Here is a 112,970-nt window from a genome sequence, read left to right as displayed (position 1 = left end):
GACTCCTATTAGCTGGTTTAGTTTAAGATGGTCTCGTTCACATATAAAAACGCTTAACGCTACTGTTAAGCGCTTTTTCATTTCAAAAATTATCTCTATTAGCAAAATTGCCGGTTAAAATGAACCGTAATTTGCAACCTTACTGAAATGTCTGTTAGCTTGCAAATGGATATACAGTTTCTATAACAATAAATAACATTCAATAGTATAAATGCCTGTATATCAATAAAAAAAGGCCATCATTTTCATTTTTAATTTGATGGTCTATTTGCTTTGGATAAATAAATTTTGTGACAGATAACTGCACCCTTTAATTTTTGCTAAATACCCTTCCCGTTTTTGGAAAGGGTGGGCTGGAAAAACGATGTAAAATGACTTTATCAACTGATTAACCCATTTAAAACAAGGAGGATGAACTGGAATGAAAAAAATGTTTTTGGTTTTAGGAACCATTTTTCTGATGGTCATGTTGGCTGCCTGTGGAGCGGATTCGGCAACGAATGAGCTTGAAAAGAATGATACAAACAAGGCGGAAGCGAAAACAGGAAATGAGGCAACAAAAGCTGAAGAGGATCAAGAACCTGCGGAAGAAGAAAAGGCGGAAGATATTTGGACCTATTATGATAACGCCAAGTGGTCTGACGATTATAATGGACTGAAATTGGAAGTCCAAAAGGTCGTTGTGAGTGATAAAGCCCCAACTATGGAAGATGAGAATGCTAATGCTTCTGCGGTTGGAGTAAAGTTAAGGATGGAAAATACGACAGATGGAAAGTTCACTTTTTATCCAGACCAGGCTGTCTTGGTTACAAGTACTGGTGAACAGATCGACATGCCTGATATGTGGGTATCTGATTCTATTGGAGGAGAAATTGATAAAGGTGTCATTAAGGAAGGAAATATCATCTGGTATCTGGAGCGAGGAAATGCCGAAGCAATTGAGTGGATTAAGATGAGTTTTACCGGCCATCAGGGTGGCGAAGACGATTTTGAGGCTGAGACCAAGGAATATGAGTTCGAAATCAAATTGAAGTAAGGACATCACAACAGGAGGAGATTGACATGAAAAAACGATCAATTGTTTTACTTTTAACGCTTAGCGCATTGCTTGCAGCTTGTTCATCAGAAGGAAAAGTGAGTGAATCAGCGACGAAAACGGAACAGACTGCCAAAGAGGATAAAGCCAAAGCAGAAGATGAAGGTTCAGTTGAAGTGGATAAAGGTCTTTTTAACGTGGAAGTGACCTTGCCGGCATCGATGTTTGAAGGTGAAGACATTGACAGTACCATTGAGGAAGCGAAAGCGGAAGGAGTCAAGGAAGTCATCAAAAATGACGATGGTTCCGTCACCTACAAGATGTCCAAATCCAAGCATAAAGAAATGATGAAGGAGCTTGAAACAGGCATCAAGGAATCACTTGAGGAAATGAAGACGAGTGGTGACTTTGCTTCAATCAAGGATGTGACTCACAATAAATCCTTCTCTGAATTTACTCTGGAAGTAGATAAAGCAACTTATGAGAATAGCATGGATGGCTTTGCCGTATTCGGCCTTGGAATATCGGGAGCGTATTATCAACTGTTCAATGGCGCAGATCAGGATGATTATAAAGTGACGATTAATGTTAAGGACCAGGCGACCGGCGAGGAATTTGATCAGATTGTGTTCCCGGATGATATGGAGGACGGTCAATAGGATTGGCAGTAGAAAGTATTTAGATTTCACCATAGCCTGGCTGTCTTTTGGTGTTTATATCGGAGAAAGCCAGGCATTATTTCAACTTGCTGGATGAAATACGTTACAATATAGCTATACATATATTGGAAGAGAGGAAGTGTCATAATGGGCAACTGGATTTTCCAGGGGAATCCTAAACAATTCGATGTCGATACATACATAAAAGAAAATGAAATCGTTGATTGGAACGTTCGCCAAAAGCAGTTCTTGGATGAAATACAAGTTGGAGACAAGGTATTTATCTGGAGGTCGGATGGTGGAAATAAAAATACCGGTGGAGTAATTGCGCTATGTGAAGTTCAATCCGAACCTTACGAAGATGAAGAAAATGACAAGGTCGATTTAAGGATTCTTGAAAAGCGTCTTACTCCTGAACAAGGGATGCTTTTGCGTCATGAATTAAAAGAGATTCCTGATACGATGAATCTGCAAATCTTCAAGATGAGGCAAAATACTAATTACCGTTTAACGGAAGAAGAGTTTAATCGACTTCTTCATCTATGGGAAAACCCGGAAGACATTGAAGAGAAGTTGAGTATGTCCTTTGTCGAAAGGTACTTACATCTATTTAAAGATTCCGCAAATGCGTGGTTTGACAGCAACCAGAACTATCTTAAAGAGAGTTATCATTTCTTCCAGAATTTCAAACAAGAAGAACATTTAAATACAATGGAATGGGAAGATATCCAGGAACTTGGAGAGCATATCAATGCCTTTCGAATGGCGCTTGCCAAGAAAAGAGCCCTCGGATTTATGAACGCAAGTATTGAACAATACAGAAAGAGCTTTAGTTTTTTGATACACGGCAATGAATCGCTTAAAACCCGAATTGACCAATTTATAAATAACGAGGATTATAAGCTGTTCGGGTTCGGCGCAAGCGCTGTCAGTGAGATGATCGGAAACATATTCCCGGAAGAATATTGTTTTTACAATCAGAGAGATAAGGTTGCAGTAGAAAACATTCTGGAGCTGAAACCAAAATATGCCAGGGGCGATACCTTCGGTGACAAGTTCAATAAATTTCAGGAATGCCTGAAAGAGAATGAAATTGTTGATCAATACCTAACGATTGTGGGGAAAAGAACGGACCTGCCGATCTATTATGAAATTGATCAATTCTTTAGCTATCTGTTTGAGAACTTTGGGAAGCAGGAACCTGAAGCCGTCCTGGAGGACCAGCCGCAATACTGGCTGCTGGCAGCGGGTGAAGGCAATTTTATGTGGGATGACTTCAGGGAGAATGAATATATCGGCATAGGCTGGAGAGAGCTCGGTGACCTGAGGAATTATAGCAGCAAGAGGGAAATAATTGAAGCTCTAAAAGAAATCTATCAAACTGATCGTAATCCTAATAATGATGCCCTTGCAAACTACCAGTTTGCATATGAGATGAGGGTTGGGGACTACATCTTTATCAAAAAAGGAGTACATCAGGCGATCGGCTTTGGAAAAGTTATTTCTGACTATAAATATGACCAGGCTCAAGAAACATATAAATCAATCCGAAAGGTCGAATGGATTGAAACGGGAGAATGGGAAATTGAGAGGGTTACTACGAAGACTCTCACAAATCTGACGCCTTATCCTGAATTTGTCGAGAAGTTGCTAGACGATATTAATAAGGAAGGCAAAATCGTGTATCCTGACCCGGATAATAACAGTTCGAAGGTAAACGATCAACCAGCCTCCTATTCCATCGATCAGCTTTTATCTGAGGTTTTCATGCCGGAAGATAAAATCGAAGAGATTCTTGAGACCCTTGATTACAAGAAAAATCTTATACTACAAGGACCTCCTGGTGTAGGGAAAACATTTGTAGCGAAGCGCCTTGCCTATCTCCATATGGGTGTAAAGGATGATAAAAAAGTTGAGATGCTGCAGTTCCACCAGTCATACTCTTACGAGGATTTTATTAGAGGCTATAAACCAAATGAAGATGGTGATTTCACCTTAAAGGATGGTCTCTTCTACTCTTTCTGCAAAAAAGCAATCGAAGATCCCGAGAACAACTATTATCTTATTATTGATGAGATCAATAGGGGGAACTTGTCTAAAATCTTTGGTGAACTCATGATGCTCATTGAGGCGGATAAGCGAGGCAAGAAATATGCTGTCAAGCTTGCCTACAGCCAGGGAGAAGAAACTTTCTATATTCCTGAAAATGTATATCTTATCGGTACGATGAACACGGCGGACCGATCTCTTGCCTTGGTGGATTATGCCCTTAGGAGAAGGTTCTCCTTTATAAGTGTGGAGCCAGCCTTTCAAACAGCGGCCTTTAAAGAATTTTTAATAAGCAAGGGAATCAGCCAGGGTTTCATCGATAAACTCATTGATGGCATTACAGAGATTAATGAAGCCATTAAATCTGATACCGTCAACCTGGGGAAAGGCTATGAAATTGGACATAGCTATTTTTGTCCGGTCATCGAACGGGTTGAGGATGAACAGAAATGGTATGACAGGATTATCCGCCTGGAAATTGCTCCTCTATTACGGGAATACTGGTTCGATCAGGAGGATAAAGTAGATGAGCTCCTTGACCGACTCTAAGATACCGATTAAAAACCTATATTACATGCTCTGTTATGCCTGGGGGCACTTGAATGAAAAGGACATGGCCAATATCGCCCGTGAAGATGAGAAAGACATTAAGCATTTGTTGACAAGGATTCTTCTGGTAAAACTGCGTTCCCTTATCAAGAGAGGGTTTTACCGGGAATACAAATCCTCCATTGAGGAAACTGGAACGTTAAAAGGGAGAGTGCTGTTTCAGGAATCTATTAATACTTTTTCTTTTAAAAGAGGAAAGATGTATTGTGATTTTGAAGAAATGACGCATGATATTGTGCTCAATCAGATCATTAAATCGACTCTTTATTCTCTATTGCAAAATCCGGAATTGGCTACCAGCTTAAAAGAAGAAATCAAGAATCTTTATTCCTATTTTGCTGAGGTGTCGACTATTAAGTTAAGCCAAAGGCTTTTTCAGGAACTTAGACTTCACAGAAGCAATCAGCATTACCGTTTCGTTCTGGATATATGCCGCTTTCTTTATGAGTCGATGCTGTTGAATGAAGATGATTCTGACTCGATATTCGCTGACTTCGAACGGGATCCAAAAGCGATGGCAAGATTATTTGAGGATTTTGTCAGGAATTTTTATAAAAAAGAAATGCCCACCTTCAAAGTGTATCGCGAGAACATTTATTGGGATGCAGAGGGGAAGGATACCCACTTTCTCCCCCTCATGCAAACAGACATCTCACTAGAGTCCAAAGAGCGCAAAATCATCATGGACACGAAGTATTACCAGCATGCTTTGACACGCAATTTTGGTGCAGAGAAAGTAATCAGCGGAAACTTGTATCAGCTTTTTGCTTATTTAAGCAATCACAAAAGATCAGCTGATAAAGAGACCGCTGGCATGCTGCTTTATCCGAAAACAGGAAAGGAGCTTAACCTTTCCTATAAAATTAAAGGATTCCCGGTGAAAATCTGTACTGTGGATCTTGATCGGGACTGGAAAGTCATTCATGAAAGGTTGGTTGAGCTTGTTGTTTTTTAGCTCTGCCTGGCCAGTTCAAAAGAAACCGTGAGGAGAATGAATATGGATAAGCGAGTGGAAGCCTTTAAGGGGAATAGCTTTAAGGTCACTAATGAAACGACTAAGGGAATTGAATTTGAAAATGTGGTAACTAGAGAAATCGTTTATTTAATGCCGACTGTCGAACTCTCTATTGTTTTAAATCCCAAAACTGTAGAGGGAAATTCATGGCTGCAAAATAAGGCACATGGATTGTACCACAATACTGCATTAAATCAATTTCCCAAAAGAAAGAATAAGGGTAAGAGTCCAATCTATTATGGATATTCATTCAAATTTCAAACAACAGAGGAACTATCTTCGTTTTTATCAGAAATGAATTCATTAGGAAGAGAAAGCAGTATAGTTTAAAAGATAACGGAGGTGCCTCGCATGAAACAATATTTGAAGATTTTCGTCCATACAGAGATTAATCGGGTGAATCGCCTGCTTGATGAAGGCTGGGAGCTGATTGAAACAAGCAAAGTCCAGTATCCGGATGGAGGCGAAGGAGTGGAATACCACCTCGGACTGCCGGCAGAAACTCGGATCAAGCAACTGATGGAGATCATCAGGATGTATGAAAAATACGGCTTTAAAAGCGACCTGATCCATGATTTTGCGGAATCGAAAAAGGAGGACCTCCTCGGCTATACAACCGAACCGGAATTGGATATGCCAGAAACCCCGGTTACCAGGTTCCTTATGCTTTATGAAGAAGCCGTGAACGGGAAAAGTGTGAAATACTACAAACGAAAAATGCATCCTTTTGAAGATCCTGAGTTGGATTATATCGATATAGATATGGAATATGAATAATAAACCAAGCTAGAGTTTTGTTACTCTAGCTTTTTCTATGTAATAAATAACCCCCGTGAACAAAATGAACAAAATGTTAACTAAGTTTTTAATGCTGTTTAAATGAATAATCTATCCTATTTTCAAAAACTTTGTAAAATTAAGAAAACGCTTACAAGGGGGAGTTAAAAATGTTTTCTATGAAAAAGATATCTGCAGTTCTATGTGTGGGTGCACTGGCAGTAAGCCTTGGTGCTTGCAGCAGTGATGCTCCTGCATCCTCTGCTAAAAAGGAAGGTTCAGGTTATCCTACCAAAGCTATTACGGTGGTGGCGCCATCTGGAGCTGGCGGCGGATGGGATTTAACCGCACGATCATTGACAAAGGTTCTGGGTGAAACAAAGATTGTGGAGCAGCCTATGACAGTTGAGAATAAGCCGGGTGGCGGCGGTGCTGTGTTTATGGCTGAATATGCTACGGCGCAGGCAGAAAATAATGAGATGCTTTTTGTCAATTCACCTCCGATTATCATCAACAATCTGAAAAAAGAAGGAAACAGCCCATATGGGGTTAAAAATACAACGCCATTGGCACAGTTGACAAAGGATTATGGTGCGATTGTTGTAAAAGAGGACTCGAAATTCAAAGACCTGAAATCGGTTCTGGAAGAGGTAAAGAAGGATCCTAGTAAACTAACCTTTGCCGGCGGTTCTGCGCCTGGTTCCATGGACCATCTTATTTCGATCCTGCCAGCTTATGAATATGGTGTTGACCCAACTAAGGTTAAATATGTTTCTTATGATGGCGGCGGAGAAGCGATTACTGCTTTGCTTGGCGGGAACGCTGATGTAATTGGTACTGACGCATCAAGTGTTAAGGAGTTCTTGAAGGCTGGCAAGGTAAGGGTATTGGCAGTCACTTCTTCTGAACGTTTAGCAGGTGATTTCAAAGACATTCCAACCGCAAAAGAACAGGGAGTGGATGCTGAATTTACGATTTGGCGCGGTGTGTTTGGTCCTGAAAAAATGTCTGAAGATGCAAAAGCATATTGGGAGAAATCACTTGAAAAGCTAGCGAATTCCCCAGAATGGAAGAAAGAAGTAGAGACACAGGGCTGGGATCTTGATTATAAGAATGGCGAAGACTTCAAAAAGTTCCTGGAAGATCAGGAAAGCCAGGTTCAGCAATTATTAGAAGCCCTAGGCATGCAGAAGTAACCAAAGAAGGGGGAGGGTTTTCCTCCCTTCCCCCGTTCTTGAAAGGAGTAAGCAATGAGCATTCAATTCGATCGGATTGCCTCGATTCTATTTTTGGCGACAGGAGTTCTTTTTATTGTTGGGAGCAGACAGCTTGCGAGTTCATCATATGGCAGCTCCGTTGGTCCTGATATTTTTCCTTTATTACTTGGTATCATTCTTGTTCTTCTAAGCATTCGTTTGTTTTATGAAACTATGGTTGCAAAAACACAGCATAGTTCGAAAGAAAAATTACTGTATAAACCTTTCTTGATCATTTTTTTCGCTACATTGGTTTATATTTTGACATTGGAAACGATCGGGTACGTCATCACAACCTTTTTATTTTTATTTGTTTGTTTTCAAACGATGGAACGCACTAAGGTGATGACTTCCCTTATCATATCTGCTTGTTTTTCAGGACTTGTTTATTTTTTGTATGTCGAAGTATTAAAAGGGACGCTGCCAGGATGGCCAATTTGGCTTTCATAGTTTAGGTGTAGCCTTTTCGAAGGAGGTTGTACAAATGAGTACACTCGATTATTTATTTCAAGGCTTTGGAACAGCCTTCATTTGGTATAACATCATTTTTGCCTTCATTGGAGTCTTGATTGGGACCGCCGTAGGTGTTCTCCCGGGGATTGGGCCGATGAGCGGAGTAGCGCTGCTTATTCCTGTTACTGCATCAGCTACTGGCTGGCTGCCGCCGGAATCCGCTGCGACAAGTGCGATCATTTTACTTGCGGGAGTCTATTATGGAGCCATGTATGGAGGTTCAACCACCTCCATTCTCTTGAATACACCAGGAGAATCCTCATCTGTGGTCACAACGCTGGACGGTTACCAGATGGCCAAAAAAGGGAGAGCAGGCAGTGCCTTATCGATTTCGGCAATAGGTTCATTTGTCGCCGGAATCGTTACACTTGTGGCCCTTATAGCATTGGCCAAGCCTCTATCATCGGTGGCGCTGAAATTTGGTCCTGCAGAATACTTTTCATTGATGCTTTTAGGACTTGGGGCTGTCAGCGGACTGGCCGGAAAATCAGTGACAAAGGCATTAATCATGACTGTTACTGGATTGTTGCTGGGAACGATCGGTATTGATAGTGTTTCAGGTATTGCCAGATTTACTTTTAATGTTCCGTGGCTTTATCAGGGAATTGAGTTCCTGACGATTGCCGTTGGATTGTTCGCGCTTGGAGAGGTTTTTAAGACGATTTTGGAAAAAGATGAAGAAGAGGGAGAAATCGCAAAGATAAATAACTTGCTTCCTTCAAAGGCTGAGCTGAAAGAATCGGCTGCACCGATTGCGCGTGGTTCCATATTAGGCTTCTTTGTTGGGATCTTGCCAGGTGCAGGGGCGACTCTTGCATCCTTCTTTTCTTATATTTTAGAAAAAAAGATTTCGAAAACTCCTTCAAAATTCGGGACAGGGACCATTGCAGGGGTGGCAGCACCGGAATCGGCGAATAATGCTGCGTCCGGCGGTGCGCTGATTCCGTTATTAACATTGGGGATTCCAGGGTCAGGGACAACGGCTATTTTAATGGGTGCCTTGATGATGTATAACGTGCAGCCAGGACCATTATTATTTGAAGACCACCCGCAGGTAGCATGGGGACTGATTGCCAGTATGTTTATCGGCAATGTCATGCTGTTGATCTTGAATCTTCCGCTGGTAAAAGTGTTTGCAAAGATCATCCAAACACCAAAACAATTCCTGATCCCTATCATTATTGCGATCTCGATTTTTGGTGTCTATGCTGTCCAGGTATCAACAAATGATCTTTTGCTGTTACTGGCATGTGGGATTTTCGGCTATTTCCTCAGCAAAAATGATTATCCGATCGCTCCGCTTGTTCTCGGGTTGGTGCTAGGGCCGATGGTTGAGAATAACCTGCGAAGAGCATTGACGATTTCCAACGGGGATTTTAGTATCTTTGTATCACGCCCTATTTCTCTGGCGTTTCTACTCATTACCCTGTTATGGCTTGTAATTCCGCTGTTGATGAAAAGGCGGGGCAAAGAAGTCATTATCAATGTAGAAGGTTGAATAATTAAAATAGTAAAAAAACTCCTTTCTATAAGGAGTTTTTTTACTATAATGAAGGAGAGGTGTTGGTGTGAAGTTACATTCAAAATTAATGCTCTTAATTGTGATCCTTATTCTCTTGATTGGCGGTATTTTTGAAATCACTTTCAAAAATATCTTAGAGACGAACATGAAGAAGGAAATTGGCTCTAAAGCGCTGGCTGTGGCGGAATCCATTGCCAATATGCCAGAAATTGAAGAAGCTTTTTACGAGGATGATCCAGCATCTATTATACAGCCTATCGCGGAAAGAATCCGGAAACAGGTAGGGGCAGAATTCATCGTCATTGGCAACAGGGATGAGGTCCGTTATTCTCACCCCAATCCTGTTCGATTAGGACAAAAAATGGTCGGAGGAGACAATGGCCGTGTTTTTAGCGGAGAATCTGTTATTTCCGAATCTGTTGGGACATTGGGCCCTTCTTTAAGGGGGAAAGCACCCATCTTCAGCAAGGGAGAAGTTGTTGGTGTGGTTTCTGTAGGATATCTTCAGACCGATATCGAAAAGGAAATCTCCGCTATACAGAAAAAAATGTTCACTGCTACGTTTCTTATTTTAATAGGAGGCTTAATGGTGGCCTTCTTGATCACGTTGAATATAAAAAAGGCTCTGTTCGGTCTTGAACCAAAAGAAATTGCCTGGATGTATCAGGAGAAACATGCCATATTAGAGTCCATTCATGAAGGCATCATTGCCATTGATACCGAGGGACGCATCACGGTGGTGAATGAAAACGCCCACAAAATATTGAGAGTACCGAATGAGGTTCTCCTTCGTGGAAAAAGAATCGATGAGGTGTTGGAGAATACGCATCTTCTTGGAGTCGTTGCTACAGGACAAGCAGAATACGATAAGGAGATTATGATATTAGGAGAAGTATATTTAGCGAATAGGATCCCCATTTTTAATAAAAAAGGTGATGTGATTGGGGCAGTCGCAAGCTTCCGGAACAAGTCGGAGCTGGCGAAGTTGTTGCAGGAATTGTCCAATGTAAAAGCCTATGCAGAAGGATTGCGTGCCCAAACCCATGAATATTCCAACCGGCTTTATACCCTTCTAGGACTAATTCAGCTTGGTTCATACAAGGAAGCAATCGACTTCATTTCTAAGGAAGTCGATGTAGCCCAGGGATTCATTCAATTTTTAATGAAGGAAGTGCCAGATCCTATCATTGCTGCCTTTGTACTTGGAAAGTTCAGCCTGGCAAGCGAATTGAAGGTTGATTTTACAATCGACAGGGAGAGCAGCTTTAAAGATGTGCCAAATGAAATTGACAGAGATCACCTAGTGACCATTATTGGGAACCTGGTCAATAATGCTTTTGAAGCCGTTAGGGAGAACGGGAAAGCAGAAAAAAGGGTCTTGCTGTTCCTGACCGATCTTGGCAAAGAGCTGATTATTGAAGTAGAAGATAACGGTCGAGGGATAGAAAGCGAAAACAACGAACACATATTTCTGGAAGGTTTTACTACGAAGAATAGGAATAACAATTCAGGTATTGGTCTAAGCCTTGTGCAAAATGCGATTGATCAATTAGGTGGATCCATCACCTTTTCATCTAATCCGGGGGAAGGCACAATTTTCACTGTAGCGATACCAAAAAGCAGGGGGAAATGAACAATGGGGAAAAGGGACATTGAAGTTCTGATCGTCGAGGATGATTTAAGGATAGCGGAAATCCAAAAGCGGTTCATCGAACAAATCGAAGGATTTCAGGCCGTCGGGATTGCAGCCGGCTATGTCGAGGCTAAAACCTTAATCGATATTCTAAAGCCGGATTTGCTTTTGCTCGATGTTTACTTTCCGGATATGAACGGCCTCGAATTGTTGAGGGAACTCAAGCTGCAGTCAAAACAAACCGATGTCATCATGATCACGGCAACGAGGGAAATCGAAAAAGTACAAGAAGCGATCAGTATCGGAGTTTTCGATTATATTATCAAGCCTTTAGTGTTTGAACGATTCAAGCAGTCCCTGCTGAGATATCAGGATTATCATGAAAAATTATCGCAATTAGGCAAAGCGAATCCTGTTGTGACACAACAGCAGGTTGATAAACTGCTGCGGAAAGAAATGAATGAATTGAACAATGATAAATCATACCTTCCGAAAGGGATCGACCCGCTGACGCTCGAAAAAGTCATGGAGGTCATTGGAAAGGGTGGGGCGGGACTTACAGCAGAAAGCGTCGCAAAAGAAATTGGCGTCAGCCGGACAACCGCAAGACGTTACCTCGAGCATCTAGTATCCATCGAAAAGATAGAAGCAGATTTGACATACGGAACCGTTGGGCGGCCGGAACGAGTTTATATTAGTATAGGGTAAGTAAAACAAACAGGGACATGCGGACGGACTGCATGTCCCATCGATTTGTTTCCTCTTCTGTTATCCTATTATTTGATATAATGGTAAAAAATGACTAGAGATATAGAAAAAGGGGAAACGAAAAACATGGTATGGTTCTTTGTCGCAATCTTTCTTGCTGATTTAATATTAGGCTTCATGCAAGCGCCAGTTTGGGCATTTATTTTGGTTAATCTAATTTTTCTCTTACTCTTTATGTTCAAAAGTTTTTATCCGGTTGTTTTTGAAAAGGATCCGGAAAAAGTAATGAACTTCATGAAAAATTCCAAGCATCCGCATTTCCAGTTCTTTTATTATTTCTTCAATGATCAGCTGGAAGAAGCGGAGAACAAACTGCGTCAAATTAAATCTCCTTTTTACAGAAAACTGAATGAAGTGAACCTGCTTGTCAAAAGGAAGCAATTTGACGAAGCTGAGGAATTAGCAAGAGGGTTCAAGGATAATATGTATAAATGGTATTCTCTTGCCGGGATTGCGATTGAGCAAGGGGACCGTGAATCGTATCGAAAATACAAGGAAAAAGTCAGGAATTCTTTTTACCGAAGGCTAATGGAGTTGGAAGAGATGGTCCATGACGGGAAGAAGGAAACAGTGCTCGCTGAATTGGATGATATGATACCCAATTTGCGTGGCTCTAAGCTGCTTAGCGTTATTCAATACAAAAAAGACTTAGTGAAAAGGCATGAGGATTAATTCTTCACAGGGGCGGCTCCAAGGGGCCGTCCTTTTTTATATTTGAATGTTGATAAAAGCTGACAATCTGGCGAAAGATCCTCACCTGGTCGAATTATTCGAAAAAGTGGTCGAAATAATTCGGAAAGTGGTCGAATAAATCAAAAATGTGGTCGAATCAATTAAAAATCCGCCAAATTAATTCGAAAAGTGGTCGGAAAAAGAAAATGCCCGCCGATGTTGCGGGCATTTTTATCTTTCGCAGGCGATTTATTTACTTTTCCTTGGAGATAGCATTATAGTGTTCAAGGTTTTTGAATCTTTTCTTCTTTTTTAAGTACTTTTCGTTCAGTATGAGTACTTTTCCGTTCTCTGCGGCTGAAAATTTGCGGTAGACGGATTTGTATTTTTCAAAGGCTAAATGTTCGGAGATATAAACAGGTATGATGATGGCGATAAGGATCAGCACATCTCGGATGATATGGAATTGTTGCCCGAAAACATACCTCGTCATCACGGCCTGGGAGGTGAATGCGACCATTAAGGTGATCAGGACATTGCATATGTGAAAGGGGAAAAACTCTTTTCCTCTCAGAAACATCCGCTCGAGTTCATTTTTAAAAATAAGAGAAATGAATACCGATATCACAATGAAAATCAGGGAGATAAAAAACGCCATTTCACCCGTCCTCCTTTATGGAACATTCCTTTCCAGCATTGTAACACAACAAAGGGAAGAGCAATGATAATTGGGACGTATAAGTTTCTGCCTCAAGACCTCACTATTGCCCTCCTTTTCCCCACCAACCCTTTTTTCGGAAGTATAAGGCAATGGATACCCCCGTCACAAGCATGAGGGCCAGTGCATAAACATAGCCGAAATCCCACTTCAATTCGGGAATGATTTCAAAGTTCATCCCATATAAACCGGCTAGGAACGTCATAGGCAAAAATATGACGCTTACGAGAGTCAGTGTCTTCATGATTGTATTGGAATGGTCGGCTTTAAGCGTCATTTGTAAATTGAAAATACTGTTTAAACTTTCCTTGAAGGTGTCGAGAGCGCTAACAATCCGAGCATAATTATTGTTAAGGCTTTTAATGAAATAGCCTGATTCCTCATTCGTGAAAGGGAACTTGTCGGAACTGATCGTCTCCATTACATCCTCTTGAGCCTCGATCGTTTGCCTTAATTCATGCAGGGTGGCTTTCCACCGGTATACACTTCTGGCAATTTTGTTCTCAAAGGGATCTTTAAAAACCCTCTTCTCTAAACTCTGGATTTCATCCGATATTTGATCAATCATTTCTAAATCCTGGGCAATTGTTTTATCTAGTATGTGAAAAAGAATCATTCCTACATGAGACATCCGCTCTGGATTTTCAATAAAAGGTTGCTCCAAATTTTTTGCGAGATATAGGTCCTTTTCAGCCTTTGATACGACATAATCATGGCCAGCCAATATCGTGATTTTTACACGAGTGTAATCCGGCTGGATCGCAATTAACGAAATGATTGCCTCATTTTTAAAAACATCAATCTTTGGAATATCACTGAATTCGCGCAGTCCCTTCAACGCTAAAGGATGAATGTCCAATTGATTGACAAACGGTTCAAATTGATTGGCATTCGATGAATGAAAATGAATCCATGCGATTTCATCCCTGGAATCGGGAAGGGAAAGCTCATCTTTCTTGGTAACTATTTTTTTATTAGCAGAGTATACGAGCATCTATTTTGTCTCCTGAATTGAATTTTCCTTTATCTTGTGTGATTTATGGAAGTTTTATTGATTTCAGTGGTGAATTCTATTCATGGCGGTATAAGAATTGCCTTGCTATCTCAATCTAATAGTAAAAGTCAGTCTGAATGAGATTGGGGTATGAGGTTATGACAGGAATTTTATTAGCGTTGCTTGCGGCGGTTTCGTGGGGCAGTATTGTGTTTGTCAGCAATAAGCTGGGCGGTGATGAGGACAGCCAGACACTTGGGACTACGGGCGGTGCTTTGATCTTTGCTCTAGCTGTCTTTTTTTACAAAAGTCCGGACATGCCGACACTTGTTTGGGTGGTTGGCTTCATTTCTGGTTTGTTTTGGTCACTGGGCCAGAAAAATCAGTTTGGAGCAGTCCGTTACCTCGGTGTTGCAAAAACGGCGCCCATGTCGACTGGCCTGCAGCTGATTGGGACCACTTTTTTCGGAGTGTTTATTTTTAAAGAATGGCAGACAAAAATGAATTTCATCGTTGGAATCTCGGCGCTTGTCCTGATCATTGCGGGGGCGCTGCTCACTTCGCTTAAACAAGGAGGAGGTGAAAAGGGTGAGACGAAGAGCCTGAAAAAGGGGCTGCTTGTCCTGCTCATTTCAACTGTTGGTTTTGTCGGATATGTGGTCTTGATCCGCTGGTTCAATATTGATGGATGGGCCGCCATCCTTCCGCAGGCAATTGGGATGGTGACGGGGGCATTGGTTTTGACGTTCCGCGATAAGCCATTCAACAAGTACGCGGTTCGGAACATCATAACCGGGCTCCTTTGGAGTACAGGTAATCTGGGGCTATTGCTGGCGCTGCCGAGAATCGGGGTTGCCACAAGTTTTTCGCTCTCCCAAACAGGTATTGTCATCTCAACAATAGGCGGGCTTTTCTTTTTAAATGAGCGTAAAAGCAAGAAGCAGGTTTGGCGAGTGCTGCTGGGCTGCGTGCTCATTATTGCAGGCGGTGTGTTACTGGGTGTAACGAAACGATAAAGGGAGCTGACAAAATGTATCCAAGTCTTGAAGGAAAGGTTGTCGTGATTACAGGTGCTGCCACTGGCCTCGGAAGGGCAATGGCTGTGAGATTCGGGGCTGAGAAAGCAAAGGTGGTCATTAACTATTTTAACGAAGAGCAGGAAGTGCAGGCCATTATAGATGAGGTTGAAAAAGCAGGCGGAAGTGCCACTGCGATTCAGGGAGATGTCACTAAAGAAGAAGATGTGAAAAGGATGATTGACCATGCGGTGAAGACTTTTGGTTCGTTGGATGTTATGGTCAATAACGCCGGCATTGAAAATGAGGTGCCTTCCGAAGATCTCTCCCTCGATGACTGGAATAAGGTGATTTCTACCAACTTAACAGGGCAATTCCTGGGGAGCAGGGAAGCTCTTGACTATATGCTGGAGAATGACATCAAGGGCTCGATCATCAACATGTCATCCGTCCATCAGAAAATACCGTGGCCACATTTCGTCCACTATGCCGCCAGCAAGGGTGGAGTCAAGCTGTTAACCGAAACGCTCGCACTTGAATTCGCTCCACATGGCATAAGGGTGAATTGCATAGCGCCGGGGGCGATCGACACACCTATCAATGCCGAGAAATTCGAAGACCCTGAATTGAAAAAAGGGGTCATCGAGCTGATCCCAATGGGTTATATCGGCAAGCCGGAAGAAATCGCCTCATGTGCCGTATGGCTTGCCTCAAGCGAAGCAAGCTACGTCACGGGGCTGACTCTCTTTGCGGATGGCGGCATGACGCAATATCCGGGGTTTCAGGCTGGGAAAGGGTAAGCATGGGAAATGTGTTTGTGACAACAATGCTGGTTGTCACAAAAAAGTTCATCACTGATCGGTAAAGCTTTCCTGTGAGGACCTTCGTAAAAAAGATAAGGCCAGTCACAAAGTGGACGGGCCTTTTAAACTTAATTATTGCTATATTTCTTCTTCATTTCTTCGCCTTTTTCCTTAATCTTTGTTTTAAGGTTTTCACCATTTGTTTTCAGGGTTTCTTTTAATTCCTCATACCTGTTTTTACGATATTCCTTGATGATATCGTGTCGCTGTTCAATCAGGCTGTAAACTTCCTGGCGGGTTTCGTAGGTGAGTTGCTCCTTCTCTTGCAGGTAATAGGCGGCCTCTTTTAGGCGTGATTCTTCATCAAACGCTTTGTTTCGAAATTCATTATCTTGATCCAAAAGGGCATTGGATTTCTTTGATTGCTCTTCCCATACAAGGTTCCAGTTCTTGTTGCTCCAGTCCCACCATTCATTCCAAAGACGGCGGCGTTCTTTTTCCCAGAGTTCATTGAAGTCTGCTCCGGAATTGACTGTTTCATATTTTCCGCCGCCTGCCTGGGCAACAGACATCAGCTGGTTCTGACCAGCGGAATCGACGTTAAATCCGATGACATTCACCACTGCGGCAATATTGGAATCATGGAGTTCCTTCGCGGCCTTTGCAGGGTCGCCATCACATGTTTCGACGCCATCACTGACGATGTAAATGATATTCTGGCCGTCATTTCCGGCTTTTTCAAAATCGCCTTTTGCCTCGGTGATCGCTTTGGCAATTGGTGTCCAGCCAGTTGGCTTAAAGGAGTCAAGAGAGCTTGCGAAGGCAGCTTTATCATAGGCCTTTAAGTCATAGACAACTTCGGTGCTGTCACATGAAACTTTCTTGTCACTATCTGCATTGCTTCCTTTATGTCCATAAACTCGGAGCGAAACATTGGCGCCCTCAGGCATGGAGGAGAGGAATTCATTAATGGCTTCCTTGGCCAGCTCCATCTTGGTCTTGCCGCCGACTTTTTGGGCCATGCTTCCGCTTGCATCTAGAAGGATCGAGACATTGGCATTCATCCCGAGTTCGCCATCTTCACTTATGTTCATACCGCCAGGCATCTGGCTAATTTCTGTTTCCATGTCTGGTACAAATGCTTCGAAGTAATCATAGTATTCTTTATAATTTTTGCCCTCACCCATCAGGCGCAGCAATTCAGCATATATTTGAAAACTGTCTTTTTCGAGGAAATTCTCTTCGTTTAATGCTTTATGTACAATCGCTTCGTTGTATTTAGTTCCCGGATATTTTCCTGGTTTCTCTTTAAGGATTTCTTCAATGCTGGTGGCTATTCCGAAGTCATCGTCTTCTTCAGCTTCCTGGCTGCCTTCATCCTTATTTTCGTCATTTTTCTTCTCTTCCTCTCCGGATTTTTTCTCCTCACCTGAAGCCTTTTCACTATCTCCACAGGCCGCAAGAGAGAAGATCAGCATCGCTGCAAGTCCGGCAAGCATGAAAAGCTTTCTCCAATTCATGGGTCTCCATCCTCCCTTAAATTCATCTGCATAATTTCCAAATCCTCACAAATGTTATCAAACTGGCAACCTGCTTTACAACTAAAATACCACAATATTTTACATTTTAAGGATTAATACCCAGTTACTATCGACTACAAACTCTCATCATGGTAAAAAACTCCTATTTTTACTAAAACAATGGGAGGGAGTTCTCATCACAAGAACTCCCTCCCAATTAATTAGTCCATCTTTTCATAAAGAAATTCATTCAACGATTCCACATCCAGTAACCTCATGTTTCCATCCTTGAAGGATTGGATCCCCATGATCATTGATTTGCGGAAGTCGGTTAGTGGTTTTCCGTCTGCATAGGCTTCATCATGTGTGAAGAACAATGCTCCTTTTTCGGAATCGTATTTCCAGGTTCCTATTGACCTATGATCCTTTGAAGGGTAAGTCCCGTTTGCATACCCTTCATAGCTGCCATCTGCATTCAGGACGATGGAAGGGGATGAGCCGGCTGGGCCCCATTTTCCGACTAATTCTTTTCCGTCTTCGGAGATATTCTCCTTTACGGAATCACGGTCAATGCCAGCTAAGGCGTCCAGTTGTTTCAAATCAGCCGCTGTGATCGTGCCGTCACCGACCGGAACGGAGTCCGCGAGCTTGGAGTGTGCCTCAATCCATAGATTAAAGCCTTCCTTGATGGGTTCATTCCCCTTCTGCCAAAGCTTTTCATCCCTTTTTTCAATCGCTTTGCGCATAGTTTCAATGCCCTTGTCATAATGCTTCATGGATGCAAGATATTGCTCATGAACCTCCTTGTACCTTTCAGGGGCGATAATGGCTTTATATCCGTTTACAGCCTTTTCGATGTGATCAACTTGTTCAATCATTCGTTTTTCGCGGTCCTTGGAGCCTGAGTCTTCTTTGGCCACAGCATTTAAATTTTTGAATCCCTCGTCCAGGCTGGTGTTCAATTCATTGATTTTATCAGGATAGTCTTCTTCCGTCACTTCCACTGGTTCCACCTTAAGGGATTCTTTCTTTTCAGCGGCAGGCTCGGTGCTGCAGCCTGCCATAGTGACAAGTGTCAGTAAGGAAACGGCCAGGGTTTTAAGTTTCATTTTTTAAATACCTCCATAGTTTCATAGATTGCTTTTATACCATGATTGCTTTTTCTGAGATGGAACTTTTTACATAATAGGGTGTAAGGAAAAATATGTAAAGTAAATACCATCTCATTACCACATTTTGAGTCTTTTTACTCATGGGAGAAGGAGGAAATAAACGAAACGTATGTTAAGCTTAAAATGAAAAGTATTTACTATAACTTGGGTGCAATGGTTTAGGGGAGATGGAAAAATGAAATATCACATTACAAAAGAGTTGAATGAAAGCTATAAAAACCATATTAATCACAAACTATATGAATATAACTTAAGCCATTTTCCCGAAGATTTACGAGGAAGATACAAAGAGTTGAATTTTGTTCTCTTAGACGAGGGTGGGAATGTCCGTGGAGGAATTTTAGGAGAAGTATGCTGGAACTGGCTGGAGATCCACACGCTTATGATCGATGAAGACATTCGCGGCTTAGGATATGGAACGAAATTGTTAGCAGAAATGGAACGTGCCGCCCTGGATAGTCAATGTGATTTTATTAAGGTAGATACTTTGAGTTTTCAGGCGTTGGATTTTTATCAAAATAATGGTTATGAAGTTTACGGTACATTGGACAATGTGGGTAGGGCTTATAAGCATTACTATTTAAAGAAGGATATTTAAAAGGGATTCTTTATGAATATAGTTGTTGCACAATTATCAGATTTACCGGCGATTGTACAAATCGACAGTGAAGTGATAGGTAACACCAGCAGACGGGATTTGATTGAGAATGCGATCAAGCAGGGACGTTGTATTCTTGTAAAAGAAAAGAATGAAGTTGCGGGATTTGCTATTTATGATACAAACTTTTTTGAGTGTACGTTCATATCCTTGGTGATTGTGTCTCCAGCCAAAAGGCGTAAAGGGTATGCAAGCCAACTGTTGCATGAAATGGTTCGTATTTCTCCTACTAAAAAAGTGTTTTCATCTACCAATCGTTCTAGAGAGAATGCAAACAGTATTTGAAGCGAATGGATTTGTCGAGAGTGGAATCGTCGAGAATCTGGATGAAGGCGATCCGGAAATCATCTATTTCAAATCAAAGTAAAGAGAAACAGCAGAGCTCTCCGCTGTTTCTCTAAAATTTGCTCTCTGTTTCAGGTTCGACGGAATGGTTTTTCTCAATATGCTGTTCTCCCCAAGCGCATAGTGAGTCCAGAATCCCCTTCAAGGACCAGCCATAGTCCGTCAGTGAATATTCGACTTTAGGAGGGACCTGGTTATAGACCTCCCGTAAAATGACATTATCTTCTTCCAGCTCACGCAATTGCTGTGTGAGCATTTTTTGCGTGATGCCGGGCATCAATTTTTTCAACTCGCTTGTCCGTTTCTTGCCTTCGATCAAATGGCAAAGAATGACGACTTTCCATTTTCCTCCGATTACCTCTAGGGCCGCTTCGACTGGTATATTATATTTCTTCAAAATACACCCTCCTTGTCTTTCCAACGATTGTAGTGTCATTATACCCTTACATTTCTATAAGTAGTATAGGGCACTTTTTGGTGCCTATATCACTTGTGGGTGCCTACGGAACTTTAAAGTGCGTACTTCTCAAGCAATCAGGTATCCTTCATAATTGCATTCATGTTGGTCAAACGTGAAAGGCGCCTTCACTGGTCAACTTAATCATCTAACATGGAGGATACCTATTATGAGTTCACATACAATAAAAAATAATAAGGGGACACTATCCCTTTTGGCTTTGGCCATTAGTGCTTTTGGCATCGGTACGACTGAGTTTGTACCTGTTGGATTATTATCGACGATTTCAGAGGATCTGAATATCTCGATTACTTTAGCGGGGTTATTAATATCCGGTTATGCGATGGGTGTTGCTTTTGGGGCACCAATCTTAACAGCTTTGACCAATAAAATGAGCCGCAAAACCTTGCTTATGGCTTTAATGGTCATTTTCATCATCGGGAATTCCATCGCAGCCATTTCGACCAGCTTCGGTCTGCTGTTGGTGGCAAGGATTATCACCGCATTTTCACATGGAGTCTTCTTTTCAATTGGCTCTACGATTGCTGCTGACCTTGTCCCTGAGGATAAAAGAGCCAGCGCGATTGCGTTTATGTTCACAGGATTGACCGTCGCGACCGTGACCGGTGTGCCGCTTGGGACCTTCATCGGCCAGCTGTTCGGCTGGAGAGCGACCTTTGGAGGAGTGGCATTATTAGGTGTAGTAGGAATTATCGCAAGTGCGATCCTTATACCAAAAAACATTAAGCCTGCGCCACCGGCAAAATTCTCAGATCAAATAAAAATATTGGGCAATGGGCCTTTGCTGCTGGCTTTTGCGATTACAGCCCTTGGATATGGAGGCACCTTTGTCGCCTTCACATACCTGACTCCAATTCTTCAGGATATATCAGGGTTCTCTCCTGGAGTAGTGAGCATCATCCTGCTTGTATATGGAGTGGCTGTTGCCATCGGAAATGCAATCGGAGGGAAAGCAGCCGACAAGAATCCGTTGAAGGCATTGTTGTGGATGTTCATAGCCCAGGCGATCATACTCGTGATTCTGACGTTTACGGCTCCAGTCAAGGTGGCTGGGGTCATCACGATCTTCTTGATGGGCATGTTCGCGTTCATGAATGTGCCGGGATTGCAGGTACTGGTTGTACGATTGGCAGAACGCTATGTCCCCGCAGCTGTGAATGTCGCATCTGCATTGAATATAGCCGCCTTCAATCTTGGAATCGCCATTGGAGCGTTTGTAGGCGGACTGATCGTTGACTCCATCGGATTGATCCACACCCCGTGGATTGGGGGAGTAATGGTGATTGGAGCAATCCTTTTGACCAGATGGAGTATGTCTATTGAGAAAAAGAGCGGCAAAGCATAGAAATAATTTTAGAGGCAACGGGATTCCCGTTGTCTTTTTTGCTTGAGGGAGACTTTTTTTAAACATTAGGTACGTACCCTGCGCTTCATATTTTTGGAAAAATCAATTGTAAATGTTATAAACTGGTTTAAAATGAAAGTAAATCATTCGTAAGGTGAGGTTGGCTATGGGTTTCCAAAAATGGCTTCGTATTATACTGCCTGAGCTTCAGTTGGTGGATTATGTCCAGGCAAAGGGATTCAGGGGCAAGAAGCAGCGGATGGGTGCGCAGGCTCAGACGATGGCTCATTCTGGTGCGCTCAGGACAGAATCGGTTGGCGGCAATCCGCAGCATGTTCCCCATTCTGCTGGAGCGGTCGGGGAAGTGGTCAAGGATGCGCGATATGGCATCAAGCAGATGGGCTTGAATCGATCCAATGATGAACTGGATACGATTTTTGCGGAAATCAAAACGGAACTGAACAGCAGAATCCTGCGACAGGACACTTTTATTGATGAGCTGCTGGTTTCCTATAAAAAGGCTTTTTTCAAAAGGGAAAAAGGCAAGGTTCAAAATACCATCCTGCTGGCAGGTCCGGCTGGGACGGGCAAGTTTACGACATTGCAGCTGTTGATTGATCAGCTTTACAAGAAAAAGTTAGTTCCTTATAAGAAGGTTGCGACGATTGACTTGCGGAATTACTCCGAAAAAGATATCCACAGCAATTTCGTCCTCGATTGTTCAGCGGCTTTTGAGTATGGAATCGGAACGGTTTGCTTTTTGGGGATCGAGCAGGCTGACGCTGAGGTTCTGCAGTATGTTACAAGGCTGGTGCAGCATGGCTTTTTCCGGACGTCCAACAGTGTGATGGTCGATGCTTCGAATTATTTTCTTGTCTTTTACAGCGACGTCGATTTGAAGGAGGAAGTGCATGGACAGCTTCCGAAAGAGGTAGCGAGCAGAATACCGGCTCCTATTTTAAAAGGGATCCAATCCTATGCGATTTCCGCACCGCTCATGCCTGAGGATGTCGAGGCGATCTTAAGGGGCAAGTTCCAGGCTGCCGCACGCAGGCTCGAGAGCCAGACGCAGTTGACGGTGAAATTCGAAGATGGACTGTTTGCTGGTTTGGTAGAGCGGATTCTTGCAACGAAGAAATATGGCGAGGCCATCGAGATTTTGGCAGAAAAGGATTTTTACCAGGCGCTTGTCGATTTGAGGGCAAGGGGAACTTTTGTGGCTGGGGATCTCATTACGATTCAGCTTCAGCAGGATGATTTGCTGGCAGTGAAGGGTGAGCAAAGCTTCCTATTAAAATCAATTCCGATGGTGGCAGAAGAAAAAATAGAAGACTTACTGGAAGAACTGGATCGCCTGACTGGTTTGCATACGGTAAAAAGAGCTGTTCATGAACTGCTGGAAACAGTAAAGGCCGAAAAGATGAGGCAGGATGCTGGATACAAAACGGCCGGTAAAATGGCGATACATATGGTGTTCACCGGGAATCCGGGCACAGGTAAAACAACCGTTGCAAGGCTCGTCTCACGGATTCTAAAATCGATGGGACTGCTTTCCCAGGGACAATTGGTAGAGGCGGCAAGACAGGACCTTGTCGGGGAATACCTTGGTTCGACTGCTCCGAAAACTATTGCGGCGATTGAGCGTGCGCTTGGCGGCGTGCTGTTCATCGATGAAGCGTATGCTCTGTCGAGAAATAAGCAGGACCCATTTGGCATGGAAGCCATCGATACTCTTGTAAAAGGAATGGAGGACCACCGCGACAATCTGGTCATGGTCCTTGCCGGATACACGAATGAGATGGAAGGGTTCCTGAAAATGAATCCTGGGCTTCAATCGCGATTCCCTTATATTATCGAATTCCCGGATTATTCTTCCGAGGAGATGTATGAGATTCTGACGGGAATGGCAAAGGCGAAGGACTTCATGATCGATCCAGGTATTAAGGAACAGCTTCTTGAATTATTTGATTCCAAGCAGATTTCAGGACGGAATGATGCCGGGAACGGCCGTCTTGTCCGAAACATGCTGGAGGATGCGATCCGCAAGCAAGCGGTGCGTCTAAACAAGGAAACGGGGGCGCGGGATTATAAGCTTTTAACAGCCGAGGATTTCGGGATTGCCGAACGTCCGAAATTCGAGCTGGAGCCGGCGTTTGAAAAAGTCGTTGGTCTTGAGAATGTGAAGGCCTTTATCAGGAGTCTCGAAAAACAAATCCTTGCGAATGAAAAGCGGAAAAAGGCTGGCATCCTGACAGAACAGTCGCAGACATTGAATATCGTCTTTTCCGGAAATCCAGGGACAGGAAAGACGACGATGGCACGGATGCTTGCCGAGATGCTTAAATCAATGGGTCTGTTAAAAAGAGGGCATCTGATTGAAGTGGACCGAAGCAATCTCGTGGCCGAATATATGGGGCAGACAGCGGTCAAAACAACCGAGGTCGTCCAGTCGGCATTGGGCGGAGTGTTATTTATCGATGAAGCTTACAGCCTTGTGGAAGAAGGAGTTCAAGGTGGAGGTTTTGGCAAAGAAGCGATTGACACCCTTGTGCGCTTGATTGAAAATCACCGCAATGACCTTGTCGTGATTCTGGCTGGCTACACCGATGAAATGGAGCAGTTTTTACGGAGCAATCCGGGTTTGGGCTCGCGTTTTCCTCTGAAAATTGAGTTCCCGGATTATACACCGGAACAGCTCACGCAAATCACTGAGATCCAGGCCAAAAGCAAAGGTTTCGTCCTGGATGCAGGTGTGCAGCAGGCACTGGCTGAGTTTTATGGAAAGAAACAGATTCCAGGGAAAAACGACAGCGGCAACGGCCGTCTTGTCAGGAATACGCTTGAGGCGGCTATCCGAAATCAGGCAGTTAGGATTGTTGAGACTGACAATGTCGGGTCGGATCAATTGAACAGGTTGACCCTGGCTGACTTTGGACTCCTGGAGGATCAGCCGAAGGAAAATGCGCTGCAAGAGCTGGCATCGGTTGTTGGACTGGATGAGGTGAAAACATTCGTCCGATCACTGTCGGCGCAGATTGAAGTGGCGAATAAAAGGAAGGCGATGGGGCTTCCGGATATGGGTGCCCAATCGCTGCACATGGTGTTCAAAGGCAACCCGGGTACTGGTAAGACGACGATTGCGCGGATTCTGGCCAGAAGGCTGAAGGAACTGGGCGTGATCAAACTGGATCATATCGTGGAAACGGACCGTTCCGGACTTGTGGCTGGGTATGTTGGCCAAACGGCCCTGAAAACGCGAGAGGTGCTGGAGAAGGCACTTGGCGGCATTCTATTTGTCGATGAAGCGTATGCTCTATTTGGCGACGGCCAGGATTTCGGGCAGGAAGCGATTGATACGATCGTGAAGTTCATGGATGACCACCGTGAGAATATCATTGTGATTTTAGCAGGTTATGAGGATGATATGGAACAGCTGCTGGATTCGAACGCAGGCTTGCGTTCCAGGTTCCCGAATGTGATCAATTTCCCTGATTATGCAGTCGATGAACTGGTGGAAATCAGCAGACGTCTGCTGAAGCCGAAGGGATACGAGCTGAGCCCAGATGGAGCACAGGCGCTTAAAGCAATATTTGAGAGTGTAGAAGGAAACGCTTCTGCCGGGAATGGCCGTCTGGCAAGGAATATTTGCGAAGCCGCCATCCGTGCGCATGCATTGAGGCTGAGTGAAATAGACGAGCCAACATTAGAGGATTTGACGCTGCTTAAGCAGGAGGATTTTTTACAGGCCGGGGGTGTTGCTAGATGAAAAAAATCATAAAATTTTTATGGTCTTTGTTTTTCTATATAGTTCTATTTCCAATCACTGCTCTCGTCATCGTTTTCGGGCCGCTGATGACATTCTTTGACCTTCTTGATGTCTATAAACTAGAGGCGCCCAGACTTGGTCTCGGCTTAGGCGGGATTGCTTTGCTTGGCTTCATTCTCTTTTTATCGATGAAGTACCACTCATGGCTCTATCGCAAATTCCCGGTGCTGCTGCCTTTTTTCCAGATGTGCTTTGTCAGCTTTATCGTGATGGAGCTCGGCCTGACATTTGCCAACCTTTGGGCAGATAAAATGATAATTGGAAAAACAGTTGCGATCGTGTTATCCGTGCTGTCAATCCTGTTAGGAAGAGCATTTTTATCATACTGGTATTATAAATACCCGATTAGCTACAAGATGGTGCGCTGACGGAGAAGGAGGGATAAGCGATGCGGAAAAAACTCAAAAAAGATGCTGAGCATGAACTGGACAATCAATGGGCTGGCAGTGAGGAAGAAACGGAGCCAGAAATCATTTACCACGAACATAGCCATCGAAAGCCTGTCTTCTTTGGCATGATTATAGCGGTCGTACTGGCGATTGGCTTAAGCATGGTTTCTGGTGGCTATTCATCAGAAGGAAGCTCGGAGGAAGTCGTCGCCAACCGGATCAGCAAGTCAACGATCGCAGGAGAAAGCCCAATGACAGACGAAACAAACGCTGGGATTACTGCCAAAGATTTTGAAGTAACCGTAGGAGATTCCGGCGGTGACGCAAAAATGCTGATTTGGGACTTCAACAGTGAAGACAATGATGAAGTCCAAATCCTGGTGAATGGACAGCCGGTGAAAGAGAAGCTGATTCTGGCCAACAATCCCGCAGCCATTTCAATCCCGGTCCCAAGCACGGTGACAATCAAGGGGCTTAAGGATTATGGAGGCGGAATCTCATACGCCGTCAAATTCCCGAATGATCAAATCACCTACTATAATGTCGTAAGCGTGAATGCAGGGAATACTTATACGGTAAAACCGCTGTAGTGAAGCACGGGGACGTACTTTTTGCTATTTAGGTATAAGGGCATGGATAATTACCGGAAGTGAGACGGGCCATAAGGATGTGATTTCTTGACTGAAATTCAATTTCTGGCGTCATCGAAGCCATTTAGCATCCCTCAAGAGATGGAGGAAAACAGTGGTTTCTTTTTTGAAAATGGAGTAAGTTTTGTAGTACATGACCTGGAAGAGTATTGGATTGAAATCATGCAGCCATTTTTCACAATGCCCTATCTATATGAAGCAAGGGGTTTGGGGAACAAAAACTTTTGGACATATATAGGGCATTATATGGAGCTAGGAGACGTCATCGAGTTATATCAGATTCCTGTTCAAAACTGGTATCAGGACTCGATACGAAAGATACTCGAGCATCCTCAGCAAATATCCATAAATATTGGCAGTCGTATTTATCAAAACCAATATGGTACCTACACACTTAGAGAAAAGAATTGGATTGAAGATTTGTCACATAGGACCTTGGTGACGGAGTATGGGATTACAACGATTTTAAGATATTAAGAGTGAAGCATGGGGACGTACTTTTTGCATCCATTCCCGGAAGCAAAGGGTACGTCCCTTGGCTTTGTAAATTTTGGTGAACAGCCTTTCTCTAAATAGAAGTTAACCATCCTGGAATATTATCGTTGTATAGGCCGTTCCAGTGTAAGTAACTCATCCTCCAACGAGGAAAACTGTTGTTCCAATACAATCTTGGCGTCCGAAATCGCAGCATTGTAAAAATGAGGTGCAAGCGACGTTTTAACAAAGTCTAACACTCTTTCAGCCGCAAATTCAGTTAAATCCTCCCCTTTTTCTTGTGAAAAGAAAACCTGGATGTCAGCAATCATGGTCTGCTGCTGTTCTTTTGATAGTTTAATGAACATAAATAGCACTCCCTTTAAGTATTTACATTTGTAACTATACAAACTGAATACAGTAAATTGCAGACTTTAAAAAAATTTATTTTTATGTACAAGACGAAGAGAAAGTATAAATCGAACTCCGGTTTATACTTTTTTTGTTTTTTGAACTCTTCCTTTTCTCCCATAGAGTGGAAAGGATATTTTTTTCTGACATTATCACTATTGATGGGAATAGGACGTCCTCAGCCTGCAGGAGGTACGTCCCTTGTTTAGAGATTTCGTTATCTATACTAGTTTGGGATTTATAAGATATGAACGAAAAAAAATAAAGGAGCTTGTCTTGAAGTGATGGTAGTGAGGAGATGTAAAGTAGCTTGCAGAATCATTACTGCTGTTTCTCATTCAAAATCTCCAACACATCCTGATGCTGCTTCTGCACATTTGAGACATGCTTGATTTCACTAGATAACTCTGATTTAGTTTCATCAATCTTTTTCATAAGAGTACCGTAATAGTATGCAACTTCCTTACGCATTTCACTCTGCTCAAATTGCATGGACTGCTGCCCATCTTCCAGTGTGCCCAGACGAAGATTCATGGCCTGCTGTCCTTCTTCCAGTGTGCCCAGACGAAGATTCATGGCCTGCTGTCCTTCTTCCAGAGTGCCAAGACGAAGATTCATGGACTGCTGTCCTGCTTCCAGAGTGCCAAGACGAAGATTCATGGCCTGCTGTCCTTCTTCCAAGTTGCCAAGACGATTCTCCACAGAATCAAAGCGGTTATCAATAGAATCCAACCGATTAAATATCTTGTTCAATATTTCCTCCACTTCATTTCACCTCCTTCTCTTTGAACTTATTATACCCTCTCCAGTAAAACAAGTCACCAGAAATTGAGGGGATAACCGGATAATCCTAACGGGAAAATAACAGGAATCAACGAGACAGCAAAGCCATAAGTTTATAGGATTTAACCGCCAAAAAATGTCTGCATAATTAAGTTCCCTGTCGAGAACTCTAATGACGGTAAGTGCTGTTTTCGGAGGGGACGGGCTTGAAGTTTATCATTAAAACACTGAGCTGTATTACGATTCTTTTGTTGTTTTCACAATTAAGGACGTATGGAGAAAAGCAAGATGACATCTACATAAAAATCGATCTTTGGTCAAACAGGCTTCTGGTTTTTAAAGAAAATGAAGTAACCAGAGAGTACGACATTTCTCCTGGCAATGAGCAAACTCCTACACCAATTGGAATGTTCACAGTCGTGGGTAAATCCAGTGGCTGGGGTGGGGGATTTGGCTCGAGATGGCTTGGTTTAAATGTTCCCTGGGGAGATTTTGGAATCCATGGAACCAATAAACCAACTTTGATCGGCAAAAATGTGAGCAGTGGCTGTATTCGCATGCGGAATAAGGATGTTGAAGAGCTGTTTGATATGATTCCTCAGGGGACAAGGGTTTATATCGAAGGCCCTCTTACTGGAATCGGTGAAGGAGAGTTTAAAAATATAGCTTATGGATCGAAAGGCAATCTTGTCCAGCTTGTGCAAAATAGACTGAAAGCCATGGAGCTCTATTTTGGGCCAATCGATGGAATTTACGATAAAGGGACGGAGAATGCCGTCAAAAAGTTTCAGAAACTGAATCATTTGCCTGTGACTGGCGGAGTATCGATTCGAGAATATACTTTATTGGGATTGCTGGAGTAAAAACATAGGAGGATTGTTATGAGGAAAAATAAAGAGAAAGCCCCGTATAACGAAAGCTTAACTAACGTACAAAGCAAAGAGGTAATGGAAATCAGCGAAACAGGTTACGGACTGGAGTCCGTTGCAGAGGGTACCGATTTTGCCGAGGGCGATCAGAAACAATCTCCGAACTGTGGAGGGCTATAACAAAAATGGAAAGGAGGACGATTCTTTTTTCCGAACCGTCCCTTGCTCCTAAATGACACTCAACACTTCCAGGAGAATGATGAATGAAAAAATGATGAATTGCGGGATGGTCGCTCTGATTAAGTCACGGTGTTTCAAGGCAGCGACAATAAAAACCGCGATGACATTCAAGCAAAGAATGATTAACGGAATGTAGACTGCGATTCCGTTGACTTCGATGAATCCTGTATAAACCATTATCTCTAACAAGCCGATGGCAAAAAGGAGAAGACCACCCTGCAGGGACATCGTCCGGTAGGAACCGATTAACATACTATCTGCTGCTAACTTTTTTAAAACATTCACCTGCATTTTTTCTCCATAAAAAACATGAACAATACTCATGAGAATAAGGATCAAACCGACCGCTAATTTCATTCTATTCCTCCTTACATTTTAGGAGCTTCCATTCCAAGATGGGACCATTCTTCCTTCGATGGACCATAGACACCCGGGACATTCACACCAGCCTGGCGCATGAGGACGGTCATTTGCCCGCGGTGATGAATTTGATGCTGGATCAAGAACAGCAACAATGTCCCCCTGGTCATTTTCTGGCCGAAGAAATCGAGTTTTTCACTTAGGTCATCGTCATTCCATTGTGTCTGAATCGACTCCACTAAAGCACTACGGGCTTGTTGATATGTATCAGAAATGTATTTTGCTGATTCAGGAACGGGAAAATCCTGATTGGGTGACTCGAACTCCAGGCCAGCCTGTGAAGCAATCACGTTCACGGCTGTGACAATATGCCAGGCGACACGCCCCAGGGTCCAATGGTCAGGGGTAATTTCCTGGCTGAGCGATTCATCGGTCAATTGTGAAAGGAGCCTCTGCGTGTTATTCGCCTCAAACTCCCATGATTGAACAAATCGGTTGATTGATTGAAACATGGAACCATCTCCTCCAATAAAAGAATTACAGTCAGTTCATCATATTCCCCATTTTTTGCTAAATTCCTTTTTAAGAGGTGACGGTTTTGAAGAAATTAAAATCATGAGGCTTAAAGGTGCATCACTTTTAGTAATGAAACTTTCCACCCCTTGAATCGTATATGTAGAGGACAAATTAAAAGGGGATCTTAATATGGGAAATATATTTCTATTTGCACTCTTGGTTGGATTGGCATCCGCTTTGATTCTTGTACCTTTTTCAAATGGGGAAGCCAATGGAAAAAAAGTGAGGCCATTGCTGTTGATCGCAGCGGTTGTGCTGATTACAATTGGGACTTTTGCATTCTATTATCTATTTAATCTGGACCGGAACCTGTCTTCACTATGGCCATTTGCGATTCTGGTCACGCTTGGCGGAACCGCCTTTGCAGTTGGGAAAGAAAGAATTCTCAAGGGAATCTTATTTTTGCTGGCCTTGGTTGTCGGCGTGTATTTTATGATTGCTTTTCTTTTTAACGCTGAGGAAAAATATCAATCTGCGAAAATGACGGAAAAGACGGAGATTTCGACCTTCGATGAAAAAGAAACTCCGGCGAGTGTCCCGCCCGAGTTCGCACGCAATAAGATGAAGAAGGCATTCGGACAGGTTCCGTATACGAGTTATTATGAGCTTGGCAACCTGCAAATCCAAAAGGTCAACGGGGAGTATGTCTATATCGCACCTGTTGAGTTTTCAGGCTTTTTCAAATGGTGGAACGGCGAGTCGACACCGGGTTATTTTACCCTCAGCGCCACTGATTCAACAGCAAATCCAAAATTCAAGAAGTCTGAGATGGTTTACACCCCATCTTCTTACTTCAATAAAAATCTCGAACGCCATATCCGCATGCAGTATCCTGAAGCGATTTTTTACGGAGATACGCAGCTTGAGATTGATGAGGAAGGAAAGCCTTATTATATCAGGACATTCGGTGAGTTCGTCTCAGCCCGAAATGGTTTTGAGGTGACAGGGGTTGCCGTCGTTGATCCGGAATCAGGCAAGACGAAGGCGTATGCTTTGGCAGATGCACCTGAATTCATCGATGGAGCTGTTTCACCGGAAGCCGTCAGCCTGCAAAACAGCTATTACGGAAATTATATTCATGGCTTCTGGAACAGCGTATTTGGCAAGACTGATGTGAAGCTTCCTTCAGATGAAGGAACCGAGGCCCAGGTCAGCCCAATTTTCGATGTAAATGGCGATATGTATTATTTCACCGATTTTACCAGCCCGAAAGAAGGAGTAGACTCCATGCTCGGCTACGCACTGACGAATTCGAGGACGGGGGAAGCGACCTTCTATACCGGTGACCTTGAGGAATCCTATATGGATTCCGAAGGCGCACTGCAGATCATTGAAAAGAAGTTCATCGAGAAAAAATGGTACGGGGAGATGCCAATCATCTACAATTTCTATGGAGAAGCAAGCTGGTTGTCAGGTGTGCTAGATTCGAACGGCTTCCTGCAAAACTACTTCATCGTGTCAGCCGCCAACCCGGAGATTTCGGCTTATGGAGCCACTCCAAATGAAGCGCTGAGAAAATACAAAACAGCCCTGCAGCATGGCGGCGGAACATTAGATGGCAGCTCGAAAGCCGAGGAAAAGCAGGGAAACGGAACCGTGCTCCGCGTCTATAAAGAAAAAACAGGCGATTACACTATCGTCTCCATCCTGCTCGACAACAAAAAGAACTACATCATCTCATCCGAAACCAATCCACTGGCGATTTATCTGAAAGAAGGCGACCAGGTCGACCTCAGCTACATGGACACCGGCGAAACCTTCCTGCCAGTGAAGGAACTGAAGATAAAAGGCTTGGAATAGTCTGTCTCGTACCAGACCCATCGCATTTTTGCAGGGTCTGGTTTTTTGTTTGTTGTAGAGATAATTGTGGGGAATTAATAGCTGAACGGGGACATAAATAAGGTGTATTGGAACACTGGAAATCCAGTAAATGGGAAATGGGGGTACCAATAAGGCGTATAGGAGCACCGAAAATCCAGTAAATGGATAATGGGGTCACCAATAGAGCTGATTGGAGCACCGTAAATCCATTAAATGGATAATGAGGTCACCAATAAGACGTATTGGAGCACTGTGAATCCAGTAAATGGATAATGAGGTCACCAATAAGACGTATTGGAGCACTGTGAATCCAGTAAATGGATAATGAGATCACCAATAGAGCTGATTGGAGCACCGTAAATCCAGTAAATGGATAATGAGGTCACCAATAAGGCGTATTGGAGCACTGGAAACCCAGCAAATGGATAATGAGGTCACCAATAGAGCTGATTGGAGCATCGTAAATCCAGTAAATGGATAATGAGGTCACCAATAGTGCTGATTGGAGCACTGGAAATCCAGTAAATGGATAATGATGGCGCCAATAAAGCAGTAAATGGATAATGAGGTCACCAAGAAAGCGTATTGGTGACCTAAAACACCTTAAAAAGAAAAAATAGGTTACCAAAAAGGGCGATCCCTGTGGAATCGTCCTTTTCGCTTTTATTCAAAAATATAGCTGATGACATCCAGTGCCTGCTCGACCGTCTCTACCGTTACATTTGCTTTATTGGATAGCTCTTTTAACGGGTGGATCAGGGATTCTGGCCTGATGATGATGGTTGGCTTGTTCAGGGCGATGGCGGTGCTTGCGTCCATTGCGGTGTTCCATTGTTTGTATTTTTCGCCGAACAGGGCGATGACGATATCGGATTTCGACATGAGTACCTGGGTCCTGAAGTTGTTGATATCTGATGCAGCATCATCTTTGTAGACATTGCCAGGCTGTGTGCCGAGGATTTCCTCGCCGATCTGGTCGGAGCGGTCATGGTTTGTCTGCGGTCCGACAAAGGTGAGAGGCAGGTTTCGCTCCTTCGCTTTCTCGGCCACCTGGTCGCGCCAATCATCGTGAATCTGTCCTGCTAGATAAACAGTTAATTCCATCGTAACACCCTCCTAATGAAATATATTCTAACTTCATCATAAAGAATTTTGCTAAGCAATCAAAGGGATTAGGTTGTCACCGAATTTTGTTCAGAGGAGGGCCAGTTTGGAAAAATCATACAAAGGGTACGAAAGACCCAGAAACTTCTTTTGAAAAAGTCCGTATTACATGACATAGAATTTGAATATTTGGAGGAAACCAAATGGGATTAGTATTGTTTGTGCTCGTGATAGCGGCAATCGGAAGCATATGGTACGGCTGCAGTGCCCTTCAATATAAACTATCAAGTCAACCAACACCCTCTGTCGGGTGGAAAATATTCGGCAACATCTTGTTGCTGGTACTCGGCCCCATTGCGGTGGTAGCCTTCTCGCTCTTCCTTATGACTCAGTTCGATATAGTATCAGACCAGACTGGCCAGGGAATTGGCTGGTTATATGTCATCTATTTCATGCTGCAAACCATCGTCATACCGGCAAAAGTCATCTATTTACCCGTTTTCCACTTTATCGTGAAAAAGAAAAGGGGAAATAAGGGAGTACCAGTAGATCACTAAGGAGAGATAAGAGTTATGAAAAACAAAAAGTTCTCCCGTTTTGAGAATCTTTATTTTTTCGCCGTATTTGCCTTTGCTTTTATCTATTTATACTCGGTCCAAGAGAATGGCATCATTGATTTTGGAGAGCAATTCTATCAGCTTATGTTCTTAGGATTCCTGTTTTTTATCGGGTTCGTTTTAACAACAATCAAATATACGGCCAAAGAAGGCAAGGTCAATAAAAAAGCCGTGATCATAACCATTGCATTCTTTCTCCTATTTGTTCTTTTGAGGGTTTTGTTGAGCGTAGTTTAAAGTTATATAGTTTCTTAGACTACTACTTTAACGGGGGTGAGAAAAATGTCCAGGAGGTTAATGGAAATCATAGCAGCTATATCTGGCACCATCACTTTAATTGGCTCAATAATCTGGGTTATAACTGCCGCGGACGAAAACGGTGTTGTTCATTTTGAAGGAAACGAAATGTATGTTTATACCTTTCTTGTTTTGGGATTGATTGGAATGGTAACCGGGTCGATTGCCTTGAAGGCTACAAATGAAAAAGGTGACAAAATAAACAAAAAGACATTGATATCAGGGGTGATTTTTGCTGCGATATTTTTAGTGTGGAGGCTTTCAGTCACATTATAAGGAGTCTTATTCAGTTCCGGCATTTGCTTGAAGATAGCATATTTATGATGAGAAGGTGATTGTATGTCCAAAAAAGTACTCAGTTATATTTCCGGGATTACCGTTTTAGTTACTATACCAACTTTTTTTATTTGGGCTTATTTTGCTAAGGATGAAAATGGAAAAGTACAGCTGGAGGGAAATGAACTTATCGCTTACATCTTTTTAGCGCTTTCCCTATTGGCGGTGACAACGGGTTCAATTGCTTTGAGGGCAACGAATGAAAATAGCAAAAAGGTCAGTAAAAGTACCATAATCTCTGGGTTGGCTGTGGCCGTCATCTTTGTTCTGTGGAGACTGTCATTATCTAGGTAACGGAAAGAGAGGTGAGGTTATTGAAGAAAAAGACTTTAACAACCATTTCTTACTTATACAACATTTTAGTTTTCGGAAGTTTTTTTATCTGGGGGTTTTCCGTTCAAAACGATGAGGGATTAGTGTATCCGAGTGAACATAAATTGCCTTTAACGATATTCATCACTTTGATGATTATAGGTATGGTGTTAGCCGCAGTGAATCTTAGCAGTGTAAAGGGGAAAGGTGATTCAATTAACCGGAAATCATGGATTGCCGGAATTGTCATTGTCCTATTATTTATTGTTTTGAAAGCAGCTTCCACGTTAAGGTGATGAGGCAATGAAATGTACGCCATTATTTTCTTGGTACTTGCCAGTTTAATTACCGGTGCTATTTCCTTAAGAGCAAGCATTGAAAAGGGCGACAAAATCAGCAGGAAGGCTGTGCTTTCGGGCTTGGCCGTGGCAGGAATTATTTTTTTGTGGAGACTGTCGGTTACCATGTAAAGGAAGATAAGGGTGAAATAAATGAAGAAAAAGACTTTAACAGCCATTTCCTACATATACAGCATTTTAGTTTTCGGAAGTTTTTGTATATGGGGATATCTTGTGGAAAAAGAAGAGGGAGTGATCGACCCGACAAAACATGAGATGCCTCTTATTCTATTTATTGGCCTCATGTTAATAGCTGTGGTTTTGGCGGGAGTTGATTTTACTAGTGTAAAAGAAAAGGGCAGCAAAATAACCAGGAAAGCTGTATTGACAGGTATAGTAATGGGCTTACTCGTTATTGCCTGGAGTGTTGTAAGGTCTTTAGACTAATTAAAATAAGCAGGTGATGGTGTGTCAAAGAAGGTGTTGACTTACATAACAGGAATCATCATTTCTATTACGTTAATTGGCGCTTTTATATGGATTTTCACTGTTGATGCAGATGCAGATGGAAATATTCCCTACGAAGGAAATGAAACTTACTTTTACTTGTTCCTGGGTTTATCTATAACTGGATTGATAACGGGATCAATTAGTTTAAAAGCCACGAATGAAAAAGGCGATAAGATTAGTAAAAAGACTCTCCTTTCTGGATTGGCATTTGCTGTGATGTTTTTTCTGTGGAGACTGTCGGTTTCGTTGTAGATGTGTAGTCAGGTCATCGAATAAAAACCATTAATAAAATTAAGCAGGTGATTGGTATGTCCAAGAAGGTGTTGACTTATATAACAGCAATAATCATTCCTGTTACTCTAATTAGCGGCATTATATGGGCTTTCAATGCAGCAGATGCAGATGGAACTATTCATTTGGAGGGCAATGAAACCTATGCCTACTTATTCCTGGGTTTATCTATAACTGGATTGATAACAGGCTCGATAGCTTTAAAGGCTACGAATGAAAAAGGGGATAAAATCAGTAAAAAGACCATACTTTCTGGATTGGCACTTGCGGCGATATTTTTTCTGTGGAGGCTGTCGGTTGCATTGTAGATGTTTGGGAGAGGGCGCCTTCTGCCCTGTCGCAATGAATCTGGCGTATAGAAAAATATTCCTATACAATAATGGTATTGAAGTGTAAATGTGGTGATTTAGTTGTTAAAGCTTTTATTGATTGAGGATGATGCGTCGTTGTTCAATGAGATCCGGGACCGTCTTACGCAATGGTCTTATGAGGTGTATGGAGTTACGGATTTCGGTGATGTGATGAGTGATTTTAGCAAAATCAAGCCTGATCTGGTGATCATCGATATCCAGCTGCCGAGGTTTGATGGCTTTCATTGGTGCCGGATGATTCGGTCCCATTCAAATGTGCCGATTATTTTTCTTTCTTCGCGTGACCACCCAACCGACATGGTCATGTCGATGCAGATGGGGGCGGATGATTTTGTCCAGAAGCCGTTCCATTTTGATGTGCTGATTGCGAAAATCCAGGCAATCCTTCGCCGTGCCTATAATTATAATACGACTCAGAACCAGTTGAAAACATGGTGCCGGGCGACGATTGATTATGATAAGAATACGGTTGAAAATGAAAATGGCCGAATCGAATTGACGAAGAATGAAATATTTATCTTAAAGCTGCTGATTGAGCAGAAAAACAGAATTGTCAGCCGTGATGAGGTGATGAACAGCCTTTGGGATGATAAGCGGTTCATCAGCGACAACACGCTGACGGTCAACGTCAATCGACTGCGGAAAAAACTGGATGAAATCGGGCTTGGCCATAAAATTGAAACGAAGGTCGGGCAGGGATATATGGCTGTTGAAGAGGATCATGGATGATGATTACTACATATCTAAAGGAACGGCGGAGCTGGATCCTGTTATTCTTGCTGCTTCAGTTCCTCGCTGTTTTCATCGCTTATATCGATTCGGCCGTATCACTCACGTCGATTCTTTATTATGTCTTTCTATCACTCATTATTTTTGTGATTTTTTTAGCGATGCGCTATCAAAAGGAAATGAGATTTTATCAGGAGCTAGAAGAAGCGGAAGATCTTCTTGATTTTTCAAACAAAGAATTCCTCAGTCCTGTTGAAAGGATGGCAGCTGAAAGCATCACCCATCATTTCGAAGGGCTGAGAAAAAAAGTTTCCGAGAATGAGCGGATGCTGGACGAAGAAAAGGATGAATTGCTTTCCTGGATCCATGAGGTGAAAACGCCGCTGACGGCTTTGAGCTTGATGATTGACCGGCTTGAGGATCAGATGCTGAAAAAAGAAATAACCTATGAGTGGCTGCGGATCCACCTTTTACTGGATCAGCAGCTGCATCAAAGACGGATTCCGTTCATGGAAAATGACTTGTATATTGAGCGTATCGATTTGGAACACGTGATTTTCGGCGAGGTCAAAACGCTTCAGTCGTGGTGCATCCAAAAGGGCATAGGTTTTGATATCGACCTGAAATACTCGGAAGTCATGACCGATGCCAAATGGCTTGCGTTTATCATCAGGCAGCTGCTGACGAATGCCGTGAAATACAGCGAAAGATCTGATATTCAGGTAAGAAGCGATCAGCAGAACGGGCAAACCATACTCGAAGTTGCCGACACAGGCAGGGGAATTGATTCCAGGGATCTCCCGCGCATTTTTGAAAAGGGATTTACCTCAACAGCTCATCATCAGGACAATGCAGCAACGGGAATGGGCTTATATCTGGCAAGAAAAGCAGCGGACTCACTGAAAATCAAGATTGATGTGGAATCAGCGCCAGGCAAAGGAAGTACGTTCAAGCTAACTTTCCCTAAGAGCAATGATTTTGTCCGGATAACAGGCATGTGACAAAAATGTCACATGCCTTTGTTGATTTGTTACCTGAATCGAAGGAAGGAAAACAGGCAGGATTTTATAATGAATCTATCATAGAAAGGATGTGTGAACATGATTTTATTGGAAGCGGCCAAACTTCATAAAACATATGGAAACAAGTTCAATAAACAGGAAGTGCTGAAAGGGCTCGACCTGAAAATTTTCAAAGGGGAGTTCGTGAGCATCATGGGTGCCTCTGGATCAGGGAAAACGACTCTGCTGAATGTCCTTTCCTCTATCGATAAGGTAACCACTGGTTCAATCAAGATTGAAGGGAACGAGATTACCGGAATGAAGGAAAAGCAGCTGGCAGAATTCCGCAAGGAGCACCTGGGCTTTTTGTTCCAAGATTACAATTTGCTCGATACGCTGACGGTGAAGGAAAATATCCTTTTGCCACTTTCCGTTAGCAAGACGCCCAAGAAGGAAGCGGATCAACGGTTTGAAGCGATTGCAGCAGAACTTGGAATTCTGGAGTTGAAGAGTAAATATCCAAATGAGATTTCCGGTGGGCAAAAGCAGCGTACGTCCGCTGCACGAGCTTTCATCCATGACCCGAGCATCATTTTTGCAGATGAACCGACAGGCGCACTCGATTCAAAATCGGCTTCAGACCTTTTGAATAAACTGAGTGATTTGAATCAGAAGCGGCAGGCGACGATTCTGATGGTCACTCATGATCCAGTTGCGGCAAGCTACTGCGGCCGGGTTATTTTTATAAAGGATGGTCTTATCTATACGGAACTGAATAAAGGTGACCAGACGAGACAGGAATTTTTCAAGGACATCATGAAAACCCAGAGCGTATTGGGCGGTGTGCATCATGAGCGTTAATCAGCTGATACTTCGTAATTTGAAGAAGAACCTTAAAAATTACTATTTGTATGTTTTTGCCTTGATGTTCAGTGTCGCCCTTTATTTCGCCTTCGTTACCCTTCAATATGACCCGTCCATGCATGAAACGAAGGGTTCGATTAAAGGCGGGGCGGCTATTAAATCGGCATCTGTTCTGCTCGTAGGCATTGTGGCGATTTTTCTCACCTACGCCAATAATATTTTTATCAAAAGGAGAAGCAAGGAGATCGGCTTATTCCAGCTGGTCGGGATGACAAAGGGCAAAATTTTTCGGATCCTGAGTGTCGAAAACTTCCTCCTATATTACGGCTCCTTGTTGGCGGGCGTTTTCCTCGGATTTTCGGTATCCAAGTTAATCATCATGATTTTGTTCAAAATCACCCAGGTTGAAGGGATTGCTAAGCTCCATTTTTCCGGAATAGCCCTACTGCAGACACTGATCGTCTTTTCGGTCATCTATGTATTGATGCTGCTGTTGAACTTTCTTTTCATCAAACGGCAAAGCATTCTATCCCTGTTCAGGGTCGTTTCAAATGCTGAAGGCCGGGCAAAAAAGATCTCTTTTTGGGAGATGTTGATTGGCATTCTTGGCATTACACTGATTGGGATCGGGTATTATGTGTCATCCAAGCTGTTCGAAGGGGACTTCACAACCGTGAACGAACTCTTTTTCGCAATGGTGTTCATTTTAGCGTCGGTCATCATCGGGACGTATCTGTTTTACAAAGGATCTGTCAGCTTCGTTGCCAATCTCATCCGGAAAAGGAAAGATGGGTATTTAAATATTAATGAAGTGCTGTCGTTATCCTCCATCATGTTCAGGATGAAGTCGAATGCGTTGGTGTTAACGATCATCACGACGGTATCTGCCCTCGCGATTGGCTTATTATCCTTAAGCTATATCTCCTACTACTCGGCAGAGCAGACGGCAAAAAATAATGTTCCCGAAAACTTTGCTTTTGTCGATATGGACTCCGCTGCTGATTTTATGAAGAAATTGGAGTCGAAAGATATCGGGTATACGGAGAAAAGGATTGAGGTTCTGCATGCGGTGATGAACGCAGAAGAAATCATTGGACTGAAAATGGATGGATACACCCAGGATCCTAAATCAATGGGCGTTTCGGTCATTAGCGAAAAGTCTGAAGGGCAAAGGGAAGTGGATGAGGGAGAAGCCTATTTGACAGGCTACAATGATATCATGATGAAATTTCTCTCTATGAAAGATTCAGGACCGATCGAGATCATCGGTAAAAATCATGCCATTCCTCTACAATATTTTGGAATGGAAAAGGAATTTCCGATTTCCCGGTATTTCGGCGGTTCACCTGTGGCTGTTGTCGATGAGTCCGTGTTCGCGAAATTAAAGGGTGATTTGGACCCTTCCATCCAAAGAGGCTCTTCATTGTATATTGGAATTGATATTAAAAACGAGAATGATTTAGTGAAAGCGAATGGCCTGTTCAATGAAAATAAGTACCAGGAAAAGGATGGGACCGAATCCCGCCTGGACAATGAAAATATCCAAAAGAAACAGATGGGTCTCATTATGTTCATTGTCGGTTTCCTCGGGCTGACCTTCCTCGTCACGTCTGGATGCATCCTTTATTTTAAACAAATGGATCAGACAGAAGACGAAAAACCGAATTATACAATTTTAAGAAAGCTCGGTTTTACCCAGGGAGATTTACTAAAAGGAATCCAGGCGAAACAGGCATTCAATTTCGGCATCCCATTAGCAATCGGCCTGCTGCACAGCTACTTCGCCGTCAAATCCGGCTGGTTCTTTTTCGGAACAGAACTGTGGTGGCCAATGCTGATTGTCATGGGGCTATACACAGCCTTGTATTCGATTTTCGCGGTACTTTCTGTAGTTCATTCTAAGAAAGTCATTCGGGAATCTCTTTAACAAAAGCGCAGGAGCTTACCCTGCGCTTTTATTGTTTTTTCGTTAATTACTCTTCATCATAAAACTCCATATGTTTCATTTCGTTTTTGTAGTAATCAAGCCGATCCTCCAATGAACCGGTATGGAATTCGAACTTGTGGCCATCAGGATCTGTAAAGTAAATGGACTTCTTATCCCTTTCGTCTCTAGTACGGCCTGGAAGGATGTTTACGCCCAATTTCACCAGTTTTTCATATACCTCCTCAAACTCCGCCTCGGCTATTGTAAAGGCAATATGAGTATAAGAGTGATGGATTTCATTCCGCGGTATATCTGCTTCGGTGTTCAAAGCGATCCATATACCATTCAAGTCAAAATAGGCGGTAGTCCGCCCCTTCACCAGCAGCCTGGCATTAAAAACCTTTTGATAAAATTCAATTGAGGTCTCCAGATTGGCCACTGAAAAGAGCAAATGATTCAAACCTTGGACATGCATACGATCACCTCGCTTTCCTATTAGTGTTCTATGATTAGTGATGTTTTTCCTTTTTAGGATGATTGCGTGTTTTCAACAGGGCTGGGTTCAGAAGGCTTTGAACTAGTGGGAATTGAAAAATGAATCCTGTACTTACGTAGAGACCAAGACTACTAAAGAGTTCGATTCGCGCCTTTTTGCAAATCATCGGTCTTGATATACCTGATGTTATAATTGCTGAAAAGAGAATTCATTTTTAAGGAAACCGAAAGTGCTGCTTCTTCGCACTGCAAAAATGGTGCACGGATTGTCGGATGCCTGGTTTCAGATCCTGTTATTGTTAATGAGGAAGGAGGTCGTGACATGGATATGCTCAAGAGTATGAATGAAGCCATGAAATATATCGAGGAGAATCTGGCCGAAGAAATTGATTTCAAGGAAGTAGCCAGGTGTGCCTATTGTTCGGAATATCATTTTAAAAGAATGTTCTCTTTTCTTGCTGGTGTTTCACTTTCTGAATACATTAGGCGGAGGAAGCTGACGTTAGCGGCATTCGAGCTGGAGGATGGGAATGTCAAAGTGATCGATGTGGCCATGAAGTATGGTTATCGATCACCGGATTCTTTTACAAGGGCGTTCCAAAGTTTGCATGGGATCACTCCATCGGAAGCAAGGATACCCGGTCATTCTTTAAAAGCATACCCACCCATGACCTTCCAGTTATCAATACAGGGAGGTTCTGAAATGAATTATCGAATCGTCGAAAAAGATGCATTTCTCATTGTTGGAATCAAGAAAAGGGTGCCGCTGATTTACCATGGTGTAAATCCGGAAATCGCTAAGATGTGGCAGAGTTTGGATATGGAAAAGATACAGATTATGAAGGCGCTGTCGGATATAGAGCCGATGGGCTTGGTCAGTGCATCCACGAATTTTTCCGAAGGGCGTATGGAAGGGAAAGGGGAACTGGACCATTATATTGGCGCTGCTACAACGAAGGAGTGTCCGGCCCATTTTGACTCGCTGGAAGTTGTATCTTCAACATGGGCGGTTTTCGAGGCGGTTGGCCCTTTTCCTGAAACACTTCAAAATGTGTGGGGCAGAATCTATTCCGAGTGGTTCCCATCCTCAGCCTATGAACAAGTGGAAGGACCGGAAATTCTCTGGAATGAGCAAAAAGATGTGACTTCTCCTCAGTTCCGGAGCGAGATATGGATTCCTGTAAAAAGAAAGTAACGGAACACTTTCATATTGACAGAATGCCAGGGCATGAATTATATTGTTAGTAATTAATTGAATAGTTCTCCTAAAGGGGAGTAGCTTTTACAGCAGAGTCGTCATTTCGGAGGTATGATATCTCCCGGCTTTGTTGGCAACGTTGATGTTGTTAGCAAGACCTTTACCGTTTCGGTAAAGGTCTTTTTTGTTGTCATTAGACCTTTGCCATGTCTGGCAAGGGTCTTTTTCTATTTTACAGGCAGCAGACGGACAGGAGCTTTCAATGATATGAATCTATTGAAAAGGAGCTGTTGAGGGTGAAAAAGAAAAAAGTGACTTTTGAAGAATTGCTGAATGCTAACAGGCGTGAGCTATTGGAGGATGAAAAGCAGATGAAAAAAATCGAGGAGCGGATTGAAAAGAGACGTATGGGTCAAACAAAACTGATGGTAAAGGGGGAAATATAATTGGAACTGACAATGTTATTCGAGTACGGATGGGTATTGCTGCTTTTAGTGGCCTTGGAAGGATTGCTCGCAGCTGATAATGCATTAGTATTGGCGATCATGGTCAAGCATCTGCCGGAAGAGGAGCGGAAAAAGGCACTATTCTATGGTCTGGCTGGAGCGTTTGTATTCCGGTTTGCTTCATTGTTCATCATTTCTTTCCTGGTCGATGTGTGGCAGGTGCAGGCAATTGGCGCGCTATACCTGTTATTCATCGCAATCAATCATATCGTCAGGAAGCTCTATTTTAAGAAGGTGGAAGACGTTTTAGATGCTGAGGAGAAAAAGAAATCCGGTTTCTGGGCGACCGTTTTTAAGGTTGAGCTGGCGGATATCGCCTTTGCGGTTGACTCGATCCTTGCGGCTGTAGCGCTGGCGATGACCCTGCCGAACACAAACCTGCCGGAGATTGGCGGAATGGATGGCGGCAAGTTCCTGGTTATTTTTGCAGGCGGATTGATCGGCTTGATCATCATGCGTTTCGCTGCAAACCTGTTTGTGAAACTGCTCCAGTCCCGTCCAGGTCTTGAGATTGCCGCTTTTGCGATTGTCGGCTGGGTAGGCGTCAAGCTGACTGTATTGACGCTCGGACATCCTGATATTGGAGTCCTGTCCTACGATTTCGCCCATTCCGTTGAGTGGAAGCTGTTCTTCTATACTGTCCTTGTTGGGATTGCAGCAGCTGGGTGGTTTATGACGAAGGATAAGGAAGAAAAGCAGGTTGTCTAAATATGGCAGGGGAATTTAAAGTGTCATTGCAAAGGATATAGATGTGCATCTTTTTATAGTGAATTGGCTATTCCAATGAGGATTGAAGACAGTTTGGCTGAAATGCTTCGAATGCCATGTTATTTCAATCTTTGTGATACAATCATGGAAAAGATAAATTTGGAGGTCGATCCCTTTTGGGAACCGAGATAGTCGTGTTATTGATCCTGATTGTCCTGAATGCATTTTTTGCGGCATCAGAGATTGCGTTAATATCTTTAAATGATAATAAAATCAAACTGATGGCAGAAAGCGGAGATAAAAAGGCGAAAATGCTGGATAATTTAACCTCAGAACCAAGCCGATTTTTGGCGACCATCCAGATTGGCATCACGCTGGCAGGTTTCCTGGCGAGTGCATTCGCTGCCGAAAGCTTTGCGGGAAGGATGGCTGCATTATTAAACGAATTGGGCGTACCGCTTTCTCAAAGCATGCTTGAATTGGTTTCTGTCATCACGATTACTTTGATGTTGTCGTATTTTACCCTCGTATTGGGAGAATTGGTTCCAAAGCGGCTTGCGCTTCAAAAAGCAGAACCGATTGCCATGTTCGCCGCTGCACCTTTAACGATCTTATCCAAGGTATCGTCACCATTCGTAAAGTTACTGACACTGTCCACTAATGGAATTGTCAGGCTGTTCGGCGTCGATCCTAATGCCGATGAAGAGAATGTGACAGAGGAAGAAATCAGGATGATGGTGGATGTCGGCAGAGAAAAAGGAACGATACAGGATTCAGAAAAAATGATGATCAACAATATTTTCGAATTCGATAATAAGACGGTCTCTGACATCATGACCCACCGAACCAATATTGTCGCGCTATCAGCTGACACGAGTCTGAAAGAGACTGTGCAAATTGTCAATCGTGAAAAGTACACGAGAATGCCTGTCTATGAAGGGAGCATTGATCAAATCATTGGTATCCTTCATACGAAGGACTTAATTCCATTCATTGAATGCGCTGACCAGGAAGAGTTTGACCTAAGAGGCATGCTCCGGGAACCAAGTTTTATCCTGGAATCAATGAGGCTAGATCAGTTATTCAAGGTTATGCAGAAGAGCAATATCCATATGGCGGTTGCCATTGATGAATATGGTGGGACCGATGGGATTGTGACAATCGAGGACCTGATTGAGGAAATCGTCGGCAATATTTTCGATGAGTATGATGAACCGGAACTTGATATCGCCGAGATTGAACAGGTTGATACCAACCAATATTCAATGGATGGTACCCTCAATCTATATGAGGTGGAGGAAGTTTTAAAGGTAGAACTTCCCAGTGAAGACTATGATACATTGAGCAGATTTGTACTCGGCCAGCTTGGATTTATCCCGGGACAGGATGAACGGCCAGAGGTGGAATATAAGGATATTGTGTTTTCTGTTGCCGAAATGGATGACAGAAGGATTGCCCGTGTTAATGTACGTATAAAAGATTCTGCCGAAATATCAGAATAGTATCGGATCTGCTGCCTGATTTGGCTTTGTCTGAACAAGTAAAGGATATTTGAACAGCAGGCACAGGGGATTTCATCTCCTGTGCTTTTATCTGTTTACACCAATCTGCACTGCTTAATGAAGGCAGATTCCTTCTAATCATTCAGCCCAGCGTTTCCAGTTCGCGGTATTAATGTGGATTTTCGCGGATCTTAACTCGCGGAATTAATTGGAAAACTACACGGTCTGAAAAGGAATTTCGTGTTTTTTTGTTGAATTCTATCCTAACTGGAAGGTAAGATGGTTCTTTTTTACATGAATGGAGGAATTCTCGTGATTTATGATGCACCAAACAGGACAATTACTACCCATCGACTGGTGCTGAGGCTATTTCAGGAGTCGGATGCACCGGCTGTCGCCAGGCTTTGCAATAATTATAATCTTTATAAAAGCACGCTGAACCTGCCATATCCTTACTCGGTTGAGGATGCTTTGGTGTGGATGGCAGCCCACCAGGAGCATTTTGATGCTGAGCGGTTATATGAGTTTGCTGTAACGGACAGGGAAAGTGGAGAGTTATATGGAGCGGTGGCCTTGTCCAATATCCAGAAGTACAGCAACGGGGAGATCGCTTATTGGATCGGAGAAGAATACTGGGGAAAAGGGTATGCGACGGAGGCTGCCAGGGCCGTGATCGATTTTGCGTTTGAAGTAAAGGGTTACCACAAGGTGTATGCTCGCTATTTTCAGTCGAATCCGGCTTCCGGAAAAGTCATGCAAAAGTTGGGCATGATGAAAGAAGGCATTTTACTTGAACAGGTAAAGAAAGAGGGTCGATTTGAAGACCTAGTCTGTTATGGAATCATCAAGTGAATTACAAAAAGGGAGTGAGGGGATGAAAGAAAGGTTACAAGGTTTTGCGATCATTGGTGCTTTACTCATTTTGGCAGGAGGATTTTTGACTTTTAAAAGTGTGTCATTTGGCATATCGCTGGCAGACTCCTGGCTGGCTGATCGTGGCGGGGCCGATACCGACTATTATCACATCATTGTAAAAAGTTATATTAATTCCTTCTTGGTTGGCGGGGGAATCATGCTGGGATTTGGGCTAGTGTTGACTAGTTTAGCAGCTTACAAACTCATGAAAATAATCGAGAGCTGAAGCGTGGATATACTCCGTGCTTCTTTTTTGTGCATCAGCCCTGTGATTTACTGCCTTGCCCTTTAGTATGGTAAAATGTCATGCAAAGAGTTTTAAAGGAGGAAGGAAGAATTGAAAAAGCTGCCTATTAATGAAAACGGTTTGAATGCTTCGCAGCTTGTTTTTGGCTGCATGGGTCTTGGCGGGGGCTGGGATCGCAGTCCAATCGAGCCGGGGCATGTGAAACAGGCACATGAAGCAGTGGAAGCGGCGTTAGAGTCAGGAATCAATATGTTTGACCATGCGGATATTTATACATTGGGAAAAGCAGAGACGGTTTTCGGACAGGTGTTAAAAGAAAAGCCGGGACTTCGCGAAGAAATCATCATCCAGTCTAAGTGCGGCATACGATTTGGTGATCAGGAATCAGGCTTGCCCACAAGGTACGACTTTTCAAAATCCTACATACTCGACAGTGTCGATGGCATCCTTTCGAGGCTGGGCATCGACTACCTGGACATCCTGTTGCTGCACCGTCCCGATCCATTGATGGAACCGGCTGAGGTAGGGGAAGCCTTTCATCAGCTAAAAGCTTCAGGCAAGGTGCGTTCATTCGGCGTTTCCAATATGAGCGCGGGTCAAATCCGTTTGCTGCAGAAGCACACCGATGAAAAAATCATCGTCAACCAGCTGGAAATGAGTCTCAATAAAATCGGCTGGCTTGATACCGGCGTCCATGTGAACCAGGAAGCTGCACGCCAGAACACATTCCCAGAAGGAACTTTAGAGTTTATGCAGATGGAGGGCATCCAGATTCAATCATGGGGTTCCCTTGCGAAGGGCCTCTATACTGGGAAGAATATCGATGGTGAAAGCGAAAGTGTCAAGCAGACTGCGGCGATGGTGCAAAAGCTAGCCGAAGAGAAGCAAACCACACCAGAAGCAATCGTGCTCGCCTGGCTGATGAGACATCCAGCCGCCATCCAGCCTGTCATCGGCACCGTGAATCCAGCTCGGATCAAGGCATGCGGAGACGCAGTCAACATCAACCTCAGCCGTGACGAATGGTATTCATTGTATGTGAGCTCACGCGGAGTGAATTTGCCATAACTAGCAATAATTGCAGGGACGGCCTTCGTGCTGTCCCTGTTTTTGTTGAGGAAAGACACCCTTATTAGAGAGTGAGGAACTGTATAAGGGTACATTTAGCTAAGAAAGCTACCCTTATGAGAGAGAAAAGAGCAACATAAGGGCACCATTATCCAGGAAAGATACCCTTATGAGAGAGAAAAGAGCAGCATAAGGGTACTATTAACCAAGAAAAATACCCTTATGAGAGAGAAAAGAGCAGCATAAGGGTACTATTAACCAAGAAAGATACCCTTATGAGAGAGAAAAGAGCAGCATAAGGGCACCATTATCCAGGAAAGCTACCCTTATGAGAGAGAAAAGAGCAACATAAGGGTACCATTAACCAAGAAAGATACCCTTATGAGAGAGAGAAGAGCAACATAAGGGTACCATTATCCAGGAAAGATACCCTTATGAGAGAGAGAAGAGCAACATAAGGGTACTATTAACCAAGAAAGATCCCCTTATGAGAGAGAAAAGAGCAGCATAAGGGTACTATTAACCAAGAAAGATACCCTTATGAGAGAGAAAAGAGCATCATAAGGGCACTATAAGCCCGGAAAGATACCCTTATGAGAGAGAGAAGAGCACCATAAGGGCACTATAAGCCCGGAAAGATACCCTTATGAGAGAGAGAAGAGCAACATAAGAGCACCATTATCCAGGAAAGATACCCTTATGAGAGAGAAAAGAGCAGCATAAGGGTACTATAAGCCCGGAAAGATACCCTTATGAGAGAGAGAAGAGCACCATAAGGGCACTATAGGCCCGGAAAGATACCCTTATGAGAGAGAAAAGAGCAGCATAAGGGTACCATTAACCAGGAAAGATACCCTTATGAGAGAGAAAAGAGCAACATAAGGGTACCATTAACCAAGAAGATACCTTTATGCGAGAAAAGAGTACAAATTACGATACTTATCATTGTGACGCCGATCATTCGTCCAATCCATCATCCATATCTCCTCATAAAAAAACAGAGGGAACTGCTCCCTCTGCCTAAAATCACTTTATATATAACTCTCTGAACTCATCTTCCAAAATGCTCATTTTTATACAGTCATGGTATTTATGATTGTAGTAGAGATAGTCCCGCTGGATGCCTTCTTGCTTGAATCCCAGTTTTTCGTATACGTGAATGCCACGGGCGTTGTAAGAGAATACCTCCAGCTCAATTCGGTGCATGTTCAAAATGCCAAAACCGTAATCCAGCATGAGCGGCATTGCTTCACTTCCATAGCCTTTCCCCTGGAACTTGCTTTCGATCGCAATCCGGATGTTGCAATTTCGGTTGATTGGATCAATATCCTGCAAGGCAATGTCACCGATGACCTCATCCGTGTCCTTCAGGCAGATGAACAAAAGGACAGTGGATGAATCCTGAGATTTTCCGTCAATGTAGCGGTGAATTCCTTCTTTGGTAAAAGCCCGGGTTGTGCCTGTGAGCCTCCTGACTTCAGGATCAAATAATTGTTGGAAATACGTCTCCGTATCCTCAAGACTGAGCGGCCTTAAATACACCCTGTCGCTAATTAGCAGCCTGACAGGCTTTGTTTCGATTTTCATATGAGAACCTCCGATTAATATAAATAATCATCTCTAGATGTAGTTGTAATTTCTACAGGGATGCCGCCAATTCCTTTTTTACTCGTCACGCGTTCTTGGGTTTGTCGAGTAATTAGCAAACTATTGATAACATCGGGGCTTTGTCTTGGTAAAAATAAACTAAGCTCTGCATGATCAGCCCTCGTATCAAATCCCTTTATAACTAATCCTTATTGTTAATCATTAAAAACATTAAATTTTCTTATTACGAAAACAGAAATATAATAATGTCAGGAGGTGTTAAATTATGGATTATATCATTCTCTTTTTTATTGGTATTTTAGCGACTACAATCGGAACTTTGGCGGGGGGAGGAGGTTTGATCAGTTTGCCTTCGATGCTCGTTTTGGGAATTCCGGTGCACTCGGCGATTGCAGCGAATAAGGTTTCGAATACGATCAGTTCCTTCTCAAGCTTCCTCCATCTATACAGGGAAAAGAAAATCACTTTCAAGGAGTCCTTCTGGATTATTCCGATCAGTCTTGGCGGCGGTGTGACCGGCGGGTTCATTGCATCAAAAATATCAAGTGAAAATATGTATATTGTAGCTCTCGGCCTGCTGATTTTTGCCTTCTTTGCCTCTTTTTTAGGGAAAGGGAGCATGGAAGGTGACCAGGCGCTGAAGCCTTCTGGTAAAAGTGTCCCGGGGTTATATGCGATCGGTATTTATGACGGGCTTTTCGGACCGGGACAGGGGACGTTAATGCTTTATTTGTTTGGCTATTTGAACATCGCTTATATCCGTGCGGTCGGATATGTCCGGCTTGCCACGTTTTCAAGCTGTTTTGGTGCAGCCATCACCTATATCTCAACAGGAGCGGTGATCTGGCCAGTGACCATCGCCTTGATGCTTGGTTCAGTGACAGGAGCGCAGATTGGCGTCAGGATTGCCAGCAAACTGAAACCCCACTATGTAAAACCAATACTGCGGGTGATGACAGTAGCGCTAGTCGTTCAGATCTTTTTAGAAAAAGTGGTGTGAAAAAGCATCCCTCCCTTCGCATCTTTTTCTGTGTTAGGATATAAATATGGTATTTTAATCCATTTATGGAAGAGGGGGAGAGTCATGTCTTCTGAAGTATTATCAATTACGGGTTTGACTAAATCATATGGCAGCAAAGAAGTACTTAAAGGCATAGATTTAAAGGTTAATAGAGGCGAAATCATTGGATATATCGGGCCGAATGGTGCGGGCAAAAGTACGACGGTGAAGCTGATGCTCGGCCTTGAGGAAGGCTATTCGGGCAGAATCGAGATTCTTGGGGAGGATATTGCCGGGCAGGATGCTGGCTACAAACGGAGAATCGGCTATATTCCCGAGACGTCGGAAATGTATGATTCGCTTACGGCTCAGGAATATTTGACGTTTGTTGCCGAGCTGTATGGAATGGATTATGACGATGCGGACCGGAAAGCGGAGCAGCTGTTTGATGTGTTCGGGCTGGGGGATGTCTACCATTCGAGGATTTCTTCTTTTTCGAAGGGGATGCGACAGAAGACGCTGATTGTTTCGAATTTTTTACATAATCCTGATTTGCTGTTCCTGGATGAGCCGTTGACGGGGCTTGATGCGAACAGTGTGATGGTGTTCAAGGAGATTCTTGCCCGGTTTGCGGCTGAAGGCAAGACGATTTTCTACTCGTCTCATATTATGGATGTCGTCGAGAAAATCAGCAACCGGATTGTCTTGCTGCACGGGGGGCAGATCGTTGCGAATGGCAGTTTTGAAGAGTTGAAGACTCAGAGCAAAGAGGGCTCGCTTGAGAATATTTTCAACCAGATGACCGGGTTCCATGAACATGAGGACCGCGCCTCTGAATTTGTATCCATTGTCAGGGAGGGGTGACGATGGAGAACTTTTTCATTTTAAGGATGCTGGATTTGTTCAAGCCTTTCTTTTTAAAAATGGACGTTGACTACAAAACGATGCGGCGGATTCTCCAGGTCAAGCTGACGATGGACCAGCGCCGGAAGCCGACGGTGTTCAACCAGTCCAGGAAGAAGAAGGATAAGTCCGAGAAGAACGAATTCTTCAAATCATTATGGATTTATGGCTTGTTTGGGCTGATGCTGATTCCGTTTTTATTTTTACAAGATAATTATCTGTTTCAAGTGTCCATCTTGTTCAGCATTTTCATGTTCATCATCATGACGACACTGATTTCCGATTTTTCATCGGTCCTGCTGGATTTGCGCGATAAAAGCGTGCTCGGCACGAAACCGGTGCATTCGAAGACGGTGAGCATGGCAAAATTGCTGCATGTGACGATTTACATGCTGTATATTACCATGGCAACCGCGCTGATTCCTTTGGTTGTCAGCCTGTTCGTCAAGGGGCCGTTGTTCACCTTGCTGCTGCTACTTTCATTTGTGCTGGCAGACATCTTCATCATCGCGTTTACGGCCCTGCTGTACCTGTTCATATTGCGATACTTTGATGGGGAAAAGCTTAAGGACATCATCAATTATGTCCAAATAGCCCTGTCAGTTGGCGTGATGATTGGCTATCAAGTGGTGGCGCGTTCGTTTGAACTTGTGAACCTTGATTATCGGCTTGATTTTGCCTGGTGGCAGCTGCTGCTTCCGCCGATGTGGTTTGGTGGCCTGTTCGATGTGCTGCTTGGGGGCAGCAGAAGTGTCGGGAATATCGTCCTGACGATTTTAGCCGTGTTTGGGCCAGTTTTGTCCATCCTCGTTTATGTGAAAATGATCCCGGACTTCGAACGCAATCTGCAAAAACTTACGGCCCAGACTGGTAAGAAAAAAGCAGACAGCAAGTGGAAGCTGTTCCGTTCGATGCCGATGCTGGTTTCCAAAGAGGAGCTGCCGTTTTTCCGCTTCGCCAGGATCATGATGAAAAATGAGCGCGATTTCAAGCTGAAGGTGTATCCTTCACTCGGATTTGCAGTGGTGATTCCGTTCGTGTTCATGTTCAACAGCTATTCGATGATGACTTTCGAGGAATTCAGGGCGAGCGGCTATTATTTGACCGTCTATTCCATCATGCTTGTCATCCCGACTTCAGTCATGATGCTCGCGCATTCTGGCTCCTATAAAGGAGGCTGGATCTATCGGGTCGCTCCTGTGGAAAATCCTGCGATCATTAATAAAGCATCATTGAAAGCATTTTTGTTCCAGCTGTTCCTGCCATTATTCCTGCTCGTGTCGGTTATGTTCAGTTTCCTGTTCGGGCTGAGAATTGCAGACGACCTTGCTGCCGTACTATTGGCTGCATTGATCTACACAGCGCTGTGCTTTTTATCAGGAGAAAAGGAACTCGCCTTTTCCCAGCCATTTGACGCCGTAAAGCAGAGCGGAGATATTACGGTATTCCTCCTTTTTCTCATCATCCCGGTCTTTGCAGGATTGCACTACTTAGCAATGAAGCTGCCTTTTGGGGTTGTTGGGTATGCGGTTTTGCTGCTGATTGTCAATTTGGTGTTGTGGAAGAGGATGAGGTAAGGAAGGGAAGTATATGTGAAGCACAGGGACGTACCCTGTGCTTCATTTTTCGCTATAAGAGCACTTTTTAATATATTGTGTGCAAAACTCGAGATGGCGGAACCGCCCCTATGTCACATGGAACACCCATTTTATCTACTCCTGTGCTCAAAAAATCATCCCGCGCATATATTTATAGTTAACCGACTTTTAAAATACAGCGAGGTGATAACATCATGTTTTCCGTTACGGGAATGCAGGGGTTTGAGTTGTTTTCTGCTGAGCATCTGGTTACTTTGGGACTGTTCTTTGCTATCTGTTTTGGACTGGTGCTGTTCAGAAGGCAGATCAGGCCGCATAAAAATGTTTTGAAATGGACCATTTTCTGGACTTTGGTTGCGTGCCAGTTAACACATCAATCCTGGCTGATTCTGACCGGCCAGTGGCAAATCAGTGATCTTCCTCTGCATCTGTGTTCGATGAGTTCGTTTTTGGCGATGTATATCTTTTTGAGGAAGAATGTAAAAGCTTTTTATGTGCTCTATTTTATCGGCTCCCTGCCTGCGATTCTGGCGATGGTGACGCCTGAAATGATCTATACATTTCCTCATATAGATTTTATCGAGTATTTCCTCAACCACTCGGCCATCCCGATTGCCGTATTGTATTTCATCGTGTATGAAGGCTACAGAGTCCCCCGCAAAGCCATTCTATTTTCTTATCTTGTTGTGAACATCGTTGCCGTTCCCATCTTCACTTTCAACTTCCTGTTTGACACGAACTTCTTCTACCTGGCCAGCCCAACTGAATCGAAAACCATCCTATCCTTTTTCGGCAGAGGCATTATGTACTACCTGAATCTAGAAGTGGCCGCTTTAATTGTGTTCAGCCTTTCCTATATCCCGATGTGGCAGCTGATCAAAAAGGAGAATCGCAAACGATTGGTTGGCTTGTATCATAAGTAGAGTGAGTTATTTCCAGATTAGCAAATCTTTGCGGTTGCCTTTAAAATGTGAATAAAATCGTATCAATTGAGACGGATCATACAAGATCCGTCTCTTTTTCATGGTTGCTGGTGTAGCATTCAAAAAATGAAGTAATTGGTCGGTAATAAAAGTTTAGTGAGTGGAAAGGAATTAGCTCTTTTTTATAGAAAAATACTGACATAAGTGAGCACAAATAGACCGGATGGCTGAATGGAATCTTGATAGGATGTTTTTAAGGGAGTGAGTGGTATGGCGTGGATTGAAGCTTTACAAAAGGCAATTGACTTTATGGAGGAGCATCTGCTCGAGGAAATCACGGTGGAGGAGATTGCCAAACAGGCGAGTTCATCTCCGTTTCATTTTCAGAGGACATTTGCCATTTTGACGGACATTTCTGTTGGCGAGTATATCAGGCGCAGGCGTTTGACGCTGGCGGCCGGTGAACTATGCAGCAGTGACGCGAAAATTATCGACCTTGCGCTGAAATATGGCTACGACACTCCTGAAGCTTTTACGAAGGCTTTCCGCAGGCAGCACGGCATTTCGCCGAGTGAAGCGCGGAAATATACCGGAAAGCTGAAATCATATAGCCGCCTGGGAATCCAGGTGAGTTTGAAGGGAGCGGAACCAATGCAGTACAGAGTGTTGGAACAAGAAGGTTTTGAAGTGATTGGGATCAAACAGGGATTTTCTTATGAAAAGGGGGAAAATCTCGCTGGGATTCCGAAGATGTGGGAGAAAGCGAACCAGGATGGAACAAGTGATTTTTTGTTGTGTAAAAACAACGGGCCGGTAAAAGGTATTCTTGGCGTCTGTGTGGACCAGGGCAAAGTTCAGGAAAAGCAGATGGATTACTGGGTTGGTGCTGCCTATGACGGTGAAACACCTGAAGGCTATTTGAAAATGGAGATTCCTGCGTCCAAGTGGGCGATCTTCGAAGTCCACGGCCCGATGCCAGACGCGATGCAAAACGTATGGAAGCAAATCTTCACAGAATGGTTCCCATCAAGTGGATACCAGCATGCAGGTACCCCGGATCTGGAAGTTTATACAGCAGGGAATTCGGCTGGTCTCAATTACTATTCAGAGATCTGGATACCGGTAAAATAGCTTATTCTGATTATTAATCAAACGTTTGATTAAATGAAAAGCTCTCTATTTTAAAAGAAACCATTCATTCTGAGCGAGCATAATAGAAAAATGGCGCAGGTATTCCTGACGCCATTTTTCTATTGTGCCGGCTTTTGTTTTCAAAAGGGAATAATTAGCATTTTAACTATCATATAAATGACAGGCAGGAATACACTTTACCGGATCTGTTCGGTGAAAAGTGATTCCATAATTGGATTGAACTTGGTTGGCTTGGATTCCACCTGATTGGTTGGAGACATAGGAACAATTTCCAAATAAAATAGGATTTATAAATACGCAACAAATGGGAGAGCTTTTGATGTTAGAAGCATTTATTCATGGATTTATACTGGCACTTGGATTGATTCTGCCACTTGGTGTCCAAAATGTTTTTATCTTTAATCAAGGGGCGTTACAGCCAAGGTATCGGAATGTACTGCCAGCTGTCATAACAGCTTCTTTATGTGATACCCTGTTAATTTCGGTATCTGTTTTAGGAGTATCCTTGCTGATTCTGGGTTCATTTTGGTTTAAAGTTATTTTAGTCGGCGGAGGAATGATCTTTTTAGTCTATATGGGATGGTCCACCTGGAACAGTCAACCTAATAATGAAAAAGCTTCGATTGCAAAGGGATTTTCTATTAAGAAACAAATATTATTTGCAGCTTCTGTTTCGTTACTGAACCCACATGCCATCATGGACACTGTTGGGGTAATTGGCACAAGCTCCATCCGATATCAGGGGGAAGAAAAAATAATCTTTGCGATTACAGCGATTTTGGTCTCATGGATTTGGTTTTTTGCCATTTCCTTTATTGGGAGGCTCACTGGAAAAATTGATAAGTCCGGAAATATCCTGCTGGTTCTGAATAAGATATCAGCCTTGGTCATGTGGGCAGCGGCAGGTTATCTGTTTTTATCTTTTAACCTATAAAACAAGTGAAACAAAAAAACACAAAAATGGCGTGCAAAAACTGAAGTCAGTTTTCACGCCATTTCTATGTCATTATCAAGAGATGCACCTAAAACAGAACGATGGGTCAGTTTATTTCGTGAATTGGGTCCTGGGTAACTTTGGCTGGATAAATCGTCTCAGGGTCGTGCCTTTCCTGCAGTCTCGCGGGCAGGCTTTGGATTGATTGGACGACGGAATCTAACTTGGCTTCAATCCGGTGAAGCAAGTACAGTGTCACGACAATCGGGAACCCCACATCGCTGATGAACGGAATCAGCTGCTCCATTTGCGATTCCTCCTTTCTTGAGTAGTTATAACAAGAGCCGGTCCCATTATAAGACCGGCTCAGGCTTTATTAGATCAGTTCATAATCGGTTACGTTGCGTTCGACGACACGTGCACTGTCAACGGCAACAAGAGTGCCGGACATTGGCCGGAACGCGTTAGAAGCGATGATCTGCTCCATTGCCAGCTTGACTGCAGCTGGATCGACCGGCTCTGTTGGGTTATCAACCGTCAGCTTGGCAAATTTGCCAAGATCGGTAGCGAATTGCAACTCCAGAGTTTTAGCCATGTGTTTCACCTCCTATAGATTGATAGAATGCCCAGATTAGATGATATCGAAGCTGTCGTTACGCTCCACAGAGCTTAACGAGTTTGCGCTCAGGCCGCCAAGAGCCACAGCCGCTTGCTGTACCTGATCAGGAGTCGCTTCCTTACTCACATAGCGGTACGTCTTGCCCTTGAAGATCGGTTCGCCCTTTTCATCAAGACCAGCCTCGAACACAAGCCTCATATTCGAATCTTTCAAGATCGCCATTGCCATCTGCCTCACCTCCTTTCACCTTCTATATACAGGCGAGGAGGGGGAAAGGACAGGGCGGGGTGATATTTTTAGAAAATAGGTAGATTAATTGATTGCTATCGGACAAAACGGAAGAAGAGGAAGGAGAAAGTATCCGATAGAAGGGCTGTATTGGACAAAACGGAAGAAGAGGAAGGAGAATGTGTCCGATAGAAGGACTGTATCGGACAAATCTGGAGAAGAAGAAGGGAAAAGTGTCCGATAGAAGGGCTGTATCGGACAAACCGGGAGGAGAAGAAGGAAAAAGTGTCAGAATGACTGTATCGGACAAATCTGGAGAAGAAGAAGGAGAAAGTGTCCGATAGAAGGACTGTATCGGACGAAACGGGAGGAGAAGAAGGAAAAAGTGTCCGATAGAAGGGCTCTAAAGGACAAACCTGGAGGAGAAGAAGGGAAAAGTGTCCGATAGAAGGGCTGTATCGGACAAAACGGAAGAGAATGAAGTGGAATGTGTCCGATAGAACGACTCTAGTGAATCAGCCCAGCGGTATATAAGGAAAAGCCCAAACTTCATTTAGTTCAGTCATAAATAAAAGCATTCCTGCCCACGAAAATCAGGAATGCTTTCTCATCTCATGTTATAATAGCGCCTCGGCAATCAGCTTATCGAACTTCCGGATGTCGACGCCTTTTTTGAGGTTGACCTTGATATGTCCGGCCCTTGTCCATAGTTCCACTTCGGCGTTCACATCAAATAGGCTGCCGGCGTTTTCGGTGGACCACATGTTGATGGAAGAGTAAGGCAGGGAGTAGATTTCGACTTTTTTGCCGGTAAGGCCCTGGGCGTCCCTGACGATCAATCGCTTGTTGGTGAAAATCGCGCTGTCGCGAATGGTTTTATAGGCAGCGACTGCTCTTTCCCCTTCTACTAAAAGCTCATCCACATCGTTTGGAATCGGGCATTCAGAGATGAATGTCCATGCTAAAATTGCTTGAGTTGCGACCATTTCGATAACCTCCTAAAATAAGTATCTTCCTTTCTTTTATTCTGTCTTTTAATGGGAATACCTGCTAAATCTTTTTCTTTTTCCAGGGTCTTAAAAAGGAAATGATAAAGATGAAAATGGTGACGGCAACTTGAAAATAGACGGCAATTTGTCTTGTTTCGTGATTTTGAATAAAGATGGGATTGCTTAATGCTGCTTCTTTTTGTGTTTCGAGCAACTCCATATTTTCGACCATCAGCTCGTCCACTACAAAAATCCCAACAATCGTTTGAATGATATACAGTACGAATTTCACGCCCACCCATTTATGCTTGAAAAATCCCCAATTGGTGAAGAAGCCGTATATGAAGCCGACCAGCAGGGTTCCGATCGCTCCCCATCTGACAATCTGGTCACTGATGGTGACGATGTTTTTGTAGCCAAGGTAGGCCTCGTCATATTGAGTGAAATCAATATGGAGATTTAACGCTACGGAGCTCAAAATCCCCCCAAAAAATAACACCACCAAAAAGACGTGCATTATTTTTAACCATCTCAAGCCCTTAGGCCCTATTTTTTTCATGTCCTATACCTCCAGGTTGCTTATTGATGCTTTTTATTATAAAAGGAGGGGGACAATCCTATAATGTTCCGCAGCCTTAAACATCAGTACGGCTGTGGTCTTATTTTAAGCTCCCATGCTTCCTACCGTATTGATTTGGATTTTGTTTTCGGGTAGTATGGTATTACTATTTTATGGAAGGGTGACTTGGGGCGATGATCAACTAATCCTGTTTGAGAATGAATTGGAATAGATCAATTTTTCTGGATAGGATTAGGCCTGCCCTTCTGAGAACTCAATGTTAAATATGAATATGCCGTGGTATGTTCTGTGTTCTTTTTGTGGTTGAAGTGCCTCTCTATCCAGTTTAGATTAGGGGGCTTTTTTATGTCGGAAATGACGCATGACCAAAAAGTGGGCATGGGTGCATTGTTTAAAAATCAGGTAATACGGACAATTTTGCTGTCGGTGCTGTTTCTGCAGATCGGAATCTGGGTCCGGAATTATTCAATCCTGTTATATGTGATTGAGAAGACGAACGAAAATCCGATTGCGGTTTCTTTGATATCTGTTGCCGAATTTGCGCCGATTTTTTTGTTTTCGTTTATAGGAGGAACGTTTGCGGATCGCTGGCGGCCGAAGAGGACGATGATCTGGTGTGATTTGTTAAGTGCAGTATCTGTTTTCGCGGTGCTGCTGACGTTGTTTTTTGGCAGTTGGAAAATGATTTTCTTCGCTACATTGGTTTCTTCTATCCTATCGCAATTTTCACAGCCGTCAGGAATGAAGCTGTTCAAGCAGCATGTTCCGATGGAGCTTGTCCAGATGGGGATGTCGATGTACCAGACAGTCTTCGCGCTCTTTATGATTCTTGGGCCGATTCTTGGGACTTTTGTCTATCAGCGCTTCGGGATTCTCGCATCTGTGGCCGTAATGGGAGTTGCCTTCATTTGCTCCGCAGCGGTCTTGCTGATGCTGCCTGCAGACAAGGAAGCATCTGAAGAAAAAACAAAAACAACTTTGATGGAAGAGATGAAGGCGGGATTCCGCTATGTATTGAACAGCAGGGCGTTGTCATTGCTGGGCGGATGTTTCGCCGCAGCCGGTCTCGCCATCGGATTAACACAGCCGCTTGGTGTATTCCTGATTACAGAAAGGCTGGGATTGCCTAAGGAAGAGCTGCAGTGGCTAATGGCTGCGTTTGGGGTGGGAATGATTCTGGGCGGAGGCATCACAGTTGCGATTTCAAGGAAGGTCCAGCCGCAGGTGCTGCTGGCGATCGGTATGGCTGCCAGTGCAATCGGGTTTATCGGGATGGGATTATCAACTGTATTCTGGCTGACATTGACGGCACAATTTTTCTCCGGATTGTTCATGCCATGCATTCACATCGGCATCAATACGATGATTTTACAAAACACGGAAGAAGCCTTTATTGGGCGGGTGAACGGTATCCTGAACCCAGTCTTCATGGGGGCGATGGTCATCACCATGTCAGCGGCAGGATGGCTGAAAACGCATCTTTCTATTGTTTACATTTATGAAACGGCAGCAGTTCTGCTCTTTATTGGCATTATGGTTCTGGTTCCTTTGATGAAAAAGAATCCGAAGGTAAGCCTGGAAGAGGGAGTATAAGGAAAGGAGGTCCTTTTTTAAGGGCCTCCTTTTCTTGTTAAGACAGATTCTCTTGTTAAAATAGATTCTCTTGTAAAGGCAGATTTTCTTGTTAAGACAGAATCTCTTGTTAAGACAAAATTCTCTTCTCTCCTTCAATCGCCTGGATCGGATCGATGTTCTGGGTGAACTCAAGGGTGCCGATGTACTGGTTGTCCTCGTCGCGAACGGCGAAGTAGCGGATGTAGACGAACTTGTCGCGGACCTTGATCCAGAAGTCTTCGGTATCCTTTATGCCTGATTTGAAGTCGCGCAGTAGGTCTTCGACGACATGGACGCTTCTTGGCGGGTGGCAGTTCTGGACGGTCCGGCCGATGACGGCTTTTGTGCGTGCGAAGATTCTTTCTTTTCCGTGTGAAAAATAGCGGACAACATCATCCTCGTCAATGAAGGTGATATCGACCGGAAGATGGTTCAGCAGCAACTCTAGCTGCTTCAGGGAAAGGATTCCCGTTTCCATTTTAATATAGCCTTCTGAAATTGCATCAGCGTCAAGAGGTTTCCGGGCAGGCTTCCATTCCTCTGTGGGAGCAGTCAGGCAATAGCCGATCTCATCGCTTTCCCGGGCGATTTTTACCCATTCATCTTCGGTAAAATTTTGCAGGGCCATCGGGAAGAGGATGTTTTCTTCTCTATAGATCATTTCGCTTACTTCCCTGAGGACAAACTGGACTTCTTCGATGACGGCTTTTTTATCGCCATCATAACTGGCCAGTTTTTGCTTTGCCAGCTTGATACCGTCACGGATGAAGTCGTCAATCCTCCACATATTCGTGGTCGGACCGTAAATTCCGTACTTTTCAAGGTAAGGGAAAATCAAGTTCTCTTTTCGGCTGTAATGCTTATCGATGTCATAGAGCAGATTGCAGTCTTCCAGTAAAAGATTGATATTTTCCGGGCTGTCATCTTCTGCGAATTGTTCTAGATGAACCTGAAGCCTGGTTTCCAAAAGTTGTTCAATCCCACGGTTTTCCAGTTCGAATGTGTGAACGGGATGTCCTGGCTGATGCTCCGGTCCATTCATGGAGTAGGGCTGTTCGATCGCCCCTTTAAACATTTCGGCATGGGCGGAATAGATCCGCTGCATTTCCGCCACTGACAAATCTCCTTCCGTCAGCTCAACATGCTCGAGTCCGGCAATTTCATCGATGGTTATTTTTCCGATAAAAGCATCAAAATGGGCTTTAACTTCATTCGCATTCTTCCCATCATGCAAATCTTTGAAAAGCTGCTTCAACATCACCTGGCGTTTTTCAGGATCCATCGCTTTCAGTTCACGGTTATTTATCATTTCACTCATGTTCAAGCTCCTCCTAGAGTGTGAATAGACTGCATTGATAATGTTTCTCATGATTAAAATAACACTTACTGAAAAATGAAGTTGTGATTAAAATCATCAATAACAGCTTTTTTCAGAGAAATTTTCCTGGGAGTGGATATGATATGATGAATGAAAGATGATTGGTGGGAAAATCAAAGGTTTAGCAATGAAATTTGTTAATGAAAGTTTTAAGGAAACGATGTTAGCTATTCTGAAGTAGGGCGTAACCATCAGCTTCCTTAAACAGTATTGGAAGACCACGGTTGAGGTTATTTTGGTTTAGGGAGGGCTATCGATGAACTTACACGAGAGATTTTATTATTTAAGATATTTTTTTGATGGATACTACAACCAGTCATATGATGATTTTTTAGAAGAGCGGTTTCATGATTTTCTGGATTTAGAAAATGATGAGTTTCATAGTAGGTTAAAAAAGGAAATATTGGATCTTGAACAGGTTTATTTAAAAAAAGATTTAGCAACCTGGCAAAAGATAGAGGAATTCATTCATGAGGATAGTCTAAGATATCTTCACTATAAAGATGGTCTGAAATTCATACAGACTGCAAAAAAGTGTTTGTTTTGAGGCTGATGAAAAAAGGAGTTTTCTTTCCACAGTACCATGAAAGAAAACTCCTTTAAATATTATGCCAGCTGCTGCTCGGCGAATTCTCTGTATAAGTCATGCGACTGGATCAGTTCCTGGTGTGTCCCCATTCCGGTCACTCGTCCTTTTTCAATAAAAACAATCTTGTCGGCATTGACGATGGTAGAAAGTCTGTGGGCGATGACGAATGTCGTCCGGCCTTCCATCAATCTGGTGAGTGCCTGTTGGACTATCCCTTCTGACTGGCTGTCGAGACTGGCGGTCGCTTCGTCCATCATCAGGATTTTCGGGTCGCGGAGGAACGCACGGGCAATCGCGATCCGCTGCCTTTGTCCCCCTGACAGTTTGATGCCCCGTTCGCCGACTTCGGTATCTAGACCTTTTGGGAAATCTGCGATGAACTGGTCGGCATACGCCATTTTTGCCACTTCCCACAAACGTTCATCGGAAATCTTTTCTCCATTTTCCAATCCGTAATATAGGTTTTCACGAATCGTTCCGGCCATCATCGCACTTTCCTGAGAGACATAGCCGATTTGGCTTCGCCACGAGTTCAGCGAGAGCTGCTGTATGTTCGTATCACCAATCCTGATTTCTCCACGGGTTGGTTCGTAAAACCGTTCAATCAGACCGAACATCGTTGTTTTTCCACCGCCGCTCGGTCCCACGAAGGCAACCATCTGCCCTGGCTGTGCTTCAAGCGAAACTCTCTCAATGACCGATTCCTCTTCACTATAAGCAAAAGAAACCTGTTCAACCGTAATAGGCTTATTGCTGATGTCCATCTCAACGCCTTCAGCATTTTCCTCAAGAGGCTGGTCCAGGATCTCAATGATCCGTTCAGTTGCCCCTTTCGCTTTTTGCAGCTGGGTGAAGAACATCGCAAATGAGGTGATTGGCATGATGATCTGGAACAAATAAAGCAGGAAGGCGATGAGCGCACCTGTCGACATCGTTCCGTTCACCACGCGCATACCTCCATAGGCGATGATGATGACGATCACGACCATGATCATCAGCTGCATGATCGGCCCGATCAAGGCGAAAATTCTTGCTTCCTTCAAGCCATAGTTGAATAGTTTGCCGATTCCGTTAACACCGTTCTCTTCTTCAATTTTTTCAGCAGTCGAAGCCTTCATCAACCGAATCTCCCCAAGTGTCTGGGTGATATGACCGGTGAAAACAGCGGTCTCATCCTGCAGTCCCCGGGCAATTTTGGCCATTTTCCTGCCAAGCGGGATCATGATGGCAAGCGTCAAAGGAACAGAAATGAGCATCAGCAACGTCATTTTCCAATCCATCACAAGCAAAAGCACGACAGCGCCAATGATGTAGATAATGCCCGTCGCAAAATTCGGGAAGTGGTTCGTTATCAGCTCCTTGACAATGCTGGTGTCATTGACAATTCGGCTGACCGTTTCACCGCTGGATTGCTTGTCAAAATAACGCACCGGCATCCGGATCAGCTTTGACCACATCCGTTCACGCAGGCGCGCCACCACTTTCTGCCCCACATAACTAAGCAGGTAAATCGAAATCCCGCTGATTAGCGCTTGTATGATAAAAGCAGCTCCAATGGCAAGGATGAGCGGAAGGCTGATTGCTTCCACAGAAAAACCATCCACAAGGTTCTTCGTCAGAAGCGGAACAACCAGGCCCGCCAGAGTCGTGATGACACTCGCCGCCATCCCTGTAAAAAGAGCTCCCTTTGGTATATCCGTTGATAGAATCAGTGATAAGAAGGGTTTTAAGCTTGATTGCTGTTTCTCCATTACTATTCTCCTATTCGTTCTGGTTGATTTCATCATAAACCACTTTCAGCACAGATGGAAATATGGGTGCATGGCATAAAAATGCATCCAAAACGCCCCTTTTTTAAACAAGCAATGAAGTCCATGCATATCATAAAGATGAACAATAGTTTGGAGGTGAATCATATGAGTAACGGTGTTCATGCTGCATGCAGCGTGTTCGATTTGTTTCTTGGAATCCTGGTAGGTGTAGGATTGATCCTGTTATCTTATTTTGGATTGGTTGCTGTTTTACTGGCTGCACTTGGCGCATTGGCTACTACAATTAATACCATTGTAGGTGTCATCGGGTTAATCGTGGTCATCCTGTTTGCCTACTGCCTCATTCGAATGTTATGGAGTTGTTGTTTCGGAAGATAGTGCAATGAGCAAAAATGAAGATTTCATATGAACAATCTCTTAATTGAGGTTGTTTAAGCGGCAGACAAACTCGGTGTTATCGGGATGTCTGCCGTTTTTTTGTCTTGGCGGATAAGAATGGGATAAACCGCCATTCGTTTGACCAGAAAGATACCCTTATGAGGAAGCGAACAGCGCTATAAGGTTGTCATTAAGGCAGAAAGATACCCTTATAAAGGAGGAAACAGCGCTATAAGGGTGTCATTAAGGCAGAAAGATACCCTTATAAAGGAGGAAACAGCGCTATAAGGGTGTCATTAAGTCAGAAAGATACCCTTATAAGTGAGGAAACAGCGCTATAAGGGTGTCATTAAGTCAGAAAGATACCCTTATGAGTGAGGAAACAGCGCTATAAGGGTGTCATTAAGTCAGAAAGATACCCTTATGAGGAAGGAAACATAGGCATAAGGGTGTCATTAATTCACCCCCTACGATGGCGGAATCAGTTGCAGTAAATTATAGAGCTTTTATCCCGGATAATTTCTAAAATCTGATTTTTTTTGAAACTTTTTACATATTAATCTCGTAAAAGGAAAACGAAAGGCTTAAAAAGAATGGGAGTGTATTGTATGGAACAAGAAGTGAAAAGCACATTGGAGAAACCGAGATTGATCAAAATGTTTTGGAGTCCTGGTGAGCAGTTTGACCGGATTCGTCAAAATCCTAGAATCTGGGTTCCGTTGATTATTGTGAGTATTGTGTATTCGATTGGCATGTATTTGATGACTTTATCGATGGATGCCTCATATCTGGGGCTGGAGGAAATGAGTGAAGAAGAGATCGCGATGGTTATGGCTTTTTCCAAGGTTTCGGTTGCGGTGACGGGAATTCTGACGCCGGTGTTCGTCGTGCTGATCTCGAGTGCGATTTACCTGATTTTTACCAAAATTGCCGGATCTGATGTGAAGTTCAAACAGCTGTTTTCCATGAACACCCATATCATGATCATTGGTGCTGTCGGACTTGTTCTGAATATGGCATTAAGAGCGGCGATTGGCGGAAATCCAGAAGTTTTCATTACGAGCCTTGCGGGTCTAGTGAACAGCGAAAAGGCTGGTGTACTTGGATCGATTGAGGTATTCTCCATCTGGCAGACCGTTTTAACAGCGATAGGTCTTCATCGCGTTGCGGGTCTGTCAAAAGGCTGGGCATGGGGCATCGCCATCGTGTTCTTCCTGATTGGCATCGGTTTCGCCATCCTTGGAGCGATGTTTTCCAATGTAATGGGTGTCTAAATGAATAAGAAAATCTGGATTGCCATTGGTGTCGCCAGCCTGGTTGTGCTGATGGCAGGGGTGAGCATTTACAGGCAGGCTTTTGCGAAGGGGCCAACGGTGACGGTGGAAAACCCGGCTATGGAAGAAATTGCGGATGAAATCATGATTCCGGGGACTGTGATTCTCGAAGAAGAACAGAAAATCCCCGCGTCCCCGGAAAAAGGCAAGCTGGCTGAGATTTTCGTAAAAGAAGGCGAAAAGGTCAAAAAAGGGAAAGTGCTGGCAAAGTATGATGCCAGTGCCTTGAACCTTGAGCTGGAGCGGGTGAAACTTCAGGCCGAATCAGGCTACCTGAGGATCAACCAGCTGGATAAAAAGATAAAAGATGTCCGGGAGAAAGAATCTGAGCTTAGCAAACAAATTGGGAAGAAGGCGGCCAAAGAACAGACCGAGGCTGAAATCGACCAGCTTGATTCAGAAAAAAGGCTGGCGAATATCGACCTCAGGCAGGTGCTGCTTCAACAGAAGGATGCAGAATCGCGTTTACAAGATTTAGAGGTTAAAAGTTCAATAGATGGCGTGGTCCTTCAGGTGAATGAAGAGAATACGGCGGATCCCGCTGCAGCAGTGAAACCGGTCATCCATATCGGGAATCTGGAGACAAAAGGTGCCTCGGGTTATTTATCTGAGTTTGACAGCATGAAGGTAAAAGAAGGGCAGAAGGTCGTGCTCCGTTCCGATGTGCTGCCAGATCAGGAATGGAAGGGTGTGGTCGATGATGTGGCCATTTTTCCAGAAGAGTCCCAGCCGGCAGTCATGGGTGAGAATACCGCCGCACAATATCCACTCAGGGTAAAAGTCAAAGGCATGGAGTTGAATCCGGGCTTCCAGCTGATCATGGAGGTCGAGACTGAGCGGAAAAAGGCACTAACCGTTCCGGCGGAAGCAGTACTGACTGACAAGGATACCGCCTATGTTTTTCTTTTAAAAGAAGGGAAAAGCCACAAGCAGGAAATAGAGACAGGAATCGCTTTCGGCAGCAAAATGGAAGTCGTCAGCGGTTTGAGCGAGGAAGACCAGGTCATTGTCAATCCATCCGACGAGCTGAAGGATGGATTGGAAGTGGAAGTGGAAGTAAAATGATCGAACTGAAACAGATTACAAAATCGTTTGAAGTCGGCAGGGAAACGATTGACGTTTTAAAAGGGATCGATTTAAATATCGAGTCGGGAGAATGTGTGGCTATCATGGGGCCCTCAGGTTCGGGCAAATCGACCTTGATGAACATCATCGGCTGCCTTGATAAACCGACTGCCGGCGAATATGAGCTTGCCGGTGAAAATGTCTCGCGCTATTTGGATACAGAGCTCGCGAAGGTAAGGAACCAATCAATCGGGTTCGTGTTCCAGCAGTTCCATCTCCTTCCGAGGCTGACGGCAGTGCAGAATGTCGAGCTCCCGATGATTTACAGCGGCATTTCGAAAAAGGAGCGGCTGGAAAGGGCGAGGGCTGCGCTCGAGAAAGTTGGTCTTGGCGACCGGATGGATCATCTTCCGAATGCCCTGTCCGGCGGGCAAAAGCAGCGTGTTGCGATTGCCCGGGCGATTGTGAATGAACCGAAGATAATCCTCGCTGATGAACCAACTGGCGCGCTTGATTCGAAAACGAGCGAGACGATCATGGAGCTGTTCACCGGCTTGAATGAGGAAGGCTCGACGATCGTCCTGGTCACGCACGAATCGGAAGTCGCGGAATATGCGCAGCGGGTCATCATGGTCAGGGATGGGCTGATTGTATCTTCCACACCAGCCGGAAGGGGAGTGCGGTCATGAACATGATGGAGAATCTGCGGATGGCTCTCGGATCGCTGAAGGCGCATAAGATGAGATCGATTTTAACGATGATCGGTATCATCATCGGTGTCGGGGCGGTCATCATCGTCGTTGCCATCGGCCAGGGCGGGGAAGCGATGCTGAAAACGCAGCTGACCGGACCGGGCAACACAATTGAACTTTTTTACCAGCCATCTGACGAAGAAATCCAGGCCAACCCGAATATTTTCAGCGAAGCTCCTTTTGAACAGGAGGATATCCGGGCGCTGGAAAAAATACCGGAGATCAAGCAGGTGGTAGCGTCTAGCTCTCAGCTTTCCAAGGCCTCATTTGCGCAAGAAACAGTGGACGCCTCGACAACAGGAGTGAGTGCAGCCTTTTTTGAAATGAACGATATCAAGACGGAAAAAGGCAGGAGCTTCACATCAGCTGATTTTCTCGGCGGCAGAAGGGTCGGGATTGTCAGTTATTCGATGCAGGAGGAATTGTTCGGAGGCGAATCACCGATTGGCAAGGTGATTCGAATCGGTGTCCAGCCGATTGAAATCGTCGGCGTGCTTGAGAAGCCGTCTGGCCTGTTCGCGTTCGGGGCAATGCAAGTATACGTACCCGCAAAAACATGGCAGGTCATCTACGGCAAAAGCGATTTTAACCAGGTCACCCTTCAGGCAGCGTCAGCTGATGAACTCCAGATCGCCGGGAAAAAGGCGGCCGACCTTTTGAACAAGATGCATGACACCGAGGATTCGTATATGGTCATCAACATGGAGGAGATGGCTGAAGGAATCGGCAAAATTACCAAGGTGATGACACTGATCATTGGCAGCATCGCCGGGATTTCCCTATTTGTCGGCGGAATCGGCGTCATGAATATCATGCTCGTCTCGGTCACCGAGCGAACACGGGAAATCGGCATCCGCAAGGCACTCGGCGCAACCAGGTCTCAGATCATGACCCAGTTCCTGATTGAATCCGTCACGCTGACGCTGATCGGCGGCGTACTGGGCATCCTGCTCGGCTGGGGTTCCGCATCCTTGATTTCCTATTTTGCCGGCTGGCCATCGCTTGTGTCATGGCAAGTCGTGACCGGCGCCATGCTGTTCTCGATGATCATCGGCGTCGTCTTCGGACTGCTGCCGGCCAATAAAGCATCAAGACTCGATCCGATTGATTCTTTGAGATATGAGTAGACATCGGGCGGTAAATGGCAGCGGGTGCCTGAAAAGGTTCTCGCTGCATTTTTAACTGGAAAAAAGGCCGGGAAATTTCCAATTCGCTATAAAAATTAGAAAATCGCTATAAAAAAGAATTTTTCGCTATATAAATCAGAAAATCGCTATAAAAAAGAATTTTTCGCTATAAAAATCAAAAAACTCGCTATAAAAGAGTAAAGTCAACTGCTATTACTTGTTTCCGGACCGCAAAAAATAAGGATGTGGGCGTTATGACGTGTCATTATTTCATCGCAACGATGAAACCAATAGAAGTATTCCACAAGGAGGGCAATGATTTCCCATTTTTAAGCGGGGAGGCCTATAAAAAGGAACTTCCGCTTTCTCTTCCTTATGTGTATGAATTCGGAGGGGAAGACATGGAGTTTCTGGATTTTCTCGATGGCTTCATGGAGTATGGCGATGTGGTCGAGCACTATATTTATGAAGAAGGAAAATGGGGAAGGGCATTGTCTTCCAACCATCCAGAAGAGGCCAAGACCATCAATCTCTATCAAAAAACTTATAAGGATCAATATGGAGAATATCAGCTGAATGAGAAGTCTTGGAAGGAAGAGCTTGCCAGAAAGACGATTGCTTCAAAGCGGAGTATCACAACATTTGTGAAATATTAGCCATCCGGAAGGAGAAGAGTGTTTTTATCCTCTTACACGATTTTCACTTTCTGAAAAGCAGGGCTTTTTTCTCGAATTGCGGGAAACTGTCTGTGGTTGGAAAGAATCAGAAAGACATCCCAGCGGGGCTGTTGTTGGAAAAGGAGCAATTTCCGCTCTTCCGGAAAAAGAAATAGGTTCAAAATTTAATAAAGGTCCATGAAAAAGCCCTTGATTAAAGGGCTTTTTTTGCAGGTGAATCCAAATTGTAAACAAATACCAGTGTAACCATAGTCAGGGAGTGTCGATATATATACAAGGACATGTATATACTGCTGATTTTAAAAGGGACGGTGATTTTCATGCAGCCAGATATAAATAGCAGCTCTCTTTTTGATGTCTATCAATCATTATTCAATTTTAATCATGATGCTTGCTATGCTCTTGATACAGATGGGAATTTCATTTTATTCAATGAGACGGCCGTAGAGGTCACCGGATACCCGCTGGATAAAGCACTGGGAATGAACTTCGTTTCGATTGTCCACGAGGATTTTCTGGAGGAGACAATCGGGCATTTTAATCGTGTGATCAATGGTGAGCGGGAGCGTTTTGAAACGGTTATTATAAAAAGAGATTCTGGGGAACATGTGAATTTGCTGCTTACGGTGGTGCCAATCAAGGTTGGTGAAGAGATCCTCGGTGTGGTGGGATGTGCCCAGGATATTTCGAAAAATAAAAGGCTTGAGGACATGTTGAGCGGGAAGAACCGCATCCTGAAAATGATGGCAAAAGGAGCCTCTTTTCAGGAAGTGCTCGATGAGATTGTTTTTTTTATCGAGAGCTTCACGCACGGTGCGCCTTGTTCGATCCTCCTTGCCGACGAGGAGGGGAAACGGCTGATGCACGGCTCGTCTCCCAATTTGCCGCCAGCATATAACAAAGCCGTCGATGGAATCCCAATTGGCGAAAATGTTGGCTCCTGCGGAAGGGCTGCCTATATAAAGGAATCCGTGGTGGTCACCGATATAGAGACCAATCCCTTATGGAAGGACTATCGCGACCTTGCACTTTCCTATAATTTAAAAGCCTGCTGGTCCTCTCCGGTTTTTGACGATGACCATAAGGTAATTGGCACGTTTGGCCTTTATTATTGCCGAGCGAGTTCCCCTCGGGAAAGTGAAAGGGAGATTATTGAGAAAGCGACGAATCTCACCAGTCTGGTCATCCAGCATTATCATGCCAAAAAGAAGATTGATTTTATGGCCTATCATGACGCCCTCACGAATCTGCCTAATCGCCGCTTTTTTGATGAAAAGGCCAAGAAGGCGATTGGCGGGACAAAGGTGGAGGATGGAGAAAAGCTATGCCTGATGTTCCTCGATCTGGATCGCTTCAAGTTTGTGAATGATTCGCTTGGTCATTCGATAGGTGACCGGCTGCTGGTTGAAGTCTCTGATAAATTTAAGCAGATTCTTAGTGAAGGTGCTTTGTTCTCAAGACAGGGGGGAGATGAGTTCACCATTTTACTGGAACATACAACGAAAGAAAAAGCTCAAGACATCGCCCGTGACATCCTGAAAACTTTAGAGGAGCCTATTGTGATAGACGGCACGGATATTTTTATCTCAACAAGTATCGGCATGAGTTTTTATCCAGAAGATGGCGAGGACGTGGAGATGCTGCTCCGAAAAGCAGATGTCGCCATGTACCAGGCAAAGAAGCAAGGGCGCAATAACTTCCAGGCATATGACGTGATGCTGGATGCTAGAGCATATGAGGAAATGCAAATCGAAAACGAGTTGCGAAAAGCGATTGAGCGGGATGAGTTTGTCCTGCATTATCAGCCGATTGTGAACTTGTGCAGACATGAGATCAAAGGAGCGGAGGCCCTTATTCGCTGGGAAAATGAAAGGATTGGCATGGTGCCGCCAGACCAGTTCATTCCGATTGCCGAAGAAACGGGTCTAATCATTCCGATTGGTGAGTGGGTGCTGAAAACGGCCTTGCTGCAGCTGAAAGATTGGCATGCGAATGGAATGAAGGGTCTAACCATCTCGGTTAACTTGTCCATCCGGCAATTTTACCAGCCAAACCTAATTTCAATGATCAGGGAAGCCCTGGAGCTTGCTGGAGTCGAGCCGCATTTCCTCACGATTGAAATTACGGAAAGCATGACGATGGACGTGGAAAAAGCGAGCGTCATCTTGCAAGAGTTGAAGAAGCTTGGAGTCAGTATTTCGATTGACGATTTCGGGACAGGCTACAGCTCGTTAAGCTACCTGAAAAGATTTCCGATCGACCACCTGAAAATTGACCGCTGCTTCGTCAGGGATATTGCGGAAAATAAAAGCGATGAAAACATTGCCACCACCATTATCTTGATGGCACATAATCTTGGCCTATCCGTCATCGCTGAAGGTGTGGAAACAGAAAACCAGCTGAGTCTGCTCAAACAGCATCGATGCAATGAAGCACAAGGGTATCATTTCAGCAGGCCGGTGCCGGCTGAAGAGTTTACCCTAATAAAAGTTCCTTCTTTGTAGGTAAGAGCGAACCCGAGTATAAAACGCCAAGTTTTATACTCGGGTTTTTTGTCGTCATAGATGAAATATAAAGACAAAGGTATCGGGACGTCATCATAGAATATATTATAAAAAGCAAATCGGCAAAGGCAGCTGATAGTATACTGAGGTGTTGATTCTGAAAAAGAAACACTTGATAACCGGAGGCATTTTATTCTTTATGCTGGTAGCGAGCTTGATTTATTTGAAAGCCAATCCACCATTATCAGCAAATGGTATTAGTTTTTATGAAAAGGATGATACGAAAAGAGTCGTAGAACTAGTAAACTCTGGATTTGCAGATATTAAACTTAAAGAAGTGCTGATTAATGGAAATAAGCCTGAAAGTGTTGAGCTGTGGGCAAGCACAACAAATCATATGGTAGCTGGCGGAGGCCTGGATGACGACCCCTTCATCACTTTTTACAAAATCAATGAAATCGAAATCCAGCCTAAGTTATCACAGGAAGAACAAAACAAATTATACGAAATGGAGGACCGGGAAGTTATTAAGCACTATGGGTTACGTGTTTTTGGAAATGAAGCACCTGAAAAAATAAACATAACATACAACTATTTATTGATCCCTTATTCCTTAGAGGTAGATGTAATGGAATAAAGCTCTGGGCAAGTCTTGAGTTTTTTTGTGGCAAAAACTGAAACACCTGGAACCAATCCCCGTCTAATTTTACAAGGGGGATGAAAAAAGATGAAAAAATGGTGGTTTCTGGGTGGTTTAGTACTTCTATCAATTGTAGTGGTGACTTTTTATTCACTGTCCCAGTTCAAAGTGGTGAATGCATGGGAAGAGGAGCATGTAGTGCTGCCGAACAAAGTATGGCAGCTGCAATTTTCCGATAAGATTTCTGAAAAGAGTCTCGACTCGGACTTGATTTATATCACAAATGATCAAGGTGAAAAACTCGACACGAAACTTGAACTTGGGGACGACCGGACATCCATCTACATCCATCCGCCGGAAAACGGATATGACCCCAAAGCAAAGGAATACACTGTTCATATAAAAAATGAAATCAAATCTGCGCTGGGCCGGGAGCTGAATTCTGCGCAATCGTGGAAGTTTGTTGTAAAAGAAACGCTTCCCACTGTTGGCACGCAGGAGAATCTGGCGAGTTATTTTGAAAAAATCCTTGATGAAGAAAAGAAGGAACGAGGCTGGTTTGGCGGAGTGAAGGATTCCTTCACGGCTGGTGAAGATAAAGCATCAGAGGAATCAGTGGCTGCGGATAAATCGGGAGGCGGCGGTGAGGTATCCGAAACGAATGTCCAGGTCCAGGGCGTTGATGAAGCGGATATCATCAAGACCGATGGGAAGAGCATTTTTCAGGCTGAATATGATAAAGTGCGAATCATCCAGGCGGTACCCGGCGCACAGATGAAGGTTTTATCGACGATCCGTTATGGTCAGAACTTTTCACCGTTCCAGTTGTTCCTGCAGGATGATCAGCTGGTGGTCATTGGCCATCAGTACAATGAGATCCACAAGTCCTATGAGGATGCCGCCAAGGATTCGCTGATTGCCCCGATGATGCAGACAACGGCAATCATTGTCTATGATGTGAAAAATCCTGCTGACCCGAAACAGGTCCGTGAAGTTAAGGTAGAAGGTTCGTATGTTTCGGCAAGGAAGGTGGAGAATCTTGTCTATCTTGTCACTCAGCATTATCCCGATTACTGGCTGCTGAAGGAGAACCGGAAGATCGACATCAGGCCGAAGTTCACCGATACAGTGTTGGGGTCAGAGGAAAAAACAGTCACTTATGACGATATTCACTATTTCCCGGAATCGCGTCAGCCGAACTATACCATGATTGCGGCGCTTGATCTTGATCAGCCGAAAAGAGAAGTCGCCATGACGACCTACTTGGGCAGCGGCAACCAACTTTATATGTCAAAAGAAAACCTGTACCTGGCGGTTGAGAATTACGGCGATATGGATTTCAAAGAGCGCGGTGTCCTTGCGCCTGACACTGATGTCCATAAGTTTGCGATCAAAGGTATGGAGGTCAAATACCACAGCTCCGCCACCGTACCGGGAACCGTGCTGAATCAGTTCTCGATGGATGAGCATAACGGTTATTTCCGTGTCGTGACGACGAAAGGGTATGCGTGGGATGAGAAGCGGCCATCCTCCAACCAGCTCTATATTCTCGATAAAAACTTGAAGGAAACCGGGAAGATCGATGAACTGGCCCGAGGCGAGAGAATCTATTCCGCCCGGTTCATGGGTGACCGCATTTATATGGTTACGTTTAAAGAAACAGATCCGCTGTTCGTGTTCGACGCAAGCGACCCGGCCAATCCGAAAGTGCTGGGCGAATTGAAAATCCCTGGCTTCAGTAATTACCTGCATCCATATGATGAAAACCATATCATCGGATTTGGCCAGGATACGAAAATCATCGCTGAAAAAGGCTCCACGCAGCCGCGAATCCTGACCGATGGCGTCAAGATATCGCTATTCGATGTCAGCGATATGACCAATCCGAAAGAGAAATTCACTGAAGTGATTGGCGGGCGGGGCACCTACTCCCCGTTGAATCATGACCATAAAGCCCTGCTGTTCAATAAAGACAAAGACATCTTTGCCTTCCCAATCTCCGTTTACCAGAACAGCGACAAGAACGAATACGAGCAAATCTTTGAATATCAGGGAGCGTATGTTTATAGTATTGATCCTGCGGACGGGTTTAAGCTGAAGTCCAAAGTAACCCATATTAACGGCGACATGCCGTATTACGAAGACTGGGAGCACCAGATCCAGCGACTGCTCTATATCGGGGATACACTGTACGCCGTGTCAGCCGAGAAAATTACAAGTCATAAAATCGGCAGCTATGAAAAATTGGGGGAACTGGAGTTTTAATAAGCAAGCTAAACCAATTCGGTTTGAAAAAAGGCTCTTCTTGCACCTTGTGCAGAAGAGCCTTTCTTGCATCCAACGAAACCGCGTCTTTCTAGCATCCACACATAAGCATCTGTCTTGCATCAAACGCAGAAGAGCCTTTCAAACTTCTAATCCCCCAAGCCAGCTGAATTCTGCAGCACTATCCTCCAGCCATCCGGGTCGGCAATCGTCACACCTGCATTTTTCCAATACGGGTTTTCCGGCTCGACTTCCGGATAGCCCATCTCATGCAGCCGCTGGGCGATTCCGTCCCGGGCCTCTTTGTCGGGAATGTAGAAGACTAATAGATTGTCTTCAGTTGGCGCAGGGCAAGGGCTGCCGCTTTCATGCTGAGTGAATTCCAGGTGGTAGTTCAAATCCGGCAGGCCCAGCATTACGCCATCGTAACCATCATGGTTCTTAAACCCGCCAACAACTTCAAGGCCCAGCCCATCCTGGTAAAATTCCACTACTGTTTCTAATTGATCCGTTGGCCTGGCGATACGGAATTGTACAGATGGCATTTTATTTGACCAGATTTTTTTCAATGCAAACACCTCATTTGAGTTTGTTAGATTTATTTTACAACGATGGAAGCTAAAGAGATTCAGAGAGAAGCAGGAATTTTACTCAGACTTTAGTTGTAGAAATACTAAAAAGGCCAGCCCCTTCAATAGGGCTGGCCACAATTTTTTAAACAAATAGGCTAAGCAAGAGGACGAATCCAAGTCCAGCGATGGAAATGATTGATTCAAGCAATGTCCAGGTTGCGAAAGTTTCTTTCATGCTCAGGCCGAAGTATTCTTTGAACATCCAGAAGCCAGCGTCGTTGACGTGTGACGCGATCAAGCTTCCTGCTCCGGTTGCAAGTACAACAAGGGCAAGGTTAACATCGCTTGTTCCAAGCATTGGAATAACGAGTCCAGCAGTAGTCAAAGCAGCAACAGTTGCAGAACCAAGAGCGATACGCAGGATGGCTGCGATGATCCAGGCAAGCAGGATCGGTGATAGTGAAGTGCCGTTGAAAAGCTCAGCTACATAGTCACCAACACCGCCCGTGATCAATACTTGCTTAAAGGCACCGCCTCCGCCGACGATCAACAGCATCATGCCGATATGTGAGATGGCTGTTGCGCAAGAGTCCATAACCGTCTTGATTGGAATGTTACGCGCGATTCCCATTGAATAAATCGCGAAAAGTAGAGATAGCGTCATAGAAGTACCAGCGTCACCGATGAATCGGATTGCAGCTAGGAAACTATTATCCTCAAAGCCCATTGTTTTTTGAAGCAAGGTAATGATTGTTGCAATAGACATTAAAATAACAGGTAGCAATGCTGTGAAAACACTGATGCCGAAGCCAGGTGTTTCTTCAAGTTTGAAGGTCTTTTGTTCGCCTAATGAAGCAATGCTTCCTGTTTTTGTGAATGATTCAGGGACAAGCTTTTTAGCAAGTTTCGTGAAAACAGGTCCTGCAAGAATAACAGTTGGAATAGCAATGATAAAACCGTAAAGTAATACTTCACCAATGTTTGCGCCAAACTCACCAGCGATAACAGTTGGACCAGGGTGAGGAGGCAGGAAGCCGTGTGTGACAGATAAAGCAGCCGTCATCGGAATACCAAGATACAGAATTGAAACCTTTAATTCTCTTGAAATCGCAAAAACGATTGGAATCAATAGGACTAAACCTACTTCGAAGAACAGGGCAATACCGATAATGAATGAAGCCACAACAACAGCCCATTGGATGTTCTTTTCACCAAATCGGTTTACAAGCGTCATTGCAATTCGCTGTGCGCCGCCCGAATCAGCGATTAATTTACCAAGCATCGCACCAAGACCGAAGACCAGTGCCAGGTGGCCAAGCGTTCCGCCCAAACCAGCTTCAATAGTTTTAACAACCTCTTCCAATGGAATACCAAGTGCTAAGGCAACACCGAATGAAACAATAATCAAAGAGACAAAAGTATTTAATTTAAGACCCATGATCAACAATAGTAATGCTAAGATACCAATTGCTACAATAACCAATGGCATTGTAATTTCCCCCTAAGATGTCTGTATTTCCGCATTTAACGGTTTGTAAAATAAAGCGCTAACAATTTTGTGCGGGGATCAGATGACCCCTTATTTAATAAAGCTTCTTGGGATAAAAGTTCCCTTATTTAATTAAGCTTCTTTGATAGTTTGCAATTCTTGAATAATCTTGTTCCAGTGCTCGTGATAAGCTGATGAAAATCGGTACAAGCTGCCTGTATTCCTTTGCTGTCTCTTCAACTGGAGTATGTTTGTGAGTGCTGCCAATCATCTCGGAAGCGACTTCAAAGGAATCGATTTTTCCAGTGGCATAAAGCCCGAGGATGCAGGCGCCAAGGCATGAGCTTTCATAGCTTTCAGGCACGACCACCTCAAGGTCGAATATGTCGGACATCATCTGGCGCCAAACATCTGACCTTGCAAAACCGCCGGTAGCCTGGATTCTTGTAACCGGGCTTTCCATCGCTTCAGTGAGCGCTAAAAACACGGTATATAGGTTGAAAATAACCCCTTCTAATGCTGCACGGATCATGTGCTCTTTTTTATGAGACATCGTCAGTCCGAAGAACGATCCGCGGACATCAGGATTCCATAATGGAGCCCGTTCGCCGGCGAGGTATGGGTGGAACAGCAATCCTTCTGATCCAGGCCTTACACGCTCCGCGATTTTCGTTAACACATTGTAAGGGTCGATTCCGAGGCGTTTTGCCGTCTCGACTTCGGATGCTGCTAATTCATCCCTGATCCAGCGAAGGACCATCCCGCCATTATTGACAGGGCCGCCGATGACCCAGTGGTTTTCGGTGAGTGCGTAACAGAAAATCCGGCCTTTTTCATCGGTTTGCGGCTGGTCGATGATCGTGCGGATTGCACCGCTCGTCCCAATCGTGACCGCGATTTCACCTTTGCCAATCGCATTCACGCCGAGGTTGGAAAGGACACCATCACTCGCGCCGATGACGAAAGGAGTTTGCGGATCAATTCCGAGTTGCTTCGCAATTTCAGGATTGATACCCGTGAAAACTTTTGTGGTAGGTACAAGCTCGGATAATTGGTTTTTGCTGATTCCCGCAAGTTGAAGGGCCTCTTCATCCCAGTCAAGCTTTTTAAGATTCATCATTCCCATCGCCGATGCAAGCGAGTGATCCACCACATATTGGTCAAAGAACTTTTTAAAAATGAATTCCTTGATGCCGATGTATTTTTTCGCTTTAACGGCAATTTCGGGACGGTCGTTCACGATCCAGGTAATCTTGCTTAATGGCGACATCGGATGGATCGGTGTTCCTGTGCGCTTGTAAATTTCATGCCCATTCAGCTCTGCTTTGATTTTGTGCGCCCATGCTTCACTGCGGTTATCCGCCCAGGTGATGCACGGTGTCAGCGGCTCATCATTATCATCAATCGCGATGACACTATGCATTGCGCTGCTGAAGGAAATGAACGCCAGCTTTTTTTGCTGATGGTGCTTCATGATTTTTGTGATGGCAGTCAGGACCGCCATATAAATTTCTTCAGGATCTTGCTCAGCTGTTGAAATATCCGGCGTATAAAGAGGGTAGCCAATGTTCTCCTGCTGGATGACTTCACCTTTTTCACTGAATAAAACAGCCTTGGTGCTAGTGGTGCCGATATCGACTCCCAGCATGTACTCAGTCATTTTTTTCAACTCCCTTGGAAAGCGTTTGCTGCGATATCCAAAGGTCTTCAACTTTACCTTGAACATCATCAAAATTTTGGTGTAAGGATTTAATCATCAGTTCGCGATTCTTCGTTTTGATGGCTTCAATATAAAGCTCATGATTCTCGATAATCCGGTCGAAGTCTTCATACTTTTCTGCGATCCTTGCACGCATCGATAAAAGAATGAACGCTTCCATTACCGGTTTCGTGTTATCCCAGATCATTCTGATATAGGAATGGTTGATGGCCCTTATGATCGTTTCATGGAAGAGCACATCCTGGAGGCTGAACTCGTCTGCATCCTTGTACTTGATGGCAATTTTCATCATTTCGAGAATTTTGCTTAACTCGGTGACCAGGTTTGATGTATCTATTTTCATAAGACGTTCAAAAACAAATGATTCAATCAATAAGCGGACGTCGTAAATCTCTTCAACATCCTTTTCAGTCAAGCCAATGACCACAGCGCCCATTCTTTCCAGGCGAATCAAGTTTTCCGCTGCGAGGATTTTCAGCGCTTCACGAATGGGTGAGCGGCTGACCCCAAAGTCCGCAGCCAATTTGTTTTCCGAAAGGGTGGCACCGCTTTCAATCATTCCCGAAATAATCTGCATCCGCAGCTCACTCGCAACACGATCACCGGTCGACGCCTTCGAAAGCCATTTTTGAGGATAAAGAAATTCATTGTTTTCGGTCATTTCCTCACCTTCCTGGTTAATCAAGTATACTTGTATACAAGTATTATAAAACGAATTTAAAATATTGCAAGCGTTTTCTATTATGATTATTTTGCCAGATTGGGTTGGTTTCATTCTTTATAGGAGATTTGGTTTAACGCATTTACTGTAGTTTTTAAAAATAACGATCACATAAATAAAGTGAAGGTGGCTATAAAAAAGGAGCAGCACAAATCATCGTCGCATAAAAGTACTTAATGAGCGGATAAAACAGGAGTGAAGAAGATTATCGTTACATTAAAGGGAATAATGAGCGGATAAAACAGGGGGTGACGAAAATTATCGTTACATTAAAGAGAATAATGTGCGGATAAAACAGGAGTGAAGAAGATTATCGTTACAATAAAGAGAACAATGAGCGGATAAAACGAGAGTGACGAAGATTATCGGCACATTAAAAGGAATAATGAGCGGATAAAACAGGGGTGACGAAAATTATCGTCACAATAAAAGGAATAATGTGCGGATAAAACAGGGGTGACGAAGATTATCGTTACATTAAAGGGAATAATGTGCGGATAAAACGTGAGTGACGAAAATTATCGTCACAATAAAAGGAATAATGAGCGGATAAAACGGGAGTGACGAAGATTATCGTCACAATAAAGAGAATAATGTGCGGATAAAATAGTAGTAACGAAGATTATCGTCACATTAAAAAGAGCCCGAAAGAGTTGTAGCAATCTTTCGAGCTCTAAATGATCATTCATAATGAGTAGAAATCCACTCACCTTTAACTGAGAGGTATTTCTGCAAGACCCTTCTTATGGCTCTCTTAGGCAGGGTACCATCCCCCCATTCAAAAATGGCTGTTGTGGTTATTTTTTGGTCGGGAAAGAGGATCTTATAACTTTTGACAGTTTGCAACACCAAAGCATCAACATTAATCCTGGACCCGCAATTACTGCAAATAATCCTTTGACGATCAAAACTCTCCAAAAACCCCCCACACTCCTCACAAATAACCCCTTTCCTCAACCTATCAAATTCATAACCCGGCACTCTGGTAAACGGAGATTTCTTGATATGCAATGACATTAGTGCCTCCGCCAGTTTGGTATGTTTGTTTGTTAGTTTTGATGAGGTTCTGTTCATCCTATCCATAAAGCGGTTCAATTGGGTTGGCAAAACAATGGGTGACTTCAGTGGTGCTTGCAGAAGGGTGAATTCCGGGTTGATGAACACGAGGTGTGGTTCGAGAGGGATGTAGAATCCGAGATTCTTCAGCAGTTGTTTCAGCAGGGATTCGGCGCGGCTTAGCTGGTGGAGGGGATTTTTGGTTTCGGCACCAGCGGCGGTTTTAAATTTGTCTCCATCCAAATAATAATCGCCTTCTAAATTCTTCACCTCAAAAAGGTGAATCCGGTCCTGGGTGATCACGAGGGAATCGATTTGAAAGAGGGTGCCATTCACTTCCAGTAAAAGGTCGTTGATAATTAAACTCTCCACTCGGTAGTTCGTGAACCAGTGGTCAAATTGCACTTCTCCTTCATAGCCTTTCTCCATTGTAAAAAGGTTCGTCAAAACTTTCTCTTCCAGCTCCATTCGGGGCTTTAATGCCAGTAAAATTTCCAACTCTTCTGGTTTGGTCCGTTCTTTTAGTATCATAGTCCACTTCCTTTCTCCCTTCATTTTAAAAGAATCCAAAGTAAAAATCAGTGAACATTCTGGGGCATTTATGGTACTATTAAGCTAATTTTATATGATCTTATCAGATCGGTGAGGTAGAGGAGCAGACAACATTAGTAGGCCATCGGAGTATGACATCAATGATGGTGGCTGGAAGGGTTGTTTGCCGAAGCGTGGCCAGGGTCAGACTGGTTACTGCTGGGATGCTTTCTGAACAAGGAGCAGACTGTCATGCTTGAATTGGCGCATGGAGAACTACTGATCGAAATGGGAGATAACGTGTATTGTAAAAGCAATGACCGATTATTTCTGTCGTTGCTTTTTATAGACAAGAACTTTTCCTCCATTCCTTCTATTAAACTCCACTCCCGGGCATGTGCCTCTCCTGGCTTTTCATTTTACGAAAAAGGAGAGAATCATCTTGAGAACCATCTACAAAAATGGAACCATCTATACATTCAATTCACTAAACCCAATTGTACAAGCTGTGGTCATTGAAAATGGCCGCTTCATTGATATGGGATCATCCGCGGATATGGTGCTCCAATGGGGCAGCCAGGCACAGATCATCGACCTTGAAGGGAAAACAGCCACTCCTGGTCTGATCGATAGCCATCTTCACTTATCGATCATGGCGGATAGTTTTATCAATCTCGATTTTGTCGGAATCACTTCAAGGCATGAAATGCTGGCAAAAATAAAGCAGAAGGCTGATCAGCTTGAGCCAGGTGAATGGATTGTCGGCTCAAGCTGGGATGAGAACCTTTTTACCGACGGAAGGATTCCGACCATCAAGGAGCTGGATTATGCCGCGCCGGCCAACCCGTTATTTTTAACAAGAACTTGCCTGCATGCGACGCTGGTCAACAGCAAGGCGCTGGAAGTGAGCGGCTATCATCCGGGCATGAGTGTTCCGGAGGGCGGCACGATTGTACTGGACGAACTTACGAAGCAGCCGACTGGATTGTTCCTGGAGTCAGCGGCCAATCTTGTTAGGCAGTATATTCCCGAGCGCTCCTATGACGACTGGAAAAAAGCGATGCGCCAGACGATGCAATTTGCGATCAGTAAGGGGCTGACAAGTGTTCATACGAATGATCCGCTATATCTCGGCGGGCTTGAAAAAACGTGGAATCTTTTCAATGAGCTGTTAAATGGGGAGCAGCTTGGCCTCCGAAGCAATCTGCTGATCAATCATGAGTTTTTACCAAACTTAAAAGAAGCGGGAATGTACACAGGTTACGGCAATGATACGCTGCAAATAGGCGCGGTGAAGATTTTTGCAGATGGAGCGTTTGGCCGTAGAACTGCGCTCCTGTCGGAACCATATAGCGATGCGCCGGGACATTACGGCGATGCGATGTATGACCAGGAACAGCTATATGAAATCGTAAAAGGGGCGCGTGATCTGGACATGCCGATTGCCGTCCATACAATTGGAGACCAGGCCTTGGAGAATATCCTGGATGTGCTCGATCGGTTCCCGGCTGCGGCCTATCGTGACCGTTTGATTCACGCTCAGGTTTTAAGGGAGGAGCTGATTCCACGCCTCAAGTCACATAGCAGGATTGCTGATATTCAGCCGCGTTTCCTTGCGAGTGACTTCCCATGGGTCCAGGAACGACTTGGCGAAAAGCGGATCAAGCTTTCCTACGCGTGGAAAACGTTGATGGAGGCTGGCGTGATTTGTGCTGGCGGCTCGGATGCGCCAGTAGAACCGGTCGATCCGATTCTCGGAATCCATGCGGCAGTGACACGCAAAAAGCCGGGTGAAACGCATGAGGGGTATGTGCCGGAACAGAAGCTGTCCATGGTGGATGCCTTCCGCCTGTTCACCGAACTCGGAGCCTATCCGACGAATGAAGAGACAGTCAAAGGCACGATTGCCCGCGGAAAATTTGCGGATATGACTGTGTATTCAGCAAACCCATTTGAAATGGCCGACCCAGACGAATTATTATCCATGAACATCGACATGACCATCATCGGCGGGGAAATCAAGTATCGCAGTCTCTCATAAACATAAGAACGGTACTTCTGCTTCCATTTGGCAGCAGGAGTGCCGTTCTTTTTAGTTTTATGGCTAAAGTCCTAAAATTTTCAGAAATTAAACCGAAGTAATTAATATGAAGAGAAACGATTATGTACTATATTGCTGGACGGGAGAGCGGAAAATGAAATTCACGAAGAGATTTTCAAGGAAATCACAAATGAAGTTCGGTGTTCGGGCCAAATTATTGGCAGGCTTTTTTTCGGTTTTAGCTTTGTTGGCGGTCGTGGCAATCATCACGAATTTTGAATTTAACAAGATGAATAGTCAGTATTCTTCGTCGATTGACGACCGGATGGAGAAGCTGAATTTGATTGTCGAAATGAAGGATGCCGTCATGCGGGAGCAGCTTGCGCTTCAAAAATACATGGCAAATAGTGATGGTGAAAGCCTGATCGAATTTGAAGGAGCGGTAGAGGACTTTGCTAAGAGCTCAAAGAAGTACTTGAGCACGACAAATTCCGCTGAGGGGAAGAAGATTGGAGAGAACTTTATCGCGGCTGAGGCGCAATATTATGATGTTGCTTCAGAAGCCTTTACATTAATTCGGGATGAACAAACGGTAAAGGTGCGGCTTTTGATGCAGCAAAAAGGGAATCAGCTGATTTTTGCCTTGAATTCCGCTGCCGAAGATGCGATTAAGTATCAGCAAGATGAATTGGATGCGACGAGTGAAAAGCTTTCCGGAAATGTTCAGAGGGTGGCCTTGCTCATCATTGGGCTAAGTGTAGCGGCATTTGTCATTGGAACTGTGATTGCTACTTATATTAGCAGAATGATCTCAAAGCCTGTCCAACTTGTATCCCAGGCAGCAAAGCAATTAGCTGGCGGTAATCTGGCTATCGAAAAAATCATTGTGAAGAATAGAGATGAAATCGGGCAATTGGCAACTGATTTCAATGAGATGGCAACAAATTTAAGGAATATCATTTTTCAGGTGAGCAGCACATCGGAGCAGGTTGCGGCATCAGCTGAAGAGATGATGGCTAGTGCGGACCAGACGAATTCTGCCACGAACCAGGTAGCGACAGCCATCCAGGAAGTCGCCGGAGGTGCAGAACTTCAAAGCAAGAATACGGAGGAAAGCGCGAAGGCAGTAGGGGAGATGGCGAGTGCCATCCAGCGTGTAGCAGTTACGACTTCCACTGTTGCAGAGTCTGCGGTTGATACAACGAAACAGGCAATGCTTGGCCATGATTCCCTGGAAAAAGTCATTGAAAAGATGAAAACGATCAACCATACAACAAGCGAGACCAATTCGGTCATCAAGGATCTGGACCGCAAATCGGCTGAAATCGGCAAAATCATTGAGGTCATCACCGGCATCGCCGATCAGACGAATTTACTGGCGCTCAACGCGGCCATTGAAGCAGCAAGAGCAGGCGAGCATGGTAAAGGGTTCGCCGTGGTGGCAGATGAAGTCAGGAAGCTGGCCGAGCTTTCAAGACAGTCTGCCAGCCAGATTTCCAGCTTGATTGAAGTCATTCAAAAAGAAACCCACCAGGTCGTCGAGATGATGAATAAAGGAACAGCTGAAATTTCCGAGGGAACAATATTGGTTGAGGATACAGGCAGGACATTTGATGAGATCTTAAAATCGATCGAGAAAGTCAGCTCGGAAGTCCAGGAGGTCTCCGCGATCTCCGAAGAAATGTCGGCAAGCGTCATGCAGGTGAATGCTTCGATTGAAGAGGTAACAAGAATCGCCCGAGGTTCTGTCGCAAGCACGGCAGAAATTGCATCCGCCACGGAAGAGCAGCTGGCTTCCATGGAAGAAGTGTCCTCGTCTTCCGCTTCACTCGCAAGGCTGGCAGAGAGCCTGAGGGAAATGGTTGCGAAATTCAGGGTTTAATAATATGTCTAGTGAGGAGCATGGGATTACAGATCTCATGCTTCTTTTTTCTAGTCAAGAAGTTCAGCTTCGAAAGGCAATTCATAGATCATCCAGCCTCCTTTACAGGTGTATTCGCCCAAGCCGAAACCGTGATAAATGCATATAAAGGTAGTGGATACAAAAAAAGAGAAGAGGGAGGTAAGCCGTATGTACGCATACAGACATCCTTATCGAATGCAGGACCAGAGGTGGGGCTTTGGATTACCATTTTTAGGTGGTTTGGCTGGTGGATTATTGGGTGGCGCTTTATTTTACCCGCGGCCGTTTTATGGTGGTTTTGGATACCCAGGATATCCGATGTACCCGTGCTGTGGACCTGGATTTTGGTACTAAAAAATAACCGAAAGGGAGCAAGCCGCCTGGCCTGCTCCCTTTTTATATAGGATTGATTTTCCTTTGCGAAGCCCAGCTCCAGCCCCCTAGCCCCTCGAGACACTTTCGTCGTGACCCAGCGCTTGTCGGGACTGACAAAGTAACTGCGCTTTTCTTATTAACCGATTTGCGCTTTTTTAACCCGGTGCTTGTCCATGAATTCTAGCGATAGTTCATTGAAATCATCGGCCTTTTCAATATTGCAGACATGTCCGCATTGTTCAAGGATGACTAGTTCCGAGCTTTTATCACTGCGAAGGTCCTCGGTTAATTCGTGGACAAACATATGGTCCTCGGCGCCAGATATATAGAGTTTCGGGACATCCACACTGTTTTCCTGGACCTTGCTGTAGGTGGCTCTGACATCACCGGCAAGTGGATACCATGCGAGGAAGTTCTTCCGCTTCATCTTGTAGGCCTCCTGGATGAAAAACCGCCGCGATTCCTTGTGGTTGTCCTTCGGCATCAGGATTAAGGCCAGAATGCGGTACAGCCACATAAAAGGGATGAAGCCCTTTATAAGTCCTGCCAATTTGATCAGTGATTTTGCAAACAGGTTAAGCCTGGTGATGGCCCCGCCAAGAACGGCGGACCTGACTCGCTCAGGACGTGTCTGCAGCAGATGGTGGACGATGATCGATCCCAATGAAATCCCGACAAAATGCGCCTTGCGAATCGAAAGATGGTCCAGGGTGTGCAGGATCTCCCGGACAATCACATCAAAAGAAAGCCTTTCATTATACGAATCAATGTCCGGTGATTTTCCATGGCCAGGCATATGGATCGCAACTATATGGTATTTTTTCAGGAAAGGTTTTAGCTGCTTGTAAAAAATGTTCGAGTTCCCGCCAATCCCGTGCAGCAGCACAATGTACTCCGAGCCGCGGCCCTTATATAACTTGTAATCCAGCATCCGATTCTCCTTAGTCGTCCTAGTTGTGTTCCTTCATGATACCCTTGATAGCGCTGTCAGTAAACGATTAAGGCAAAAATAATGGCAGGTACCATCTGGAAAGGATGATACCTGCCGTAAACGATTATTTCTTCTTGCCTTTTTGGTCTACTTTGATGACGACTGTTGTCAATGGATCAAGCGTCAACTTGTCTTTTGAGAGCTTGAATCCGGACTTTTTGGATACCGGGGTTTTACCGGCTTCGTCATTATCGACGAGGACCTTTCCTTTTGAGAAGTCAAGATCGCCTAGTGTCAATGTGCGTGCGTTAGTGTCAGCGTTAACGAATACGTAGTACGTTCCAGTGTTATCTGTAGACTCATTTTCGTATGCGATGACTAGGTCTGTCTCTTTGATCTCAGGCAAATCAAGCAATCTAACATTCTGGTCAACGAGATCCTTCTCGCCGAGGCGGAAAGCGTTCGTTGATTTTCTAAGCTCGATCAGTCCTTTCGTATAGGCTTGTGTTGTCGTGTTGACTGAGTATTCCTTTTTGTTTGTTGCCTTTTGCCAGTCAAACATATTGATGGCATCGGATGAATCATATGAATCGTGGATGAAATAGCCAAATGGATTTCCTTGTTCATCCGTCAATTCGTGATACTTCTGCTCAGGGACACCTTCACCTTTCCATTGCTTCGTTCTGCCATACTCCTGGCCTGCGTGCAGGAAAGCTGTTCCTTGTGACGTTAGAATCAAGGAGTTCCCAATTCGAATTCGTTTGTGAATTTCCAGCTCGTTTGCAGGTACAGCAGGATCCTTCTTGATCGATTGGGCAATGACATCGTGAAGCGGAAGGTTGTCATGCGCCGCAATGTACTGAACCATATCGCCTGGATCATCATCAGCTGTATTGCCTGGCTGTGCTTTGATATTGTTGAATATTGTTTTGATATCACGAGCTCCGCCTGTGATGAAACGTGGCTCACCTTCAGAACCGAAGCCTGATTTCAGCTCGTTACGGATTTCATCAGAGAAAACGCCGACATTATCCGTTTTATCCATCCAATCCTGATCTGCGCCCATGCCAGCTAAATCCGGCTCAGCAATGTGGCCTGCGAATGTTCTCCAGCCTTCGCCGATGAACAATGCATCAGGATTTACAGATGCAGCAGCATCGTAAGCGTTCTGGATGGAAGGATAGGTCGCATCACCCATCATGTCAAAACGCATGCCATCAATCTTGTACTCTTCAAACCAGTATTTCACTGAATCTACCATCAGCTTTTCAGCCATCTTGTGGCTTGTAGCCAGGTTGTTTCCGAAGCCGCCTAGGAAATTTCCTTGTGCGTCCTGGAACGCGTAGTAGTTAGGGACAATGTCATTCAGCTGGCTGGCTTTTGCCATATGAGTGTAGACCACGTCGAGAACGACACCCATTCCAGCATCATGGATTGCATCAATCATCTGTTTCAATTCTTTCACTCGCAATTCAGGGTCAGCTGCATCCTCTGAATAGGCGCCATCCGGAGAGAAATAACTGTGCGGGTCATAGCCCCAGTTGTACTCATTTCCGCCGGCAGAGTAATTTAGTTCCCTTTGACCCATCTTCGTTTCATCGCCATAATACCAAGCCATGACAGGAAGCAATTGGACATGTGTCACACCAAGTTTTTTTAGATAATCAAGCTTGTCTGTGAAGGCTTTATAAGAGCCCCACCTTGCATCTAAATCACCTTGAATCGAAGGATCAGATGTGAAGTCACGTACGTGCACTTCATAGATTACAGCATCTTCTCGCTTTTCATAGCCTTTGATTTTGGCATGATCAAAATCTTCAGGATCTGTGCTGCTCAGGTCAACAATAGCTGCCTTACCGACAGTATCCCCATCCGGGCCAGCTTCACCTTTTGTATTCACCGTGAATGCTGCCATCGATTTCGCGTAAGGATCAAGGACCTTATTTGTGACTCCGTTATTTGTCACTTCATACTGGTAAAAATAACCCCTAAGATCTTTTATCTTGAGGTCTTTAGGAGCTACTGTCACTGACCAGACACCTTTTTCGCCTTTTGTCAGTTCAATGCTGCCAATCTGCTCAGCTGCGTTGTCTTTATTGAAGAAGTTTGCGACTACCTTGCTTGCTTTTGGTGCCCATAGCTTCAAAGTTGCTCTGCCGTCTTTATAGGCAGCACCAAGATCATTGCCTTCATAAGCAAACATTTCGTCAAGCATTCTCCAGCTTGTAGAAGCCTTTACTGTTCTGCCTGAATACGTGACAGAAAGAGGAAGCTTTTCTAAATCGAAAGCTGCTTTAACTGTAACGGATTTGCCTTTGATTTCAACACTTTCAATTGAAACTGCTGCACCGCTGGCATCCTTGATTTCCAGTTTTGACTTCAGATCTTCGGCCGTCAATCCATCTGTCATCGTGAAGCCTAATAGAATCGTATCTTCAGAGATGACTTCAGCGGATGTAAGGCCTGTTGCCTGCTCCCAGTATGGAGATACATAGACATTGTCATCGCCTTGTTTTACCCATAAGTGGTTGTATCTGTCGAGAAGGTTGAAGGATTTGTCTCCGCCGTCCTTGTCGCCAGTTGCCTTGTTTAGGGTAATCATGCCAATTTTCTTAGCATTGTCTTTCAGCTTGATATCGACATACGCACCATAGCGGTCAGTTCCAGTGAAGGAAGCTGCGCCTGTTGGCCAGCCATCAGATGGTGCCACGACATCTTCCCAGTTCCATAAACCCCAGTTTTCATAATCAGCATTGTCACGTACATAGTGAACGCGGACGGTGTTTTCTGGCAGGTTGACTGGTTCATATGTGTATACCTTGTCATCGCCTTGCTTGATGAAAATTTCATTCATTTCAGGTGAATTGATTGTAAAGCTTTTGTCTCCGCCGTCTTTACCAGCATCACCTTTCGTTACATCCATCACGAGGAAGCCGATGTTCTTCGCGCCATCTTTTAGCTCCACGTCGATATAGGCGCCATAGCTGTCTGTTTTCTCAAACATGGTAGCTCCAGTCGGCCAGTTGGCAGAAGGGGAGGCTACATCGTTCCACAGCCATGCTCCATAGTTTGCATAGTTGTTGTCGTCACGCTTGTAGTGGATGCGGATGTGGTTGGATGGGATTGGTTCAACTGTGTTGCCATCACCATTGTCTTCTCCGTCGCCATTGCCATCTCCAGGAGTAATTGAACCATTTTCAACTGTGAGTAAAACAGTACCGCCATCTGCTTTAGATGGGATTGGCAGTGTTACTTTTCCACCTGTCGCAGTGTATGCCTTACCTGAATAGTGGTCTGTCACAACAGCGTCTGCTGAATCCACGGTCAATGTTACTTCTTTTGCTGCATCAGCAATATTCAATCCGATATAGGCTGCCTCATCACCATGCTTACGTGCAAAAAGGAGGTATTGATCGCTGTCTGAACCAGCAATTGTCGTACGTTCACCTTTTGCGAATACTTCAGAATGGTCGCCCCTGAAGTTCAAGATCTTCTTGTAGTGCTCGACGACATCATTGCCTTCCACCTGATCCCAGGCAAAGTCATAACGATTATCATATTCTGGATAGTTATTTTCACCACTCTGTCCAAGTTCTTCACCATAGTAAATGACCGGCTGGCCTTTAGCTGTTGCCTGCAGGGAAGCAGCAACCTTTAGTTTGCCTTCATCATTACCAGCATCAAAGAGGAATCCATTTTCATCATGGCTTCCCAGGAACTGGCCGAGTGTTGCAGTGTTATCAATTTTCGCGTTACGAGTGATTAACGCATCATTAGCAGCATTCAGGTTTCCGTTTACAAAAGAATGCGCAATATCGTTAAAGTCAAAATCAAGCAGGGAATCCATCATGCCTGATTCCAGGTAGCCATAATCATCGTTGGCGCTTGCACCCCAGGCTTCGCCAATCATCTTGTGCTTTGGCATTTTTTCAGTGATTGCATTCTTGAATGCCATCCATGTGGCATCTTCAACGTGTTTTACAGTGTCCACGCGGAAGTAGTCAATTGTGTTGCCTTTTGCTGTTTTCGCTTTTTCAATCCAGTCTGTCTGCCAGTCGATGATTTGCTGACGGACTGCAGGGTCTTCTGTTTTGAAGTCCGGAAGTCCGGAAAGTTCACCGCGTACTTCGTCTGATCCCACTTCTTCACTAGTACCCTGGCGAAGAAGATTGCTGAAATTGCTGCGTTCTTCATCGGTAGGATATCCGGCCGGCTTGTTTTCCACAGAACCATCAATATCTTTCAAACCATAACCAGAGTGGTTCAATACCACATCGACCATGATTTTAATCCCGCGTTCATGGGCAGAATCAATCAGGTTATGGAAATCTTCCATCGTACCGAAGTGAGGGTTTAACTCTCCAAAATTGCTTGCCCAATATCCGTGATATCCATAATAAGAAGGATCACCATCTTTGTAGCGGACATTGTGCTTAACGTTCTCAACAATCGGACTTATCCAGATTGTATTGACGCCAAGTTCATCGAGATAATCCAGCTTTTCGGTGATTCCTTTAAAATCGCCGCCTTGATAGGTTCCGCGATCAGTAGTGTCATAGTTTAACCCATAAGGATCATTATTTGAGGAATCTCCATCAAAGAATCTATCAGTCAGCATGAAGTAAATGATCGACTCGTCCCAGTCGAAATCATTTTCGCCGACAGATTGCCTTGTTTTTACCGTTACATTTGCAGTACCTGTATGCGGGTTGCCAAATGAATCGGTCACCGTTACAGGAATCGTCTTCGCACCAGCTGTTATGTTGTCATCGACTGCAATCGTTACTTCCATTAATGAAGGATCGATTGCAAGAGTCTTTGATCCGCCAAGTTCAGAAGCATCAGCCGTGATTTTACTGATCTCAACTCCATCTGTGATGCCCTCTACGTCAACTTTCAGCACAGCATTCTGGCTGTAATCAATTTCCGCTGGGTTGACAGAACCTGAAACAGTCAGGTCAGCGTTCGCATATGTGATTTCCGAAGATGGATTGTAAGGGTCGGTAACTTCGTTAGTGACGCCATCCTTTGTAACCAAATATGTGTATCCATGCGTTCCGGTTGGAATATTTTCATATGATACTGCAAATCTTTCATTCTCAGATTCATACGTCATTGGTAAAGTCTTGCCATCAATCTTCAAATCTACTTTTTCAATCGTGCCCATCTGATCAGTTGCAAATAGCTCTTTGTCGCGGTAAAAGAAAGTTGCATTTCCATCCGCAATCACAGGAGCGGATCCATCAGGCACAATGCGGATTTGCTCTACGCCGCTTGTAACGAACACTTTAGTAATCGAATCATTTTTGCTAACCTTGATAAAACGGTCTCCAAATTCCTTTTGTGCAGTATTCCAATCATAAGTACTGCGAAGCACGAAGCCCATTTCGGCAGTATTAGCGCCAACGGGGATATCCGCGACCGCTTTGCTGCCTTCCTTAGTTGCAAAATCAACCTGGCCATCCTGCACACCAGTATTCCAAGTCCAAATATTCCACTCACCAAAATTTTGATCTTCACGTACATAGGTAAAGCGGACTTTGCGATCGGTTGTTTCCGATGTTGTGGCAGTTCCTTCTGCGTTAGCCTGCTGTGCAGGCACAAAAGGAATCAACAAGCTCAACAGCATGATCGCTGTCATGAAAATTGAGAAACTGCGTTTGGTGCTTCTTCTCATCTGAATCCATTCCTCCCTAGATTGATTGATGCTGCTAAAATCGGTATTTCAACGTCCTCCTTTCAGGAATGCGCAATTTATGAAACCGTTTGCACAACCGGGTAAAAAATTTTAACTCCCTGAAAAATGCAAGCGTTTGCAATAATCTATCTTTTCCATTTTACAATAGAATTGCCTAACCAGCAATGGAAGGCCAACGTTCATCTGGCAAGCAAATAGTTCCAAAATCCTGCATGAATCGAGAGTTTTATAGGGAATATGATTTGGTTCATCAACAAATGTCATTGATTCGTCAAAAACCAGCACAGATTTTGTCGTCCAATATCTAATGAAATTAGAAAAATGAGTGAATAGAACTATATGATAACTGGAATTTGGATGGTATTTTCAAGTATTCTTAAGTAAATCTAGTATGAGAAAGAGGTATAGAGTGATGAATGACATAAATCTTCTTTTCCGGAAAAGGATTGGCTTGAATTCAAATGAACCCATAAAAATTAAAAATATTTCCCTTATCCTTGAGCTGACAGCATCTGCAATTCCGTTCGAAAACCTCTGCACGCTTTCAGGCAGCCTCGATGAATTGAATGAGGACAGCCTGGCGGATAAAATTCTCCACCGAAACGAAGGCGGACTTTGTTATGACCTTAACGGGATATTATATTTGTTTTTAAAAGAAAATGACCTTGATGTCCAACTGATCCGTGGGTCAGTATACGTTCCTGAACTTAAAGGCTTTAGTCCAACCGGCAGGACACACGCTGCGATTATTATGAACGATGGAGGCATGCGCTACTTAATCGATACAGGTTTTGGCGGTAATTTGCCGTTAAGGCCAGTTCCGCTTGATGGCTCAGAAATCATGACACCGACAGGGGAGTTCCGGGTAAAAAAAGCGCTAAGTGAATTTGGTGACTATTTTTTAGAAATGAAACTTAAGAATAAGGACACTGACTGGAGAACCGGATACGCTTTTGATTCCCGTGATCCGGTTGATAATGTAAGTGACTTATCCGAAATGAAAAAAATCATCACCGAACATCCACAGTCTCCCTTTAACAAGAAGCCACTGCTTACCAGGGTGAATGCTAACGGCAGTATGGTGTTAACAGAAACAAGTTTCACCCGCTGGAAGGATGGGCAGGTTGCGAAAGAAGAAATCGATGCGACCCAATTCAAGCAGCTTGCGAAGGAACATTATAATCTTGATGTAAAATGAAACCTTCTGATAGTGTAAACCGTTAATATAGTATCAAAAATGACAGGTGGATGGTTGAGGATGGATACACGGGATTATTTATTGCAGGAATTAAATGAAATCGAAAAGTGGGAGAAGGACCAGAAGGGTTTGTGGTTTTGGGAGAAGCTGACCAGGCTTCCGTTCAAGATGCTTGACCGTTTCACGCCAAAGTTCATCCAGGAGAAGGTCGGGCTCCTGCTTGATGAGATGGGGAGTTACATCCAAACTGGCGGCCAGTATTTGACCAGCGAAAAATCGATCTTTCATTACATTGAGAAAAAGACAGGCAGGAGAGTCAACAAGCTATCCGACCTTGAGACCGTACCAGTAGAGGAAATGAAAAAAGCCTCTCTGGCCCTTGGCGAGCAGCGGAAAAAGGCTGCAACGATCCAGGGAGCCAGCACAGGAATAGGCGGGATTTTCACCCTTGCGATCGATATTCCCGCCGTTCTGGCCCTGTCGCTAAAAACACTGCAGGACATTGCGATTATTCATGGGTTTGATCCAAATGACAAGAAGGAAAGGGTCTTTATCATAAAATGCCTGCAGTTCTCCTCCGCCGATGTGGTGGGGAAACAGGCAATCCTGAATGAACTGACCGATTTCAACAATGAAAACAAATCGCGTGAAGTTATTTCCCAACTGCAGGGCTGGCGTGAAGTGACCCTGACCTACACAGAATCGTTCGGCTGGAAAAAACTGCTCCAGATGGTCCCGGTGGCCGGAATTGTGTTTGGCGCCTTCGCCAATCGGTCGATGGTCAGCGACCTTGCCGAGACCGGGACGATGCTTTATCAGAAGCGGCGGATTTTGGAGAGACTTTCTGATTTAGAAAGCCATGAAATGGATTTATAAGGATAAATCTTGTAAATCATCTTAAGGTGAATACAAAAGAAACTTAATACGATTATTTATAAGGTGATTATAGTCAAGGCTCGGTTAATGTCCATTGTTTTTTTACACCTGTTGATTGTAGTGGAAGGCGTGTAGGCTCCTCCGAAAATGCTACGCATTCCCATCATCGTGCGTGGGCAGGTTCAAGGAAGCAAATTCAATGTCTTGCGGGAGCAGCTGGTCAGGTGAGACCCCGCAAGAGCAAAGCGCTGAGGAGGCTCAGCGCCGGCCCCGCGGAAAGCGAAGCACCTGGAACGAAAATCAACAGCCTTATTTAACAGAGCCATAGTTAAATATGCCATTAACAAAAACGCTCGGTGCTTTTTAGCTTTGAGTGTTTTTCTGTCCTATTTTCTGACAACTAAAGATTCATTCATTGTGTTCTTACTTTAAAACCGAATCTATTACTTATTTATGAAGAGTTCTTAATTGCTAATAAACTGGGAATTTGTTAAATTATCTAAAGGTTCCAATTTATGTAAGATGGGATAGGAGGCAGGGACTGGTATGTCACAAATTAGAATAAATCTTGAGGCTACAAGGAATTATTGTATTCATTTAACCATGATCCAATCAAGGATATGTAAAGGTTCTAATGGTATATCGTCCATTCAACCAAGTATTGATCATAGAATTTCAGCCCGGAATAACATACATGCCAGACTGGCTCAAGCTTCTCGAACCTATGAGCAAATCGGGCTTAAACTGGAAAGAATGGAAAGGTTTATTGAGCAATCTGTGGATACTTACAGTAATGCAGAAAATTACTTGAATCGATTAGCCTCTTCCAAAAAAACGGCAAATGTTGTAAAGGGTTCAGGATTTGCTTTTGCAGCCCCATCATCTGCTTCTATGAAAAATGCGCATAAATGGAAACATAAAGATACGGAAATGAAAGAGTCCTTCCTGGGGATGACTGATTTCGATGGTTTGGCACCATTTGATGGAACCAATCTGATCGGTACTTTGCTTGATGCAGGTGTTGCTTTCAACGTAGGGTATAAAGTGTTAAGAGGCTTTGAGATCATCAGGGATTCTAAAGGCAAGGTAAAAATGAAAGACGGACAGCCAATCCAAAGAAAGAAGGATCCCAAGGGAAGGAAGCGTGTGAAATATAAGATATATGATGAATCCTATATAAAGTCCCAGGCAAGCAGAGGCAATTACATAGATGCTGCAAGCTATTCGAAGAATTTTAGAGTTGCAGCAGGGGCAGCAGTGAAAGACAAGTTGGGATGGGTGAGTGTAGGTATTGATGTAGTTTCAGATACCAAGGAAAATCTTGCTAATAACGCTTCGAATAGTAAAATGGCGGGCGATATCATAGGGAATGTTGCAGTAGGTGCGGGAGCCATAGTTGTGGGCGGACTGGCAGTGGCGGCTTTGCCAGTAGGTGCAGGCGCCCTGACCATTGCAGCAGTCGGTCTCGGGGTATCTGTTGGGGTTACTTATGTTACAGAAGGAATCAAGTGGAATGTGGATCTGGATAAGGATGGCGAAGACGACAGTATAAAAGATACCGTTAAGACAGGTCTTGGCAAGGGAATCGATACAGTAGCAGGATGGTTCAAGTAGTCTATTCTTAAGGAGAACGTCTATGCACAATGATAGTGTGAAGTTGAAAGTGGATCTTAAGGAAGCGTATATATTATTTAAACTGATGGGGATTAATTCGTTTATAGGCTATACAAACCCATTTATATCCACAAGTCCTGGTGATTTGAAAAATGAACTGATTAGAGCGAAAAATAACTTGCTTCTTGAGGGCATCCTGATCGAAAGAGAGGGCAGGATAGGAATTGAACCCTTAGCATTTTCGATCCTGCAGGCTTGTAAACTGAGCCAAAATATTTCATGGCTGCATCTAGAGAAAAAGGGTGAAGTACGAGATTCCTATTTTTATATTTCGTCCAGGCAAGTCATAGAAGTTGTCGAGGAAATGCACAAGGGTTCAGCTGCTATTGAGTTTGCATTAACCGGGGACCACGAAGATTTTTTCTGTGAAATCGAACAGGCTTTGAATGTTCCTCTTGTGGAGAAAGCTGATCATTTTAATGGTAAAATGAACCAAGGAACCTATATACATCTATTGGATTCGTACGATAAAATTTCATTTGAGGAGCTAGTTTCTTATATTGATACTCACGAAAAGTTATCAGAAAAGGTAACGGTAAATTTTTTAGAATCCTTAATTAATAGTTCTGCCATCGGGCAGCTTGTATTTATCAATAGAGACTTGGGTGTGCTTGATGGCGTTAGATTTGTATTAAGTAAGAACCATAATTGGGTGTTGAATGTAAATAGAGAGAATAATCAAGAGTTATTAATACAAAGCGTCCTGGGAAATGATCTTATGAAAAAAGTGTACGAAACATACATTGAATCATTTGCCAAAACGAAGAGAATCGTAGATTGAAGGGGGGAAGGGATTTGGAATATTCGAAGAAAAGACTATTGCCAACTGGATCTGTTGTTATTTTGAAGGAAGGCAGTAAGAGGTTGCTGATTTATGGCAGAAAGCAAATCCTGATGAATGAAAATGAACCCAAGATGTATGATTATCTAGCTTGTTATTATCCAGAAGGGTATATCAATCCAGATCATACCTTTGTTTTTAACCATGAGGATATTGAAAGTACTGTTTTTATAGGATATGTGGACAAAGAAGAAGATGCGTTTGCTGAATACTTAGCAACTGTATAAATTCAGTGGGAGTAGGGATTGAATATGAAGAAAAAGCAGAGGAATCTCGAAAAGGATTTTCAATTCGCCAAATATTATTATCTGTTCTTTCGTATTTTGGGATTGATCGTATCTGGGTACCTGGTGGTTGAATCCGTGCTTCAGATTTTCGAGAGTGTGGAGAAGGAGAGGACGTTTGGAGTCGTGATCTTTGCGGGCTTATCCATATTCTTTTTATATTTAGCTTTTTCGATGGGCAAGCAGGGATATCAAGCCTTCAAGGCTAAGAGAGTGCAGGACCTTCCGTGATAAAGTATGTAGAGCCTGAATCTTCAGGCTCTATTTTTTGGGAGTGATAGCTTAATCTTTTGCAGGAATTGATATGACAGATACGACAAAACAAAAACAAGAGACGCATCCACCAGGTTCTGCAGTAAGTTATGCGTGCTCGGTTCCAAGCCGATTTTTTCAAAGAGGAGATCGACCATATCAATGAAAAAAACATGAATGGCATATATTCCGAGCGAGTTTGCGCCGACTTTGGTGATGGATAGGCCCTTGCCGAGATTGGGATTGCTTAATGCGTACAGGAACAGAAATATGGTAAGGAATATTGTTGAAAAGAAGTACTCTCCATGTTTGGCATCCAACCCCTTCTGAAGCCAGAACCCCTCTAGAACTTGCAGAAGGGTAAAGAGGCAAAACAAGTAGAAATAGACCCTTCCGTTATATTTTTGCCAGGTTCGAACGGTGGCAAGCCAGAATCCCAAAACGGTATAGAACAGGCTGACATATAGAGCGGCGCGGGTTGTGCTCACTGGCAGTTCATCGAATATGGAATAAGACTGTCCAAAAAGGCCAAGGAGATTGAAGCAAAGTGCGATCACTAAAAGTAGCCTGACTCTTTTCAGTCTGTAAAACAAATATAAAATAGCGGTGCTCCACACCAGAGAGATCACGAACCACAGCTGATAGCCGCTTGTCCCTTGACCGTAATAGAGGAGATTGAGTGCCGTCATATTTTCCATATACTTCGAAAGTTCTACCGAAGGATTTTCATTGGTCAGCATGATTCTCGCTACATCATAGACGAAATAGAAAATCAGCCAGCTAACATAAATCTTTAGGATCTTTATGACATATTTTTTGAAGTAAGCAAAGGACTGCGGATTGCTGCTCACCTTAAGACTGAACAGATAGCCTGAAGCAGCGAAGAAAAACGGAACGGCAAACCTTGATAGATTATCAAGGATAAAATAGCCGGGCTGATCATTGCCCGGGAAGGTATGGATGATGACGACTGCCAGGATGGCATAAAATTTAATGAAGTCGATTGCGTAATTGCGCTGCATTGGTTGCCTCTTCATATCAGGATTTAATACGCCTAGTATTTCCACGATCATCAACCTTATGAATATAAGGCAATTTGACTTGGGATAATAGAGGGCAAAAAGGAGGAAAGCACTTGAATCCTGACAAGAGGCAACAAGACAAGAATGTAGTTGAACAGCAGCAGGAAAACGAAAAGAACGAACACTCTGCTAATCAAACAGACGGCTTCCGCTACGATTACGATGACTCTTCAGACGTGAAATGAAAAAGGGGAAAACCTGCACAAAAGGTTTTCCCTCTTTTTTTATACCGTTTTCACAAGCAACTCTTTTCGTTTCTTCCCACGAATTACAAACAACCCGCCATACAACAGCGATGTTCCCGCCATTAAAATGATCCCAATATACACACTCATCATGCTCGGCACCAAAAAGGCACCCATGATAATCGTCGAACGTGCGATTAAATCTGCGCCGCTGAAGCTGATGCCTGAAAACGCTGAATAGGATCCGCGTTTGTCTTCTGGCATCATATTGGCCTTTTCAGCATTGGCGATTGGCGAGTAAATCAGCTCACCGATGGTTGCGACCAGGTTGAACAAAAGCAAAGCGTACCAGACATTTGCAGAGGTGATCACGGTGTACCCAATGCTGTAAAGGAGTAGCCCTGCTAGCAGCATCTTTTTCTTATCGAACTTGTCGGTGATTTTTGTGATGATAAACGTCAGCATCACAACCAGGAGCATGTTCTGGATATTGAGGATACTGAGCATCCTTACGCCAGAGATTTCAAAGTCCCCGACAAACAGCGGGCGGAATTCATCAGCCAGCCTGACGCCAATATAGCTGTTGAGCGAGAATTCCGCAGCGTAAATGCACATACTTCCGACAATCGCCAAGACGAATGGTTTATCCTGCAATGCTACCTTGTAGTTAGCAATCAGGTCGATAAAGATATTTTTGTGTTTTTGCGCCAACTGTGGAACAGATGTGTCCTGGAGCCAGATTGCATAGGCGATTGGCAAACCTGCAGAGGCAGCTGTCAATGCCGTAAACAAAGCCAGCTGGTGATGGGCATAAAACAATCCGCCGAGGGCAGCACCGATTGCCAGAGACAAGTTCGTGAACCAGTAATCGAGCGCGTAAATTGCCTTACGGTTTTCGGCTGTCGTTGAATCGATGATAATCGCCTGCATCGAAGGACGTCCCAAACTGCTGAACAGCATGAAAAACATATATCCGCCAGCGAAGACTGTGATCCATTTTTGATCAGGCAGCAAGCTGACTGTCATTGCTCCAAAAGTGACAGCGCTGATTGCAGACGTAAGCAACAAAATCGTTTTACGGTGAAACCGGTCTGATATATATCCGCCAACAAGATTTCCTATGAAGGCAATGAACACATTGATCCCGAGAAAAACCCCGGCCCAGACAGCACCTTTATGCTGCGCGAAAAATAAAGCCATGAACGGCATGACGGCGCTTGAAATCGCCCGGTTAAAAAATGACGTAATTAAGCGGACTTTCAGGTTTTGAGGATATTCCTTCCATTTCATATTGCCAGCCTCCTTCTATAATCTGTATATTAAAGGAGACGGATAGAACTAAAAATCCCCTTTTTGAATAAAAATGTCCACTTTTAAGGAGAACATATGGATCGCTATTTACTATTGTTATGGAATCAGGTCAAATCAGGGACCGTAAAAGTAGAGGAGCTTGCTGAAGTATTGATGCTCAGTACAAAGCAGACACGCCGAAAGCTGCAGCAATGGCAGGAGGAAGGCTGGCTCACGTTCCAGTCCGGGAGGGGAAGGGGAAATACCTCGTCTATGGAGTGGAATTGTCAAGTTGAGCAGGAATATGAAGATCTATTTTTCAGGAGCCTTGAAAAAGAACCAATCGAGTCTGTAAGCAAATTACTGCTGCTGGATTGGACGGTGGAAACGAAGCAGCGGCTGATGACTGCTTTCCAGGCAAAGCTGGGCTTCAACCAGGAAGGCCAGGACAGCTTGATCATCCCAAGATTTTATCCTTTCGTCACCTTTCATCCTTTAAAATTGGCGGATGCCCACAGCGCAAATATCATCGCCAATCTCTATAATAGGCTCGTCACCTTGAATGCCGACGATTCGGTTGACCCGGAACTGGCTCACAGCTGGGAATATACAGATACCCAGCTCTTGGTGTATTTGCGGAAGGATGTTGCCTTCCATGATGGCTCGATATTAAAAGCGGAGGATGCCGTCCGTTGTTTGCAGCAAATGAAAGAGGATGAGAATTTTGCGGATCTATGGGAACCCATCACGGCAATCACGACTCCATCTCCACTGGTGGTAAAGCTTGAGTTTCCTGGCGGCTGCTCCTATGTACTCCAGCTCTTGGGTCTCTTGACGGCAAGCATCTTTAAAGAAGTGAATGGAAAGCTGCTGGGGACAGGAGGATTTTATCTGGCAGAGGAATCTGCAGAGAAAACAGCTCTTAGCGCGTTCAAACAATACTACGGGTATCGGCCGCTGCTTGATCGTGTGGAATTCATCCAGGTACCTAGAGAATTTCAGGTGGTCTATCATGCGGGCCATGAATCCAAACAAATCGATACCTTCAAGGTGGAAAGCGATTCAGGATTTGGCATTGTGGTCATGAATCCATATCGCAAATCGGACATGGCCCGTAAAGAAGTCCGTGACTACATCCACATGGTCATCGACAGGCACCGCCAGGAGCTTCCGGATGTTGATGGAAGGATCACCGGAAACAATGAAGGCTGCCTGATTGGCTTATCCAGGCCTTACACCATGCCTGATCTGCCAAAACCGTCCTTAACAGCGCCGCTTAGGATGATCTATGTGAACTACACGACAAACACGTCCTTATGGCTAAAAGAAAAACTGGAAGCAGCCGGGCTTGATGTCGAAATGGAGGAAGTATCCTTCCAGGATGCTCTGTATAATCCTAAGGTGAAAATGGGAGCGGACTTATTTATCCACGGAGAAATTTTCGAAATGAACCAAAGTTTCTCCTACTTCTTTTTCTTGAAAAACAGATTCTCACCGCTTCACTACCTGATTGAAAGAAGTGATTTTTTTCAGCAGAAGGTTCAAGACTATACAACGACGCCATTTGAGCAATGGAGCAGTCTGCATTTGCAAATCGAACAATATATGAAAGACGAATCCCTGTGTGTTCCCCTGTATTACACAAAACGGCAAATCCCGTTTTCTATCAATCTGATGAATGTGGAGATTAAGCATTTTGGATACGTTGATTTGACGAAGCTCTGGACTAAGTCTGTATGACGGTGCCTGTCCCGGTTTGTTAAAAATGAAGGATTTGGCCGATATGGTGAAGAATACTATTAATAAATTTCAATTCCAAAGGAGTCCCTATGTCTAAAAAAGATTTGTTCATAGCATCCTTGCTTGGCGGTGCGATTGGAGATGCTCTTGGTTATACGGTTGAGTTCATGAAGCTTGATGAAATTAAAGCGAGATTCGGCGAGGAAGGTATAACCGATTTAGAGCTGGATCGTTTCAAGGGGAAAGCTTTGTTTTCCGATGATACCCAGATGACTCTGTTCACGGCTGATGGCCTGATCTGGGCATATGACCGCATGAGCGAACGGGGGATTGGGAGCTTTGCAGGAAGCGGAACCTATCAATCTTATCTCCGCTGGCTTTATACCCAGACAAGAAGCCTGCCGGATGAGCATTATGACTGGCTGCTTGATCCCCAGCCACATGAGGCGGGCAGCAGCATTCTACAATATAAAGAATTGTACTCAGCGAGAGCCCCGGGCAACACATGCCTGTCGGCGCTTGAAAGCAATAAAATGGGAACGATCGAAAAGCCGATCAACAATAGCAAAGGCTGTGGCGGGGTCATGCGGGTGGCGCCGGTCGGCTTATTTTTACATAAAGACTCGGAGCAAGCTTTCAGAGTGGCTGCGGAAATCGCCGCGATTACCCATGGACATCCATCAGGGTACCTGGCAGCTGGATCACTCGCTGTGATCATTGCAGAACTGCTCAATGGTAAAAGCATATCCGAAAGCACCGAGTCGGCCATTGCTATTTTGAAAAGCTACCCACATCATATAGAAACATTGAATTCGATAGAGGCTGCGGTTGGACTATCCCGCAGTGACGTGAATCCTGAAAAGGCGATATCTCAGCTTGGCGAAGGCTGGGTTGCCGAGGAAGCACTTGCGATTGCATTGTACTGCGCATTGAAAGAAACCGATTTTCGGAAGGCCTTGATCCTGTCAGTGAACCATGATGGCGATAGTGACTCGACCGGTTCGATCTGTGGGAACATCCTTGGTGCCTGCTACGGTCTTAAGGCTTTGCCAGAAGATTGGGTGAATCAAGTCGAGCTAAAAGAATTGATTGTCGATATGGCTGGCAGATTATATGATAGATATGAAACGGTATAGGTTAAGGGAGAATCCTGATGAATCCTGGGATTCTCTTTGTTTTTAACCTGGAAAGACAGGAGAGCTATATGGAGTGGGAAAAACATATTATCAGCTGCATGGTGAGCGCGCTGTTTGCATCTTTAATTTTGGTAATCGCTCCATTTTACAATGTCTGGCGTTTTCCGGAGGTGAGGCTGTCATGGCTGACTCTATGGAACAGGCGATAAAGAATGCAAGAGTCTCATTAGAATTGTCAGGATTTAAGGTGGAGGAATACCACACAGAACTGGTCAGGAAAGTTTTAACTGGCGAAATGACAAATGAAGAATTCCTAATAGAAGTTAAGCGCTTGGCGCAGGCAAAGGGCGGTGATCCAAAATGATGATAGAACCGACTGGCAAGGATTTGCTTGATTCTATCCAAAGGTTCGTTCTAGAGGCGGAAGACCCGGAGATCAAACAAGAATTATGGGAGATTTCAGACGTACTGGAGAATGGTTCTATTACTCTTGATACCGCGTTGTTCTGGGATCATGTTGAAGCAAGGAAGCTCCTTCGGAAGGCGTTCTCAGAGGCAGGTTTTCTTCAAATTACCAGTGGAAGTTGAATTTCAAAACTAGAGGAGAACCCTTTATGAAGCCATCAAACAAATCAGTTGAATTAGTCGAATTGAATGTAATGGATGCGAGAGGCTTGATTGAGCTGTCAGCATCAGTCGGCTGGGATTATGACGAGGAGGAAGTTGCCACACTATTATCCTCATCCTATAAAATATATGGCCACAAGAATAGTGAAGGCGAGGTTGTCTCCAGTGCAGCGATCATTCACTATGACCGTCTGCTCGCTTCAATTGGTATGGTGATTGTTCATAGCGATTATCGAGGGCTCGGTCTGGGAAAAGAGGTTATGCAAAAATGTATAGAGAGCAGTCGTGATCGCTCTATCCTGTTAATTGCTACGCTTGATGGCCAACCCTTATACGAGAAATTGGGTTTCACAGTAGTCGACTCGGTCCATAAATATCTTTGCGACAAATATAATCCAACCAATCTGGAAAATATAAGCGAGATTTCAATACAAGCTTTTAAGGATAAGGAATTGGAAGATATTCTTAAGCTGGATGGAGCTGCTTTCGGGGAGAAAAGAAGCATCTTTCTTCGCAATAGGATTCAACAGTCAAATCAATGTATCGTTGTGAAGGATGAGAATTCAAGAATTATAGGATTTGGCCTTTCTGTATTAGGCTCTGTTAATCTGACTTTGGGCCCGGTTGTTGCACCGGATCATAGAATTGCAGAATTAATCATCGACCGCCTTGCTTCCAATCATCAAGGGAAATTAAGGGCAGACGTACCTTCAGGCCAGGAGAAGCTGATGGCTTTCCTGGAACAAAGCGGATTTGTAAAAGTCAGCAACCCTCCAGTTATGGCAATCCATACGATGGAAATGCCAGACAGAAACCATACACTATTCACTATCGCATCACAGGCGTATGGGTGATCATTGTGTAAACGCGCCGCCGCATCATGCGGCGTTTTTTTGATGCCCTATTTTTGTGAAAAAAAAGATAGTAAATCACCTTCCCGCGTTGTAAAATAAATTGAAAAATTGAATAGAGTGATAGATTCGGTTTTGTCATCCATTTTGAATTACAGGAGGAAACAAGGGACATAAAGAATGAATGATGCTTTCGTTTATATATCAATCTAATTTTTGGAAAAATCTATGATTAAGAGGTTGATGAAAGTTGAGAATGGATGCTGTTGATTTAACTGTAAAAGAACCTACGATTTTTAATCACATCGGAAACAAAATCAAAACCGACGATCGTGAAATCAACATAATTGCAAGAATGGAAGAACCGCTAATCGTCATTTTGGGAAATGTCCTAAGCGACGAAGAATGCGATGAACTGATGAAGCTCTCGATGGACAAGCTGCAACGCTCAAAAATCGGCAACACCCGTGAAGTCGATGAACTCAGGACGAGCAGCAGTACGTTTATCGAAGCTGAAAATGAAGTAGTCGCGAGAGTGGAAAAAAGAATCTCGCAAATCATGGGCATTCCCAATGAACACGGAGAAGGACTGCAAATCCTGAACTATAAAATCGGTCAGGAGTACAAAGCACATTTTGACTTTTTCTCGTCAAAGGTCAGCAACCCAAGAATCAGCACACTCGTCATGTACCTGAATGATGTCGAGCAGGGCGGAGAAACCTATTTTCCGAAACTCAATTTCGCTGTCTCCCCGCAAAAAGGCATGGCCGTGTATTTCGAATATTTCTATGACAATCAAGACTTGAACGACTTGACCCTTCACGGCGGAGCCCCAGTCGTCATCGGCGACAAATGGGCAGCGACGCAATGGATGAGAAGGAAGAGCGTGAAATAGAGAATGGAGGAGCATGGTGAACATGCTTCTTTTTTATACATTAAAAAAAGCCTGCAGAACCAGTCTGCAGGCTTCCTTACTCTTAATCCAAATCGAGCGAGGTATCCTTTTTAAATACTTTCAGCAAAATTAAATATACAATTCCGATTCCGAGCCAGATGAAGCCTAGCTGTTTGGAAAGAGGATCAAGTGAAATCCATACATAACCGATGATGAGGAAACCGATTAATGGCAGCACGAGATGTTTGAAATACTGTTTGCTCTTCTGCTTCTTGATGAAATAAATAACAACCGATGCATGAAGGAACAAGAAAGCCGATAATGCACCGAAGTTGACGACCGATGCCAATGCTCCAATCTGGGAAGCGAAGAATCCTGTCACAATCAACGAGATAACTGCTACTAGCAGAGTACTTACATAAGGAGTTTTAAACTTAGGGTGTACCTTTGCCAGCACCTTTGGAAGCTTGCGGTCACGCGCCATGCTGTACAGGATCCGTGAGATCGCGGCCTGGGCAACAAGTGCGTCGGCAATCCCCCAGGCTACTGCAGTGGCGATGATGGTCATCCATTTTAACCACGGTCCTCCTGCAATCTCGGCAATTTGATAGAATGCTACATCCGCATTTTCAAATGATGTATAGTCAGGCCAGATCAATGCGGCAACCCAGGTTTGGATGATGAACAAGACACCCACTACAAGCAAAGAGAAGATAATTGCGTTTCCAATTGCTTTGCTGCCGCCCTTCGATTCTTCGGCCAAAGTTGAGATGGCATCGAAGCCAAGAAAGCTTAGTACTGCGATTGAAACAGCCCCCATCACCACTCCTAAACTGAAATTATCCGAATCGTATAAAGGTTTCCAAGTGAATTCAGCACCGTTGACACCCTTCATGACGGCAAAAATTCCGACAGCTACGAAAATGACTAAAACAATCATCTCGGCAACAACGATAATCTTATTTGCCTTTGCTGTAAACTCAATTCCAAGTACGTTGACAACGGTGTTGATTGCGATGAAAATAACGAGCCAGACGATCAATGGAATACTTGGGACGATATCGTGCAAGGCTGCCGCACTTACTAAATAAAGAAGTGCAGGAACAAAGATGTAATCAAGCAAGATCAGCCAGCCAGCAATAAATCCGACTGAATCATTAATGCCGCGCTGGGCATAGGCATAAACCGAGCCTGCAATCGGAAAAGCTTCTGACATTCTCGCATAGCTTAGCGCTGTAAAAATCATTCCGACCATTCCAATGAGATAGGCCAGGGCCACCATACCGTTTGATCCCTGGGCTACTGCTCCGTAAATTCCGAACGGAGCGATCGGTACCATGAATACCAAACCATAAATCAATAAATCCCAGAACGTCAGGGATCTTTTTAACTCCTGTTTATATCCCATATTTGTCTGTTTTTGAGATGTTTGTAATTCAGCCACGGATTATACCACCTCTTTCTGGAACAATTTAATGTCGTAGGCTTCGAGGATAGACCTTGGCACAAAGAACCTGGCTGTTTTTAACGGGTCTACAATCTGGCTGATCTGGGCCTGGCCAGCTGCACTCATCAGCATGGTGAACTCAGCCAGTGACAAATCTGTCTGCGGCTGGAGCAAATCGATCATTTCTTCAACAGCTACATTGGCGGCCTCATCTAAAAGTTCTTTTGACACAAGAGTAGCTACCCCATCTTCATTTTCCAGTATAGGATAATTGATACTGTGTCCTTTGATGACTTCCAGTGTGACCTTAACTTTTGCGGGGATTTCAATGCCAGAGACACTGATTTCTCCATCTCCCATAGCTGCATGTAGATCTCCAAGAGCAAACAATGCGCCAGGCTGGAAAACAGGGAAGTATAGAGTGGCCCCTGTGGTAATCAGTTTTGTATCCATATTCCCGCCGTGGGCTCCAGGTGTTCCGTTGTTGACTGCGTCTCCTTCTGGAGCAACTCCAATTACACCAATCATTGGGTTCAGCGGCAGTGCGATTTTTTCATTGAAAATCGCTTTGTCATCCTTAACAGGGATGATTTTCACTTCGAATTTCTCCATTCGATGGCCCATAACACCTAGTTCTGGTCCCACGACCATGACGCCCTGATCTCCAAGCTGGATATCGTCAATGGTCACTTTTAAAATATCACCAGGCTGTGCTTCCTCGACATAAACCGGTCCAGTCGCAGGGTTGATTTGGTTCCAGTCAATTGCATTGAAGGTCGTTTCTTCTGATTGGATTTGATCCTGGAAGCAGTCGAATGTATCAATTTCGACCTGAGAACCAGACTTCACGGTGAGTGCAGGCTTATTGTTCTTGTCCATGGCATAAATATATGATTCGGTCGTTAACTGGGTTGTCATTGTAATCCCTCCTGAATTTTATTTTAATTTTTCTGAATACTTAAAATTCTAAACCTTTTTAAGAGGGATTGTTTGCAAAAATTCAATCTGTTTTTGCAAGATTTTAATTAAATTTGGACCCAATCATGTGCACAACAAAAGTAAGGGCAGCAGCAGTGGGAGCAACCAGCCATATCTCATTGATCATGATACTGATTGGGAATCCAGCCACACTCATCATTCCGGCCGTCAAAGAAAAGTGCCTCCGCGAGAAACGTTTTTTCACCAGTACATAAAAAAATGGGACAGCTGCTGAAGAAAAGAACGACACAAAATAGGGAAGCCATTCTGTAAAGGATGCTGAAAGCTGGATGCCAGCCATTCCAATGACAAACATCAGAATCATGCCAAATAAATAGGTCTGTTTCAGGGTGTGATAGGATGATCGCTGAGTTTGCCTCGCTGAACGGATCTGCAGATAGATGGTGAGCATGGAGTATAGAGAATGCCCTGTCCCCGCTGCGAGCATGGAGATGCCTGCATAGATGAAAATATGTGACATGATGCTGTTCGATTGGATGACCGACTCTATCAATTCTAAAGCCGTAAACGCATCAGTATGCGCCATCAAGTAGAGTGAAAAACCTGTAAAGGAAAGCAATAAGGCTGTCCATGAAAAAGATGAATATCTTAAAGCTGATATGCGGTGATTCGGCCTTATGGCTTTAACTGATTCCCAGAAGTAATAGCTGGTGAAAATTTGGCCAGACATTACGAGAAAAAACGTCAGGAAGTAAAGGATGTTTGTCTCAAAGCTTCCGTTGAATAGACCGTTGTAGGTTTTGACGATCTGCTGATAAACTACCCCGGTTCCCGTCTGTAAATAAAGGGTCAGGATAGTGAAAGAGATGACGAATAATATCCCAATCAGAAGCAAACTTCCGACCTTATTTACGCCGTCCCTGCCACCAAGACCAAACAAAACAAAACTAAAAGTCAGGAACAAGAATACGCCCAGGATGGCAGGTTGATGAAGGAAGTCCCTGAACAGCATGGCCATCAATGCCGTCTGGATCTGGATGCTCCCGATACTGGAAATACCGAAGATCAAAATTGTAATAACGTTTTCTTTACCGCCAGTAATTTGATCTGGGAGAATTTCAGCGGTTCTTTCCTCACTGTCAATCATATTTCTCAAAATAGAGTACAAGATCAATGGAGACACCATGAAAATAAAGAAGCTGGATGCCCCTCCTTTTAGGGTAAAGAAGAATGGGAAGAGGAAGGTAGCTCCAGTCATATATGGGATCACCAGAGAAAAGGTGCCGCCGCTCAACCCAACTTCCTTTTTATTCGTATATTCATAGACACTGCGCTGGCTTCCAATTTTATCTATGAAAAGAATGACAAGGGTAAAGGCAATAAATAAGAGTAAATACCAATCGACCATCAGTGATTCTCCTTGAATTGACTAGGAGTGATTCCTTCAATTTTCTTGAACAAGTTACTGAAATGGTGCTGACTCGAAAAGCCGACATGCTCAGCAATCTGGAACAGACTCCAATCAGGGTTGTCAATCATCAGCTGTTTGGCTTTCTGGATCCGGAAATGGTTGATATAGTCAGTGAATTTGACGCCGACTACTTCGGTGAACTTTTTGCTTAAGTAAGTAGGTGTAACATATACTTTCCTTGCCAGGTCGGACAGCTGCAGCTTTTGGTTGTACTCTTCATGGACAATTGACAGGACGTTGTTGATGAGGACGGATTTGGTTTGCGTGAACGCTTTTTTTTGCAAGAAATCTTCAATCATATTGAAAAGCTCTTTTTCAATGACCGGTTTTACAAGATAGTCCAGCACATTGAGACGGATTGCCTGCTTGGCATAGCTAAAATCCTGATAAGCTGTAATCAGTACAACTTCCGTATCGATATCATTTGTCCTCAAGTATTCACAAAAGTCGAGTCCGGAATCGCCTGGTAATTGGATATCAACAAAAGCGAGCGGAAACGAGTGGCTTTTAACCAGTTGTCTGGCTTCAACTGCATCTTCGGCAGTGTATATGGTCCAGTTTGGATATTGTTTTTTTACCAAATAGGAGAGCTGTTCAAGCTCCAATGGTTCATCATCGACAATTAATAGATTCATTGTGAGTCCCCCGGTGTATATGGCCAAATGGCTTTCACTTCAGTCCATTCTGGCTTTCGTTTCATTGAAACCTCAGTATGCAATTCAAATAGCAATTCCATTCGTTTTCGGATATTCTCCATCCCTGTTCCATCCCCTTCCGTTAGATACTGGCCTGCGTCAGTCTCACCATTGTCCATTACCTTCAAGACGACCCAGTTGCCTTCCCGTCGGAGGTCGATCTGGAGCCTCTTTTCTCCGCGTTTATTTTCAAGGCCATGTTTAAATGCATTTTCGACGAATGTCTGAAGGGTGTAGGGAGGAAGAAGTGTTTGGGCTGCATGTACATCGATAGTGATCTCAATTTCAAGTTTTTTGCCAAAACGCAGCTGTTGAATGGCCAAATAGTTTTTGGTATGTTCCAGTTCTTTTTCAAAAGGAACCAGGGACTCCTTGTCCTTGTTTTGATACCTTAGAAACAGTGAAAACTTTTCCATTGACTGAATGAGATCCTCATTCCTGTTCAGCCTGGCGAGGGACATCATCGCATTCAAACTGTTAAATAGGAAATGCGGACGGATTTGCTGACTCAGCTGCAAATATTCCATTTGATGAAGCTGTGTTTCCAACTGGATCTGCTTATTTTCCATTTGCAGATAATCAAATTCTTTTTCAAGCAGCTTGAGAATGCTGAGAATGACCAATGCGATGATTGGGATCAACAGACACAGGAAGATTATGATCGAGAAAAGAGCAGAAGCACTTATCATAACTGATTCAGTCCTTTAAGTGTTGCCTATTTTTTTATCTATCTTACTCCTTTTTGGTAATGTGGTACACCCTTTGGATGGTTTGGGACAATTCATAAAATGCCTTCTGATGAGTTTTGGGAGTATGTCCAATGTTTACAGAAAAGTTGTACGAAGCAGTCCTGAGTTCGGACAGGTTAAGCACAAAATGCAGAAAAGCTGTCCGAAGCAGTCTCCAGTTCGGACAGCTTTGGCTGGAAACCAAAATAGTTCTATCTAAAGACTGCGGGAAAGCTGTATAATGGAAAAATCAGTAAAGTGAGGTGACCTCCATGGAACTATGGAATATATACGACCAATACAGGCATATGACGGATCTCATCCATGAAAGAGGGAAGGAGATAAAGCCGGGGGATCATCATCTGGTTGTCCACGTCTGGATCGTGAATGATGATGGCCAGTTTCTGATTCAAAGGAGACAGCCATGGAAAATTGGCTTTCCGAATATGTGGGACTGTTCGGCTGCGGGTTCTGCCATCATGGGCGATGATAGTGAGCAGGCTGCTATTCGCGAGGCAAAGGAAGAAATCGGAATCAACCTGGACATGGAAAGAGCGGAGCGATTATTTACCGTGAAGTTTCCGGAAGGCTTCGATGACATCTGGCTGGTCAGGCAAAATATCGCTATTGAGGAGCTGCATCTTCAGGAAGAGGAAGTGGCGGATGCAAGATGGGCAAGTGAAGAGGAGATAAAGGAAATGGTGAAAAACGGTGAGTTTATCCCTTTTAACTATTTCGACCTGTTATTTGGAATGGTCAATTCAAACATCTCCCTGAAAAAAGCTACCCTTGAGGATGCCGAGGAACTTTTAGCTCTGCAGAAGGAAGTTTTCATGCCTCTGTATAAAAAATACAATGACCATGAGACGAGTCCTGTCACGCAAACGATGGAGAGATTTTCAGCAAGATTCGAACAAGGGGATTACTACAAAATACTTTTTGAAGGCACTCTAGCGGGAAGCGTCAATGTCCATGAAAAGTCCTCTGGGTTAATGAGGCTTCGGATCATGAATATATTAGAAAGCTATCAGAACAGGGGCATTGCCCAGCAAGTGATGAAACGCCTTGAACTCATGCACCCTGAAGCAGATGCCTGGGAGTTGGATACCATTCTCACAGAGGAGCGGAACTGCTATTTATATGAAAAAATGGGGTACAGGCGAACCGGAGAATTCAAGGAAATCAACGAGAATATGTGCATCATCCGTTACCGGAAACAGTCGAACCTAAATAAAATCATAAGTATCTAAGCGTGGCACAAAAAAAGACGGCTCTCCTTATTGGGAGAAAGCCGTCTTTTTTTGAGATAAGAAAGTTAATTTTCACTTCGAGAAATGTCCAGCTTCAGCGCCTAGCCCCTCGAGTCGCTTCGGTCTGCCCAATGAAGTCAAAGAACGACTTCACCGGTCAGCCCTCCAGCGCTTGTCGGGGCTGACCAAGGCGCTTACGCTTTTCTTATTACTTAATCCCCTTCATATATGCCTGGATCTTAGGAGACATGATGAACAGGATGATACCAAGAACGATGGATGCTCCACCGATTGTACCGAAGTAAGTCATTTCTGTATCTGCAGAGTAGAATTTAACGATCTGTGCATTGATTGCTTGTGCTGCGGCACTTGCAAGGAACCAAAGGCTCATTGTTTGTGCAGAGAAAGCAGCCGGCGCCAGTTTGGTTGTTGCTGACAGACCAACTGGAGAGATCAACAATTCACCGAAGACAACGATCAGGTAACTTAGCACAAGCCATAATGGGCTAACAAGTGCATCTGTTCCTGTGAAGTATCCAGGAATCAGGATGACCAGGAATGAAAGACCAGCAAAAATCAATGAGAATGAGAATTTCTTTGGAATTGATGGCTGGCGATCACCAAGCTTTACCCAGAATCCAGCGAAAATTGGTGCAAAGATAATGATGAATAATGGGTTCAGTGACTGGAACCATGCTGGAGAGATCGTCATTCCAGCGAATTCTAGTTGTGTACGCTTGTCCGCATAGTTCGCAAGGATGGTTGACCCTTGCTCCTGGATTGCCCAGAACATAACAGCAGCCAGGAATAACGGAATGTAAGCAAGAACACGTGAACGCTCAACTTCTGTTGTTTTAGGGCTGCGATACATCACGATAAAGTATGCAGTCGGAATTAAGATACCAAGAATCGTTACAAGGTTAATAAAGCTTTCGAATGTTAAAAGTCCAGCATTAATTAAAATAGCACTTAAAATACCGATTGCAACGATTGCGATACCAAAAATCGTAAATGTTTTCTTCTTTTCAGATGGTGAAAGCGGGTTTGGCACATCTGTACCAGCAAGACCCAGATTCTTTTTCTTTGTCAGAACGAAAACAACTAGTCCAACGAACATTCCGATTGCGGCGATTGCAAAGCCGAAATGGAAGTTATAAGCGTCAGAGACTGCTCCAACGATTAGCGGTGCAAGGAATGCACCAGCGTTGATACCCATGTAGAAAATCGTGAAACCAGCGTCACGACGAGCATCAGTTTCGCTGTACATTTCACCAACGACAGTTGATACGTTTGGCTTCAAGAGACCTGTACCGATGACGATCAGGATCATTGACACGAAGAACATCGCTACACTTCCTGGAATGGCTAGCGCGATATGTCCCAGCATGATCAGGATTCCGCCGTAGAAGACAGCTCTTGATGTACCGAAAATACGGTCAGCAAGCCATCCTCCGATGACACCTGACATATAAACGAGTGAGCCATAAATGGACATGATGGAAAGTGCTAATGTTTCATCAAGCCCCAGGCCGCCTTTTGATACTTCATAGTACATGTAGAATACAAGGATCGCTCTCATTCCATAGTAAGAAAAGCGTTCCCAAAATTCAGTGAAGAAAAGAGTGAAAAGTCCTTTAGGATGTCCGAAGAATCCAGTCTGCGGGACACTGTCCACAATTTTCTGCCTATTATGGTTTGACATGGTTACCCCTCCCTGTTTATCTATTCTAGAATACTTTTCGTAGTGTGAATTGTCAAAAACAAATTCAGGAAAGAACCTTACAAAGTGTTGATATATAAGGATTTATACTCCTTTTTTCACAAAAAGAAAGTTTATTAAAAATTATTAGATTATTAATAAAAATGGAATTATCAGTTAACTGTGAAAATTGCTGCGCTATAGCCAAACCGTATTTACCCCTTTTGCTGGAAATGCAAACCAACAAGTTCTATATGAATAAATATTAGCCATCAGGGTATCTGACAAATAACGAATGGAATAAGGAGGAGAAAAAATGAAAAATCATTACGGCAGATTTGGCCTGATGGTCCTGACATCGACGATTATCATGCTGATTCTGATGTACTTGAATGCATACAGTATTGATCATGTATTCTTCAGTGAAACGAGATTATATATGGCACTCATCATGGGCGGGGTCATGGCGATTGTCATGCTCGCATTCATGAGCAAAATGTACACAAACAAGAAAGTGAACCTTGGCATATACGCAGGCAGCGCACTGTTGATTGCGGTTTCGCTGTTCCTCGTCCGCAGCCAGTCCACCGTCGATGATGTGTCATGGATGAAAGCAATGATTCCGCACCACTCCATCGCGATTCTGACAAGCGAACGTGCCAATATCGAAAATCCCCGAGTACGAAAACTCGCGGATGGCATCATCGAAGCACAGCAAAAAGAAATCAGCGAAATGAAGGCGCTGATTAAAGATCTTGAGGAGAAGGAAGACTAACAGGTATTTTTAAAGAGGCTAATCCGAATCGGATTAGTCTTTTTCTTGTGAATAGGAAAACCCCGGGCTATGCCCG

Annotated in this window: 113 protein-coding genes, 2 pseudogenes and 1 riboswitch; of the genes and pseudogenes, 81 read left to right on the top strand and 34 right to left on the bottom strand. The window is 44.0% G+C overall.

The features are described from left to right. The first annotated feature begins 421 nt into the window (after positions 1–421). The 12 genes from J7E38_RS17080 to J7E38_RS17025 all read left to right on the top strand — a co-directional run bounded on the left by J7E38_RS17080 (position 422) and on the right by J7E38_RS17025 (position 12,509). On the top strand, positions 422–1,036 hold the full coding sequence (locus J7E38_RS17080; protein WP_214705022.1) for a hypothetical protein: 615 nt from the start codon (positions 422–424) through the stop codon (positions 1,034–1,036). Between the two features lie 26 nt (positions 1,037–1,062). Then, a complete protein-coding gene (locus J7E38_RS17075) occupies positions 1,063–1,695 on the top strand; it encodes a hypothetical protein (RefSeq protein ID WP_214705023.1) in 633 nt (210 codons plus the stop codon). Positions 1,696–1,842: 147 nt separating this feature from the next. Next, positions 1,843–4,293 carry an AAA family ATPase gene (locus J7E38_RS17070; RefSeq protein ID WP_214705024.1) on the top strand — a complete coding sequence of 817 codons (2,451 nt, stop codon included), beginning with the start codon at positions 1,843–1,845 and terminating at the stop codon, positions 4,291–4,293. After that, entirely contained in the window at positions 4,271–5,308 is a 1,038-nt protein-coding gene (mcrC, locus tag J7E38_RS17065; protein WP_214705025.1) for a 5-methylcytosine-specific restriction endonuclease system specificity protein McrC, read from the top strand. Before J7E38_RS17070 ends, mcrC begins: the two co-directional genes overlap by 23 nt. Before the next feature lie 42 nt (positions 5,309–5,350). Further along, positions 5,351–5,698, top strand: a complete 348-nt coding sequence (locus tag J7E38_RS17060) for a hypothetical protein (RefSeq protein ID WP_214705026.1) — start codon at positions 5,351–5,353, stop codon at positions 5,696–5,698. Between the two features lie 21 nt (positions 5,699–5,719). Next, a complete protein-coding gene (locus tag J7E38_RS17055) occupies positions 5,720–6,145 on the top strand; it encodes a hypothetical protein (protein ID WP_214705027.1) in 426 nt (141 codons plus the stop codon). A 170-nt stretch (positions 6,146–6,315) separates the two neighbouring features. Further along, the gene (locus J7E38_RS17050; RefSeq protein ID WP_214705028.1) at positions 6,316–7,341 is read left to right on the top strand and encodes a Bug family tripartite tricarboxylate transporter substrate binding protein; all 1,026 of its coding nucleotides are present in this window, start codon (positions 6,316–6,318) and stop codon (positions 7,339–7,341) included. 54 nt (positions 7,342–7,395) lie between these two features. Then, positions 7,396–7,851 carry a tripartite tricarboxylate transporter TctB family protein gene (locus J7E38_RS17045; protein WP_214705029.1) on the top strand — a complete coding sequence of 152 codons (456 nt, stop codon included), beginning with the start codon at positions 7,396–7,398 and terminating at the stop codon, positions 7,849–7,851. A gap of 34 nt (positions 7,852–7,885) precedes the next feature. Beyond that, on the top strand, positions 7,886–9,412 hold the full coding sequence (locus tag J7E38_RS17040; RefSeq protein WP_214705030.1) for a tripartite tricarboxylate transporter permease: 1,527 nt from the start codon (positions 7,886–7,888) through the stop codon (positions 9,410–9,412). A 70-nt stretch (positions 9,413–9,482) separates the two neighbouring features. Beyond that, the gene (locus J7E38_RS17035; protein WP_214705031.1) at positions 9,483–11,069 is read left to right on the top strand and encodes an ATP-binding protein; all 1,587 of its coding nucleotides are present in this window, start codon (positions 9,483–9,485) and stop codon (positions 11,067–11,069) included. A gap of 3 nt (positions 11,070–11,072) precedes the next feature. After that, positions 11,073–11,777 (top strand): response regulator, encoded by a 705-nt coding sequence (locus J7E38_RS17030; RefSeq protein WP_214705032.1) that lies wholly within the window; start codon positions 11,073–11,075, stop codon positions 11,775–11,777. Positions 11,778–11,903: 126 nt separating this feature from the next. Beyond that, positions 11,904–12,509 (top strand): hypothetical protein, encoded by a 606-nt coding sequence (locus tag J7E38_RS17025; protein WP_214705033.1) that lies wholly within the window; start codon positions 11,904–11,906, stop codon positions 12,507–12,509. A gap of 253 nt (positions 12,510–12,762) precedes the next feature. Here J7E38_RS17025 and J7E38_RS17020 read toward each other — a convergent pair whose 3' ends face one another. Together J7E38_RS17020 and J7E38_RS17015 are read right to left on the bottom strand one after the other, a co-directional pair. Then, positions 12,763–13,167, bottom strand: coding sequence for a hypothetical protein (locus tag J7E38_RS17020; protein ID WP_214705034.1), 405 nt, complete (start codon positions 13,165–13,167; stop codon positions 12,763–12,765). Between the two features lie 103 nt (positions 13,168–13,270). Then, positions 13,271–14,221, bottom strand: coding sequence for a magnesium transporter CorA family protein (locus J7E38_RS17015; protein ID WP_214705035.1), 951 nt, complete (start codon positions 14,219–14,221; stop codon positions 13,271–13,273). Positions 14,222–14,379: 158 nt separating this feature from the next. Here J7E38_RS17015 and J7E38_RS17010 point away from each other — a divergent pair, with 158 nt between their 5' ends. After that, positions 14,380–15,237, top strand: a complete 858-nt coding sequence (locus J7E38_RS17010; RefSeq protein WP_214705036.1) for a GRP family sugar transporter — start codon at positions 14,380–14,382, stop codon at positions 15,235–15,237. Positions 15,238–15,251: 14 nt separating this feature from the next. Beyond that, positions 15,252–16,037, top strand: a complete 786-nt coding sequence (locus J7E38_RS17005) for a glucose 1-dehydrogenase (protein ID WP_214705037.1) — start codon at positions 15,252–15,254, stop codon at positions 16,035–16,037. 131 nt (positions 16,038–16,168) lie between these two features. On the opposite strand, the gene J7E38_RS17000 is transcribed toward J7E38_RS17005, so the two are convergent. Beyond that, entirely contained in the window at positions 16,169–17,560 is a 1,392-nt protein-coding gene (locus J7E38_RS17000; protein WP_214705038.1) for a VWA domain-containing protein, read from the bottom strand. 221 nt (positions 17,561–17,781) lie between these two features. Further along, a complete protein-coding gene (locus J7E38_RS16995) occupies positions 17,782–18,669 on the bottom strand; it encodes a DUF3994 domain-containing protein (RefSeq protein WP_214705039.1) in 888 nt (295 codons plus the stop codon). 238 nt (positions 18,670–18,907) lie between these two features. Here J7E38_RS16995 and J7E38_RS16990 point away from each other — a divergent pair, with 238 nt between their 5' ends. Then, entirely contained in the window at positions 18,908–19,330 is a 423-nt protein-coding gene (locus J7E38_RS16990) for a GNAT family N-acetyltransferase (RefSeq protein ID WP_214705040.1), read from the top strand. A gap of 12 nt (positions 19,331–19,342) precedes the next feature. Beyond that, positions 19,343–19,757: pseudogene (locus tag J7E38_RS16985) on the top strand (GNAT family N-acetyltransferase). 30 nt (positions 19,758–19,787) lie between these two features. Here J7E38_RS16985 and J7E38_RS16980 read toward each other — a convergent pair. After that, positions 19,788–20,171: a winged helix-turn-helix transcriptional regulator gene (locus J7E38_RS16980; RefSeq protein WP_214705042.1), complete on the bottom strand. Its 384-nt coding sequence runs from the start codon at positions 20,169–20,171 to the stop codon at positions 19,788–19,790. 190 nt (positions 20,172–20,361) lie between these two features. On the opposite strand from J7E38_RS16980, the gene J7E38_RS16975 reads away from it, so the two are divergent. The 5 genes from J7E38_RS16975 to J7E38_RS16955 all read left to right on the top strand — a co-directional run bounded on the left by J7E38_RS16975 (position 20,362) and on the right by J7E38_RS16955 (position 26,900). Further along, positions 20,362–21,558 carry an MFS transporter gene (locus J7E38_RS16975; RefSeq protein ID WP_214705043.1) on the top strand — a complete coding sequence of 399 codons (1,197 nt, stop codon included), beginning with the start codon at positions 20,362–20,364 and terminating at the stop codon, positions 21,556–21,558. A 166-nt stretch (positions 21,559–21,724) separates the two neighbouring features. Further along, on the top strand, positions 21,725–25,324 hold the full coding sequence (locus tag J7E38_RS16970; RefSeq protein ID WP_214705044.1) for an AAA family ATPase: 3,600 nt from the start codon (positions 21,725–21,727) through the stop codon (positions 25,322–25,324). Beyond that, positions 25,321–25,752, top strand: a complete 432-nt coding sequence (locus J7E38_RS16965; RefSeq protein ID WP_214705045.1) for a hypothetical protein — start codon at positions 25,321–25,323, stop codon at positions 25,750–25,752. The genes J7E38_RS16970 and J7E38_RS16965 overlap by 4 nt, the downstream gene beginning before the upstream one ends. 20 nt (positions 25,753–25,772) lie before the next feature. Beyond that, a complete protein-coding gene (locus J7E38_RS16960; protein WP_214705046.1) occupies positions 25,773–26,363 on the top strand; it encodes a hypothetical protein in 591 nt (196 codons plus the stop codon). Between the two features lie 87 nt (positions 26,364–26,450). Next, positions 26,451–26,900 carry a hypothetical protein gene (locus J7E38_RS16955; RefSeq protein WP_214705047.1) on the top strand — a complete coding sequence of 150 codons (450 nt, stop codon included), beginning with the start codon at positions 26,451–26,453 and terminating at the stop codon, positions 26,898–26,900. Positions 26,901–27,019: 119 nt separating this feature from the next. Here the strand turns inward: J7E38_RS16955 and J7E38_RS16950 are convergent, their stop codons facing one another. Together J7E38_RS16950 and J7E38_RS16945 are read right to left on the bottom strand one after the other, a co-directional pair. After that, the gene (locus J7E38_RS16950) at positions 27,020–27,265 is read right to left on the bottom strand and encodes a DUF2164 domain-containing protein (protein ID WP_214705048.1); all 246 of its coding nucleotides are present in this window, start codon (positions 27,263–27,265) and stop codon (positions 27,020–27,022) included. Between the two features lie 364 nt (positions 27,266–27,629). Beyond that, a complete protein-coding gene (locus J7E38_RS16945) occupies positions 27,630–28,073 on the bottom strand; it encodes a hypothetical protein (protein WP_214705049.1) in 444 nt (147 codons plus the stop codon). Positions 28,074–28,297: 224 nt separating this feature from the next. Between J7E38_RS16945 and J7E38_RS16940 the strand changes: the two genes are divergently transcribed. Together J7E38_RS16940 and J7E38_RS16935 are read left to right on the top strand one after the other, a co-directional pair. After that, the gene (locus tag J7E38_RS16940; protein WP_214705050.1) at positions 28,298–28,954 is read left to right on the top strand and encodes a L,D-transpeptidase family protein; all 657 of its coding nucleotides are present in this window, start codon (positions 28,298–28,300) and stop codon (positions 28,952–28,954) included. 18 nt (positions 28,955–28,972) lie between these two features. Next, positions 28,973–29,140 carry a hypothetical protein gene (locus J7E38_RS16935; protein WP_214705051.1) on the top strand — a complete coding sequence of 56 codons (168 nt, stop codon included), beginning with the start codon at positions 28,973–28,975 and terminating at the stop codon, positions 29,138–29,140. A gap of 48 nt (positions 29,141–29,188) precedes the next feature. Here J7E38_RS16935 and J7E38_RS16930 read toward each other — a convergent pair whose 3' ends face one another. Both J7E38_RS16930 and J7E38_RS16925 read right to left on the bottom strand, forming a co-directional pair. After that, positions 29,189–29,557 (bottom strand): hypothetical protein, encoded by a 369-nt coding sequence (locus J7E38_RS16930; protein WP_214705052.1) that lies wholly within the window; start codon positions 29,555–29,557, stop codon positions 29,189–29,191. Positions 29,558–29,568: 11 nt separating this feature from the next. Further along, entirely contained in the window at positions 29,569–30,072 is a 504-nt protein-coding gene (locus J7E38_RS16925; RefSeq protein WP_214705053.1) for a DinB family protein, read from the bottom strand. A 193-nt stretch (positions 30,073–30,265) separates the two neighbouring features. On the opposite strand from J7E38_RS16925, the gene J7E38_RS16920 reads away from it, so the two are divergent. After that, a complete protein-coding gene (locus J7E38_RS16920) occupies positions 30,266–31,936 on the top strand; it encodes a sulfite exporter TauE/SafE family protein (protein WP_214705054.1) in 1,671 nt (556 codons plus the stop codon). A gap of 684 nt (positions 31,937–32,620) precedes the next feature. On the opposite strand, the gene J7E38_RS16915 is transcribed toward J7E38_RS16920, so the two are convergent. After that, positions 32,621–33,061, bottom strand: a complete 441-nt coding sequence (locus J7E38_RS16915) for a YtoQ family protein (RefSeq protein WP_214705055.1) — start codon at positions 33,059–33,061, stop codon at positions 32,621–32,623. Between the two features lie 203 nt (positions 33,062–33,264). Here J7E38_RS16915 and J7E38_RS16910 point away from each other — a divergent pair, with 203 nt between their 5' ends. The 13 genes from J7E38_RS16910 (at position 33,265) to J7E38_RS16850 (ending at position 40,654) form a co-directional block, all read left to right on the top strand. After that, positions 33,265–33,618, top strand: coding sequence for a hypothetical protein (locus J7E38_RS16910; RefSeq protein ID WP_214705056.1), 354 nt, complete (start codon positions 33,265–33,267; stop codon positions 33,616–33,618). A 15-nt stretch (positions 33,619–33,633) separates the two neighbouring features. After that, positions 33,634–33,915 (top strand): hypothetical protein, encoded by a 282-nt coding sequence (locus J7E38_RS16905; RefSeq protein ID WP_214705057.1) that lies wholly within the window; start codon positions 33,634–33,636, stop codon positions 33,913–33,915. 45 nt (positions 33,916–33,960) lie between these two features. Continuing rightward, positions 33,961–34,251 (top strand): hypothetical protein, encoded by a 291-nt coding sequence (locus J7E38_RS16900; protein WP_214705058.1) that lies wholly within the window; start codon positions 33,961–33,963, stop codon positions 34,249–34,251. A 63-nt stretch (positions 34,252–34,314) separates the two neighbouring features. Beyond that, positions 34,315–34,605, top strand: a complete 291-nt coding sequence (locus J7E38_RS16895; RefSeq protein WP_214705059.1) for a hypothetical protein — start codon at positions 34,315–34,317, stop codon at positions 34,603–34,605. A gap of 20 nt (positions 34,606–34,625) precedes the next feature. Continuing rightward, positions 34,626–34,919, top strand: a complete 294-nt coding sequence (locus J7E38_RS16890) for a hypothetical protein (protein WP_214705060.1) — start codon at positions 34,626–34,628, stop codon at positions 34,917–34,919. A 12-nt stretch (positions 34,920–34,931) separates the two neighbouring features. Continuing rightward, complete coding sequence (locus J7E38_RS16885) at positions 34,932–35,093, top strand: hypothetical protein (RefSeq protein ID WP_214705061.1); 162 nt, start codon at positions 34,932–34,934, stop codon at positions 35,091–35,093. A 21-nt stretch (positions 35,094–35,114) separates the two neighbouring features. After that, positions 35,115–35,408 (top strand): hypothetical protein, encoded by a 294-nt coding sequence (locus J7E38_RS16880; protein WP_214705062.1) that lies wholly within the window; start codon positions 35,115–35,117, stop codon positions 35,406–35,408. Positions 35,409–35,429: 21 nt separating this feature from the next. Next, the gene (locus J7E38_RS16875; protein WP_214705063.1) at positions 35,430–35,723 is read left to right on the top strand and encodes a hypothetical protein; all 294 of its coding nucleotides are present in this window, start codon (positions 35,430–35,432) and stop codon (positions 35,721–35,723) included. 56 nt (positions 35,724–35,779) lie between these two features. Next, the gene (locus tag J7E38_RS16870; RefSeq protein ID WP_214705064.1) at positions 35,780–36,070 is read left to right on the top strand and encodes a hypothetical protein; all 291 of its coding nucleotides are present in this window, start codon (positions 35,780–35,782) and stop codon (positions 36,068–36,070) included. A gap of 102 nt (positions 36,071–36,172) precedes the next feature. Continuing rightward, positions 36,173–36,862 (top strand): response regulator transcription factor, encoded by a 690-nt coding sequence (locus J7E38_RS16865; RefSeq protein WP_214705065.1) that lies wholly within the window; start codon positions 36,173–36,175, stop codon positions 36,860–36,862. Further along, positions 36,862–37,863: a sensor histidine kinase gene (locus J7E38_RS16860; RefSeq protein ID WP_214705133.1), complete on the top strand. Its 1,002-nt coding sequence runs from the start codon at positions 36,862–36,864 to the stop codon at positions 37,861–37,863. Before J7E38_RS16865 ends, J7E38_RS16860 begins: the two co-directional genes overlap by 1 nt. A 99-nt stretch (positions 37,864–37,962) precedes the next feature. Then, the gene (locus tag J7E38_RS16855) at positions 37,963–38,724 is read left to right on the top strand and encodes an ABC transporter ATP-binding protein (RefSeq protein ID WP_214705066.1); all 762 of its coding nucleotides are present in this window, start codon (positions 37,963–37,965) and stop codon (positions 38,722–38,724) included. Continuing rightward, positions 38,714–40,654, top strand: a complete 1,941-nt coding sequence (locus J7E38_RS16850) for an FtsX-like permease family protein (protein WP_214705067.1) — start codon at positions 38,714–38,716, stop codon at positions 40,652–40,654. Before J7E38_RS16855 ends, J7E38_RS16850 begins: the two co-directional genes overlap by 11 nt. A gap of 46 nt (positions 40,655–40,700) precedes the next feature. Here J7E38_RS16850 and fosM read toward each other — a convergent pair whose 3' ends face one another. Beyond that, on the bottom strand, positions 40,701–41,129 hold the full coding sequence (gene fosM, locus J7E38_RS16845) for a FosM family fosfomycin resistance protein (protein ID WP_214705068.1): 429 nt from the start codon (positions 41,127–41,129) through the stop codon (positions 40,701–40,703). Positions 41,130–41,471: 342 nt separating this feature from the next. Between fosM and J7E38_RS16840 the strand changes: the two genes are divergently transcribed. The 7 genes from J7E38_RS16840 to J7E38_RS16810 all read left to right on the top strand — a co-directional run bounded on the left by J7E38_RS16840 (position 41,472) and on the right by J7E38_RS16810 (position 47,293). Beyond that, positions 41,472–42,344 carry an AraC family transcriptional regulator gene (locus tag J7E38_RS16840; protein WP_214705069.1) on the top strand — a complete coding sequence of 291 codons (873 nt, stop codon included), beginning with the start codon at positions 41,472–41,474 and terminating at the stop codon, positions 42,342–42,344. A 299-nt stretch (positions 42,345–42,643) separates the two neighbouring features. Further along, entirely contained in the window at positions 42,644–42,793 is a 150-nt protein-coding gene (locus tag J7E38_RS16835) for an FbpB family small basic protein (protein WP_214705070.1), read from the top strand. Positions 42,794–42,805: 12 nt separating this feature from the next. After that, positions 42,806–43,561, top strand: coding sequence for a TerC family protein (locus J7E38_RS16830; RefSeq protein WP_483297183.1), 756 nt, complete (start codon positions 42,806–42,808; stop codon positions 43,559–43,561). Positions 43,562–43,737: 176 nt separating this feature from the next. After that, positions 43,738–45,063, top strand: a complete 1,326-nt coding sequence (locus J7E38_RS16825) for a hemolysin family protein (RefSeq protein WP_214705072.1) — start codon at positions 43,738–43,740, stop codon at positions 45,061–45,063. 312 nt (positions 45,064–45,375) lie between these two features. After that, a complete protein-coding gene (locus J7E38_RS16820) occupies positions 45,376–45,915 on the top strand; it encodes a GNAT family N-acetyltransferase (RefSeq protein ID WP_214705073.1) in 540 nt (179 codons plus the stop codon). Positions 45,916–45,937: 22 nt separating this feature from the next. After that, positions 45,938–46,204, top strand: coding sequence for a hypothetical protein (locus tag J7E38_RS16815; RefSeq protein WP_214705074.1), 267 nt, complete (start codon positions 45,938–45,940; stop codon positions 46,202–46,204). 111 nt (positions 46,205–46,315) lie between these two features. After that, positions 46,316–47,293 (top strand): aldo/keto reductase, encoded by a 978-nt coding sequence (locus tag J7E38_RS16810; protein ID WP_214705075.1) that lies wholly within the window; start codon positions 46,316–46,318, stop codon positions 47,291–47,293. A gap of 1,026 nt (positions 47,294–48,319) precedes the next feature. On the opposite strand, the gene J7E38_RS16805 is transcribed toward J7E38_RS16810, so the two are convergent. Continuing rightward, positions 48,320–48,880 carry a GNAT family N-acetyltransferase gene (locus tag J7E38_RS16805; protein WP_214705076.1) on the bottom strand — a complete coding sequence of 187 codons (561 nt, stop codon included), beginning with the start codon at positions 48,878–48,880 and terminating at the stop codon, positions 48,320–48,322. Between the two features lie 286 nt (positions 48,881–49,166). Between J7E38_RS16805 and J7E38_RS16800 the strand changes: the two genes are divergently transcribed. The 6 genes from J7E38_RS16800 (at position 49,167) to J7E38_RS16775 (ending at position 55,411) form a co-directional block, all read left to right on the top strand. Then, the gene (locus tag J7E38_RS16800; protein WP_214705077.1) at positions 49,167–49,901 is read left to right on the top strand and encodes a sulfite exporter TauE/SafE family protein; all 735 of its coding nucleotides are present in this window, start codon (positions 49,167–49,169) and stop codon (positions 49,899–49,901) included. Positions 49,902–49,985: 84 nt separating this feature from the next. Then, positions 49,986–50,765 (top strand): ABC transporter ATP-binding protein, encoded by a 780-nt coding sequence (locus J7E38_RS16795; RefSeq protein ID WP_214705078.1) that lies wholly within the window; start codon positions 49,986–49,988, stop codon positions 50,763–50,765. Positions 50,766–50,767: 2 nt separating this feature from the next. Next, on the top strand, positions 50,768–52,381 hold the full coding sequence (locus tag J7E38_RS16790) for a hypothetical protein (RefSeq protein ID WP_214705079.1): 1,614 nt from the start codon (positions 50,768–50,770) through the stop codon (positions 52,379–52,381). A gap of 215 nt (positions 52,382–52,596) precedes the next feature. Further along, positions 52,597–53,325 carry a YwaF family protein gene (locus tag J7E38_RS16785; RefSeq protein ID WP_214705080.1) on the top strand — a complete coding sequence of 243 codons (729 nt, stop codon included), beginning with the start codon at positions 52,597–52,599 and terminating at the stop codon, positions 53,323–53,325. 270 nt (positions 53,326–53,595) lie between these two features. Continuing rightward, positions 53,596–54,456, top strand: coding sequence for an AraC family transcriptional regulator (locus J7E38_RS16780; RefSeq protein WP_214705081.1), 861 nt, complete (start codon positions 53,596–53,598; stop codon positions 54,454–54,456). A 340-nt stretch (positions 54,457–54,796) separates the two neighbouring features. Continuing rightward, positions 54,797–55,411 carry a LysE/ArgO family amino acid transporter gene (locus J7E38_RS16775; RefSeq protein WP_214705082.1) on the top strand — a complete coding sequence of 205 codons (615 nt, stop codon included), beginning with the start codon at positions 54,797–54,799 and terminating at the stop codon, positions 55,409–55,411. A 106-nt stretch (positions 55,412–55,517) separates the two neighbouring features. On the opposite strand, the gene J7E38_RS16770 is transcribed toward J7E38_RS16775, so the two are convergent. The 3 genes from J7E38_RS16770 to J7E38_RS16760 form a co-directional block, all read right to left on the bottom strand. Next, positions 55,518–55,718, bottom strand: a complete 201-nt coding sequence (locus J7E38_RS16770) for a YvrJ family protein (RefSeq protein ID WP_214705083.1) — start codon at positions 55,716–55,718, stop codon at positions 55,518–55,520. A gap of 69 nt (positions 55,719–55,787) precedes the next feature. Beyond that, complete coding sequence (locus J7E38_RS16765) at positions 55,788–56,006, bottom strand: DUF2922 domain-containing protein (RefSeq protein ID WP_214705084.1); 219 nt, start codon at positions 56,004–56,006, stop codon at positions 55,788–55,790. A gap of 36 nt (positions 56,007–56,042) precedes the next feature. Further along, positions 56,043–56,258, bottom strand: coding sequence for a DUF1659 domain-containing protein (locus tag J7E38_RS16760; RefSeq protein WP_214705085.1), 216 nt, complete (start codon positions 56,256–56,258; stop codon positions 56,043–56,045). 179 nt (positions 56,259–56,437) lie between these two features. On the opposite strand from J7E38_RS16760, the gene J7E38_RS16755 reads away from it, so the two are divergent. Then, on the top strand, positions 56,438–56,602 hold the full coding sequence (locus J7E38_RS16755; protein WP_214705086.1) for a hypothetical protein: 165 nt from the start codon (positions 56,438–56,440) through the stop codon (positions 56,600–56,602). Between the two features lie 273 nt (positions 56,603–56,875). On the opposite strand, the gene J7E38_RS16750 is transcribed toward J7E38_RS16755, so the two are convergent. Next, a complete protein-coding gene (locus J7E38_RS16750) occupies positions 56,876–57,244 on the bottom strand; it encodes a PH domain-containing protein (protein WP_214705087.1) in 369 nt (122 codons plus the stop codon). A 64-nt stretch (positions 57,245–57,308) separates the two neighbouring features. Beyond that, positions 57,309–57,806, bottom strand: a complete 498-nt coding sequence (locus J7E38_RS16745; RefSeq protein WP_214705088.1) for a DUF2269 family protein — start codon at positions 57,804–57,806, stop codon at positions 57,309–57,311. Between the two features lie 366 nt (positions 57,807–58,172). Between J7E38_RS16745 and J7E38_RS16740 the strand changes: the two genes are divergently transcribed. Beyond that, entirely contained in the window at positions 58,173–59,420 is a 1,248-nt protein-coding gene (locus tag J7E38_RS16740) for an MFS transporter (RefSeq protein WP_214705089.1), read from the top strand. A 109-nt stretch (positions 59,421–59,529) separates the two neighbouring features. On the opposite strand, the gene J7E38_RS16735 is transcribed toward J7E38_RS16740, so the two are convergent. Next, entirely contained in the window at positions 59,530–60,759 is a 1,230-nt protein-coding gene (locus tag J7E38_RS16735) for a DUF438 domain-containing protein (protein ID WP_214705090.1), read from the bottom strand. Positions 60,760–61,075: 316 nt separating this feature from the next. On the opposite strand from J7E38_RS16735, the gene J7E38_RS16730 reads away from it, so the two are divergent. After that, entirely contained in the window at positions 61,076–61,366 is a 291-nt protein-coding gene (locus J7E38_RS16730; RefSeq protein WP_214705091.1) for a hypothetical protein, read from the top strand. A gap of 59 nt (positions 61,367–61,425) precedes the next feature. Here J7E38_RS16730 and J7E38_RS16725 read toward each other — a convergent pair whose 3' ends face one another. After that, positions 61,426–63,159 (bottom strand): ABC transporter ATP-binding protein, encoded by a 1,734-nt coding sequence (locus J7E38_RS16725; protein WP_214705092.1) that lies wholly within the window; start codon positions 63,157–63,159, stop codon positions 61,426–61,428. 165 nt (positions 63,160–63,324) lie between these two features. On the opposite strand from J7E38_RS16725, the gene J7E38_RS16720 reads away from it, so the two are divergent. From J7E38_RS16720 to J7E38_RS16680, 9 genes are all read left to right on the top strand, one after another. Further along, a complete protein-coding gene (locus J7E38_RS16720) occupies positions 63,325–63,558 on the top strand; it encodes a hypothetical protein (RefSeq protein ID WP_214705093.1) in 234 nt (77 codons plus the stop codon). 608 nt (positions 63,559–64,166) lie between these two features. Then, positions 64,167–64,832 carry a YknW family membrane protein gene (yknW, locus tag J7E38_RS16715; RefSeq protein ID WP_214705094.1) on the top strand — a complete coding sequence of 222 codons (666 nt, stop codon included), beginning with the start codon at positions 64,167–64,169 and terminating at the stop codon, positions 64,830–64,832. Then, positions 64,833–65,957 carry an efflux RND transporter periplasmic adaptor subunit gene (locus J7E38_RS16710; protein ID WP_214705095.1) on the top strand — a complete coding sequence of 375 codons (1,125 nt, stop codon included), beginning with the start codon at positions 64,833–64,835 and terminating at the stop codon, positions 65,955–65,957. Next, complete coding sequence (locus J7E38_RS16705; protein ID WP_214705096.1) at positions 65,954–66,646, top strand: ABC transporter ATP-binding protein; 693 nt, start codon at positions 65,954–65,956, stop codon at positions 66,644–66,646. The genes J7E38_RS16710 and J7E38_RS16705 overlap by 4 nt, the downstream gene beginning before the upstream one ends. Continuing rightward, positions 66,643–67,836, top strand: coding sequence for an ABC transporter permease (locus J7E38_RS16700; protein ID WP_214705097.1), 1,194 nt, complete (start codon positions 66,643–66,645; stop codon positions 67,834–67,836). The genes J7E38_RS16705 and J7E38_RS16700 overlap by 4 nt, the downstream gene beginning before the upstream one ends. A 254-nt stretch (positions 67,837–68,090) precedes the next feature. After that, a complete protein-coding gene (locus J7E38_RS16695; protein ID WP_214705098.1) occupies positions 68,091–68,492 on the top strand; it encodes a hypothetical protein in 402 nt (133 codons plus the stop codon). Positions 68,493–68,833: 341 nt separating this feature from the next. Beyond that, a complete protein-coding gene (locus J7E38_RS16690; RefSeq protein WP_214705099.1) occupies positions 68,834–71,017 on the top strand; it encodes a bifunctional diguanylate cyclase/phosphodiesterase in 2,184 nt (727 codons plus the stop codon). Positions 71,018–71,216: 199 nt separating this feature from the next. After that, positions 71,217–71,654 (top strand): hypothetical protein, encoded by a 438-nt coding sequence (locus J7E38_RS16685; RefSeq protein WP_214705100.1) that lies wholly within the window; start codon positions 71,217–71,219, stop codon positions 71,652–71,654. Between the two features lie 90 nt (positions 71,655–71,744). Next, a complete protein-coding gene (locus J7E38_RS16680) occupies positions 71,745–73,922 on the top strand; it encodes a beta-propeller domain-containing protein (RefSeq protein WP_214705101.1) in 2,178 nt (725 codons plus the stop codon). A 149-nt stretch (positions 73,923–74,071) separates the two neighbouring features. On the opposite strand, the gene J7E38_RS16675 is transcribed toward J7E38_RS16680, so the two are convergent. From J7E38_RS16675 to J7E38_RS16655, 5 genes are all read right to left on the bottom strand, one after another. Further along, a complete protein-coding gene (locus tag J7E38_RS16675) occupies positions 74,072–74,467 on the bottom strand; it encodes a VOC family protein (protein WP_215038743.1) in 396 nt (131 codons plus the stop codon). A 169-nt stretch (positions 74,468–74,636) separates the two neighbouring features. Next, entirely contained in the window at positions 74,637–75,983 is a 1,347-nt protein-coding gene (locus J7E38_RS16670) for a GntP family permease (protein ID WP_214705103.1), read from the bottom strand. Positions 75,984–76,107: 124 nt separating this feature from the next. Next, the gene (gene gntK / locus J7E38_RS16665; protein WP_214705104.1) at positions 76,108–77,643 is read right to left on the bottom strand and encodes a gluconokinase; all 1,536 of its coding nucleotides are present in this window, start codon (positions 77,641–77,643) and stop codon (positions 76,108–76,110) included. Beyond that, positions 77,636–78,364: a GntR family transcriptional regulator gene (locus J7E38_RS16660; protein ID WP_214705105.1), complete on the bottom strand. Its 729-nt coding sequence runs from the start codon at positions 78,362–78,364 to the stop codon at positions 77,636–77,638. The genes gntK and J7E38_RS16660 overlap by 8 nt, the downstream gene beginning before the upstream one ends. Before the next feature lie 741 nt (positions 78,365–79,105). Next, positions 79,106–80,011, bottom strand: coding sequence for a nuclease-related domain-containing protein (locus J7E38_RS16655; RefSeq protein WP_214705106.1), 906 nt, complete (start codon positions 80,009–80,011; stop codon positions 79,106–79,108). 109 nt (positions 80,012–80,120) lie between these two features. Next, positions 80,121–80,298, top strand: a riboswitch (Lysine riboswitch). Between the two features lie 152 nt (positions 80,299–80,450). Here J7E38_RS16655 and J7E38_RS16650 point away from each other — a divergent pair. The 4 genes and pseudogenes from J7E38_RS16650 to J7E38_RS23970 all read left to right on the top strand — a co-directional run bounded on the left by J7E38_RS16650 (position 80,451) and on the right by J7E38_RS23970 (position 84,309). Continuing rightward, on the top strand, positions 80,451–82,052 hold the full coding sequence (locus tag J7E38_RS16650; protein ID WP_215038741.1) for an amidohydrolase: 1,602 nt from the start codon (positions 80,451–80,453) through the stop codon (positions 82,050–82,052). A 106-nt stretch (positions 82,053–82,158) separates the two neighbouring features. Then, positions 82,159–82,992 (top strand): annotated as a pseudogene (locus tag J7E38_RS24510) (MCP four helix bundle domain-containing protein); the annotation flags it as partial. After that, the gene (locus tag J7E38_RS24505; protein WP_483297182.1) at positions 82,987–83,934 is read left to right on the top strand and encodes a methyl-accepting chemotaxis protein; all 948 of its coding nucleotides are present in this window, start codon (positions 82,987–82,989) and stop codon (positions 83,932–83,934) included. The pseudogene J7E38_RS24510 and the gene J7E38_RS24505, both read left to right, overlap by 6 nt. 189 nt (positions 83,935–84,123) lie before the next feature. Further along, positions 84,124–84,309: a hypothetical protein gene (locus J7E38_RS23970; protein ID WP_251030370.1), complete on the top strand. Its 186-nt coding sequence runs from the start codon at positions 84,124–84,126 to the stop codon at positions 84,307–84,309. A gap of 157 nt (positions 84,310–84,466) precedes the next feature. Here the strand turns inward: J7E38_RS23970 and J7E38_RS16640 are convergent, their stop codons facing one another. Together J7E38_RS16640 and J7E38_RS16635 are read right to left on the bottom strand one after the other, a co-directional pair. Beyond that, positions 84,467–85,261 carry an alpha/beta fold hydrolase gene (locus J7E38_RS16640; protein ID WP_214705109.1) on the bottom strand — a complete coding sequence of 265 codons (795 nt, stop codon included), beginning with the start codon at positions 85,259–85,261 and terminating at the stop codon, positions 84,467–84,469. Between the two features lie 124 nt (positions 85,262–85,385). Then, positions 85,386–90,938, bottom strand: coding sequence for a pullulanase (locus J7E38_RS16635; RefSeq protein WP_214705110.1), 5,553 nt, complete (start codon positions 90,936–90,938; stop codon positions 85,386–85,388). A 433-nt stretch (positions 90,939–91,371) separates the two neighbouring features. Between J7E38_RS16635 and J7E38_RS16630 the strand changes: the two genes are divergently transcribed. From J7E38_RS16630 to J7E38_RS16605, 6 genes are all read left to right on the top strand, one after another. Continuing rightward, positions 91,372–92,157 (top strand): arylamine N-acetyltransferase family protein, encoded by a 786-nt coding sequence (locus J7E38_RS16630; RefSeq protein WP_215038737.1) that lies wholly within the window; start codon positions 91,372–91,374, stop codon positions 92,155–92,157. A gap of 54 nt (positions 92,158–92,211) precedes the next feature. Beyond that, entirely contained in the window at positions 92,212–93,033 is an 822-nt protein-coding gene (locus tag J7E38_RS16625; RefSeq protein ID WP_251030369.1) for an EcsC family protein, read from the top strand. A gap of 546 nt (positions 93,034–93,579) precedes the next feature. After that, positions 93,580–94,647 (top strand): hypothetical protein, encoded by a 1,068-nt coding sequence (locus J7E38_RS23965; RefSeq protein WP_214705113.1) that lies wholly within the window; start codon positions 93,580–93,582, stop codon positions 94,645–94,647. 22 nt (positions 94,648–94,669) lie between these two features. Beyond that, positions 94,670–95,488, top strand: a complete 819-nt coding sequence (locus J7E38_RS16615) for a hypothetical protein (protein ID WP_214705114.1) — start codon at positions 94,670–94,672, stop codon at positions 95,486–95,488. Positions 95,489–95,502: 14 nt separating this feature from the next. Further along, the gene (locus tag J7E38_RS16610; RefSeq protein ID WP_214705115.1) at positions 95,503–95,775 is read left to right on the top strand and encodes a DUF4176 domain-containing protein; all 273 of its coding nucleotides are present in this window, start codon (positions 95,503–95,505) and stop codon (positions 95,773–95,775) included. 24 nt (positions 95,776–95,799) lie between these two features. Further along, positions 95,800–96,063: a hypothetical protein gene (locus J7E38_RS16605; RefSeq protein WP_214705116.1), complete on the top strand. Its 264-nt coding sequence runs from the start codon at positions 95,800–95,802 to the stop codon at positions 96,061–96,063. Positions 96,064–96,086: 23 nt separating this feature from the next. Here the strand turns inward: J7E38_RS16605 and J7E38_RS16600 are convergent, their stop codons facing one another. Further along, a complete protein-coding gene (locus J7E38_RS16600; protein WP_214705117.1) occupies positions 96,087–97,106 on the bottom strand; it encodes an acyltransferase in 1,020 nt (339 codons plus the stop codon). 113 nt (positions 97,107–97,219) lie between these two features. On the opposite strand from J7E38_RS16600, the gene J7E38_RS24185 reads away from it, so the two are divergent. Beyond that, positions 97,220–97,351 (top strand): hypothetical protein, encoded by a 132-nt coding sequence (locus J7E38_RS24185; RefSeq protein ID WP_285291754.1) that lies wholly within the window; start codon positions 97,220–97,222, stop codon positions 97,349–97,351. A 39-nt stretch (positions 97,352–97,390) separates the two neighbouring features. Here the strand turns inward: J7E38_RS24185 and J7E38_RS16595 are convergent, their stop codons facing one another. Beyond that, on the bottom strand, positions 97,391–98,641 hold the full coding sequence (locus J7E38_RS16595; protein WP_214705118.1) for an MDR family MFS transporter: 1,251 nt from the start codon (positions 98,639–98,641) through the stop codon (positions 97,391–97,393). Positions 98,642–98,737: 96 nt separating this feature from the next. On the opposite strand from J7E38_RS16595, the gene J7E38_RS16590 reads away from it, so the two are divergent. From J7E38_RS16590 to J7E38_RS16565, 6 genes are all read left to right on the top strand, one after another. Next, positions 98,738–100,381, top strand: coding sequence for an ABC transporter substrate-binding protein (locus J7E38_RS16590; RefSeq protein ID WP_214705119.1), 1,644 nt, complete (start codon positions 98,738–98,740; stop codon positions 100,379–100,381). Between the two features lie 89 nt (positions 100,382–100,470). Then, positions 100,471–101,517, top strand: a complete 1,047-nt coding sequence (locus J7E38_RS16585) for an ADP-ribosylglycohydrolase family protein (protein WP_214705120.1) — start codon at positions 100,471–100,473, stop codon at positions 101,515–101,517. 73 nt (positions 101,518–101,590) lie between these two features. Then, on the top strand, positions 101,591–101,881 hold the full coding sequence (locus J7E38_RS16580) for a hypothetical protein (RefSeq protein WP_214705121.1): 291 nt from the start codon (positions 101,591–101,593) through the stop codon (positions 101,879–101,881). Beyond that, positions 101,878–102,105 carry a hypothetical protein gene (locus tag J7E38_RS16575; RefSeq protein WP_214705122.1) on the top strand — a complete coding sequence of 76 codons (228 nt, stop codon included), beginning with the start codon at positions 101,878–101,880 and terminating at the stop codon, positions 102,103–102,105. Before J7E38_RS16580 ends, J7E38_RS16575 begins: the two co-directional genes overlap by 4 nt. Positions 102,106–102,131: 26 nt before the next feature. After that, the gene (locus tag J7E38_RS16570; protein WP_214705123.1) at positions 102,132–102,998 is read left to right on the top strand and encodes a GNAT family N-acetyltransferase; all 867 of its coding nucleotides are present in this window, start codon (positions 102,132–102,134) and stop codon (positions 102,996–102,998) included. A 253-nt stretch (positions 102,999–103,251) separates the two neighbouring features. Next, on the top strand, positions 103,252–103,890 hold the full coding sequence (locus J7E38_RS16565; protein WP_215038733.1) for a 2OG-Fe(II) oxygenase: 639 nt from the start codon (positions 103,252–103,254) through the stop codon (positions 103,888–103,890). 82 nt (positions 103,891–103,972) lie between these two features. Here the strand turns inward: J7E38_RS16565 and J7E38_RS16560 are convergent, their stop codons facing one another. From J7E38_RS16560 to J7E38_RS16540, 5 genes are all read right to left on the bottom strand, one after another. Continuing rightward, a complete protein-coding gene (locus tag J7E38_RS16560) occupies positions 103,973–105,334 on the bottom strand; it encodes an APC family permease (protein WP_214705125.1) in 1,362 nt (453 codons plus the stop codon). Positions 105,335–105,337: 3 nt separating this feature from the next. Continuing rightward, positions 105,338–106,255 (bottom strand): acetamidase/formamidase family protein, encoded by a 918-nt coding sequence (locus tag J7E38_RS16555; protein WP_214705126.1) that lies wholly within the window; start codon positions 106,253–106,255, stop codon positions 105,338–105,340. Positions 106,256–106,358: 103 nt separating this feature from the next. Further along, positions 106,359–107,684 carry a hypothetical protein gene (locus tag J7E38_RS16550; RefSeq protein WP_214705127.1) on the bottom strand — a complete coding sequence of 442 codons (1,326 nt, stop codon included), beginning with the start codon at positions 107,682–107,684 and terminating at the stop codon, positions 106,359–106,361. Beyond that, a complete protein-coding gene (locus J7E38_RS16545; protein ID WP_214705128.1) occupies positions 107,684–108,382 on the bottom strand; it encodes a response regulator transcription factor in 699 nt (232 codons plus the stop codon). The genes J7E38_RS16550 and J7E38_RS16545 overlap by 1 nt, the downstream gene beginning before the upstream one ends. Next, the gene (locus tag J7E38_RS16540) at positions 108,379–109,131 is read right to left on the bottom strand and encodes a sensor histidine kinase (RefSeq protein ID WP_214705129.1); all 753 of its coding nucleotides are present in this window, start codon (positions 109,129–109,131) and stop codon (positions 108,379–108,381) included. Before J7E38_RS16540 ends, J7E38_RS16545 begins: the two co-directional genes overlap by 4 nt. Positions 109,132–109,442: 311 nt before the next feature. Here J7E38_RS16540 and J7E38_RS16535 point away from each other — a divergent pair, with 311 nt between their 5' ends. Beyond that, positions 109,443–110,420, top strand: coding sequence for a bifunctional NUDIX hydrolase family protein/GNAT family N-acetyltransferase (locus J7E38_RS16535; protein ID WP_214705130.1), 978 nt, complete (start codon positions 109,443–109,445; stop codon positions 110,418–110,420). Positions 110,421–110,628: 208 nt separating this feature from the next. Here the strand turns inward: J7E38_RS16535 and J7E38_RS16530 are convergent, their stop codons facing one another. Next, complete coding sequence (locus J7E38_RS16530; RefSeq protein WP_214705131.1) at positions 110,629–112,122, bottom strand: peptide MFS transporter; 1,494 nt, start codon at positions 112,120–112,122, stop codon at positions 110,629–110,631. Between the two features lie 313 nt (positions 112,123–112,435). On the opposite strand from J7E38_RS16530, the gene J7E38_RS16525 reads away from it, so the two are divergent. After that, positions 112,436–112,894 (top strand): DUF305 domain-containing protein, encoded by a 459-nt coding sequence (locus J7E38_RS16525; RefSeq protein WP_214705132.1) that lies wholly within the window; start codon positions 112,436–112,438, stop codon positions 112,892–112,894. The last annotated feature ends 76 nt before the right edge of the window (positions 112,895–112,970 follow it).

The sequence above is a fragment of the Bacillus sp. ISL-35 genome (genome assembly GCF_018613355.1).
Taxonomy (GTDB): domain Bacteria; phylum Bacillota; class Bacilli; order Bacillales; family Cytobacillaceae; genus Mesobacillus.
The sequence above is the reverse complement of the archived record's forward strand: the minus strand, read 5'-3'. Positions and strand labels throughout refer to the sequence as shown.

What these genes read in the sequence shown, in the direction of transcription:
- J7E38_RS17080 (WP_214705022.1), top strand. Translation starts at nt 422, where the DNA reads ATGAAAAAAATGTTTTTGGTTTTAGGAACCATTTTTCTGATGGTCATG.
- J7E38_RS17075 (WP_214705023.1), top strand. Translation starts at nt 1,063, where the DNA reads ATGAAAAAACGATCAATTGTTTTACTTTTAACGCTTAGCGCATTGCTT.
- J7E38_RS17070 (WP_214705024.1), top strand. Translation starts at nt 1,843, where the DNA reads ATGGGCAACTGGATTTTCCAGGGGAATCCTAAACAATTCGATGTCGAT.
- mcrC (WP_214705025.1), top strand. Translation starts at nt 4,271, where the DNA reads ATGAGCTCCTTGACCGACTCTAAGATACCGATTAAAAACCTATATTAC.
- J7E38_RS17060 (WP_214705026.1), top strand. Translation starts at nt 5,351, where the DNA reads ATGGATAAGCGAGTGGAAGCCTTTAAGGGGAATAGCTTTAAGGTCACT.
- J7E38_RS17055 (WP_214705027.1), top strand. Translation starts at nt 5,720, where the DNA reads ATGAAACAATATTTGAAGATTTTCGTCCATACAGAGATTAATCGGGTG.
- J7E38_RS17050 (WP_214705028.1), top strand. Translation starts at nt 6,316, where the DNA reads ATGTTTTCTATGAAAAAGATATCTGCAGTTCTATGTGTGGGTGCACTG.
- J7E38_RS17045 (WP_214705029.1), top strand. Translation starts at nt 7,396, where the DNA reads ATGAGCATTCAATTCGATCGGATTGCCTCGATTCTATTTTTGGCGACA.
- J7E38_RS17040 (WP_214705030.1), top strand. Translation starts at nt 7,886, where the DNA reads ATGAGTACACTCGATTATTTATTTCAAGGCTTTGGAACAGCCTTCATT.
- J7E38_RS17030 (WP_214705032.1), top strand. Translation starts at nt 11,073, where the DNA reads ATGGGGAAAAGGGACATTGAAGTTCTGATCGTCGAGGATGATTTAAGG.
- J7E38_RS17025 (WP_214705033.1), top strand. Translation starts at nt 11,904, where the DNA reads ATGGTATGGTTCTTTGTCGCAATCTTTCTTGCTGATTTAATATTAGGC.
- J7E38_RS17020 (WP_214705034.1), bottom strand. Translation starts at nt 13,167, where the DNA reads ATGGCGTTTTTTATCTCCCTGATTTTCATTGTGATATCGGTATTCATT.
- J7E38_RS17015 (WP_214705035.1), bottom strand. Translation starts at nt 14,221, where the DNA reads ATGCTCGTATACTCTGCTAATAAAAAAATAGTTACCAAGAAAGATGAG.
- J7E38_RS17010 (WP_214705036.1), top strand. Translation starts at nt 14,380, where the DNA reads ATGACAGGAATTTTATTAGCGTTGCTTGCGGCGGTTTCGTGGGGCAGT.
- J7E38_RS17005 (WP_214705037.1), top strand. Translation starts at nt 15,252, where the DNA reads ATGTATCCAAGTCTTGAAGGAAAGGTTGTCGTGATTACAGGTGCTGCC.
- J7E38_RS17000 (WP_214705038.1), bottom strand. Translation starts at nt 17,560, where the DNA reads ATGAATTGGAGAAAGCTTTTCATGCTTGCCGGACTTGCAGCGATGCTG.
- J7E38_RS16995 (WP_214705039.1), bottom strand. Translation starts at nt 18,669, where the DNA reads ATGAAACTTAAAACCCTGGCCGTTTCCTTACTGACACTTGTCACTATG.
- J7E38_RS16990 (WP_214705040.1), top strand. Translation starts at nt 18,908, where the DNA reads ATGAAATATCACATTACAAAAGAGTTGAATGAAAGCTATAAAAACCAT.
- J7E38_RS16980 (WP_214705042.1), bottom strand. Translation starts at nt 20,171, where the DNA reads ATGACACTACAATCGTTGGAAAGACAAGGAGGGTGTATTTTGAAGAAA.
- J7E38_RS16975 (WP_214705043.1), top strand. Translation starts at nt 20,362, where the DNA reads ATGAGTTCACATACAATAAAAAATAATAAGGGGACACTATCCCTTTTG.
- J7E38_RS16970 (WP_214705044.1), top strand. Translation starts at nt 21,725, where the DNA reads ATGGGTTTCCAAAAATGGCTTCGTATTATACTGCCTGAGCTTCAGTTG.
- J7E38_RS16965 (WP_214705045.1), top strand. Translation starts at nt 25,321, where the DNA reads ATGAAAAAAATCATAAAATTTTTATGGTCTTTGTTTTTCTATATAGTT.
- J7E38_RS16960 (WP_214705046.1), top strand. Translation starts at nt 25,773, where the DNA reads ATGCGGAAAAAACTCAAAAAAGATGCTGAGCATGAACTGGACAATCAA.
- J7E38_RS16950 (WP_214705048.1), bottom strand. Translation starts at nt 27,265, where the DNA reads ATGTTCATTAAACTATCAAAAGAACAGCAGCAGACCATGATTGCTGAC.
- J7E38_RS16935 (WP_214705051.1), top strand. Translation starts at nt 28,973, where the DNA reads ATGAGGAAAAATAAAGAGAAAGCCCCGTATAACGAAAGCTTAACTAAC.
- J7E38_RS16930 (WP_214705052.1), bottom strand. Translation starts at nt 29,557, where the DNA reads ATGAAATTAGCGGTCGGTTTGATCCTTATTCTCATGAGTATTGTTCAT.
- J7E38_RS16925 (WP_214705053.1), bottom strand. Translation starts at nt 30,072, where the DNA reads ATGTTTCAATCAATCAACCGATTTGTTCAATCATGGGAGTTTGAGGCG.
- J7E38_RS16920 (WP_214705054.1), top strand. Translation starts at nt 30,266, where the DNA reads ATGGGAAATATATTTCTATTTGCACTCTTGGTTGGATTGGCATCCGCT.
- J7E38_RS16915 (WP_214705055.1), bottom strand. Translation starts at nt 33,061, where the DNA reads ATGGAATTAACTGTTTATCTAGCAGGACAGATTCACGATGATTGGCGC.
- J7E38_RS16910 (WP_214705056.1), top strand. Translation starts at nt 33,265, where the DNA reads ATGGGATTAGTATTGTTTGTGCTCGTGATAGCGGCAATCGGAAGCATA.
- J7E38_RS16905 (WP_214705057.1), top strand. Translation starts at nt 33,634, where the DNA reads ATGAAAAACAAAAAGTTCTCCCGTTTTGAGAATCTTTATTTTTTCGCC.
- J7E38_RS16900 (WP_214705058.1), top strand. Translation starts at nt 33,961, where the DNA reads ATGTCCAGGAGGTTAATGGAAATCATAGCAGCTATATCTGGCACCATC.
- J7E38_RS16895 (WP_214705059.1), top strand. Translation starts at nt 34,315, where the DNA reads ATGTCCAAAAAAGTACTCAGTTATATTTCCGGGATTACCGTTTTAGTT.
- J7E38_RS16885 (WP_214705061.1), top strand. Translation starts at nt 34,932, where the DNA reads ATGTACGCCATTATTTTCTTGGTACTTGCCAGTTTAATTACCGGTGCT.
- J7E38_RS16880 (WP_214705062.1), top strand. Translation starts at nt 35,115, where the DNA reads ATGAAGAAAAAGACTTTAACAGCCATTTCCTACATATACAGCATTTTA.
- J7E38_RS16870 (WP_214705064.1), top strand. Translation starts at nt 35,780, where the DNA reads ATGTCCAAGAAGGTGTTGACTTATATAACAGCAATAATCATTCCTGTT.
- J7E38_RS16860 (WP_214705133.1), top strand. Translation starts at nt 36,862, where the DNA reads ATGATTACTACATATCTAAAGGAACGGCGGAGCTGGATCCTGTTATTC.
- J7E38_RS16855 (WP_214705066.1), top strand. Translation starts at nt 37,963, where the DNA reads ATGATTTTATTGGAAGCGGCCAAACTTCATAAAACATATGGAAACAAG.
- J7E38_RS16850 (WP_214705067.1), top strand. Translation starts at nt 38,714, where the DNA reads ATGAGCGTTAATCAGCTGATACTTCGTAATTTGAAGAAGAACCTTAAA.
- fosM (WP_214705068.1), bottom strand. Translation starts at nt 41,129, where the DNA reads ATGCATGTCCAAGGTTTGAATCATTTGCTCTTTTCAGTGGCCAATCTG.
- J7E38_RS16840 (WP_214705069.1), top strand. Translation starts at nt 41,472, where the DNA reads ATGGATATGCTCAAGAGTATGAATGAAGCCATGAAATATATCGAGGAG.
- J7E38_RS16830 (WP_483297183.1), top strand. Translation starts at nt 42,806, where the DNA reads ATGTTATTCGAGTACGGATGGGTATTGCTGCTTTTAGTGGCCTTGGAA.
- J7E38_RS16815 (WP_214705074.1), top strand. Translation starts at nt 45,938, where the DNA reads ATGAAAGAAAGGTTACAAGGTTTTGCGATCATTGGTGCTTTACTCATT.
- J7E38_RS16805 (WP_214705076.1), bottom strand. Translation starts at nt 48,880, where the DNA reads ATGAAAATCGAAACAAAGCCTGTCAGGCTGCTAATTAGCGACAGGGTG.
- J7E38_RS16800 (WP_214705077.1), top strand. Translation starts at nt 49,167, where the DNA reads ATGGATTATATCATTCTCTTTTTTATTGGTATTTTAGCGACTACAATC.
- J7E38_RS16795 (WP_214705078.1), top strand. Translation starts at nt 49,986, where the DNA reads ATGTCTTCTGAAGTATTATCAATTACGGGTTTGACTAAATCATATGGC.
- J7E38_RS16790 (WP_214705079.1), top strand. Translation starts at nt 50,768, where the DNA reads ATGGAGAACTTTTTCATTTTAAGGATGCTGGATTTGTTCAAGCCTTTC.
- J7E38_RS16785 (WP_214705080.1), top strand. Translation starts at nt 52,597, where the DNA reads ATGTTTTCCGTTACGGGAATGCAGGGGTTTGAGTTGTTTTCTGCTGAG.
- J7E38_RS16780 (WP_214705081.1), top strand. Translation starts at nt 53,596, where the DNA reads ATGGCGTGGATTGAAGCTTTACAAAAGGCAATTGACTTTATGGAGGAG.
- J7E38_RS16775 (WP_214705082.1), top strand. Translation starts at nt 54,797, where the DNA reads ATGTTAGAAGCATTTATTCATGGATTTATACTGGCACTTGGATTGATT.
- J7E38_RS16770 (WP_214705083.1), bottom strand. Translation starts at nt 55,718, where the DNA reads ATGGAGCAGCTGATTCCGTTCATCAGCGATGTGGGGTTCCCGATTGTC.
- J7E38_RS16765 (WP_214705084.1), bottom strand. Translation starts at nt 56,006, where the DNA reads ATGGCTAAAACTCTGGAGTTGCAATTCGCTACCGATCTTGGCAAATTT.
- J7E38_RS16760 (WP_214705085.1), bottom strand. Translation starts at nt 56,258, where the DNA reads ATGGCAATGGCGATCTTGAAAGATTCGAATATGAGGCTTGTGTTCGAG.
- J7E38_RS16755 (WP_214705086.1), top strand. Translation starts at nt 56,438, where the DNA reads ATGTGTCCGATAGAAGGACTGTATCGGACAAATCTGGAGAAGAAGAAG.
- J7E38_RS16750 (WP_214705087.1), bottom strand. Translation starts at nt 57,244, where the DNA reads ATGGTCGCAACTCAAGCAATTTTAGCATGGACATTCATCTCTGAATGC.
- J7E38_RS16745 (WP_214705088.1), bottom strand. Translation starts at nt 57,806, where the DNA reads ATGAAAAAAATAGGGCCTAAGGGCTTGAGATGGTTAAAAATAATGCAC.
- J7E38_RS16740 (WP_214705089.1), top strand. Translation starts at nt 58,173, where the DNA reads ATGTCGGAAATGACGCATGACCAAAAAGTGGGCATGGGTGCATTGTTT.
- J7E38_RS16735 (WP_214705090.1), bottom strand. Translation starts at nt 60,759, where the DNA reads ATGAGTGAAATGATAAATAACCGTGAACTGAAAGCGATGGATCCTGAA.
- J7E38_RS16730 (WP_214705091.1), top strand. Translation starts at nt 61,076, where the DNA reads ATGAACTTACACGAGAGATTTTATTATTTAAGATATTTTTTTGATGGA.
- J7E38_RS16725 (WP_214705092.1), bottom strand. Translation starts at nt 63,159, where the DNA reads ATGGAGAAACAGCAATCAAGCTTAAAACCCTTCTTATCACTGATTCTA.
- J7E38_RS16720 (WP_214705093.1), top strand. Translation starts at nt 63,325, where the DNA reads ATGAGTAACGGTGTTCATGCTGCATGCAGCGTGTTCGATTTGTTTCTT.
- yknW (WP_214705094.1), top strand. Translation starts at nt 64,167, where the DNA reads ATGGAACAAGAAGTGAAAAGCACATTGGAGAAACCGAGATTGATCAAA.
- J7E38_RS16710 (WP_214705095.1), top strand. Translation starts at nt 64,833, where the DNA reads ATGAATAAGAAAATCTGGATTGCCATTGGTGTCGCCAGCCTGGTTGTG.
- J7E38_RS16705 (WP_214705096.1), top strand. Translation starts at nt 65,954, where the DNA reads ATGATCGAACTGAAACAGATTACAAAATCGTTTGAAGTCGGCAGGGAA.
- J7E38_RS16700 (WP_214705097.1), top strand. Translation starts at nt 66,643, where the DNA reads ATGAACATGATGGAGAATCTGCGGATGGCTCTCGGATCGCTGAAGGCG.
- J7E38_RS16695 (WP_214705098.1), top strand. Translation starts at nt 68,091, where the DNA reads ATGACGTGTCATTATTTCATCGCAACGATGAAACCAATAGAAGTATTC.
- J7E38_RS16690 (WP_214705099.1), top strand. Translation starts at nt 68,834, where the DNA reads ATGCAGCCAGATATAAATAGCAGCTCTCTTTTTGATGTCTATCAATCA.
- J7E38_RS16685 (WP_214705100.1), top strand. Translation starts at nt 71,217, where the DNA reads ATGCTGGTAGCGAGCTTGATTTATTTGAAAGCCAATCCACCATTATCA.
- J7E38_RS16680 (WP_214705101.1), top strand. Translation starts at nt 71,745, where the DNA reads ATGAAAAAATGGTGGTTTCTGGGTGGTTTAGTACTTCTATCAATTGTA.
- J7E38_RS16675 (WP_215038743.1), bottom strand. Translation starts at nt 74,467, where the DNA reads ATGCCATCTGTACAATTCCGTATCGCCAGGCCAACGGATCAATTAGAA.
- J7E38_RS16670 (WP_214705103.1), bottom strand. Translation starts at nt 75,983, where the DNA reads ATGCCATTGGTTATTGTAGCAATTGGTATCTTAGCATTACTATTGTTG.
- gntK (WP_214705104.1), bottom strand. Translation starts at nt 77,643, where the DNA reads ATGACTGAGTACATGCTGGGAGTCGATATCGGCACCACTAGCACCAAG.
- J7E38_RS16660 (WP_214705105.1), bottom strand. Translation starts at nt 78,364, where the DNA reads ATGACCGAAAACAATGAATTTCTTTATCCTCAAAAATGGCTTTCGAAG.
- J7E38_RS16655 (WP_214705106.1), bottom strand. Translation starts at nt 80,011, where the DNA reads ATGATACTAAAAGAACGGACCAAACCAGAAGAGTTGGAAATTTTACTG.
- J7E38_RS24505 (WP_483297182.1), top strand. Translation starts at nt 82,987, where the DNA reads ATGGCAACAAATTTAAGGAATATCATTTTTCAGGTGAGCAGCACATCG.
- J7E38_RS23970 (WP_251030370.1), top strand. Translation starts at nt 84,124, where the DNA reads ATGTACGCATACAGACATCCTTATCGAATGCAGGACCAGAGGTGGGGC.
- J7E38_RS16640 (WP_214705109.1), bottom strand. Translation starts at nt 85,261, where the DNA reads ATGCTGGATTACAAGTTATATAAGGGCCGCGGCTCGGAGTACATTGTG.
- J7E38_RS16635 (WP_214705110.1), bottom strand. Translation starts at nt 90,938, where the DNA reads ATGAGAAGAAGCACCAAACGCAGTTTCTCAATTTTCATGACAGCGATC.
- J7E38_RS16630 (WP_215038737.1), top strand. Translation starts at nt 91,372, where the DNA reads ATGAATGACATAAATCTTCTTTTCCGGAAAAGGATTGGCTTGAATTCA.
- J7E38_RS23965 (WP_214705113.1), top strand. Translation starts at nt 93,580, where the DNA reads ATGTCACAAATTAGAATAAATCTTGAGGCTACAAGGAATTATTGTATT.
- J7E38_RS16615 (WP_214705114.1), top strand. Translation starts at nt 94,670, where the DNA reads ATGCACAATGATAGTGTGAAGTTGAAAGTGGATCTTAAGGAAGCGTAT.
- J7E38_RS16605 (WP_214705116.1), top strand. Translation starts at nt 95,800, where the DNA reads ATGAAGAAAAAGCAGAGGAATCTCGAAAAGGATTTTCAATTCGCCAAA.
- J7E38_RS16600 (WP_214705117.1), bottom strand. Translation starts at nt 97,106, where the DNA reads ATGCAGCGCAATTACGCAATCGACTTCATTAAATTTTATGCCATCCTG.
- J7E38_RS16595 (WP_214705118.1), bottom strand. Translation starts at nt 98,641, where the DNA reads ATGAAATGGAAGGAATATCCTCAAAACCTGAAAGTCCGCTTAATTACG.
- J7E38_RS16590 (WP_214705119.1), top strand. Translation starts at nt 98,738, where the DNA reads ATGGATCGCTATTTACTATTGTTATGGAATCAGGTCAAATCAGGGACC.
- J7E38_RS16585 (WP_214705120.1), top strand. Translation starts at nt 100,471, where the DNA reads ATGTCTAAAAAAGATTTGTTCATAGCATCCTTGCTTGGCGGTGCGATT.
- J7E38_RS16575 (WP_214705122.1), top strand. Translation starts at nt 101,878, where the DNA reads ATGATGATAGAACCGACTGGCAAGGATTTGCTTGATTCTATCCAAAGG.
- J7E38_RS16570 (WP_214705123.1), top strand. Translation starts at nt 102,132, where the DNA reads ATGAAGCCATCAAACAAATCAGTTGAATTAGTCGAATTGAATGTAATG.
- J7E38_RS16565 (WP_215038733.1), top strand. Translation starts at nt 103,252, where the DNA reads ATGGATGCTGTTGATTTAACTGTAAAAGAACCTACGATTTTTAATCAC.
- J7E38_RS16555 (WP_214705126.1), bottom strand. Translation starts at nt 106,255, where the DNA reads ATGACAACCCAGTTAACGACCGAATCATATATTTATGCCATGGACAAG.
- J7E38_RS16550 (WP_214705127.1), bottom strand. Translation starts at nt 107,684, where the DNA reads ATGGTCGATTGGTATTTACTCTTATTTATTGCCTTTACCCTTGTCATT.
- J7E38_RS16545 (WP_214705128.1), bottom strand. Translation starts at nt 108,382, where the DNA reads ATGAATCTATTAATTGTCGATGATGAACCATTGGAGCTTGAACAGCTC.
- J7E38_RS16540 (WP_214705129.1), bottom strand. Translation starts at nt 109,131, where the DNA reads ATGATAAGTGCTTCTGCTCTTTTCTCGATCATAATCTTCCTGTGTCTG.
- J7E38_RS16535 (WP_214705130.1), top strand. Translation starts at nt 109,443, where the DNA reads ATGGAACTATGGAATATATACGACCAATACAGGCATATGACGGATCTC.
- J7E38_RS16530 (WP_214705131.1), bottom strand. Translation starts at nt 112,122, where the DNA reads ATGTCAAACCATAATAGGCAGAAAATTGTGGACAGTGTCCCGCAGACT.
- J7E38_RS16525 (WP_214705132.1), top strand. Translation starts at nt 112,436, where the DNA reads ATGAAAAATCATTACGGCAGATTTGGCCTGATGGTCCTGACATCGACG.